Annotated in this window: 97 protein-coding genes, 1 tRNA gene and 1 pseudogene (1 of these 99 cut by a window edge); 65 read left to right on the top strand and 34 right to left on the bottom strand. The window is 72.4% G+C overall.

What is annotated here, in order from left to right; genetic code table 11:
* Positions 1-346: 346 nt before the first annotated feature.
* Entirely contained in the window at positions 347-1990 is a 1644-nt protein-coding gene (locus ACFYNO_RS07855) for an NlpC/P60 family protein (protein WP_388007012.1), read from the top strand.
* 16 nt (positions 1991-2006) lie between these two features.
* Here ACFYNO_RS07855 and ACFYNO_RS07850 read toward each other — a convergent pair whose 3' ends face one another.
* The 3 genes from ACFYNO_RS07850 to ACFYNO_RS07840 are packed head-to-tail and all read right to left on the bottom strand — an operon-like array spanning position 2007 to position 7222.
* Complete coding sequence (locus tag ACFYNO_RS07850; protein ID WP_388007009.1) at positions 2007-4292, bottom strand: FdhF/YdeP family oxidoreductase; 2286 nt, start codon at positions 4290-4292, stop codon at positions 2007-2009.
* A gap of 18 nt (positions 4293-4310) precedes the next feature.
* Positions 4311-6266 carry an FAD/NAD(P)-binding protein gene (locus ACFYNO_RS07845; RefSeq protein WP_388007006.1) on the bottom strand — a complete coding sequence of 652 codons (1956 nt, stop codon included), beginning with the start codon at positions 6264-6266 and terminating at the stop codon, positions 4311-4313.
* Positions 6263-7222: an amino acid ABC transporter permease gene (locus ACFYNO_RS07840; RefSeq protein ID WP_388007003.1), complete on the bottom strand. Its 960-nt coding sequence runs from the start codon at positions 7220-7222 to the stop codon at positions 6263-6265. Before ACFYNO_RS07840 ends, ACFYNO_RS07845 begins: the two co-directional genes overlap by 4 nt.
* Positions 7223-7775: 553 nt before the next feature.
* Between ACFYNO_RS07840 and ACFYNO_RS07835 the strand changes: the two genes are divergently transcribed.
* The 4 genes from ACFYNO_RS07835 (at position 7776) to ACFYNO_RS07820 (ending at position 11799) form a co-directional block, all read left to right on the top strand.
* Positions 7776-8696, top strand: coding sequence for an ABC transporter substrate-binding protein (locus tag ACFYNO_RS07835; protein ID WP_388007000.1), 921 nt, complete (start codon positions 7776-7778; stop codon positions 8694-8696).
* Positions 8696-9460 carry an amino acid ABC transporter ATP-binding protein gene (locus tag ACFYNO_RS07830; protein WP_388006997.1) on the top strand — a complete coding sequence of 255 codons (765 nt, stop codon included), beginning with the start codon at positions 8696-8698 and terminating at the stop codon, positions 9458-9460. The genes ACFYNO_RS07835 and ACFYNO_RS07830 overlap by 1 nt, the downstream gene beginning before the upstream one ends.
* A gap of 119 nt (positions 9461-9579) precedes the next feature.
* Positions 9580-10761 (top strand): serine/threonine-protein kinase, encoded by a 1182-nt coding sequence (locus ACFYNO_RS07825; RefSeq protein WP_388006994.1) that lies wholly within the window; start codon positions 9580-9582, stop codon positions 10759-10761.
* A gap of 186 nt (positions 10762-10947) precedes the next feature.
* Positions 10948-11799, top strand: a complete 852-nt coding sequence (locus ACFYNO_RS07820; protein ID WP_388006991.1) for a fumarylacetoacetate hydrolase family protein — start codon at positions 10948-10950, stop codon at positions 11797-11799.
* Between the two features lie 7 nt (positions 11800-11806).
* Here the strand turns inward: ACFYNO_RS07820 and ACFYNO_RS07815 are convergent, their stop codons facing one another.
* On the bottom strand, positions 11807-12550 hold the full coding sequence (locus ACFYNO_RS07815) for a TetR/AcrR family transcriptional regulator (RefSeq protein ID WP_388006988.1): 744 nt from the start codon (positions 12548-12550) through the stop codon (positions 11807-11809).
* Positions 12551-12678: 128 nt separating this feature from the next.
* Here ACFYNO_RS07815 and ACFYNO_RS07810 point away from each other — a divergent pair, with 128 nt between their 5' ends.
* The 8 genes from ACFYNO_RS07810 (at position 12679) to ACFYNO_RS07775 (ending at position 20657) form a co-directional block, all read left to right on the top strand.
* Positions 12679-14424 (top strand): DUF885 domain-containing protein, encoded by a 1746-nt coding sequence (locus ACFYNO_RS07810; protein ID WP_388006985.1) that lies wholly within the window; start codon positions 12679-12681, stop codon positions 14422-14424.
* Between the two features lie 275 nt (positions 14425-14699).
* Positions 14700-16115, top strand: coding sequence for an MFS transporter (locus tag ACFYNO_RS07805; protein ID WP_388007550.1), 1416 nt, complete (start codon positions 14700-14702; stop codon positions 16113-16115).
* Positions 16116-16440: 325 nt separating this feature from the next.
* A complete protein-coding gene (locus ACFYNO_RS07800; protein WP_388006982.1) occupies positions 16441-17487 on the top strand; it encodes a trypsin-like serine peptidase in 1047 nt (348 codons plus the stop codon).
* Between the two features lie 102 nt (positions 17488-17589).
* Positions 17590-17901, top strand: coding sequence for an SAV_915 family protein (locus tag ACFYNO_RS07795; RefSeq protein WP_388006979.1), 312 nt, complete (start codon positions 17590-17592; stop codon positions 17899-17901).
* On the top strand, positions 17898-18203 hold the full coding sequence (locus ACFYNO_RS07790) for a DUF6317 family protein (protein WP_388006976.1): 306 nt from the start codon (positions 17898-17900) through the stop codon (positions 18201-18203). Before ACFYNO_RS07795 ends, ACFYNO_RS07790 begins: the two co-directional genes overlap by 4 nt.
* A gap of 14 nt (positions 18204-18217) precedes the next feature.
* Positions 18218-19555 carry a hypothetical protein gene (locus ACFYNO_RS07785; protein WP_388006973.1) on the top strand — a complete coding sequence of 446 codons (1338 nt, stop codon included), beginning with the start codon at positions 18218-18220 and terminating at the stop codon, positions 19553-19555.
* 35 nt (positions 19556-19590) lie between these two features.
* On the top strand, positions 19591-20139 hold the full coding sequence (locus tag ACFYNO_RS07780; RefSeq protein WP_388006970.1) for a hypothetical protein: 549 nt from the start codon (positions 19591-19593) through the stop codon (positions 20137-20139).
* A complete protein-coding gene (locus ACFYNO_RS07775; RefSeq protein ID WP_388006967.1) occupies positions 20136-20657 on the top strand; it encodes a hypothetical protein in 522 nt (173 codons plus the stop codon). The genes ACFYNO_RS07780 and ACFYNO_RS07775 overlap by 4 nt, the downstream gene beginning before the upstream one ends.
* A gap of 40 nt (positions 20658-20697) precedes the next feature.
* Here ACFYNO_RS07775 and ACFYNO_RS07770 read toward each other — a convergent pair whose 3' ends face one another.
* The 3 genes from ACFYNO_RS07770 to ACFYNO_RS07760 form a co-directional block, all read right to left on the bottom strand.
* Entirely contained in the window at positions 20698-20901 is a 204-nt protein-coding gene (locus tag ACFYNO_RS07770) for a hypothetical protein (protein ID WP_388006964.1), read from the bottom strand.
* A gap of 258 nt (positions 20902-21159) precedes the next feature.
* A complete protein-coding gene (locus ACFYNO_RS07765) occupies positions 21160-21330 on the bottom strand; it encodes a hypothetical protein (protein ID WP_388006961.1) in 171 nt (56 codons plus the stop codon).
* Positions 21331-21405: 75 nt separating this feature from the next.
* A tRNA-Arg gene (locus tag ACFYNO_RS07760) sits at positions 21406-21477 on the bottom strand.
* A 154-nt stretch (positions 21478-21631) separates the two neighbouring features.
* On the opposite strand from ACFYNO_RS07760, the gene ACFYNO_RS07755 reads away from it, so the two are divergent.
* The 30 genes from ACFYNO_RS07755 (at position 21632) to ACFYNO_RS07610 (ending at position 54288) form a co-directional block, all read left to right on the top strand.
* Entirely contained in the window at positions 21632-22045 is a 414-nt protein-coding gene (locus tag ACFYNO_RS07755; RefSeq protein WP_388006958.1) for a response regulator transcription factor, read from the top strand.
* Positions 22046-22128: 83 nt separating this feature from the next.
* The gene (gene argS, locus ACFYNO_RS07750) at positions 22129-23790 is read left to right on the top strand and encodes an arginine--tRNA ligase (protein WP_388006955.1); all 1662 of its coding nucleotides are present in this window, start codon (positions 22129-22131) and stop codon (positions 23788-23790) included.
* 90 nt (positions 23791-23880) lie between these two features.
* On the top strand, positions 23881-25272 hold the full coding sequence (gene lysA, locus ACFYNO_RS07745; protein WP_388006952.1) for a diaminopimelate decarboxylase: 1392 nt from the start codon (positions 23881-23883) through the stop codon (positions 25270-25272).
* A gap of 104 nt (positions 25273-25376) precedes the next feature.
* Positions 25377-26669 (top strand): homoserine dehydrogenase, encoded by a 1293-nt coding sequence (locus ACFYNO_RS07740; protein WP_388006949.1) that lies wholly within the window; start codon positions 25377-25379, stop codon positions 26667-26669.
* A gap of 7 nt (positions 26670-26676) precedes the next feature.
* Entirely contained in the window at positions 26677-27768 is a 1092-nt protein-coding gene (thrC, locus tag ACFYNO_RS07735; RefSeq protein WP_388006946.1) for a threonine synthase, read from the top strand.
* Positions 27769-28165: 397 nt separating this feature from the next.
* Positions 28166-29083 carry a homoserine kinase gene (gene thrB, locus ACFYNO_RS07730; RefSeq protein ID WP_388006943.1) on the top strand — a complete coding sequence of 306 codons (918 nt, stop codon included), beginning with the start codon at positions 28166-28168 and terminating at the stop codon, positions 29081-29083.
* A gap of 601 nt (positions 29084-29684) precedes the next feature.
* A complete protein-coding gene (gene rho / locus ACFYNO_RS07725) occupies positions 29685-31769 on the top strand; it encodes a transcription termination factor Rho (protein ID WP_388006940.1) in 2085 nt (694 codons plus the stop codon).
* 124 nt (positions 31770-31893) lie between these two features.
* A complete protein-coding gene (locus tag ACFYNO_RS07720; protein WP_388006937.1) occupies positions 31894-33045 on the top strand; it encodes an LCP family protein in 1152 nt (383 codons plus the stop codon).
* Between the two features lie 135 nt (positions 33046-33180).
* Complete coding sequence (gene rpmE / locus ACFYNO_RS07715; RefSeq protein ID WP_388006934.1) at positions 33181-33405, top strand: 50S ribosomal protein L31; 225 nt, start codon at positions 33181-33183, stop codon at positions 33403-33405.
* A 124-nt stretch (positions 33406-33529) separates the two neighbouring features.
* On the top strand, positions 33530-34606 hold the full coding sequence (prfA, locus tag ACFYNO_RS07710; RefSeq protein ID WP_388006931.1) for a peptide chain release factor 1: 1077 nt from the start codon (positions 33530-33532) through the stop codon (positions 34604-34606).
* Between the two features lie 19 nt (positions 34607-34625).
* Positions 34626-35492 carry a peptide chain release factor N(5)-glutamine methyltransferase gene (gene prmC, locus ACFYNO_RS07705; protein WP_388006928.1) on the top strand — a complete coding sequence of 289 codons (867 nt, stop codon included), beginning with the start codon at positions 34626-34628 and terminating at the stop codon, positions 35490-35492.
* A 46-nt stretch (positions 35493-35538) separates the two neighbouring features.
* Positions 35539-36186 (top strand): L-threonylcarbamoyladenylate synthase, encoded by a 648-nt coding sequence (locus ACFYNO_RS07700; RefSeq protein WP_388006925.1) that lies wholly within the window; start codon positions 35539-35541, stop codon positions 36184-36186.
* A 41-nt stretch (positions 36187-36227) separates the two neighbouring features.
* Entirely contained in the window at positions 36228-36890 is a 663-nt protein-coding gene (locus ACFYNO_RS07695; RefSeq protein WP_388007547.1) for a protein-tyrosine-phosphatase, read from the top strand.
* Positions 36891-36927: 37 nt separating this feature from the next.
* Positions 36928-38196 carry a serine hydroxymethyltransferase gene (gene glyA, locus ACFYNO_RS07690; RefSeq protein ID WP_388006922.1) on the top strand — a complete coding sequence of 423 codons (1269 nt, stop codon included), beginning with the start codon at positions 36928-36930 and terminating at the stop codon, positions 38194-38196.
* Between the two features lie 135 nt (positions 38197-38331).
* Complete coding sequence (locus ACFYNO_RS07685) at positions 38332-39699, top strand: MraY family glycosyltransferase (protein WP_388006919.1); 1368 nt, start codon at positions 38332-38334, stop codon at positions 39697-39699.
* 342 nt (positions 39700-40041) lie between these two features.
* Positions 40042-40476, top strand: a complete 435-nt coding sequence (locus ACFYNO_RS07680; protein WP_388006916.1) for a hypothetical protein — start codon at positions 40042-40044, stop codon at positions 40474-40476.
* 300 nt (positions 40477-40776) lie between these two features.
* Positions 40777-41589 (top strand): F0F1 ATP synthase subunit A, encoded by an 813-nt coding sequence (gene atpB, locus ACFYNO_RS07675; protein WP_388006913.1) that lies wholly within the window; start codon positions 40777-40779, stop codon positions 41587-41589.
* Positions 41590-41672: 83 nt separating this feature from the next.
* Positions 41673-41918: an ATP synthase F0 subunit C gene (gene atpE / locus ACFYNO_RS07670; RefSeq protein WP_388006910.1), complete on the top strand. Its 246-nt coding sequence runs from the start codon at positions 41673-41675 to the stop codon at positions 41916-41918.
* A 43-nt stretch (positions 41919-41961) separates the two neighbouring features.
* The gene (locus tag ACFYNO_RS07665) at positions 41962-42516 is read left to right on the top strand and encodes a F0F1 ATP synthase subunit B (RefSeq protein WP_388006907.1); all 555 of its coding nucleotides are present in this window, start codon (positions 41962-41964) and stop codon (positions 42514-42516) included.
* Positions 42513-43328 carry a F0F1 ATP synthase subunit delta gene (locus ACFYNO_RS07660; RefSeq protein WP_388006904.1) on the top strand — a complete coding sequence of 272 codons (816 nt, stop codon included), beginning with the start codon at positions 42513-42515 and terminating at the stop codon, positions 43326-43328. The genes ACFYNO_RS07665 and ACFYNO_RS07660 overlap by 4 nt, the downstream gene beginning before the upstream one ends.
* Positions 43329-43496: 168 nt before the next feature.
* Positions 43497-45071, top strand: a complete 1575-nt coding sequence (gene atpA, locus ACFYNO_RS07655; RefSeq protein ID WP_388006901.1) for a F0F1 ATP synthase subunit alpha — start codon at positions 43497-43499, stop codon at positions 45069-45071.
* Between the two features lie 32 nt (positions 45072-45103).
* Positions 45104-46018, top strand: coding sequence for a F0F1 ATP synthase subunit gamma (locus ACFYNO_RS07650; RefSeq protein ID WP_388006898.1), 915 nt, complete (start codon positions 45104-45106; stop codon positions 46016-46018).
* A 3-nt stretch (positions 46019-46021) separates the two neighbouring features.
* Positions 46022-47467, top strand: coding sequence for a F0F1 ATP synthase subunit beta (gene atpD, locus ACFYNO_RS07645; protein WP_388006895.1), 1446 nt, complete (start codon positions 46022-46024; stop codon positions 47465-47467).
* 183 nt (positions 47468-47650) lie between these two features.
* Positions 47651-48031, top strand: a complete 381-nt coding sequence (locus ACFYNO_RS07640; RefSeq protein WP_388006893.1) for a F0F1 ATP synthase subunit epsilon — start codon at positions 47651-47653, stop codon at positions 48029-48031.
* 166 nt (positions 48032-48197) lie between these two features.
* Positions 48198-48698 (top strand): DUF2550 domain-containing protein, encoded by a 501-nt coding sequence (locus ACFYNO_RS07635; protein WP_388006891.1) that lies wholly within the window; start codon positions 48198-48200, stop codon positions 48696-48698.
* Positions 48699-48804: 106 nt separating this feature from the next.
* Positions 48805-49425, top strand: a complete 621-nt coding sequence (locus ACFYNO_RS07630; RefSeq protein ID WP_388006888.1) for a Uma2 family endonuclease — start codon at positions 48805-48807, stop codon at positions 49423-49425.
* Between the two features lie 10 nt (positions 49426-49435).
* A complete protein-coding gene (locus ACFYNO_RS07625; RefSeq protein ID WP_388006885.1) occupies positions 49436-50008 on the top strand; it encodes a cob(I)yrinic acid a,c-diamide adenosyltransferase in 573 nt (190 codons plus the stop codon).
* 136 nt (positions 50009-50144) lie between these two features.
* Positions 50145-51011: a 3-hydroxyacyl-CoA dehydrogenase family protein gene (locus ACFYNO_RS07620; protein WP_388006882.1), complete on the top strand. Its 867-nt coding sequence runs from the start codon at positions 50145-50147 to the stop codon at positions 51009-51011.
* A gap of 272 nt (positions 51012-51283) precedes the next feature.
* The gene (locus ACFYNO_RS07615) at positions 51284-51670 is read left to right on the top strand and encodes an STAS domain-containing protein (protein WP_388007544.1); all 387 of its coding nucleotides are present in this window, start codon (positions 51284-51286) and stop codon (positions 51668-51670) included.
* A gap of 302 nt (positions 51671-51972) precedes the next feature.
* A complete protein-coding gene (locus ACFYNO_RS07610; protein ID WP_388006879.1) occupies positions 51973-54288 on the top strand; it encodes an ATP-binding protein in 2316 nt (771 codons plus the stop codon).
* Positions 54289-54328: 40 nt separating this feature from the next.
* On the opposite strand, the gene nucS is transcribed toward ACFYNO_RS07610, so the two are convergent.
* Complete coding sequence (nucS, locus tag ACFYNO_RS07605; protein WP_388006876.1) at positions 54329-54988, bottom strand: endonuclease NucS; 660 nt, start codon at positions 54986-54988, stop codon at positions 54329-54331.
* Positions 54989-55639: 651 nt separating this feature from the next.
* On the opposite strand from nucS, the gene ACFYNO_RS07600 reads away from it, so the two are divergent.
* A complete protein-coding gene (locus tag ACFYNO_RS07600) occupies positions 55640-56032 on the top strand; it encodes an SCO5389 family protein (RefSeq protein ID WP_388006873.1) in 393 nt (130 codons plus the stop codon).
* Between the two features lie 48 nt (positions 56033-56080).
* Here ACFYNO_RS07600 and ACFYNO_RS07595 read toward each other — a convergent pair whose 3' ends face one another.
* The gene (locus tag ACFYNO_RS07595) at positions 56081-57229 is read right to left on the bottom strand and encodes an LLM class flavin-dependent oxidoreductase (RefSeq protein WP_388007541.1); all 1149 of its coding nucleotides are present in this window, start codon (positions 57227-57229) and stop codon (positions 56081-56083) included.
* A gap of 410 nt (positions 57230-57639) precedes the next feature.
* Between ACFYNO_RS07595 and ACFYNO_RS07590 the strand changes: the two genes are divergently transcribed.
* A complete protein-coding gene (locus tag ACFYNO_RS07590) occupies positions 57640-57960 on the top strand; it encodes an ATP/GTP-binding protein (RefSeq protein WP_388006870.1) in 321 nt (106 codons plus the stop codon).
* Positions 57961-57978: 18 nt separating this feature from the next.
* On the opposite strand, the gene ACFYNO_RS07585 is transcribed toward ACFYNO_RS07590, so the two are convergent.
* Complete coding sequence (locus ACFYNO_RS07585; protein WP_388006867.1) at positions 57979-58746, bottom strand: ABC transporter permease; 768 nt, start codon at positions 58744-58746, stop codon at positions 57979-57981.
* 1 nt (position 58747) lies between these two features.
* Complete coding sequence (locus tag ACFYNO_RS07580) at positions 58748-59734, bottom strand: ABC transporter ATP-binding protein (protein ID WP_388006864.1); 987 nt, start codon at positions 59732-59734, stop codon at positions 58748-58750.
* A 97-nt stretch (positions 59735-59831) separates the two neighbouring features.
* Between ACFYNO_RS07580 and ACFYNO_RS07575 the strand changes: the two genes are divergently transcribed.
* On the top strand, positions 59832-60626 hold the full coding sequence (locus ACFYNO_RS07575; RefSeq protein WP_388006862.1) for an alpha/beta fold hydrolase: 795 nt from the start codon (positions 59832-59834) through the stop codon (positions 60624-60626).
* 69 nt (positions 60627-60695) lie between these two features.
* Here ACFYNO_RS07575 and ACFYNO_RS07570 read toward each other — a convergent pair whose 3' ends face one another.
* From ACFYNO_RS07570 to mce, 3 genes are all read right to left on the bottom strand, one after another.
* Positions 60696-61625, bottom strand: coding sequence for a cellulose-binding protein (locus tag ACFYNO_RS07570; RefSeq protein WP_388006859.1), 930 nt, complete (start codon positions 61623-61625; stop codon positions 60696-60698).
* Between the two features lie 105 nt (positions 61626-61730).
* Positions 61731-66284 (bottom strand): hypothetical protein, encoded by a 4554-nt coding sequence (locus tag ACFYNO_RS07565; RefSeq protein WP_388006856.1) that lies wholly within the window; start codon positions 66282-66284, stop codon positions 61731-61733.
* Between the two features lie 367 nt (positions 66285-66651).
* Positions 66652-67089 carry a methylmalonyl-CoA epimerase gene (gene mce / locus ACFYNO_RS07560; RefSeq protein WP_388006853.1) on the bottom strand — a complete coding sequence of 146 codons (438 nt, stop codon included), beginning with the start codon at positions 67087-67089 and terminating at the stop codon, positions 66652-66654.
* A gap of 207 nt (positions 67090-67296) precedes the next feature.
* On the opposite strand from mce, the gene ACFYNO_RS07555 reads away from it, so the two are divergent.
* Both ACFYNO_RS07555 and meaB read left to right on the top strand, forming a co-directional pair.
* On the top strand, positions 67297-68499 hold the full coding sequence (locus ACFYNO_RS07555; RefSeq protein ID WP_388006850.1) for an acetyl-CoA C-acetyltransferase: 1203 nt from the start codon (positions 67297-67299) through the stop codon (positions 68497-68499).
* A 23-nt stretch (positions 68500-68522) separates the two neighbouring features.
* Complete coding sequence (gene meaB, locus ACFYNO_RS07550) at positions 68523-69479, top strand: methylmalonyl Co-A mutase-associated GTPase MeaB (RefSeq protein ID WP_388006847.1); 957 nt, start codon at positions 68523-68525, stop codon at positions 69477-69479.
* A 54-nt stretch (positions 69480-69533) separates the two neighbouring features.
* Here meaB and ACFYNO_RS07545 read toward each other — a convergent pair whose 3' ends face one another.
* Positions 69534-70052, bottom strand: a complete 519-nt coding sequence (locus ACFYNO_RS07545) for a MarR family winged helix-turn-helix transcriptional regulator (RefSeq protein ID WP_388006844.1) — start codon at positions 70050-70052, stop codon at positions 69534-69536.
* 68 nt (positions 70053-70120) lie between these two features.
* Entirely contained in the window at positions 70121-70924 is an 804-nt protein-coding gene (locus ACFYNO_RS07540; RefSeq protein ID WP_388006841.1) for a DUF2127 domain-containing protein, read from the bottom strand.
* A 234-nt stretch (positions 70925-71158) separates the two neighbouring features.
* Between ACFYNO_RS07540 and ACFYNO_RS07535 the strand changes: the two genes are divergently transcribed.
* The 4 genes from ACFYNO_RS07535 (at position 71159) to ACFYNO_RS07520 (ending at position 74350) form a co-directional block, all read left to right on the top strand.
* The gene (locus tag ACFYNO_RS07535) at positions 71159-71473 is read left to right on the top strand and encodes a DUF3817 domain-containing protein (RefSeq protein WP_388006838.1); all 315 of its coding nucleotides are present in this window, start codon (positions 71159-71161) and stop codon (positions 71471-71473) included.
* A 69-nt stretch (positions 71474-71542) separates the two neighbouring features.
* Positions 71543-72082 (top strand): MarR family winged helix-turn-helix transcriptional regulator, encoded by a 540-nt coding sequence (locus ACFYNO_RS07530; protein ID WP_388006835.1) that lies wholly within the window; start codon positions 71543-71545, stop codon positions 72080-72082.
* A 50-nt stretch (positions 72083-72132) separates the two neighbouring features.
* Positions 72133-72474, top strand: coding sequence for a DUF3817 domain-containing protein (locus ACFYNO_RS07525; RefSeq protein WP_388006832.1), 342 nt, complete (start codon positions 72133-72135; stop codon positions 72472-72474).
* Between the two features lie 175 nt (positions 72475-72649).
* Entirely contained in the window at positions 72650-74350 is a 1701-nt protein-coding gene (locus tag ACFYNO_RS07520; protein WP_388006829.1) for a methylmalonyl-CoA mutase, read from the top strand.
* A gap of 44 nt (positions 74351-74394) precedes the next feature.
* Here the strand turns inward: ACFYNO_RS07520 and ACFYNO_RS07515 are convergent, their stop codons facing one another.
* Positions 74395-75009, bottom strand: coding sequence for a TetR/AcrR family transcriptional regulator (locus ACFYNO_RS07515; protein WP_388006826.1), 615 nt, complete (start codon positions 75007-75009; stop codon positions 74395-74397).
* Positions 75010-75349: 340 nt separating this feature from the next.
* On the opposite strand from ACFYNO_RS07515, the gene ACFYNO_RS07510 reads away from it, so the two are divergent.
* The 5 genes from ACFYNO_RS07510 (at position 75350) to ACFYNO_RS07490 (ending at position 80588) form a co-directional block, all read left to right on the top strand.
* Positions 75350-76345 (top strand): tetratricopeptide repeat protein, encoded by a 996-nt coding sequence (locus ACFYNO_RS07510; protein WP_388006823.1) that lies wholly within the window; start codon positions 75350-75352, stop codon positions 76343-76345.
* A 622-nt stretch (positions 76346-76967) separates the two neighbouring features.
* On the top strand, positions 76968-77651 hold the full coding sequence (locus ACFYNO_RS07505) for a DUF6230 family protein (protein WP_388006820.1): 684 nt from the start codon (positions 76968-76970) through the stop codon (positions 77649-77651).
* Positions 77652-77818: 167 nt separating this feature from the next.
* The gene (locus ACFYNO_RS07500) at positions 77819-78412 is read left to right on the top strand and encodes a DUF6114 domain-containing protein (RefSeq protein ID WP_388006817.1); all 594 of its coding nucleotides are present in this window, start codon (positions 77819-77821) and stop codon (positions 78410-78412) included.
* Entirely contained in the window at positions 78409-79815 is a 1407-nt protein-coding gene (locus ACFYNO_RS07495) for a hypothetical protein (RefSeq protein ID WP_388006814.1), read from the top strand. Before ACFYNO_RS07500 ends, ACFYNO_RS07495 begins: the two co-directional genes overlap by 4 nt.
* A gap of 83 nt (positions 79816-79898) precedes the next feature.
* A complete protein-coding gene (locus ACFYNO_RS07490; protein WP_388006811.1) occupies positions 79899-80588 on the top strand; it encodes a hypothetical protein in 690 nt (229 codons plus the stop codon).
* Between the two features lie 64 nt (positions 80589-80652).
* Here the strand turns inward: ACFYNO_RS07490 and pyk are convergent, their stop codons facing one another.
* The 7 genes from pyk to ACFYNO_RS07455 form a co-directional block, all read right to left on the bottom strand.
* Positions 80653-82083 (bottom strand): pyruvate kinase, encoded by a 1431-nt coding sequence (gene pyk / locus ACFYNO_RS07485; RefSeq protein WP_388006808.1) that lies wholly within the window; start codon positions 82081-82083, stop codon positions 80653-80655.
* A 62-nt stretch (positions 82084-82145) separates the two neighbouring features.
* A complete protein-coding gene (locus ACFYNO_RS07480) occupies positions 82146-83351 on the bottom strand; it encodes an acetate kinase (protein ID WP_388006805.1) in 1206 nt (401 codons plus the stop codon).
* Positions 83344-85485, bottom strand: coding sequence for a phosphate acetyltransferase (gene pta / locus ACFYNO_RS07475; protein ID WP_388006802.1), 2142 nt, complete (start codon positions 85483-85485; stop codon positions 83344-83346). Before pta ends, ACFYNO_RS07480 begins: the two co-directional genes overlap by 8 nt.
* A 113-nt stretch (positions 85486-85598) precedes the next feature.
* Positions 85599-87950, bottom strand: a complete 2352-nt coding sequence (glgB, locus tag ACFYNO_RS07470) for a 1,4-alpha-glucan branching protein GlgB (protein ID WP_388006799.1) — start codon at positions 87948-87950, stop codon at positions 85599-85601.
* A gap of 59 nt (positions 87951-88009) precedes the next feature.
* Entirely contained in the window at positions 88010-89557 is a 1548-nt protein-coding gene (locus ACFYNO_RS07465) for a maltokinase (RefSeq protein ID WP_388006796.1), read from the bottom strand.
* A 218-nt stretch (positions 89558-89775) separates the two neighbouring features.
* Entirely contained in the window at positions 89776-91479 is a 1704-nt protein-coding gene (treS, locus tag ACFYNO_RS07460; protein WP_388006793.1) for a maltose alpha-D-glucosyltransferase, read from the bottom strand.
* The gene (locus ACFYNO_RS07455) at positions 91476-93434 is read right to left on the bottom strand and encodes an alpha-1,4-glucan--maltose-1-phosphate maltosyltransferase (RefSeq protein ID WP_388007538.1); all 1959 of its coding nucleotides are present in this window, start codon (positions 93432-93434) and stop codon (positions 91476-91478) included. Before ACFYNO_RS07455 ends, treS begins: the two co-directional genes overlap by 4 nt.
* Before the next feature lie 949 nt (positions 93435-94383).
* Between ACFYNO_RS07455 and glgP the strand changes: the two genes are divergently transcribed.
* Complete coding sequence (glgP, locus tag ACFYNO_RS07450; RefSeq protein ID WP_388006790.1) at positions 94384-97008, top strand: alpha-glucan family phosphorylase; 2625 nt, start codon at positions 94384-94386, stop codon at positions 97006-97008.
* A gap of 527 nt (positions 97009-97535) precedes the next feature.
* Here the strand turns inward: glgP and ACFYNO_RS07445 are convergent.
* From ACFYNO_RS07445 to ACFYNO_RS07425, 5 genes are all read right to left on the bottom strand, one after another.
* Positions 97536-98273: a hypothetical protein gene (locus tag ACFYNO_RS07445; protein ID WP_388006787.1), complete on the bottom strand. Its 738-nt coding sequence runs from the start codon at positions 98271-98273 to the stop codon at positions 97536-97538.
* A complete protein-coding gene (locus tag ACFYNO_RS07440; RefSeq protein WP_388006784.1) occupies positions 98270-98599 on the bottom strand; it encodes a type VII secretion target in 330 nt (109 codons plus the stop codon). The genes ACFYNO_RS07445 and ACFYNO_RS07440 overlap by 4 nt, the downstream gene beginning before the upstream one ends.
* The gene (locus ACFYNO_RS07435) at positions 98596-99342 is read right to left on the bottom strand and encodes a hypothetical protein (RefSeq protein ID WP_388006781.1); all 747 of its coding nucleotides are present in this window, start codon (positions 99340-99342) and stop codon (positions 98596-98598) included. The genes ACFYNO_RS07440 and ACFYNO_RS07435 overlap by 4 nt, the downstream gene beginning before the upstream one ends.
* A gap of 29 nt (positions 99343-99371) precedes the next feature.
* Positions 99372-99830, bottom strand: coding sequence for a hypothetical protein (locus tag ACFYNO_RS07430; protein WP_388006778.1), 459 nt, complete (start codon positions 99828-99830; stop codon positions 99372-99374).
* Between the two features lie 179 nt (positions 99831-100009).
* Complete coding sequence (locus ACFYNO_RS07425; RefSeq protein ID WP_388006775.1) at positions 100010-100438, bottom strand: ATP-binding protein; 429 nt, start codon at positions 100436-100438, stop codon at positions 100010-100012.
* A 177-nt stretch (positions 100439-100615) separates the two neighbouring features.
* Here ACFYNO_RS07425 and ACFYNO_RS07420 point away from each other — a divergent pair, with 177 nt between their 5' ends.
* Positions 100616-101467, top strand: a complete 852-nt coding sequence (locus tag ACFYNO_RS07420) for a helix-turn-helix domain-containing protein (RefSeq protein WP_388006772.1) — start codon at positions 100616-100618, stop codon at positions 101465-101467.
* 11 nt (positions 101468-101478) lie between these two features.
* Positions 101479-101670, top strand: coding sequence for a hypothetical protein (locus tag ACFYNO_RS07415; RefSeq protein WP_388006769.1), 192 nt, complete (start codon positions 101479-101481; stop codon positions 101668-101670).
* Between the two features lie 4 nt (positions 101671-101674).
* Here ACFYNO_RS07415 and ACFYNO_RS07410 read toward each other — a convergent pair.
* Positions 101675-101947 (bottom strand): annotated as a pseudogene (locus ACFYNO_RS07410) (ABC transporter ATP-binding protein); the annotation flags it as partial.
* Positions 101948-102646: 699 nt separating this feature from the next.
* Positions 102647-102901, bottom strand: coding sequence for a hypothetical protein (locus tag ACFYNO_RS07405; protein ID WP_388006766.1), 255 nt, complete (start codon positions 102899-102901; stop codon positions 102647-102649).
* A 526-nt stretch (positions 102902-103427) separates the two neighbouring features.
* Between ACFYNO_RS07405 and ACFYNO_RS07400 the strand changes: the two genes are divergently transcribed.
* Genes ACFYNO_RS07400 through ACFYNO_RS07390 form a run of 3 tightly spaced genes read left to right on the top strand, consistent with a single transcriptional unit; the run spans position 103428 to position 106781 of the window.
* Positions 103428-103865, top strand: coding sequence for a WXG100 family type VII secretion target (locus ACFYNO_RS07400; protein WP_388006763.1), 438 nt, complete (start codon positions 103428-103430; stop codon positions 103863-103865).
* Positions 103865-106123, top strand: coding sequence for a hypothetical protein (locus tag ACFYNO_RS07395; protein ID WP_388006760.1), 2259 nt, complete (start codon positions 103865-103867; stop codon positions 106121-106123). The genes ACFYNO_RS07400 and ACFYNO_RS07395 overlap by 1 nt, the downstream gene beginning before the upstream one ends.
* A 34-nt stretch (positions 106124-106157) precedes the next feature.
* A complete protein-coding gene (locus ACFYNO_RS07390; protein WP_388006757.1) occupies positions 106158-106781 on the top strand; it encodes a hypothetical protein in 624 nt (207 codons plus the stop codon).
* A gap of 98 nt (positions 106782-106879) precedes the next feature.
* Here the strand turns inward: ACFYNO_RS07390 and ACFYNO_RS07385 are convergent, their stop codons facing one another.
* From ACFYNO_RS07385 to glgX, 3 genes are read right to left on the bottom strand one after another with little or no spacing between them, the layout of a single operon-like run.
* Positions 106880-108685, bottom strand: coding sequence for an ABC transporter ATP-binding protein (locus ACFYNO_RS07385; RefSeq protein WP_388006754.1), 1806 nt, complete (start codon positions 108683-108685; stop codon positions 106880-106882).
* Positions 108685-110478: an ABC transporter ATP-binding protein gene (locus tag ACFYNO_RS07380; protein ID WP_388006751.1), complete on the bottom strand. Its 1794-nt coding sequence runs from the start codon at positions 110476-110478 to the stop codon at positions 108685-108687. Before ACFYNO_RS07380 ends, ACFYNO_RS07385 begins: the two co-directional genes overlap by 1 nt.
* A 26-nt stretch (positions 110479-110504) precedes the next feature.
* Entirely contained in the window at positions 110505-112748 is a 2244-nt protein-coding gene (gene glgX / locus ACFYNO_RS07375) for a glycogen debranching protein GlgX (protein ID WP_388006748.1), read from the bottom strand.
* A 176-nt stretch (positions 112749-112924) separates the two neighbouring features.
* Here glgX and ACFYNO_RS07370 point away from each other — a divergent pair, with 176 nt between their 5' ends.
* Complete coding sequence (locus tag ACFYNO_RS07370; protein WP_388006745.1) at positions 112925-113878, top strand: Ig-like domain-containing protein; 954 nt, start codon at positions 112925-112927, stop codon at positions 113876-113878.
* 199 nt (positions 113879-114077) lie between these two features.
* Positions 114078-114741 carry the 5' portion of an Ig-like domain-containing protein gene (locus tag ACFYNO_RS07365; protein ID WP_388006742.1) on the top strand. It continues 539 nt past the right edge of the window, so only the first 664 of its 1203 coding nucleotides appear in the window; it begins with the start codon at positions 114078-114080; its stop codon lies off the right edge, out of view.

Here is a 114741-nt window from a genome sequence, read left to right as displayed (position 1 = left end):
GTCGTAGGTGTCGAGCTGACGTGGTCTGACGGGTCCTGCTGTCGTCAGCGGCGACGGTAGGGACGACGAGTGAACAAAAGGTTAACTGCGCCAGGAATCGGAGGGCTGTCCATGTCCGATATCTTGCCTGAGGGCATACAGACGATGACGTAGGCCCAGGTGGGCGGGGCGGATGTCGCGAAGAGTACGATTCGCCTGCATTTGCTGAGATCTGCGTCACGTGAAGCGCAGCTGAGAATTCATCAGCTCTTCGGTTGCGGCCTGCCGCCTCCGGTCACCCGCATGGCAGGATCGGGCGGGGGCCCGCAGCCGGCGGCCTCCCAGGGGAGGGGGGCCGATGCGGGCCGTGACTCGTGACCAGCTGACCGGAACCAGGCCGTGGCGCCGCGCCGCGCTGCGCTGCGGGGCGGTGCTCGCCGTCGCGGCGCTGTCGCTGCCCGCCGCCGCGGGGGCGGCCTGGGCCGATCCGTCACCGGCGCCGGCCCCCTCGCCCAGTGCCGGCGCCCCGGCCAACCCGGCCGACCCGCTGGCCGCCGCCGAGGCCACCCTGGGCCCGCTGCTGGACCGGATCCACCAGCTCTACCAGAACGCCGAGTCGGCCACCGAGCAGTACAACGCCACCGCCCAGCAGCTGGCCGACAAGCAGAACGCCGTCAACGCGGTCGACGCCAAGCTCGCCCAGCAGCAGCAACTGGTCGACACCGGCCTGGACGTGGCCGCCGAGCTGGCCGCCGACCAGTACCAGAACGGCAACCTCTCCGCCTACGGCCAGCTGCTGCTCACCAAGGACCCGTACCAGGCCGTGCACCTGGGCGAGCTGCTGGCCGCCGCCGGCCGCTCGCAGGCCGAGTTCGTCAACCAGCTGAAGACCGAGCAGAGCGCGCTCCAGCAGCTGAAGTCGCAGTCCTCCGTGGCGGTCGCCGACACCCAGGCGCTGCTCGGCCAGCAGGACAAGAACAAGACCGAGATCGCCCGCCAGCTGACCACCGTCGAGCAGCTGGTCTCCGGGCTGACCGGCGCCCAGCAGACCGAGCTGGCCCAGCTGGAGCAGAAGCAGGCCGACGACGGCCAGAAGGCGCTGCTCGCCTCCGGCGTGCTCGGCCAGGGCGAGCGGACCCCGTCCGCGGCCGGCCGCAAGGCGGTCGCCTTCGCGCTCGCCCAGCTCGGCAAGCCCTACCTCTGGGGCGGCACCGGCCCGGACGCCTTCGACTGCTCCGGCCTCACCTCGCAGGCCTGGCTGGCGGCCGGCGTGCAGATCCCGCGGACCAGCCAGGACCAGTGGGCCGGCCTGCAGCACATCCCGCTGAACCAGCTGCGCCCCGGCGACCTGGTGGTCTACTACGCCAACGCCGAGCACATCGCGATGTACATCGGCGGCGGCTTCGTGGTGCAGGCCCCGCACACCGGTGCGGTGATCCGGATCTCGCCGATCGGCATGGCGCCGATCCTGGGCGCGGTCCGGCCCGACCCGCAGGACGCGGCGGACGACGCGGGCGGCGCCTGGAAGGTGCCGGACGCGGTGAAGAACGCCGACACCATCACCCCGATCGCCCCGGACCTGGCGGCCCAGCCCGGCCTGCCGGCGGTGGCGCCGCTGCCGGCCGTCGGCCCGATCCTGCCGGTCGCCCCGCCCTCGCCGACCGCGGCCCCGCCGACCTCGGTGAGCCCGTCCGCGCCCGGGTCCTCCGAGCCGGCCAGCCCCTCGGCCGGCTCGCCCTCGGCGTCGGCGAGCGGTTCGCCGTCCGACTCGGCCAGCGCCCCGGCGAGCGGCAGCCCCAGCTCCTCCGGCAGCGCCTCGGCCACCGGCACCCCGCCGGCGAGCGGCACCCCGTCGAACTCCGCCAGCGCCTCGGCCGGCGGCTCGGCGAGCGGCTCGGCCAGCAGCTCGGCCTCGGGCAGCGGCACGCCCTCCGGCAGCGGCACGCCCACGGCCACCGCCTCCGGCAGCACGCCTACGGCGACCGCCGCGAGCACGGCGGCCACCGGCTGACGCCCGGCCGGGGCGGTCAGACCGCCCCGGAGTCGGCCTCGAAGCGCACCACCACGGCCTTGGAGGTCGGGGTGTTGCTGATGTCGGCGGTGGAGTCCAGCGGCACCAGCACGTTGGTCTCCGGGTAGTAGGCGGCCGCCCCGCCGCGCGCCACCGGGTAGTGCACCACCCGGAAGTGCGGGGCGCGCCGCTCCACGCCGTCCGTCCACTCGCTCACCAGGTCCACGTAGCCGCCCTCGGGCAGGCCCAGCTCGGCCGCGTCGGCCGGGTTGACCAGCACCACCCGGCGGCCGCCGGTGATGCCCCGGTAGCGGTCGTCCAGGCCGTAGACCGTGGTGTTGTACTGGTCGTGCGAGCGCAGGGTCTGCAGCAGCAGGCGGCCGGCCGGCACCTCGGGGGCGGTCAGCGGGTTGACGGTGAAGTTGGCCCGGCCGGTCGCGGTCGGGAAGGTGCGGCTGTCCCGCGGGCCGTGCGGCAGCGCGAAGCCGCCCGGCACCCGGACCTTGGCGTTGAAGTCCGCGAAGCCCGGCACCACCCGGGCGATCCGGTCCCGGACCAGGTCGTAGTCGGCGGCGAACTCCTCCCAGGGCAGCGGGTCCTGCGGCCCGAGCACGGCCCGGGCCAGCCGGCAGACGATCGCCGTCTCGGAGAGCAGCCCGGGCGCCGGCGGGCGCAGCCGGCCCTGCGAGGAGTGCACCATGCCCATCGAGTCCTCGACGGTGACGAACTGGTCGCCGCGCTCGGTGCGGTCCCGGTCGGTGCGGCCCAGGGTGGGCAGGATCAGCGCCCGGGCGCCGGTGACCAGGTGCGAGCGGTTCAGCTTGGTGGAGACGTGCACGGTCAGCGCGCAGCGGCGCATCGCCGCCTCGGTCACCAGGGTGTCCGGGGTGGCCGCGACGAAGTTGCCGCCCATCGCGAAGAACACCTTGACCCGGCCGTCCCGCATCGCCCGGATGGTGTCCACCGAGTCCAGCCCGTGGTGGCGCGGCGGCTCGAAGCCGAACTCCTTGCCCAGCGCGTCCAGGAAGGCCGGGGCGGGCCGCTCGAAGATGCCCATGGTGCGGTCGCCCTGCACGTTGCTGTGCCCGCGCACCGGGCAGACGCCGGCCCCCGGCCTGCCCACGTTGCCGCGCAGCAGCAGGAAGTTGACCACCTCGCGGATGGTCGGCACGGCGTGCTTGTGCTGGGTCAGGCCCATCGCCCAGCAGACGATCACCTTGCGCGAGCGCAGCACCAGCTCGGCCAGCTGCTCGATCTGTTCCCAGGGCAGGCCGGTGGCGGCCAGCACCTCCTGGCGGTCGGTCAGTTCGGCCTCGGCGGCGAACTCCTCGAAGCCGTGGCAGTGCTCGGCGACGAACGCCCGGTCCACCCCGCCCTCGGCGCGCAGGATCAGCTGGTTGAGGGCGCGGAACAGCGCCAGGTCGCCGCCGAGCCGGATCTGCAGGAAGAGGTCGGTCAGCTTGGTGCCGTGGCCGACCAGGCCGCGGGCGTTCTGCGGGTTCTTGAACCGCTCCAGCCCGGCCTCCGGCAGCGGGTTGACGCTGACCACGGTGGCGCCGGCCCGCTTGGCCCGCTCCAGGGCGGAGAGCATCCGGGGGTGGTTGGTGCCCGGGTTCTGGCCGGCCACGATGATCAGGTCGGCCTGGTAGAGGTCCTTGAGGCTGACGCTGCCCTTGCCCACGCCCAGGGTCTCCACCAGCGCCGAGCCGGAGGACTCGTGGCACATGTTGGAGCAGTCCGGCAGGTTGTTGGTGCCGAGCCGGCGGGCGAAGAGCTGGTAGGCGAAGGCGGCCTCGTTGCTGGTCCGGCCCGAGGTGTAGAAGGCGGCGGCGTCCGGCGAGTCCAGGGCCGCGATCTCCTCGGCGATGATCTCGAAGGCGCGCTCCCAGGCCACCGGCGTGTAGTGGGTGGCGCCCGCCTCCAGCAGCATCGGCTCGGTCAGCCGGCCCTGCTGGCCGAGCCAGTAGCCGGAGCGCTCGGCCAGCTCGGCCACCGGGTGGGCGGCGAAGAACTCGGCGGTGATCCGCCGCTCGGTCGCCTCCTCGGCCACCGCCTTGGCACCGTTCTCGCAGAACTCGGCGGTGTGCGGCTTGTCCGGCTCGGGCCAGGCGCAGCCGGGGCAGTCGAAGCCGCCGTGCTGGTTCACCCTGCGCAGGGTGGCCACCGCGCGGCCGGTGCCCATCTGCTCCCGGGCCATCCGCAGGCTGTGCCCGACGGCCGGCAGGCCGGCCGCCGCGTGCTGGGGCGCGCCCACCTCGGGGGCGTCCTGCGCCGGGTCGGTCAGGGGGGCCTGCTTGGCCATGGCTCGTTCCTCCGCTCGTCAGGGCCGCGCCGTCGTCAGCCCCCCCTCCATCCTTCCACTCGCCCTGCCGAGCAGGGCAGCGGTCCGCAGCAGGGTGCGGGCGGCGGCGTCGTTCTGGCGGAAGGCCGGGGAGTTGGTGCGCGGGCGGGCGAAGGCGGCGTGGGTGCGGCCGTTGGTGTGCGGGCCGAGGGCCAGCCGGCGCGGGTGGCCGGCGCCGGCCAGGGAGGGGTCGAGCAGCCGGCCGTCGGCGATCTCGGTGAGCAGCAGCCCGGAGCGGTGGGTGTGCCCGGGGTCGGCGACCACGTCCTCGGCCAGCTCGCCGGCCCGCAGCAGCCGGGCCAGCACCGGGTCCTCGGTGCGCTCCAGGGCGTGCACCGGCAGGTAGGCCTCGATCAGCGCGGTGGCGGCCACCTGCCCGCCGGGCAGGCCGGGGCTCTCGGCGACGAACCGGCCGTCCGACTCCCGCAGGCGCACCCGCAGGTCGGCGCCGAGGAAGTGCACCACCCCGGCCTCGTGCAGGGCCAGCAGCTCGCGCAGCCGGAAGCCGGGCGGGCCGGAGGCGAGGAAGCTGAAGAAGCCGTGCCACCAGCCGTCCAGCTCCTGGCCGATCGAGCGGGCGGTCAGCCTGCCGGTCGCGGCCAGCCCGGGCAGCTGCCCGTAGAGCGAGAGCAGGGCCAGGAAGGCGCCCAGGTCGGCGCTGTGCCCGGGGTCGGACCGGCGCTCGATGTCCGCCCGGACGTACTCCCGCAGGTGCGCCTGGAGTTCGGCGTCGGTGGCGAACTCCAGCCCGGCCAGCGGGCGGTCCAGCCGCTCGAAGTCCAGCCGGTCGGCCGGGTCGGGCACCGCGCGGGCGATCAGCGCGGCGGTCCGCTCCTCGTACCAGCCGTACCGGTCGTACTCCGCGAGGAACTCGGCCCAGGGCAGCGCGGTGCGCTCCGGGTGGGCGTGGAAGAGCTCGTGGTAGTAGCCGAAGCCGATCTCCCTGGCCATCAGCGGCCAGACGTCCCGGCGCAGCTCCAGCCGCCCCGGCCGGGCCGCCAGTTCGCGCACCGCCTCCGGGCCGAAGTAGCGGGGGAGCGGCGCGGGCGGGCCCTGCAGCCGGTAGCCGGTCTTGGCGTGGTACGGCACCCCGCGCCGGGAGCCCACGTGCAGCACCGGCTCCCGGCCGGACGGGTGGTAGGCCTTGGAGCCGTCCGGCCGGTCCTCGAACCGGCCGCCACGGCCCTCGGTGAGCAGCGCCATCAGGTCGACGAAGGCCAGGCCGAAGCCGCGCACCAGCACCTGCTCGCCGGGGGCGATCCCGGACAGGTCGGCCTCCGCGGTGAAGGCCGGCGGCAGGTGGAACCGGCCGTGCCGGGCGGCGAACTCGGCCACCGCCGCGTGCTCCGGGTCCGGGCCGGAGCCCAAGTGGCCCAGGGTCAGCACCACCTGGTCGACCGTCAGCACCTGGCCCGAGGCCAGGGTGACGGTCTGCGGCCCGTCCGCCGGGCCCTGGTTGGCCACCGATACCGCGGCCTCGCGGTGCACCAGCAGGGTGACCCGGTCGGGCAGTTCGGCCGCGGCGCGGCGCAGCACGAAGTCCAGGTAGGCGCTCTGCGCCCGCCGGGTGGCGAAGTCGGTGGGCGCCAGCGCGGCCAGTTCGGCGGCGGTGCCCGGGTCGGCGACCGGGCGGTAGGGCGGGTGGGCCGGCTGGTCGGCGGCCCAGTCGGCGAGCGAGGGGCCGGGGCGCACCGGGCCGGTCAGCACCGAGCGCTCGTCGGTGAACATGGTGACGTCCTCGGCCATCGAGTTCATCCGCAGCAGCGGCGACTGCCGGTGGCGCCAGATCCGGCCGCCGCCCGGCGGGTGCGGATCGATCAGGTGGATGGTCAACCGCTGGTCGGCGGGGAGCAGCTCGTCGGCGTTGGCGGCGATCCGCTCGAGCAGGCCGGTGCCGCGCGGGCCCGCTCCGACGATCGCGATCGCGCCGCTCACCGGGCGTCCACCCGGGTGCGCAGCGCGCCCAGCGCGGCCCTGGCCCGCTGCAGCGGGGTGGGCGGCAGGCCGGCCCGGCCCGCGCCGCGGGCGAAGTGCCGCTCCAGGTAGTACTGGCCGACCGAGAGCAGGGTGGTCAGCGCGAGGTACCAGAGCGTGGCGACCAGCAGCATCGGGATCACCTGGTAGGTCTGGTTGTAGACCAACTGCACCGAGTAGAGCAGGTCCTGGACCGCCAGCACGCTGACGATCGAGGTGGAGCGGAGCAGTCCGACCAGCATGTTCCCGGCGGTCGGCACGATCGAGCGCATCGCCTGCGGCAGCACGATCCGGCGCAGCACCCGCCAGCGGCCCAGGCCCAGCGACTCGGCGGCCTCCAACTGCCCCTGGTCCACCGAGAGCAGGCCGCCGCGCACCACCTCGGCGGCGAACGCGGCCTCCAGCAGGGTCAGTCCGATCACCGAGGTGAGCAGCGGGCCGAACAGGTCCACGGTGCGGACGCTGACGAACTCCGGGCCGAACGGGATGCCCAGGCCGAGGCGCGGGTAGAGCGCGCCGATGTTGAACCAGAGCAGCAGCTGGACCAGCGGCGGGATCGACCTGAACAGCCAGACGTAGCCCCAACTGAGGCTGCGCAGCAGCAGGTTGCCCCAGATCCTGGCGACCGCCAGCACGGTGCCGAGCAGGAAGCCGAGCACCATGGTGGCGGCGGTCAGCCAGAGCGTCAGGGTGAGCCCGCGCAGCACGGCGGCGGTGGTGAACCAGTCGCCGACCACGCCCCACTGGAAGCGCGGGTTGCGCACCACCGAACTCGCCACCAGGGCGAGCAGCAGCAGGGCGGCGGCGGTGGCGAGCCACTGGCCGGGGCGGCGGCGTCGGACGATCGGCAGGTCGGGGTCCGCGGGCCGGTCCTTGGGGGGACTGGCGGCGGTGAGGACTTCGGGCGAGGCGGCCATGGGGCGGACTCCTGTGCGGGCAGGGGGGACGGCGGACCTGCGGCCGGATCACGCACGGGCCGCGTCCCTCAACGCGGCGGCACTGCTCTCGCTCCGTCAACGATCGTAGGCAGCAAGGGGGGAGGGGTGTCAAGGGTGGACGGTGGTTGACGGATCCGCTCGTCCGCTGCTCAACTGGTCGGCATGAACGCCGGTCAGCACCTGGTCACCCGCGACCACATCGACTTCGGTCGGGTGTGGTCGGCGGCATGTCCGGGCTGATCCGGCAGCGGGCCGTCTGACCGGCCCTTCTCCCTTCTCGGAGACTCCTCCCTCGGTGCCCCGTCGCGGGCCGGGACCTGCTGTCGCCCCCTGCATGCGAGTCCGGCCGGCCGTGCGCCCGCCGGACCGCCGCCCTTCGCCGAACGCCGCCGTCCGCACGGCCGCCCCGCTCTGCTCCGCTCCCGCTCATCCGCTCTCACCAGTCCATTAACTGACGCTGCGTCAGATCGTTTCCCGGAGGGTCGCCGCGGCCTGCCCGCGTGCGCCCCGATCCCGAAAGGCACCCGAAACCGTGAGAACCCCGAAGACCCTGGCCGCGGTCCTGCTCCCGGTGCTGGCCCTGACCGCCTGCGGGTCCGGGGGCTCCCCGGCGAAGACCGCCCAGGGGGTGGACCCCGGCCGCGACGTGGTCTCCCAGGAGAAGAAGGTGGACACGATCGCCGCCCTGCTCCCGCCGGAGGTCCGGGCCGCCGGCAGCGTCAAGGTCGGCGCCGCCTTCGGCTCCCCGCCCAGCGCCTACTACCCGGACCCGGGCAGCAAGAAGGCGGCCGGCCTGGACATCGACATCACCGACGCGGTGGCCAGGGTGCTCGGCCTCACCGTCAACCGCGAGGACGCCGCCTTCGACACCATCCTGCCCGCCCTGGGCAGCGGCAAGTACGACCTGGGCACCGGCAACTTCGGCGTCACCACCGCCCGGCTGCAGACCGTCGACTTCGTCACCTACATCGACGACGGCCAGGGCTTCGCGGTGAAGAAGGACAACAGCTCGCTGACCGCCGTCACCGACCTGGTCCAGCTCTGCGGCCTGAACATCGCCACCGGCGCCGGCACCACCTTCGAGAGCACCCTGAACGCCAAGAAGGCGGCCTGCGCGACGGCCGGCAAGAAGCCGTACACGGTGCAGTCCTACTCGGACAACGGCGCGGTGCTCACCAGCCTGCAGCAGGGCCGCTCCGACGTGGAGATGTCCACCATCAACGGCCTGCGCTACCAGGCCGCCCAGCCCGCCGCCGGGGTGAAGTTCCTCGGCGAGTACCACCGGCTGGACGTCGGCTTCGCGTTCAGGAAGGGCACCCCGCTGGCCCCCGCCTTCCAGGCCGCCGTCAACCAGCTGATCAAGGACGGCACCTACCAGCGGATCCTGGAGAAGTGGGGCACGGCCGGCTCGGCCATCCCCGCCTCGCAGACCAACCCGCCGGAGCACAGCTGATGGCCGGCGCCACGATCGAGGTCCGGGGCGTGCACAAGGCCTTCGGCGAGCAGCGGGTGCTGCGCGGGGTGGACCTCACGGTGCCGGCCGGCTCGGTGACCGCGGTGCTCGGGCCCTCCGGCTCCGGCAAGTCCACCCTGCTGCGCGGCATCAACCACCTGGAGCCGCTGGACCGCGGCACGGTCGCCATCGACGGCGAGCTGATCGGCTACCGCCGGGTCGGCGACCGGCTGCACGAGCTCCCGGCGCGCGAGGTGCGCAGGCAGCGCACCCGGATCGGCTTCGTCTTCCAGAGCTTCAACCTCTTCCCGCACCTCACCGTGCTGGAGAACGTGATCGAGGCACCGGTGGGCGCGCTCGGCCGGTCCAGGGCGCAGGCGGCGGAGCTCGGCCTGGAGCTGCTCGGCCGGGTCGGCCTGGCCGACCGGGCGGGGGAGTACCCGCGCCGGCTCTCCGGCGGCCAGCAGCAGCGGGTGGCGATCGCCCGGGCGCTGGCCCTGGAGCCGAGGGTGCTGCTCTTCGACGAGCCGACCTCGGCGCTCGACCCGGAGCTGGTCGGCGAGGTGCTGGACGTGCTGCGCGACCTGGCCGCCGCCGGGCGGACCATGCTGGTGGTCACCCACGAGATCGGCTTCGCCCGGGAGGTGGCGGACACCGTGGTCTTCATGGACGGCGGGGTGGTGGTCGAGCAGGGCCCGCCGGAGCAGGTGCTGGACCGCCCCGCGCACCCGCGCACCCGGGCCTTCCTCGGAAAGGGGAGTTGACGGCGCATCAGGCCGGGGTCCGAGCCTTGCCAACCGGCCCCCGATGACTGACGATATCGCTGGCGGCGGCAGGCCGGCGGGCCGTACCCGCGTGCCGCGCGGGGGCACTGGGGGAGTTCATGAGAGCCAACGATGTGCTGGACGGACGCTACCGGCTGGTCGGGAAGCTCGGGCAGGGCGGCTTCGGCGTCGTCTGGGAAGCCTACGACACCCGGCTGCAGCGGCAGGTCGCGATCAAGGCGCTGCGCAGCCCGACCGGTCCGCACGCGGTCTCCGACCTGGCCCGGCTGCTGCGCGAGATCCTGGTGCTGGCCAAGCTGGTGCACCCCAACATCGTCCAGGTCTACGACCAGGGCGAGGCGGAGTCGGACGGCGAGTGGTTCACCTACCTGGTGATGGAGCTGCTCAACGGCCAGACCCTGAAGACGGTGCTGGAGGGCGGCCGGCCCGAGCTGCTGACCGCGCTGCGCTGGTCCGTGCAGCTCTGCGAGGCGCTGGCCGCGGCGCACGCCGCCGACGTGATCCACCGGGACATCAAGCCGGAGAACATCATGTTCACCAGCCCGGACCGGCGGGTGCTCAAGGTGCTGGACTTCGGCATCGCGCAGATCGCCGACAACCAGGACGGGCTCACCGGCACCCACGACGGGCTGCTCGGCTCCGCGCCCTACATGGCCCCCGAGCGCTGGGACTACCAGCCCGGCACGGTCCGCACCGACCTCTACGCGGTCGGCTGCGTGCTGTACGAACTGCTCACCGGCACCCGCCCGTTCACCACCGACGGCACCTTCTCGCTGATGCTGGAGCACAAGGAGGCGGAGCCGGCCCGCCCGCTCGCGGTGCCCACCGAGCTGGCCGACCTGGTGCTGCAGCTGCTCGCCAAGGATCCGGTCGAGCGCCCGGCCGACGCCACCGAGGTGGCCGAGCGGCTGGCCCAGGCGATCGAGGACGTGAAGGACCTGCGGCGCCGGGCGGACGCCGCCTTCCAGGCCCTCGCGGACGGCCGGGCGGCCGCCGCCGAGGAGCAATTGCGGCCGCTGGCCGAGCAGTTCGCGCTGGCCTTCGGTCCGGGCGACGGGCGCACCCTGCGCACCTGCCACGATCTGGCGCTCGCCCTGATCCGGCTCGGCCGGCCCGAGGAGGCCTACTGCCTGCTGGCCGAGCTGCTGCCGGCGGCCGCCGAGGCGCTGGGCGAGGAGGATCCGGAGGTGGCGGCGATCCAGCGCAGGCTGGCCCGGACGCGCCCGCCCGCCCAACCCTGCGCCCCCGGCCTGCTCACCGCGCTGCTGGGGGCCGTCTGACGGTTCCCGCCGGGAACCATCAGACAGCCCCAGGCCTGTCAACCGTACGCGCACCCGATTCGGCCCCGGGTCGATCGGATGAATTGATAGGAACTGGCCGATCGGCCACCCCTGGCCCGCCCTCCGCACCGGTTGATATATCTCGGGGTTCCAGTAAACCCTCGATGTGCGATGAGGTGATGGCAGATGAAGTTCCTCCGAGTGGGACCGCCGGGCGCCGAACGACCGGCCGTGCTCGGCCCGGACGGCACCGCGTACGACCTCTCCGGAACCACCCCCGACCTGGACGGTGCCTTCCTCGCCCGGCTCGACCGCGAGGAGCTGGCCGCCCTGGTGGCCGGCGGCTCGCTGCCGGTGCTGGAGCTGGCCGGGCAGCGGATCGGCGCCCCGGTGGCCCGGCCCGGCAAGCTGGTCTGCGTCGGCCTGAACTACCGCGACCACGCCGCCGAGGCGGGCGCCGCGATCCCGGCCGAGCCGGTGCTCTTCCTCAAGGGCACCGACACCGTGGTCGGCCCCGAGGACGAGGTGCTGGTGCCGCGCGGCGCCACCAAGACCGACTACGAGGTCGAGCTGGCCGTGGTGATCGGCCGCACCGCCCGCTACCTGGAGACCGACCAGGAGGCCGCCGACTGCATCGCCGGCTACACCGCCTCCAACGACGTCACCGAGCGGGCCTTCCAGTTCGACCGCGGCGGCCAGTGGGACAAGGGCAAGTGCTGCGAGACCTTCAACCCGCTCGGCCCCTACCTGGTCACCCCCGACGAGGTCGGCGACCCGCAGGCCCTGGAGCTCCGGCTCTGGGTCAACGGCGAACTGCGCCAGCACGGCAGCACCGCGGAGATGATCTTCCCGGTGCACCAGGTGATCCGCTACATCAGCCAGTTCATGGTGCTGGAGCCCGGTGACGTGGTCACCACCGGCACCCCCGCCGGCGTCACCCTCGGGCGCCCCGGCACCCCGTTCCTGCAGCCCGGCGACGTCATGGAGCTGGAGGTCGGCGGGCTCGGCCGGCAGCGCCAGGTGCTCGGCAAGGCCTGACGGTGCCTCAGCGGTCGGCGGGCAGGGCACCGAGCCGGGCCAGCAGCAGCGCGGCCCGCCCCCCGGGACCCTCCAGGGCGAGCAGCCCGGCCAGCACCTCGGCCGTCTGCGGGTCGTGGCCGGCGGCGGTCGCCGTCATCGCCACGAACTCGTCCACCAGCCAGTCGCGCAGCTCGGCGGGCGGAATCTGCCGTCCCTCGTCCAGCCAGCTCAGCGCGGCCGCCTCGACCACCGAGATCCAGGACCGCACCAGCAGGGTGAGCCGCGGTCCGGCCTCGCGCACCCCCATGTAGCGCAGGGTGCGGCGCAGCGCCGTGCGCCGCACTTCGTCCACGATCGCCGTGGTCCGCTTCGTCTCCACCACCGACCCGCCGCGCAGCAGCGCGCCGTAGCCGGCGTCGTGTTCGGCGACGAACGAGAAGTAGCCGTCCAGCACCGCCCCCAGCTGCTCGGTCGGGGTGCCCTGGACGGAGAGCCTGAACCGCTCGGTGAGCTCCTCGGCGGCACTGCGCAGCGCCGCCTCGTAGAGCTGCTGCTTCCCGCCGGCGAAGTACCGGTAGACCAGCGGCCGGGAGGCGCCGGAGGCCTCCGCCACGTCGTCCAGGCTGACCTCTTCCGGGGGACGGCTGGCGAACAGCGCCAGCGCGACGGAGATCAGCTGCTCACGGCGCTGCTGCACCGGCAGCCGGCGGTAGCCGGAACGCTTCTTCGCGGCGGGGGCGGTGGGGTCGGCCGGCTCCGTCTCGTTCATGGCGGTCAGCGTATAGCCGCAGCACTGTGCGATCGATCGGCTTACGGACGGTCAGCACGCTTCCCAACAGCATCGACCGGTTCCGGAAAGGGGCTTGCAAAGCGCCCGGGCTGCGAAAAGATGTCCGAATGGCTTCCGAACCGAATCCCTCCACCGCCGTCGACGCGACCCCGCGCACCATTGCGGACGGCTTCGTCCAGGCACTCGCCGACCTCGACCCGCTGACCGCGGTCTACCTCGGACTCAACGCCGGGGACGACCGCCTCCCCGACCTCTCCCCGGCCGGCCACACCGCGCTCGCCGAGCTGTCCCGCCGGACCCTGGCCCAGCTGGACGCCGCCGAGGCCGCCGGCGCCGTCGACTCCGCCGCCGACCCCGAGGCCGAGCGCCGCTGCGCCCGGCTGCTGCGTGAGCGGCTGACCGCCGAACTCGCCGTGCACGAAGCGGGCGAGGACCTGCGCGCGGTGCGCAACCTGGGCTCGCCGCTGCACAACACCCGGGAGATGTTCACCCTGCTCTCCACCGACACCGAGGAGGACTGGGCGCACCTCGGCCGCCGGCTGGCCCGGGTGCCCGAGGCGGTGCGGCAGTACCGGGAGACCCTGGAGGCCGGCATCGCGGCCGGCCTGCTCTCCGGCCCGCGCCAGGTGGAGACCGTGATCGGCCAGCTCGGCGAGTGGCTGGAGGCCGATCCGGAGGCGGTCGAGGAGGCCCGCTCCGCCGGCTGGTTCGGGGTGCTGGTCAGCCCGGCCCCCGAGTCGCTGCGCGCGGAGCTGATCGGCCACGCCGCCGCCGCCTCCGCCGAGATCGCCGAACTGCGCGAGTGGCTGACCGCCGTCTACCGGCCCGCCGCCGCCGACACCCCCGACGCGGTCGGCCGGGAGCGCTACGCCCGCTGGGTGCGCTTCTGGACCGGCGCCGACCTGGACCTGGACGAGGCCTACGCCTGGGCCTGGACCGAGTTCCACGACCTGGCCGAGCAGATGCGCACCGAGGCCGAGAAGGTCCGCCCCGGCAGCACCCCGATGCAGGCCATGAAGTGGCTGGAGTCCGACGGCGAGGCCGTGGTGGGCGCCGAGCCGGCCCGGGAGTACCTGCAGGGCCTGATGGACCAGGCGATCAACGACCTCCAGGGCGTGCACTTCGACCTGGCCGAGCCGGTCACCCGGGTGGAGTCGCGGATCGCCCCGGCCGGCAGCGCCGCCGCGCCGTACTACACCGCCCCCTCGCTGGACTTCAGCCGTCCGGGGCGGACCTGGCTGCCGCTGCTGGGCCGGGAGAAGTTCCCGGTCTGGGACCTGGTCAGCACCTGGTACCACGAGGGCGTGCCCGGCCACCACCTCCAGCTGGCGCAGTGGAACTACGTCGCCGGCAGCCTCTCCACCTACCAGGTCAGCCTGGGCGGCGTCAGCGCCAACCTGGAGGGCTGGGCGCTCTACGCCGAGCGGCTGATGGACGAGCTCGGCTACCTGACCGACCCCGGCCACCGCCTCGGCTACCTCAACGCCCAGATGATGCGGGCGCTGCGGGTGATCGTGGACATCGGCATGCACCTCGGCCTGGAGTTCCCGGCCGACTCGCCGTTCCGGCCGGGCGAGACCATGACCCCGGAGCTGGCCCGGGCCTTCTTCGGCGAGTACTGCGGGCTCTCCCCGGCCTTCCTGGACAGCGAGCTGGTGCGCTACCTGGGCATGCCCGGGCAGGCGATCGGCTACAAGCTCGGCGAGCGGGCCTGGCTGCGCGGCCGGGCGGCGGCGCGGGCGGCGCACGAGGCCCGCGGCGAGGAGTTCGACCTCAAGGCCTGGCACATGGCCGCGCTCTCGCAGGGTTCGCTCGGGCTGGACGACCTGGTGGCCGAGCTGTCGGCGCTCTGATCTCCGCGCCCGCGGAACCCCGTGACACACGGGGTTCCGCGGGCGAACCGGCCGGTTAAAACTTGGCTAAAATGTCCATATTATTCCCATTTTGAACAGCTATTTCCTTGCCCTTCCGGGGGCAGCGAGTTTCGCTGGAGTCCAGTGCCGTCCGCGCACGCCGGCGGCACCCCCCTCCGGAAGGCTCTCCCGTGTCCGAGCAACACGCGACGAGCGACCCGGTGCCGGATCCGCGCCGCTGGCGCGCGCTGGCCGTGATCGCCGTCGCCCAACTGATGATCGTGCTCGACATCACGATCGTGAACATCGCACTGCCGTCCGCCCAACGCGACCTGGGGATCTCCACCGGGGACCGGCAGTGGGTGGTCACCGCCTACACCCTGGCCTTCGGCGGGCTGTTGCTGCTCGGCGGCCGGCTCGGCGACCTGTTCGGCCGTAAACGCACCTTCATGATCGGCCTGCTCGGCTTCGCCACCGCCTCGGCGCTCGGCGGAGCCGCCCAGTCGCCGGGGATGCTCTTCTTCGCCCGCGCCCTGCAGGGCGCGTTCGGCGCACTGCTGGCGCCCTCCGCGCTGGGCCTGCTCTCCACCACCTTCACCAATCCGCGCGAGCGGGCCACCGCCTTCGGCATCTTCGGCGCCATCGCGGGCGGCGGCAGCGCGATCGGGTTCATCGCCGGCGGGCTGCTCACCGAGTACCTGGACTGGCGCTGGTGCCTGTTCGTCAACGTGCCGATCGCGCTGGCCGCAGCGGTCGGCGCCTACGTTCTGCTGCACCGCGACCACATCGCCAAGGGCAAGCGGATCCCGCTGGACCTGCCCGGCGCGGCGCTCGGCTGCGGCGGGCTGCTGGCCATCGTCTACGGCACCTCGGAGGCGGAGTCCCGCGGCTGGAGCGACTGGCTGGTGCTCGGCTGCCTGATCCTCGGCGTGCTGCTGGAGGTCGGCTTCGTACTGGTGGAGCGCCGGTCCTCGCACCCGCTGCTGCCGCTGCACGTGGTCCGCGACCGCAACCGCGGCGGGGCCGCGCTCTCGGTCGGCCTGGCCGTGATCGGGCTGTTCGGCCTCTTCCTCTTCCTGACCTACTACCTGCAGGCGGTCAAGGGGTACTCGCCACTGCTCACCGGCGTGGCCTTCCTGCCGATGACCGCGGCGATCATCTTCAGCTCCACCGGCGTGGCCGCCCGGCTGATGAACAGGGTGCCCTCGCGGGCGCTCATGGTGCCCGGGCTGCTGCTCGGCGCGGGCGGCATGGCCTGGCTGAGCCAGATGAAGGTGGACAGCCCCTACGCGGCGATGGTGCTGCCCGGCGAGCTGCTGCTCGGCCTCGGCATGGGCCTGGTCTTCATGCCGGCGATGAGCCTGGCCACGCTCGGCGTGGCGCCGCGCGAGACCGGCGCGGCGGCGGCCACCATCAACACGGCCCAGCAGGTCGGCGGCTCGATCGGCACGGCGCTGCTGAACACCATCGCGGCCAGCGCCACCACCGCCTACCTGGTCGGCAAGGACGTGACCAGCAAGGCGGTCCGGGACGCCGGCGCGGTGCACGGCTACAGCGTGGCGGCCCTGGTCGCGTTCGGGATCTTCCTGCTGGCCGCGGTGGTGGCCTTCACCATGGTCAACCACCGGCCCGGCGAGGCCGAGAAGGAGGCCGGGGCCGGGAGCGAGGCGGAGGTGCGGGCGACGGCCTGAGCGCCCCGCCCACCCCAGGCGCCCCGCGTGGCCCTCTTCACCTGTCATGAACTGTCGGCGATGATGTGATCAGAAGTCCACCGGGGCGTTCCGCAGCCGACTCCTGCCTGCTGTTTTGCCCCACTCGGTGGATTTCTCACCCGGCTCTCAGTCGAGCGTCATCCGGTTCGCAGTACGCCGGGTGATAGTCGATCCGAGGCCGCGGCGCCGCACCCCTGGTGCCGGAACCACGGCCGACCGAGGCCACCGAGCACGAGCACCTTCGTGGGCAGGAGTCACCGACCTGATGAGCAGTCAGCGCCATCGCCGGGCAGAACGCCGAACCGTGTCCCGTCCGGCCGTCACGCTGGCCGCGCTCGGCGTGCTGCTCGGGGCCGTCGGCAGCGTCAGCCTGCTGGACTCCGACGCCTGGGCCTTCACCGGCCTGGCCGGGCACCGCAGCACCGGCAAGCCGGGCCACTCCGCGGCCCCCGCCGCCGCCCCCAGCTCCAGCAGTGCCAGTACCAGTGCCGGTGCAGGTGCCGCGCCCAGCGCCACCCCGTCGGCCGCCGACACCGCGGGGCAGGCCGCGGCCCCGGCGCCGTCCACCGACTCGCCCGCCGCGGAGCTGCCGCCGGTGAACACCCCCACGCCGACCCCCACGCCCACGCCCTCCACCACCCCGTCGCCCTCCGCCACCCCGCCGGACACCGCTACCCCGTCGCCCACCAGCTCCGACACCCGCTCGGCCCCGACCACCCAGGTCGCCCCGGCCGGCTGGGAGTCCAACCGGGTCGGCGCCCTGTTCAGCGGCTCGGTCGGCCCCGGCAACCACTTCTGCACCGCCAGCGTCCTGCACAGCCCCGCCCACGACCTGATCCTGACCGCCGCCCACTGCGTCAGCAGCGCCAACGGCGTCAGCTTCGTCCCCGGCTACCGCAACGGCCAGGCCCCGTACGGCAGCTGGCAGGCCACCAAGCTCTACACCACCAACGGCTGGAGCCAGAACGGCGACGTCGACCAGGACTTCGCCATCCTCCAGGTCGCCCCCAACAGCGCCGGCCAGCGGATCGAGGACGTGGTCGGCGGCTTCGACCTCGGTCTGAACGAGCCCTTCACCGCCACCGTCCGCCTCTACGGCTACCCCGACACCACCGACCAGCCGATCCTCTGCAGCAACGCCACCACCCAGCAGTCCGCCTACCAGCGCCGGATCGACTGCCCCTCCTACCCGGCCGGCACCAGCGGCGGCCCCTGGATCTCCACCGCCACCGGCAAGGTGATCGGCGTGATCGGCGGCTACCAGCAGGGCGGCAACACCGACGACACCTCGTACAGCGCCTACTTCGACTCGACGATCGGGAAGCTGTACCAGCTCGCGACCTCGTCGTAGGGCACCTAGATGATCATCTGGTGACAATTCGATAGCACAGGATTACTCTCCTCGGGAGTCCGCCGCCGTACCCGGCGGCGGTGCGAACCGGGGGATTCGGCCATGTCCAATGCACTGCCGGCGCTGGTCTACGCGCCGGCCCGCCCGTACCAGGGCGAGCACGGCGTCGACGTGCTCTACGAGATCCGCCAACTGCCCGGGGGCGACCGGGTGCTGCCGGTCTTCACCACCCGGGAACGGCTGGTGGCCGCGCTCGGCCCGGCCCAGCCCTGGGCCCAGGCACCGCTGCGGGCCCTGCGGGCGCTGATGGCCCAGGCGGGGGTGGAGCGGGTGGAACTCGACCCCGACATCACGGAGCAGATCTGGCGCTGGTCCCCGGAGGGGCTGGCCGAGTTCGAGGGGGAGTGGCGGTGAGCCAGTTCCAGGTGGTCCTGGACGACCTGAAGTCCGCGTCCGACACCTTCCACCGCGAGTCGCAGAGCTACGCGGCGATCATCCCGATGAACGGGCCGCCGCGCCCGGACGGCGGCAGCGACGCGATCAACGGGATGATGAGCACGGTGCTGGAGGCGATCAGCGGGCTGCACTTCGCGGTCGCGGGCGCCATCGACAACCACGGCGGAAAGCTGCTGAAGGCGCACGACAACTACCAGAACTGCGAAGTGTCGGTGCGCGAGCTCTACGACGACATCAGCGATCCGAAGAACATCAGCTGACGGGGGACGGGGAGATGGCAGGAAAGAGCCCTTCGGCGCTCGCGAACTTCTCGCACGACTGGATCGGCGGCGACATCCACGGCCTCTCGGCCCTCGCCGGAACCCTCTACGGCTACGGGCCGCAGATGGAGGACGTCACCTCGTTCCTGAACGGCAGCGTGAACAAGGTCGCCCACGACGCGGGCTGGTCCGGCTCGGCCGCCTCCTCCTTCGAGGAGGCGTGGGAGACCGACGCGATGGCCTCCCAGGCGCTGGAGGGCGCCATCGGGTCGGCCGCCGACATCATCGACACCCTCGCGGTCAACCTGGCCGCGATCGAGTCGGCCCTGGAGGACGCCGCCGACCAGGCGAAGAAGGCGGGCCTGCCGGTCGGCGAGGACGGCAAGCCGCCGACCGGCCCGGTCCCGGGCACCGCGCAGCAGATGGCCGGGGACTACTCGACCTTCTGGACCGAGTCGCTGCAACTCGCCGACCAGGCGCGGACGGACGCGGCGGGACAGCTGCAGCAGGTGTACCAGCAGATCGCCCCGCCCGGGGCCGCCGGCACTCAGACGCTGAGCACCGGCGACCAGGTCACCGTGGGGGACTACCTGCGCGGGCTCTGGGCCGTGCCGTCGGCGTACAGCAAGGTGGTGGGGGACCAGGCGCAGAAGGCCGAGGCCGACGCGGTGGCGGCCAAGAAGGCCTGGACCGAGGCGAAGAACGCCCGCCCGAACCCCCGGGTCCCGATCCCGCAGGACGCGAAGGACGCGCTGCGGTCCGCCCGGGACAAGCTCAAGGCCACCGACGCGAGGCTGGCGACGGCGGAGTCGGCGGAGGGCAAAACGCTGCTCTCCAAGGCCCTGGACGTACGGGTCTCCACCTTCTTCAGCGGCATGGCGGCCGAGGCGGACGCCGCCGGCGACATCAGCTTCCTCAAGAAGGCCGTCAAGTTCGGCGGCGAGATACCGGTGATCGACATCCTGGCCACCGGCGCGGGCACCTTCTTCGGCGCCAGGGACGACATGCAGAAGGGCATGCCCTGGTACGAGGCCGTACCGGAGAACGCCCTCTCGAACATCGGCGGCCTCGCGGCCGGCGCGGCGGTGGGCACCGCGGTCGGCGCCGGGGTGGCCGCCATGGGCTTCGCCGGCGCGACGGTCGGCGGTGTGGTCGCCGGTGCCGTGGTCGGCGGCGTGGTCTGCGTCGGTGTCGGCGACTTCGCCACCAACCTGTTCCACGAGCACTGGGACGAGGACATCCACAAGGACGGCGTGGTCCTCGGCGTCGCCGACGGGGTGGGCCACAGCGTGGTCAACACCGGCAAGGACCTCGCCAACATGGGGAAGAAGATCTGGCACAGCATCTTCTGACCAGTTTCCAGCCTTCCCCGCAAGGAGCCGCCCCCATGAACCCGCCGACCGGCCCAGTGCCGCCCCGCTGGAAACGCGTCACGCTTCCAGGGCTGCCGCGCGGGGTGTCGGTCCTCTCGATTCCCGGGGTCGGCACCGGTTGGTACCGGCGCGACTCGCAGTACTGGCTGGTCCGGGTGGGCCGGCTGGTGCTGGTCGCGGCGGTGCTGGCCGTCCAGCTGCTCGTCTACCGGTTGGTCCTGGTCGGTGATCCGCATGCCAGGCCGCTCGGCGCGCAGTGGTGGGGCGTCCTGCTGTTCGGCCTGCTGGCAGGGGCGGAGGGCTACCGTGCGGCCGGCTCCGCATCGGGCGGTCCCTTCACCGGAGTACGGCCGCGGAACAAGGTCACCGACGCGCTGCTGACGGTGGCGTTCGTGGTCTACTTCGTCGCCACGGTCCTGATCGCGCCGGGATTCTTCCTGGCCGCCACCGTCGACGGGCTGCGCCCGGTGCCCCACAACGAGCGGATCGCCCGTTCCGACCTGGACGCCCAGCTCGACGGGCGCAAGGCGGGCAAGGCGGGTAAGGCCCGGCGCCGGTCGTGAATCCCGCTGCCGCCCCGCGCGCCACACCGGTGCCCGGCGCCTGGCGGCGGGTCCGGCTCGCGGAGCACCCGCCCGGGGTCACCGTGGCCCAGGTGCCGTTCCTGGGCACCAGCTGGCTCCGCCGCGGTCCGGCGTACTGGCTGCGGCGCCTGGGCTGCCTGCTGTTGTCCGCCGGCATGGTGGCCGTGCAACTGGTCTGGTGGCTCGGGGCGCTGGCCGATGACGCCAAGGGCGGCGGCCTCGATGCCGCCGGCTGGGCGACCCTGGCGGCCGGTGTCCTCGCGACGGCCGAGGGGCTGCGGATGGTGCTCTTCCGGCAGGGCATCCCGTTCTTCCGGCTGTGGTCCGATCCGGTCGTCCGCTACCTCTACCTGCTGCCCCTGCTGGCCTACCTGCTCTTCGTCGTGGTGCTGCTGCCGGGCCTCTTCCTCTCGCTCCTTATCGAGGGCCTGCGCCCCCGGCTTGGCTACGAGGAGATCGCCCGCGCCGATCTCGAGGCACAGCTGCGGGCCCGCTGACAGCTGCTCAGCGGGCCCGCGGCCGTACGGCGGGCGCGAATCAGTTGCCCGAGATGCCGCCCTCGGACTCACCCTGGTTGTCGTGGAACTCCGCGACCTGGCCCTTGCCGGCCACCACACCGCCGGTGTTGTGGTGGCTCTTCTCGAACCAGGCGCTGTGGCCGTGCGCACTGGCGCTGCCCGCAGCCCCGACCACAGCCATGGACGCGAGGGCGAAGCCGATCACGGCGGTACGAATTCGCATATGCATTCCATTTCATCGGCGGGCCGGTCATTTCGGCCCGATCTGGACAACAGAATGCCCCAGGAGCCGGTGAATTCTCGGTCGCATGCACACCGATTCACTCTGATGGATACAAGGACATATTTTCAGCCTGTCGCGGCCGCAGGGAGGCTGCCCGCAGCGGCCGCTGACCTGGTGTCCGCCCGGTGGGGCGCCGCACGGATCGGGGGCGAATCGCGGCGCGGGGCTTTTCGGAACGCCGGCTCCGCCGACTTCCGGTCAGCGGCAGACCGATCCCGGATACGAAAGCCGCCGGCCGTCCGGCAGTTCCACCACCAAGGCGTCGGCCTCGGTGCGGCAGCGGGCGCCGGCCGGGACGAAGACGGGGCGGTCCAGGTGGAACCAGCCGAGCCGGGTGAGCAGGAGCAGGCGGGGGGCGATGAAGTCCACGGCGGGCATCGTGGCACGGAAAACAGAGCAGGCCCAAGGCGATTGCCTGGGCCTGTTGCGACACTCCGTCAGAAGTGCCCCCGGTAGGATTCGAACCTACGCACCCGCCTCCGGAGGGCGGTGCTCTATCCCCTGAGCTACGGGGGCCTGCTCTGTTCGCCTCCGGTTCGCACTGCGTTCCGGCGACGTGGAGAACATTACCAGCTCCGCGGACCGGCCCGCGCACGGGTTTTCGCGGCGGGGCCGGGCAAGGTGGCCAAAGGCCGGACGGGGGCGGGTGGGCGGGCCTAGGCTCGGTGGGGTGTCGGGTGTGTCCGGGCGGGTCCTCGTGGTGGACGACAGCGAGGCGATCCGCCAGCTGATCACGGTCAACCTGGAGCTGGAGGGCTTCGAGGTGGTGACCGCGGCCGACGGTGCCGAGTGCCTGGAGGTGGTCCGCCGGGTGCGGCCCGACGTGGTGACGCTGGACGTGATGATGCCGCGGTTGGACGGGCTGAAGACGGCGGCCCGGCTGCGGGCGGACGCGGGCACCGCGGACCTGCCGATCGCGATCGTCAGCGCCTGCACCCCGGCCGACCTGGAGAAGGGGGAGTCGGTGGGGGTGGACGGCTACCTGGCCAAGCCCTTCGACCCGGCCGACCTGGTGGCCCTGGTCCGCCGGCTGGCGGCGGGGCGCGGCGAGCGGCGCGAGGACTTCACCTTCGGAGCCGGCTGAGCCGGTGTTCGCCCAGAGCGAACAGGATCTCGACGGGCGGCCTCCGCGCAGTGCGTCGGCGGCTCTCGCCTAGGCTTGGGCCCGTGACACCCGCAGAGCTCTCCCAGGCAGTCCAGGTCGCCGTGCGCGCCGCCGTCGAGGCGGGCGAGCTGTCCGTCGACGTTCCCGAGTCGGTGACGGTCGAGCGACCCAAGAACCGCGACCACGGCGACTACGCCACCAACGTGGCGCTCCAGCTGGCCAAGCCGGCCGGCAAGCCGCCGCGCGCGGTCGCCGAGCTGGTGGCCGGCCGCCTGCGCGAGCTGCCCGGGGTGGCCAAGGTGGACATCGCCGGCCCGGGCTTCCTCAACATCACGCTGGACGCCGCCACCCAGGGCGAGCTGGCCCGCGCCATCGTCGAGGCGGGCGCCGAGTACGGCCGCAACGAGGCGCTCAAGGGCCTGCGGATCAACCTGGAGTTCGTCTCCGCCAACCCGACCGGCCCGATCCACATCGGCGGCGTCCGCTGGGCCGCCGTCGGCGACTCGCTGGCCCGGATCCTCAAGGCCACCGGCGCCGAGGTCTCCACCGAGTACTACCTCAACGACGCCGGCGTGCAGATCTCCAAGTTCGCCGCCTCGCTCAAGGCCGCCGCCAACGGCGAGCCGGTGCCGGCCGACGGCTACGTCGGCGAGTACATCGCCGACATCGCCAAGGCGATCACCGACGGCGTGCCCGGCATCCTGGAGCTGCCCGAGGAGGAGCAGCTGCAGGCCTTCCGCACCCACGGGCTGCGGCTGATGGTGGCCGAGATCCAGCGCTCGATGGACGAGTTCGGCACCCACTTCGACACCTGGTTCTCCGAGCAGACCCTGCACGACTCCGGCGCCGTGACCAAGGCGATCGAGCGGCTGCGCGAGCAGGGCCACGTCTTCGACCAGGACGGCGCGATCTGGCTGCGCACCACCGACTTCGGCGACGACAAGGACCGGGTCCTGATCAAGGCCGACGGCGAGACCACCTACTTCGCCGCCGACGCCGCCTACTACCTCTCCAAGCGCGACCGCGGCGCCGAGGTCAGCGTCTACATGCTGGGCGCCGACCACCACGGCTACGTCAACCGCCTCAAGGCCATCGCGGCCTGCGCGGGCGACGACATGGACCGCAACATCGAGGTCAAGATCGGCCAGTTCGTCAAGATGCTGCGCGATGGTGAGGAGGTCCGGATGTCCAAGCGGGCCGGCAACATCATCACCATCGACGACGTGGTCGACTGGATCGGCGTGGACGCCGCGCGCTACACCCTCAGCCGCTCCTCCACCGACTCCACCATCACGCTCGACATCAACGTGCTGACCAGCCAGACCAACGAGAACCCGGTCTACTACGTCCAGTACGCGCACACCCGGATGTGCGGCGTCGCCCGCAAGGCCGCCGAGCTGGGCGTGGACAAGGGCGCCGCCGACGAGTTCAAGCCCGAGCTGCTCGCCACCGAGTGGGAGAACGACCTGCTCGGCGCGCTCGGCGAGTTCCCCCGGATCGTGGCGACCGCCGGGGAGCTGCGCGAGCCGCACCGGGTGGCCCGCTACCTGGAGGACCTGGCCGGCAAGTACCACCGGCTCTACGAGAACTGCCAGTTCCTGCCCAAGGGCGACGAGGAGCTGACGGACACCCACAAGGCCCGCCTCTGGCTGGTCGAGGCGACGCGCACGGTGCTCGCCAACGGCCTCACGCTCCTGGGCGTCAGCGCCCCCGAGCGGATGTAACGCAGCAGCAGGCTGCATCCGTTTGCCAACGGGGGCGGTGACGGTCCACCAGGACCGTCACCGCCCCTGCGCACAGCAGGAGGAAGACAGATGAGCCGCTCCGCCCACCCGGCCGGACCCCGGCACGGCGACGTGCTGCCCGAGGGCCACTACACGGCGCCCCCGGCCGACCTCAACGCGCTGGACCCCAAGGTCTGGTCGCGCACCGCGGCCCGGGACGCGGCCGGCGTGCTGACCATCGGCGGCGTGCCGGTCACCGAGCTGGCCGCCGAGTTCGGCACCCCCGCCTACCTGCTGGACGAGGCGGACTTCCGGGCCCGGGCCCGCGCCTGGCGGGAGGCCTTCGGCACGGCGGCGGACGTCTACTACGCGGGCAAGGCCTTCCTCTCCAAGGCGGTGGTGCGCTGGCTGCACGAGGAGGGGCTGAACCTGGACGTCTGCAGCGCGGGCGAGCTGGCCGTCGCGCTGGCCGGCGGGATGCCGCCGGAGCGGCTGGCCCTGCACGGCAACAACAAGTCCGCCGAGGAGCTGGAGCAGGCGGTCAAGGCCGGGGTCGGCCACATCGTGCTGGACTCCTTCCAGGAGATCGAGCGGCTGGCCGCAGCGGCCCGCGCCCAGGGCGTCCGGCAGCCGGTGCTGATCCGGATCACGGTCGGCGTCGAGGCGCACACCCACGAGTTCATCGCCACCGCGCACGAGGACCAGAAGTTCGGCCTCTCGCTGGCCGGCGGGGCCGCCGCCGAGGCGGTCCGCCGGGTGCTGGCCGAGGAGAGCCTGGAGCTGCGCGGCCTGCACTCGCACATCGGCTCGCAGATCTTCGACACGGCCGGCTTCGAGGTGGCCGCCCGCCGGGTGGTCGGCCTGCTCGCCGAGGTCCGCGACGAGCACGGGGTGCAACTGCCGGAGATCGACCTGGGCGGCGGCCTGGGCATCGCCTACACCAGCGAGGACGACCCGCGCGAGCCCGCCGAGATCGCCGCGGCGCTCACCGAGATCGTCCGCCGGGAGTGCGCGGCGGCCGGCCTGGCGGTGCCCCGGCTGAGCGTGGAGCCGGGCCGGGCCATCGCCGGCCCGACCACCTGCACGCTCTACCGGGTCGGCACCGTCAAGCCGCTGGCCGGCCTGCGCAGCTACGTCAGCGTGGACGGCGGGATGTCCGACAACATCCGCACCGCGCTCTACGACGCCGAGTACTCCGTCGCGCTGGCCTCCCGGACCAGTACCGCCGAGCCGGTGCTGGTCCGGGTGGTGGGCAAGCACTGCGAGTCGGGCGACATCGTCGTCAAGGACGCCTTCCTGCCGGCCGACCTGGCGCCCGGCGACCTGATCGCGGTGCCCGCCACCGGCGCCTACTGCCGCTCGATGGCGAGCAACTACAACCACGCGCTCCGTCCGCCGGTGCTGGCGGTGGCCGACGGGTCCGCCCGGGTCATCGTCCGGCGCGAGACGGAGGAGGATCTCCTGCGACTCGATATCGGATGACGAAAATCCTGTCTCAGATCCTGGAATGCCCATAGATCTTTACCAGTCGTCCCCGAGACTTGACCCCAAGACCGAGAATGCACGAACGGAATGAGCGGAGTCGGATGATGCGTACGCGGCCGCTGAAGGTGGCGCTGCTGGGCTGTGGTGTGGTGGGCACCGAGGTGGCGCGCATCATGACGACGGACGCCGCCGACCTCGCCGCGCGCATCGGCGCGCCGGTCGAGCTGGCCGGGATCGCGGTCCGCCGGGCCGGCCGCCCGCGCCCCGGGGTGCCCGAGCACCTGCTCACCACCGACGCCGAGGCCCTGGTCAACCGGGGCGACATCGACGTGGTGATCGAGGTGGTGGGCGGCATCGAGCCGTCCAAACACCTGATCCTCTCGGCCTTCGGACAGGGCGCCTCGGTGGTCAGCGCGAACAAGGCGCTGCTCGCCAAGGACGGTGCCGAACTCCACCGGGCGGCCGCCGCGGCCGGGGTGGACCTCTACTACGAGGCCGCGGTGGCCGGCGCGATCCCGCTGATCCGCCCGCTGCGCGAGTCGCTGGCCGGCGACCGGGTGAACCGGGTGCTGGGCATCGTCAACGGCACCACCAACTTCATCATGGACAAGATGGACTCCACCGGCGCCGGCTACTCGGAGGCGCTGGAGGAGGCCACCGCGCTGGGTTACGCCGAGGCCGACCCGACCGCCGACGTCGAGGGCTTCGACGCCGCCGCCAAGGCCGCGATCCTGGCCGGCATCGCCTTCCACACCCAGGTCACCGCCGCGGACGTCTACCGCGAGGGCATCACCGAGGTGACCGCGGCCGACATCGCCTCGGCCAAGCAGATGGGCTGCGTGGTCAAGCTGCTGGCGATCTGCGAGCGGGCCGCCGACGGCGAGTCGGTCACCGCCCGGGTGCATCCGGCGATGATCCCGCTCAGCCACCCGCTGGCCAGCGTCCGGGAGGCCTACAACGCGGTCTTCGTGGAGGCCGAGGCGGCCGGCCGGCTGATGTTCTACGGGCCGGGCGCCGGCGGCGCCCCGACCGCCTCGGCGGTCCTCGGCGACCTGGTCGCCGTCTGCCGCAACAAGCTGGGCGGGGCCACCGGCCCGGGCCACTCGGTCTACACCCAGCTGCCGGCCAAGCCGATGGACGAGGTCATCACCCGCTACCACGTCAGCCTGGACGTGGACGACCGCGCGGGTGTGCTGGCTCAGGTGGCCTCGGTCTTCGCCGACCACGGGGTGTCCATCGACACCGTGCGCCAGCAGGGCCGCGACGGCGACGCCTCGCTCGTCGTGGTCACCCACCGCGCCACCGACGCCGCCCTCTCGGCCACGGTGGACAAGCTCCGCGCGCTGGACAGCGTGCGGGATGTGGCCAGCATCATGCGGGTTGAAGGGGAATGAGACGACCATGAACGCCGTGATCGACCGGGTCAGCGGGCACACCCACCAGTGGCGCGGGCTCATCGAGGAGTACCGCGACCGCCTCCCGGTGACCGAAGCCACGCCAGTGGTCACCCTGCTGGAGGGCGGCACACCGCTGGTCCCGGCCCAGCTGCTCTCCGAGCGCACCGGCTGCGAGGTCTACCTCAAGGTCGAGGGCGCCAACCCGACCGGCTCCTTCAAGGACCGGGGCATGACCATGGCGATCTCCAAGGCCAAGGAGGACGGCGCCCAGGCGGTGATCTGCGCCTCCACCGGCAACACCTCCGCCTCGGCCGCCGCCTACGCGGTGCGGGCCGGGATGGTCTGCGCGGTGCTGGTGCCGCAGGGCAAGATCGCGCTCGGCAAGATGGGCCAGGCGCTGGTGCACGGCTCGAAGATCCTCCAGGTGGACGGGAACTTCGACGACTGCCTGACGCTGGCCCGCGAACTGTCCGAGAACTACCCGGTGGCCCTGGTCAACTCGGTCAACCCGGTGCGGATCGAGGGCCAGAAGACCGCCGCCTTCGAGATCGTGGACATGCTGGGCGACGCCCCCGACATCCACGTGCTGCCGGTGGGCAACGCGGGCAACATCACCGCCTACTGGAAGGGCTACACCGAGTACGCCAAGGACGGGCTGGCCGCCCGCACCCCGCGGATGTGGGGCTTCCAGGCCTCCGGCTCGGCCCCGATCGTGGACGGCGCCCCGGTGCTGAAGCCGCAGACCATCGCCACCGCGATCCGGATCGGCAACCCCGCCTCCTGGGCCTACGCGGAGGCCGCCCGGGACGAGTCCGGCGGCCTCATCGACAAGGTGACCGACCGTCAGATCCTGGCAGCCTACCGCCTGTTGGCCGCGAAGGAGGGGGTCTTCGTGGAGCCCGCCTCGGCCGCCAGCGTGGCCGGCCTGCTGGCCAAGGCGGAGGCCGGCCTGGTCGACCCGGGCCAGCGGATCGTCTGCACCGTCACCGGCAACGGCCTGAAGGACCCGGACTGGGCGGTGGCCGGCGCGCCGCAGCCGCAGGTGGTCCCGATCTCGGCCGCGGCCGCCGCCGAGCGGCTGGGCCTGCTCGGCTGACCCGCCGCGGCTGAACGAGCGTCACACCGAGGTGTTGTCCCGGCGATCCGGGGTAACGCCTCGGTGTCGCTTTCGTTGATCCAGGCATGCCTGTCCCAAGCGTGCCGCTTCCTGACCCGGAGGTTTCGGCCCGGTTCACCGCGCTGTCCCAACGGGTGCGGATCCGGCACGAATTCCGGCCATAACCTGCAACACGGCGGATCGGAGGAGAGTGGGGTGTACCGCTCTGGAACCTCTCTTCGATACGCTGAGCCCTGGCGGCGTGGCACATGCCAAGAGCAGTTCGGCGACTGACCGGCTCTCAGTGGCTCGACACCCCCTCGCCCCCGCCGCCGAAACACCGCACCGCCGGCCCCCGACGACGGGCCTGCCCCAGTTCTCCAGGAGAGTCCACCGCATGGCCGGTCCCGCGTTCCGTGCCGCCGCCGTCCGGGTGCGGGTCCCCGCGACCAGCGCCAACCTGGGCCCCGGGTTCGACTCCTTCGGGCTCGCCCTGGGCCTCTACGACGACATCGTGGTCCGGGTCGCCGACTCCGGGCTCTCGGTCGACATCGCCGGCGAGGGCGCCGACACGGTGGCCCGGGACGAGCGCCACCTGGTGGTCCGCTCGATGCGGGCCGCCTTCGACCGGCTCGGCGGCCAGCCCCGCGGCCTCGAAGTGGTCTGCGCCAACCGGATACCGCACGGCCGCGGCCTGGGCTCCTCCTCGGCCGCGATCTGCGCCGGCATCGTCGCCGCCCGCGCCGTCACCATCGGCGGCCCGGCCGCGCTGGACGACACCGCGCTGCTGGCCCTCGCCTCCGAGCTGGAGGGCCACCCCGACAACGTCGCAGCCTGCCTGATGGGCGGTTTCACCATCGCCTGGACCGACGAGGAGTCGGCCAAGGCGGTCCGCCTGGACCCGTCCGACGGGGTGGTCCCGGTGGTCTTCGTGCCCGCCACCGAGGTGCTCACCGAGACCGCCCGCGGCCTGCTGCCGAAGACCGTGCCGCTGGCCGACGCGGCGGCCAACGCGGGCCGCTCCGCGCTGCTCGTGGAGGCGCTGACCAGGCGCCCCGAGCTGCTGCTCACCGCCACCGAGGACCGGCTGCACCAGGACTACCGGGCCTCCGCGATGCCCGACAGCGCCGCCCTGGTGGCCGCGCTGCGCTCCGAGGGCGTGCCCGCGGTGATCTCCGGCGCCGGTCCCACCGTGCTCGCCCTCACCGACGAGGCGGGCGCCGACAAGCTGTCGCAGTTCGCGGGCGAGCGGTTCGCCGCCCACCGGCTGCGGCTGGACCGTGACGGAGCGGGCGTCCGGCCGTTGGACGGTTGACCGTTCCCGACCGGATCCGACCGCGCAGCCGGTGCGGTCGGACGTCCGCACGGCCGTGCGCCCAATGCGCGGCCGGGCGGCGACGGACGGACACGATTGGCAAGCACGAGGCTGGGGAATGTGTGAGGGGGTCGGTAGTGTTAACCTCATGTCTGCATCAGGCGCCCCGCGGGGCCCGGTGCACCGCGTCCCCCTCCCCAGGACCCGATTCCACGGGCCCGAGGCACGTTCGGGGACCACGATTCTCCGGGAGCCCGCCCCAGCGCGTACGCAGCCTGCCTGCGCGACCTGGGCCGCGTCCCGAAGCCGCGCCGCATCCCGATCCGGACCCGCCGCAGTCGGCCCCGCGCCGACCGCACGGGATCACGGGGGAGCGGCACGCGACGGGGGCCCGGGTTTCGCAAGCAGCGCGGTCGGCATGAGATCGCCCGCCGTGCGTTCTTGAAGCTCCACGGTGCCCCGTGCACCGCACTTCGCACCTCTCCCGCCACCCGATGGCGGACCCACCGCATCGGACCTGCGCACCGCAGAGCGCAGGTCAGACAGCACAACCGGTCGCCGAGCCAGACAGGCCGACGTCCGCTCCAGGGAAGGACCCTTAGTGAGCGACACCACCGATCTGATGGGCGCGCGCCCGGACGCCGACGCGACGGACGCGCCCGCCGCCCCCGCGGCGCCGGCCAAGCGCCGCCGTACCGCTGCCGCAGGCCTTGACGGTCTGGTCCTGGCCGAGCTGCAGAAGCTCGCCTCGACGCTCGGCATCAGCGGGACCGGGCGGTTGCGCAAGAGCCAGCTGATCGAGGCGATCAAGGAGAAGAGCGGCGGCGACCCGCTGCTCGCCTCCGCCCCGGCCGCGACGGCGCCCGCCCGCGCCGCCGCCAAGGAGACCGCCCCGGCAGCCGAGAAGGCGCCGCGCCGGACCCGTGCCGCCGCGGCCGCCGCCGCCGAGCCCGCCGAGGCCCCGGCGCAGACCCAGATCGAGATCCCGGGCCAGGCCGCCCCCGAGGCCGCCGCCCCCGCCCGGGCCGAGCGCAGCCGCCGCCGCGCCACCTCCGCCGCCGGCGCCCCGACCGCGGTCGCGGCCGCCGCCGAGGCGCCCGCCGCCGCGGAGACCGCCGAGGCCCCGGCCGCCGAGCCGAAGGCCGACCGCGCCGCCGAGGGCCAGGCCCGCGACGACCAGCGCGAGGGCCGCCGCGACCGCCGTGACCGGCGCGACCGCGCGGAGCGCACCGAGACCGCCGAGGGCGACGGCGAGGGCCGCGAGTCCCGCCGCGAGCGCCGCAACCGCCGGGAGCGGACCGACCGTCCCGACCGCACCGAGCGGACCGAGCGCACCGAGCGCACCGACAACCGCCGCGGCGAGCAGGGCGCCCAGCAGCAGCCCGCCCAGCAGCCGGCCGCCCAGCCCGCCGCCGCCCAGCAGGGCGGCTACGACGACGACGAGTTCGGCGACGGCCGGCGCGGCCGCCGCGGCCGCTACCGCGACCGCAACCGCCGCGGCCGCCGCGACGGCTTCGAGGGCAGCGTGGCGGAGCCGCAGGTCGGCGACGACGACGTGCTGATCCCGGTCGCGGGCATCCTGGACATCCTGGACAACTACGCGTTCGTCCGGACCTCCGGCTACCTGCCCGGCCAGAACGACGTCTACGTCTCGCTCGCCCAGGTCCGCAAGAACGGCCTGCGCAAGGGCGACGCGATCACCGGCGCGGTGCGCCAGCCGCGTGACGGCGAGCGCCGCGAGAAGTTCAACGCCATGGTGCGGCTGGACTCGGTCAACGGCATGGACCCGGAGAGCGGCCGCAACCGCCCCGAGTTCGGCAAGCTGACCCCGCTCTACCCGCAGGAGCGGCTGCGCCTGGAGACCGACCCGGGCGTGCTGACCACCCGGATCATCGACCTGGTGTCGCCGATCGGCAAGGGCCAGCGCGGTCTGATCGTCGCCCCGCCGAAGACCGGCAAGACGATGATCATGCAGGCGATCGCCAACGCGATCACCCGCAACAACCCCGAGTGCCACCTGATGGTCGTCCTGGTCGACGAGCGTCCGGAAGAGGTCACCGACATGCAGCGGTCGGTCAAGGGCGAGGTCATCTCCTCGACCTTCGACCGCCCGGCCGAGGACCACACCACCGTCGCGGAGCTGGCGATCGAGCGGGCCAAGCGCCTGGTCGAGCTGGGCCACGACGTGGTGATCCTGCTGGACTCGATCACCCGCCTGGGCCGTGCCTACAACCTGGCCGCGCCCGCCTCCGGCCGCATCCTCTCCGGCGGTGTCGACTCGACCGCGCTCTACCCGCCGAAGAAGTTCTTCGGCGCCGCGCGCAACATCGAGAACGGCGGCTCGCTGACCATCCTCGCCACCGCCCTGGTGGAGACCGGCTCCCGGGCCGACGAGGTGGTCTTCGAGGAGTTCAAGGGCACCGGCAACATGGAGCTGCGCCTGGACCGCAAGCTGGCGGACAAGCGCATCTTCCCGGCCGTCGACGTGGACGCCTCCAGCACCCGCAAGGAGGAGATCCTGCTCGGCAGCGAGGAGCTGGCGATCACCTGGAAGCTGCGCCGGGTCCTGCACGCGCTCGACTCCCAGCAGGCGATCGAGCTGCTGCTGGACAAGATGAAGCAGACCAAGTCGAACGCCGAGTTCCTGATGCAGATCGCCAAGACCACGCCGGGCTCCGGCGACTGACCGGCCGTCGCACAGCGCGGGGCCGCGGCCCGTCCTCCCTCCGGAGGCGGGCCGCGGCCCCGCGGCGTTTCCGCTCCCGGTCTCCGTTACGCCAACCGGACATACGGTCGCATATCCTCAAAACATGCCCGAATCGCAGCAGGACGAGACCCAGGAGCCCGGCCGGCACCGCAAGGTGCGCAGCCCCCGGGCCAAGGCGCTGCGGATCGGCGCCTTCGCCCTGGCCGGCCTGGTGCTGGCCGGCGCGGGCACCGCGGGCTACCTGTACTGGCGGTTGAACGCCAACATCAAGAGCGTCGACATCGACGCGCAGCTCGGCACCGCCCGGCCCTCCGCGCCCACCGACGGCTCCTTCAACGTGCTGGTGCTCGGCTCCGACTCGCGCTCCGGCGCCAACAGCAGCCTGGCCGGCGGCGACACCGGCAACACCGCCCGCTCGGACACCGCGATGGTGGTGCACGTCGCCCAGGACCACCGGACCGCCACCGTGGTCTCCATCCCGCGCGACACCCTGGTGGCCCGCCCGGCCTGCACCGCCCCTGACGGCAGCACCGTGCCGGCCGCGAAGAGCGCGATGTACAACAGCGCCTTCGAGGTCGGCGGCGCGGCCTGCGCGGTGAAGACCACCGAGCAGCTGACCGGGATGCGGATGAACCACTACGTGGAGATCGACTTCGCCGGGTTCGCGGGCTTCGTCAACGCCATCGGCGGCGCCACCGTGACCACCTCGGTGAACATCCACGACAAGGACAGCGGGCTGAACCTGCCGGCCGGCACCAACCACCTCGACGGCAACCAGGCGCTGGCCTTCGTGCGCACCCGGCACGGCGTCGGCGACGGCAGCGACCTGGGCCGGATCGAGCTGCAGAAGCAGATGGTGAAGTCGCTCATCAACCAGGTCTCCTCGGTCGGGCTGTTCACCAACCCGGCCAGGCTCTACTCGGTGGCCTCCACCCTGACCAGCTCGCTCACCACCGACTCCGCGCTGGCCTCGGTCTCCGCGCTGACCGGGCTGGGCGAGGAGCTGAAGGGGATAGGGACCGACCAGCTGACCATGGTGACGCTGCCGGTGGCGGCCGCGCCCAGCGACCCGAACCGGGTGGTGCCCAAGGCCCCGGAGGCCGGGCAGCTCTGGGACGCGCTGCGGGCCGACCAGCCCGCCCCGGCGGCGGTCGTCGGCAGCCAGCCGGCCAACCCGGCCGCCCCGGCGGCCTCCGACGGAGCCTCCGCCGCCGCCTCGGCGCCGGCCTCGCCGGGCGCCGCCGGGAGCCGGTGACCGGTCCGGAATATCCGGCATGCCCGGCCGGTTTGGGAAGAAGCGGCCAGTGCTGGCAGACTGGTCCGTCGGTCCCGGTTCACGTGCGGTCCTCCCGACCGCCGACCCGGCGCCCTCCCGAACCTAGGAGATCCCTTGAAGAGCGACGTCCACCCCGAGTACGTGGTCACCCACGTCACCTGCACCTGTGGCGCCGAGTTCACCACTCGCTCCACCGAGACCTCCGGCGTGATCCGCGCCGAGGTGTGCTCGCAGTGCCACCCGTTCTACACCGGCAAGCAGAAGATCCTCGACACCGGTGGCCGCGTGGCCCGCTTCGAGGCCCGCTTCGGCAAGCAGCACAGCGCGACGAAGGCCTAGCGCTCCCGCGGCGCCGGTCCGCGGCGTCCCCGTCTGCACGGGGACGCCGCGGACCGGCGCCGTTCGCGTCTGTCCCCACCCCCGCTCTCCTATCCGGTCCCCCCGGGAAAGCAGGTCCACCGAGATGTTCGAGGCAGTCGAAGAGCTCCTCGTCGAGCACGCCGCCCTCGAAGAGCGGCTGGCCGACCCCGCCGTGCACGCGGACCAGGGCGTCGCCCGCACGCTGGCCAAGCGCTACGCGGAGCTGACCCCGATCTGCCGGGTCTACCGGGCCTGGCGGGAGGCCGGCGAGGACATCGAGGCGGCGCGCGAGCTGGCCGCCGAGGACTCGGACTTCATCGCCGAGGCGAAGGCCGCCGAGCGCCGCCAGGGCGAGCTGACCGAGGAGCTGCGGCTGCTGCTGGTGCCGCGCGACCCGAGCGACGACAAGGACGTCATCCTGGAGATCAAGGCGGGCGAGGGCGGCGAGGAGTCCGCGCTGTTCGCCGGCGACCTGCTCCGGATGTACCTGCGGTTCGCCGAGCGGGTGGGCTGGAAGACCGAGCTGATCGACTCCAACGAGTCCGACCTCGGCGGCTACAAGGACGTCTCGGTGGCGGTGAAGAGCCGCGGCGCGATCGAGCCCGGCCAGGGCGTCTGGGCCAAGCTGAAGTACGAGGGCGGCGTGCACCGGGTGCAGCGGGTGCCGGCCACCGAGTCGCAGGGCCGGATCCACACCTCGGCGGCGGGCGTGCTGGTCACCCCGGAGGCCGAGGAGGTCGAGGTCGAGGTCAACGCGAACGACCTGCGGATCGACGTCTACCGCTCCTCCGGGCCGGGCGGCCAGTCGGTCAACACCACCGACTCCGCGGTCCGGATCACCCACCTGCCGACCGGTATCGTGGCGTCCTGCCAGAACGAGAAGAGCCAGCTGCAGAACAAGGAGCAGGCGATGCGCATCCTGCGGTCGCGGCTGCTGGCCGCCGCGCAGGAGGCAGCCGAGCAGGAGGCCTCGGACGCCCGGCGCAGCCAGGTCCGCACCGTGGACCGCTCGGAGCGCATCCGGACCTACAACTACCCGGAGAACCGCATCTCGGACCACCGCACCGGGTTCAAGGCCTACAACCTGGACCAGGTGCTGGACGGCGAGCTGAACGCGGTCATCCAGTCGGCGGTGGACGCCGACGCGGAGGCCAAGCTGGCCGCCGCGCAGGAGAACTGAGACTGAGGGGTCGGGTCGGATGAACCTGCTGCTCGCCGAGGTGGCCCAGGCCACCCAGCGGTTGGCTGCGGCCGGAGTGCCGTCGCCGCGCTTCGACGCGGAGGAGCTGGCGGCGCACATCCACCACGTCAAGCGCAGCCAGCTGCACACCGTGCAGGACGCCGATTTCGACGCGCGGTACTGGGAGGCGGTCTCCCGCCGGGAGGCCCGCGAACCGCTGCAGCACATCACCGGTCGGGCGTTCTTCCGCTACCTGGAGCTGGAGGTCGGCCCCGGGGTCTTCGTGCCCCGGCCGGAGACCGAGACCGTGGTGGAGTGGGCGATAGAGGCGGTCCGCGAGATGGACGTGGCCGAGCCGCTGGTGGTGGACCTCTGCTCGGGCTCGGGCGCCATCGCGCTGGCCCTGGCCCAGGAGCTGCCGCGCTCCACCGTGCACGCCTTCGAGCTGGACGAGGGGGCGCTGCAGTACACCCGGCGCAACATCGCGGCCAGCTCCGACCGGGACCGGGTCACCCTGCACGCCGGCGACGCCACCCGGGCCTTCGCGGACGACCACTCCTGGGACGGCCGGTTCGACCTGGTGATCAGCAACCCGCCGTACATCCCGCTCACCGAGTGGGAGTACGTGGCGCCGGAGGCCCGCGACCACGACCCGCAGATGTCGCTCTTCTCCGGCGAGGACGGGCTGGACACCATCCGCGGCATCGAGCGGGTGGCCGCCCGGCTGCTGCGGCCCGGCGGCGCGGTGGTGATCGAGCACGCGGACACCCAGGGCGGGCAGGTGCCGTGGATCTTCAACGAGGAGGGCGGCTGGACGGACACGGCCGACCACCGGGACCTCAACGGGCGGCCGCGCTTCACGACGGCCCGCAAGACTTCGCTGTGACCGCCGTGACTGCTTCGAACGTCCTGATCCTGAGGAGAGTGCACCGATGAGCCGCCGCTACGACTGCTCCGACGCCGGCGACCGGGCGACCGGCCTGCGCGAGGCCGCTTCGGCGATCCGCCGCGGCGAGGTCGTGGTGCTCCCGACCGACACGGTCTACGGGATCGCCGCCGACGCCTTCAGCGCCGAGGCGGTGGCCGGGCTGTTCGCCGCCAAGGGCCGCGGCCGGCACATGCCCTCCCCGGTGCTGGTCGGCTCGCCGACCACGCTGCACGGCCTGGTCACCGACTTCTCCGAGAAGGCCTGGGAGCTGGTCGACGCCTTCTGGCCGGGCGGCCTGACCCTGGTGGCCCGCCACCAGCCCTCGCTGCGCTGGGACCTGGGCGAGACCCGGGGCACCGTCGCGGTCCGGATGCCGCTGCACCCGGTCGCCATCGAGCTGCTCAACACCACCGGCCCGCTGGCCGTCTCCAGCGCCAACAAGAGCGGCCAGCCGGCGCCGGCCGACTGCGAGGACGCCGAGTACCAGCTGGGCGACTCGGTGGCGATCTACCTGGACGGCGGCAAGACCGAGCACGGCCAGGCCTCCTCGATCGTCGACGTCACCGGCCGGACCCCGGTGCTGCTGCGCGCGGGTGCGGTCAGCCTGGAGCAGCTGAGGGAGGTCGTCCCCGACCTGGAGGCCGGCAGTTGAGGACCTCGCTCCGCCCCGGCCCGGCGCCGGCGCACCCGGCCGTGCGCCGGGCGCTGCCGCCGCGCCCGGCCGACAACTTCAAGATCCTCTTCGTCTGCACCGGGAACGTCTGCCGCTCGCCGATCGCCGAGCGGCTGACCCGGCACGAGCTGGACACCCGGCTCGACCTGCGGGCGGCCGGCCGGATCACGGTGGAGAGCGCCGGCACCTGGGGCCACGAGGGCGCCCCGATGGAGGCGCACGCCGCCACCGTGCTGGACGAGTACGGGGTGGACAGCGGCAACTTCGCCGGCCGGGAGCTGCTGGACGAGCACGTGGTGGAGGCCGACCTGGTGCTCACCGCCACCCTGGACCACCGGGCCCAGGTGATCTCCATGGGCCACGCCGCGGGCCTGCGCACCTTCACGCTGAAGGAGTTCACCCGGCTGGTGCGGCTGATAGACCCGGCCACCCTGCCGGCCGTCGGGCAGGGCGCGGAGGTGACCGAGCGGGCCCGGGCGCTGGTCCGGGCGGCCGCCGCGCTGCGCGGCTGGCGGCCCACCACGGATCCCGGCGGCGACGAGGTGAACGACCCCTACGGCTCGCCGATCGGCATGTTCCGGCACTGCGGCGAGGAGATATTCGACGCCCTCGACCCGGTGATGACCGCCCTGACGGGCGTACCCGGGCTCCGTCCCCAGGACAGCCACCCCGCACGGTCCTAGGCTGGGCTCCACCGCCGAGAAGCCCCGGAGTGCCGCCATGACCGTCACCGATGCCGCGCGGACCTCCTGGGAGCCCGGCCAGGCGCTGCGCACCGCCGATCCGGAGCTGGCCGACCTGCTCTCGGCGGAGGCCGAGCGCCGGGCCTCGGGACTGCAACTGCTGGCGGGGGAGAACCAGGCGACCGCGGCGGTGCTGGAGGCGCTGGCCGGACCGCTGGTCGACAAGTACGCCGAGGGCTACCCGGGCCACCGCCACCACACCGGCTGCGCCGTGGCCGACGCCACCGAACTGCTGGCCGTCTCCCGGGCCCGGGCGCTGTTCGGCGCCGCGCACGCCAATGTGCAGCCGCGCTCCGGCACCGCGGCGATGCTGGCCGCCTTCGCGGCGCTGCTGCGGCCCGGCGACACCGTGCTGGCGATGTCGCTGGAGCACGGCGGCCACCTCTCCTGCGGCTCCCGGGCCAACTTCTCCGGCCGCTGGTTCGACGTGATCGGCTACGGGGTGCGCGAGGAGGACGGCCGGATCGACCTCGACCAGGTCCGCGAACTCGCCCGGCGGCACCGGCCGAAGGCGATCGTGGCCGGCTCGATCTCCTACCCGCGGCACCCCGACTGGGCCGCGTTCCGGGCCATCGCCGACGAGGTGGACGCCTTTCTGGTCGCGACCGCCGCCCAGGTGACCGGTCTGGTCGCGGCCGGGCTGGCGCCCTCGCCGGTGCCGTACGCCGACGTGGTGGTCGGCGCCACCCACAAGCTGCTGCGGGGGCCGCGCGGCGGGCTGCTGCTCTGCACCGCGGAGCTGGCCGAGCGGGTGGACCGGGCGGTCTTCCCGTTCAGCCAGGGCGGCGCGGCGATGAACGAGGTGGCGGCCAAGGCCGTCGCCTTCGCGCAGGCGGCCGCGCCGGAGTTCGGCGCGTACATCCGGCGCGCGGTGGACGGCGCACGCGTCCTGGCCGAGCGGCTGGGGGAGTCCGGCGCCCGTCCGCTCACCGGCGGCACCGACACCCACCTGGTCACCGCCGACGTCGGACCGCTCGGCCTGACCGGTGCGCAGGCCGAGCGGCGGTGCGCCGCGGTCGGCCTGATGCTCGGCAAGTGCGCGCTGCCGTTCGACCCGGCGCCCACCGCGGAGACCTCCGGGATCCGGCTCGGCACCGGCACCGCGGCGGCGATCGGACTCGGTCCGACCGAGCTCGCCGAGGTCGGTTCGCTGATCGGTGCCCTGCTCAGCGGGGGTGAGCCCGGTCCGGTGGCGGCCCGGGTGCGGGAGCTGGCCAGGGGGCGGAGCGCGGAAGCCGTCCGCTAGGGCGAACCGCGATGCGCGTCCCGTGCGTCCGACTCAATAAGGTGGGGCCCGTGGCGACGCACCTCGAACCCCTTGCCCGTGCGGGCAGCACTGACCCCGCACGCCCCAGGACGCGCGCGCGGAAGGAGTACGGCGGTGCGTGAGTACCTGCTCGTCTTGTTCAGCACCGCCGCGGTCACCTACCTGCTGACCGGCCCGGTGCGGAAGTTCGCCATCAAGATCGGCGCCGCTCCGCCGATCCGGGCCCGCGACGTGCACCGCGAGCCGATCCCGCGCCTGGGCGGCATCGCGATGTTCGGCGGGCTCTGCGCGGGGCTCCTGGTCGCCTCCCAACTGCACAACCTGCGCGCGGTGTTCAGCGAGGGCTCGGCCTCGGACATCAAGGCGCTGCTGTCCGGCGTGGGCATCATGTGGGTGCTCGGCGTGCTGGACGACAAGTGGGGCGTGGACGCGCTGGTGAAGCTCGGCGGCCAGATGATCGCCGCCGGTGTGATGGTCTACCAGGGCATCACGGTGATCTCGCTGCCGGTGCCCGGCGTCGGCCCGGTGGCGCTCAGCCCCACCCTGGGCATGGTGATCACCGTCGCGCTGGTGGTGGTGATGGTCAACGCGGTGAACTTCATCGACGGCCTGGACGGCCTGGCCGGCGGCATGGTCTGCATCGCCGCGATCGCCTTCTTCCTCTACTCCTACCGGCTCTGGTACGTCTACCAGATCACCGACGCGGCGCCCTCGGTGCTGTTCAGCGCCCTGCTGATCGGCATGTGCCTGGGCTTCCTGCCGCACAACCTGCACCCGGCCCGGATCTTCATGGGCGACTCCGGCTCGATGATGCTGGGCCTGATGCTGGCCGTCTCCGCGGTCTCGATCACCGGCCGCGTCGACCCCGACCTGATCACCCAGCAGGCCGGTTCGCAGACCGCCACCACCCACATCCTGGTGCCGATCTACATCCCGCTGCTGCTGCCGCTGGCCGTGGTGGCGCTGCCGCTGGCGGACCTGGTGCTGGCCGTGGTCCGGCGCAGCTGGGCCGGCCGCTCGCCGTTCGCCGCGGACCGCGGGCACCTGCACCACCGGCTGATGGAGATCGGCCACTCGCACGGCCGGGCCGTGCTGATCATGTACTTCTGGGCGGCGCTGATCGCCTTCGGCACGGTGGCGATCTCGGTCACCAACACCGGCCGGACCGTGGTGCTGGCCTGCGCCGGGCTCTGCCTGATCGGCCTGGTGGTCCTGGTGCTGCCCTGGTACCGGCCGAAGGCGCCGGCCGCGGCGCAGGCGGTCATGCCGCCGCGCTACCGCAAGGGCCGCAAGGCGGCCCGCCCGGCCGCCGTCGAGGCGACCGCGAAGGCGGAGGCCGAGCCGGCCGCCGGGGTCGAGGTGCCGACCGTGCAGCTGCGCACCGGGTCGGGGTCGATGGCCGAGCTCTCCGCGCACGACCAGGAACTGCTGGGGCGGATGGGCACCGGGGCGCACGCGGTGGGTGAGCACCGGCGGAACTGACCCGCGGCCCGTGCCTCCGGAAGCACCTGACGGATCGTCAACTCGCCTGGGCCGATTGCGTCACCCGTACGGCGGCACGGTTGGGCCGTTGGTGTGACAGGTACCACACGTTCATGGTAAAGCTCTCATCAAATAGTTTGTGATACCGTTCACGAGTACCGAGAGAGCGCCGAAAGACCCAGTGGTGCAGGACTTCCGTCCCCCACCGGGTCGGACTCGTCGAGCCTGGCCCGTGCGAAGGCCGGTTCGCGGCCGACTCACCCGGTCCGGTGCCCCCGCACCGGTGCCCTACGCTCGTTCACCGTGCTCCCCCGTCCTCGACATGCCGCCGGAGATGCCGACATGCCGTCCCATGACGCCCGGACCATCCGTGGCGCCGCAATTCCCACCGCGGTCGCCGGAGTCCTCGCCGTCGCGATCTCCGCTGCGGTGGCGGGTGGCAAGGGTGCCGTCGGTGCCGCGTTCGCCACGGTGCTGGTGATGGTCTTCTTCGCCTCCGGCCAGGTCGCTCTCGACCGGCTGACCAGGAACAACCCGCAGCTGATGATGGCTGTCGCGCTGCTGGTGTACACGACCCAGATCCTGCTGGTCGGCATCGTGCTGGCGGTCTTCAAGGACACCACGCTCTTCGACACCAAGGTCTTCGCCTTCACCCTGCTGGGCTGCGTCTTCATCTGGATCGGCATGCAGGTGCGCACCCACCTGAAGACCAAGCAGTTCTACGTGGAGAACGACCAGAAGCCCGACGAACAGGCGAAGCCGGGGCGTCAACCGTGAGTCGCCCTGGCTGTCCCCCTCGCGAGGGGGGCGGTGTTTATGCGGTCCTGACAGGCTGCTATGGTCCGACGCAACAACGGAGTACGGGAAGCGGCCTGGTCCCACCGCCCGGTGAGCCCTCACCAAGCGGACGGATCGCCCCCCGGACCCGCGCAGTCTTGACAGATCCCGTGCCGTCGCGAAGTGGCGGTGCGCCGGGTCCACGAGAAACCCAACTAGTTCCAGTGCCGCTCCGTGGCTTCGCGCCGCGCCGACACACCGAGGTTGCCGTAACCATGCGTCACGACGAAGGAGTCCGTGGTGAGTGCTAGCCAGCTCACGCAGCTTGCCTCCGGGGGCTGCCACCTGTTCTCCGGCTGCGGCTTCCCGGCGCCGGGCCTGAACGAGTTCCAGTTCGACCCGATCTTCAAGATCGGGAGCTTCGGCTTCAACAAGCCCATGCTGCTCTCGTTCATCTGCGCGCTGCTGGTGATCGTCTTCTTCTGGACCGCCTTCGCCAAGCCGAAGGTCGTGCCCGGCAAGATGCAGCTGGTCGGCGAGATCGGCTACGACTTCGTCAAGCGGGCGATCGTCTTCGAGAACATCGGCAAAAAGGGCGAGAAGTACACGCCCATGATGGTCTCGCTGTTCTTCTTCATCTGGATCATGAACATGATGTCCGTGATCCCGCTCGCCCAGTACCCGGTGATGGCGACCATCGGCTGGCCGGCCGGCCTGGCGATCTGCTGCTGGATCACCTACATGACGCTGACCTTCAAGAAGCACGGCTTCGTCGGCGGCCTGAAGAACCTCTGCTGGCCGTCCGGTGTGCCCGGCTGGGTCATGTTCATCCTGGTGCCGATCGAGTTCTTCTCGAACATCTTCGTCCGGCCCTTCACGCTCGCGGTCCGTGCGTTCGCCAACATGTTCGCCGGCCACCTGCTGATCGTGATGTTCTCCGTCGCGACCTGGTACCTGCTGAGCCCGAGCATCGGCGCGCTGTACGGCACCACCTCCTTCGTGGTGACCCTGGGCCTGACCGCCTTCGAGCTCCTGGTGCAGTTCCTGCAGGCCTACATCTTCGTGACCCTGGCCAGCAGCTACATCGCCGGTGCGCTGGAAGAGTCGCACTGATCCCCGCAGCCCCGGCTGCTTTCCCCTGAACCCCCGGTGGCCAACCACCACCGGTATCTCTACCCCGCAAAGGACTAGCTGAGATGTCCGCTATCGCCACCGCCGCCGGTGTCTACGGTTCCGTCGCGTCCATCGGCTACGGCCTCGCCGCCATCGGCCCCGGCATCGGCGTCGGTCTGATCTTCGGCAACGGCGTGCAGGCCATGGCCCGCCAGCCCGAGGCCACCAACCTCATCCGCTCGAACATGTTCATCGGCTTCGCGCTGACCGAGGCGCTCGCCCTCATCGGCATCGTCATGCCGTTCGTGTTCGGCGCTGGCCCGAAGTAAGCCCGAAACACGTCGGTAGACCCATCAGACGGAAGGTCCAGATATGTCGCTCGCGATGCACCTGGCTTCTGAGGACTTCAATCCTCTGATCCCCAAGGGCCCTGAGCTCGTCATCGGCCTGATCTGCTTCTTCGTGGTCTTCGGTCTGCTCGGCAAGAAGCTCCTCCCCAGCATCGAGAAGACGCTGGCGGAGCGCCGAGACCTGATCGAGGGCGGCATCAACCGTGCCGAGACCGCGCAGGCCGAGGCTCAGGCCCTGCTGGAGCAGTACCGCGCCGAGCTCGCCGAGGCGCGTCACGAGGCGGCTCGGATCACCGAGCACGCGCGTGAGCAGGGCGCTGCCCTGATCGGTGAGATGCGCGAGGAGGGCCTGCGTCAGCGCGAGGCCATCGTTGCCGCCGGCCACGCCCAGATCGAGGCCGACAAGAAGCAGGCGACCCACGTCCTGCGCCAGGACGTGGGTTCGCTCGCTTCCCAGCTGGCCTCCCGCATCGTGGGCGAGTCCCTGGAGGACCACGCCCGGCAGAGCGGTGTGATCGACCGCTTCCTGGACGACCTGGAGGCCAAGGCCGCCGCGTCCACGGCGGCCGTCAAGTGATCGGCGCCAGCCGCGAGGCCCTGGCCGCCGGTCGCGAGAACCTCGACAGCCTGACCGACAACACCTCGGTGGACGCGGCCAAGCTGGCGGAGGAGCTCAGCGCTGTCACCGTGCTGCTGGACCGCGAGGTCTCGCTGCGCCGCACCCTGACCGACCCCTCGCGGTCCGGTGAGGACAAGGCCCGGCTGGTCGCCTCGCTGCTGTCCGGCCAGGTCAGCGGCGAGACCGTGGACCTGGTCTCCGGGCTGGTCCGCTCCCGCTGGTCGGGCGCGCGCGACCTGGTCGATGCCATCGAGCAGTTGTCCGGCTACGCCGAGGTGATCGCCGCCGACAAGGCCGGCCGCCTCGACGACCTGGAGGACGAGCTCTTCCGGTTCGGCCGGATCGTCGGCGGCTCGCACGAGCTGCGGGCCGCGCTGACCGAGCCGAAGGCCGTCGGCACCGCCAAGGCGGAGCTGGTCGCCAAGCTGCTCGGCGGCCGCGCCCTGGCCGGCACCGTCCGTCTGGTCACCTCGCTGGTCACCGCCCCCCGCGGCCGTAGCCTGGAGCAGGGCCTGGAGTCCTACGCCCGGCTCGCCGCCGACCGCCGTGACCGCGTGGTCGCGCTGGTCACCACCGCGGTGCCGCTCAGCGACGGCCAGAAGCAGCGCCTCTCCGGCGCGCTGGCCAAGCTGTACGGCCGCGCGGTGCTCCTGAACATCGACGTCGACCCCGAGGTCGTCGGCGGTGTCCGGGTACTGATCGGTGACGAGATCATCGACGGCACCATGGCGAGCCGCCTCGAAGGCGCTCGCCAGGCCCTCGAAGGCTGAGCCACCCGCACAGCAACATCCGACCCTCGGTCGGGCGCCGGTCCCATTCCACGGGGCAGCCGGCAGCACATACGAACGGCCGGTCCAACAGCACCGGCCGAGGATCGAATACTTGCGGCCCTCCTTGGGCGGGCCGAGGATCGCAACCTAGGAGAGCAGGGAAGCCTGATGGCGGAGCTTACGATCCGGCCGGAGGAGATCCGGGACGCGCTGGCCGATTTCGTCCAGTCGTACCAGCCGGACGCCGCCTCGCGTGAAGAGGTCGGCACGGTCACTGACGCGGCGGACGGTATCGCCCATGTCGAGGGCCTGCCCTCGGTCATGGCGAACGAGCTGCTGAAGTTCGAGGACGGCACCCTCGGCCTCGCGCTGAACCTCGACACCCGCGAGATCGGTGTCGTCATCCTCGGTGAGTTCTCGGGCATCGAGGAGGGCCAGTCCGTGCAGCGCACGGGCGAGGTCCTCTCCGTCCCGGTCGGCGAGGGCTACCTCGGCCGCGTGGTGGACCCGCTGGGCAACCCGATCGACGGTCTGGGCGAGATCGCCTCCACCGGCCGTCGTGCCCTGGAGCTGCAGGCCCCCGGCGTCATGGTCCGCAAGTCGGTCCACGAGCCGATGCAGACCGGTATCAAGGCCATCGACGCGATGACCCCGATCGGCCGCGGCCAGCGCCAGCTGATCATCGGCGACCGCCAGACCGGCAAGACCGCGGTGGCTGTCGACACGATCATCAACCAGCGCGACAACTGGCGTTCCGGCGACCCGAAGAAGCAGGTCCGCTGCATCTACGTCGCCGTCGGCCAGAAGGGCTCGACCATCGCGTCGGTCCGCGGCGCCCTGGAGGAGGCCGGCGCGCTGGAGTACACCACCATCGTGGCTGCTCCCGCCTCCGACCCCGCGGGCTTCAAGTACCTCGCCCCGTACACCGGTTCGGCCATCGGCCAGGAGTGGATGTACGACGGCAAGCACGTCCTCATCATCTTCGACGACCTGTCGAAGCAGGCCGAGGCGTACCGCTCCGTGTCGCTGCTGCTGCGCCGTCCGCCGGGTCGCGAGGCCTACCCGGGCGACGTCTTCTACCTGCACTCCCGTCTGCTGGAGCGCTGCGCGAAGCTCTCCGACGAGCTGGGCGCGGGCTCGATGACCGGTCTGCCGATCATCGAGACCAAGGCCAACGACGTGTCGGCGTACATCCCGACCAACGTCATCTCGATCACCGACGGCCAGTGCTTCCTGGAGTCCGACCTGTTCAACGCCGGCATCCGCCCGGCCGTGAACGTCGGCATCTCGGTCTCCCGCGTCGGCGGCTCCGCCCAGATCAAGGCCATGAAGTCGGTCGCCGGCCGCCTGCGCCTGGACCTGGCCCAGTACCGCGAGCTGGAGGCGTTCGCCGCCTTCGGTTCCGACCTGGACGCGGCCTCCAAGGCCCAGCTGGAGCGCGGCGCCCGCATGGTCGAGCTGCTGAAGCAGGGTCAGTACCAGCCGTTCCCGGTGGAGGAGCAGGTCGTCTCCATCTGGGCCGGCACCACCGGCAAGCTGGACGACGTTCCGGTCGCCGACATCCGCCGCTTCGAGCGCGAGTTCCTGGACATGCTGCGGGTCGAGAAGAAGGACCTGCTCGCCGCGATCGTCGAGACCTCCAAGCTGGAGGACGGCACCATCGACGCGCTGACCGCCGCGATCGAGTCGTTCAAGCTGGGCTTCACCACGGCTGACGGCAAGCTGCTCTCCGAGCAGGCCTGAGTCCGGTAACGAGGGAAAGGACGTAACGACCCATGGGAGCACAGCTTCGGGTCTACAAGCGCCGGATCCGCTCTGTCACCGCGACGAAGAAGATCACCAAGGCGATGGAGATGATCTCCGCGTCGCGCATCGTCAAGGCGCAGCGCGCGGTGGCCGCCTCCACTCCGTACGCCGATGAGCTGACCCGGGCGGTGACGGCGGTGGCCACCCGGTCCAACGCCAAGCACCCGCTCACCACCGAGAACCCGCAGGCCAAGACGGCTGCCGTGCTGCTGGTGACGGCGGACCGCGGCCTGGCCGGCGGTTACTCGACCAACGCCATCAAGCAGGCGACCACGCTCAGCGCGCGGCTGCGGGCCGAGGGCAAGGACGTGGTCACCTACATCGTCGGCCGCAAGGGTGTCCAGTACTACGGCTTCCGCAACCTGCCGGTCGCGGCGTCGTGGACGGGGTTCTCGGACAAGCCGACGTACGGTGACGCAAAGGCCGTGGCGGCGGACCTCATCGAGGCGTTCACGGCGGAGACCGGCGGGGTGGACGAGCTCCACCTGGTCTCCACCAAGTTCGAGTCGATGCTGACCCAGACCGCCGTCGAGGCCCGGCTGCTGCCGCTGAAGCTGGACGAGGTCCAGCTCAGCGACAGCAAGGCGGCGACGGCGGAGATCTTCCCGCTCTACGACTTCGAGCCGTCGGCGGAGGGCGTCCTGGACGCGCTGCTGCCGCGGTACGTGGAGAGCCGGATCTACAACGCGCTGCTGCAGTCGGCCGCTTCGGAGCACGCCGCCCGGCGCCGTGCGATGAAGTCCGCGACCGACAACGCGCAGGAACTCATCAAGGCGCTCACGCGGCTTGCCAACTCGGCCCGACAGGCCGAGATCACCCAGGAAATCAGCGAGATCATCGGCGGCGCCAACGCACTCGCCGACGCTAACGCGGGGAGTGAATAAGACATGACCACCACTGTTGAGCCGACCACGGCGACGGGCCGCGTCGCGCGGGTCATCGGCCCGGTCGTCGACGTGGAGTTCCCCGTCGACGCGATTCCCAGCATGTACAACGCGCTGAAGCTCGAGGTCGAGGCGACCGACGGCAGCGGCAAGAAGACGCTGACCCTCGAGGTCGCCCAGCACCTCGGCGACGGCCTGGTCCGCGGCATCTCGATGCAGCAGACCGACGGCGTCGTGCGCGGCACCGTCGTCACCGACACGGGCCGCGCCATCGAGGTCCCGGTCGGCCAGATCACCAAGGGCAAGGTCTTCAACGCCCTCGGCGAGGTCCTGAACACGGACCGGGCGGAGTTCGAGGCCCAGGTCACGACCCGCTGGCCGATCCACCGCAAGGCCCCCGAGTTCAAGGACCTCGAGTCCAAGACCGAGATGTTCGAGACCGGCATCAAGGTCATCGACCTGCTCACCCCGTACGTGACCGGTGGCAAGATCGGTCTGTTCGGTGGTGCCGGCGTCGGCAAGACCGTCCTCATCCAGGAGATGATCTACCGCGTCGCCGAGAACTTCGGTGGTGTGTCGGTCTTCGCCGGTGTCGGCGAGCGCACCCGTGAGGGCAACGACCTCATCCACGAGATGGTCGACTCGGGCGTTCTGGACAAGACCGCGCTGGTCTTCGGCCAGATGGACGAGCCGCCGGGCACCCGCCTGCGCGTCGCCCTGTCCGCTCTGACGATGGCGGAGTACTTCCGCGACGTCGAGCAGCAGGACGTCCTGCTCTTCATCGACAACATCTTCCGGTTCACCCAGGCCGGTTCCGAGGTGTCGACCCTGCTCGGCCGGATGCCCTCCGCGGTGGGTTACCAGCCGAACCTGGCCGACGAGATGGGCCTCCTGCAGGAGCGCATCACCTCGACCCGCGGTCACTCGATCACCTCGATGCAGGCGATCTACGTCCCCGCGGACGACCTGACCGACCCGGCCCCGGCCACCACCTTCGCCCACCTGGACGCGACGACCGTGCTGTCGCGCCCGATCTCGGAGAAGGGCATCTACCCGGCCGTCGACCCGCTGGACTCGACGTCCCGCATCCTGGACCCGCGCTACATCGCGCAGGACCACTACGACACCGCGGTCCGGGTCAAGGGGATCCTGCAGAAGTACAAGGACCTCCAGGACATCATCGCGATCCTCGGTATCGACGAGCTCTCCGAGGACGACAAGATCACCGTCCACCGGGCCCGCCGCATCGAGCGCTTCCTCTCGCAGAACACCTACGTGGCGAAGCAGTTCACCGGCGTCGACGGTTCGACCGTGCCGCTGAGCGAGACGATCGAGGCCTTCAACCGCATCGCGGACGGCAAGTACGACTCCGTCCCGGAGCAGGCCTTCTTCATGTGCGGTGGCATCGAGGACCTCGAGAAGAACGCTGCCGAGCTGGCCAAGAAGTAAGCACCGGCTGATCGCCCAGTGACCATGAGGGGTGGTCCCCGCACCTTGGGGACCACCCCTCGCGGCACGGTGGCTGTGATTCCGGTCATCTGTGCGCCGCGCGTTTCCGCCCGGCGGCACGAGCCCGTTATTCTTACCGAAACTCCCGAGTAATCGGGCGTTGCAAGAGCCTAGGAGCCCACGTTGGCTGAGCTGCACGTCGAGCTGGTCGCAGCCGACCGCAAGGTGTGGTCCGGTGCGGCCACCCTCGTTGTCGCCCGCACGGCTTCCGGTGACACCGGCATCATGCCGAACCACACTCCGGTGCTGAGCGTGCTGGAGTCCGGTCCGGTCACCATCCGCACGACCGATGGCGGCACCGTCATCGCCGCCGTGCACGGTGGCTTCATCTCGTTCGCCGACAACAAGCTGTCGCTGCTGGCGGAGATCGCCGAGCTGGCGGACGAGATCGACGTCACCCGCGCGGAGCGCGCGCTGGAGGTCGCCAAGGCCGACAGCGACGCACACGCCGAACGGCGCGCCGAGGTCCGCCTCGTCGCCGCGGGCCGCCGCAAGGCTGCCTGACACTGAGCTTGACCGACGGTCCCGGGGACGCGAGAGCGTGGCCCCGGGACTGTCGTATCGGTTGGAGAGCCAACCGGGAGGCCCGACGGGCCGCCCGGCAACGGGGAGATGCGGGGCCGCCGGCGCGCGGACCGGCGTCGGCGAGTGAGCGAGGAGGTCGGTGAGCGTGGTCCTCGCCCTTGTGGTGTGCACGGCGGTGGTCGCTCTCGGGGTGGCGGGACTCCTCGCCTTCGCGGTACGGCGGCGGTTGATCCAGCGGGTCGGCGGCACCTTCGACTGCAGCTACCGGCTCAAAATGCCCGCCGACGCCTCCACCACCCCCGATCTCGACGAGAACGGCCAACCCACCTCCGCCCCGGTCCCCGCGACCGACGGCAAGGGGTGGGTTTTCGGTATCGGCCGCTACAGCGGCGACCACATCGAGTGGTTCCGGGTCTTCTCCTACGCCCCCCGCCCGCGCCGGGTCCTGCCGCGCCGCGAGATCGAGGTCCTGGGCCGCCGCTACCCGGAGGGCCAGGAGGAGCTCGCCCTGCTCTCCGGCTCCGTCGTCCTGCGCTGCCTGCTGGACGGCGCCCCGCTGGAGCTGGCGATGAGCGAGGACGCGCTGACGGGGTTCCTGGCCTGGCTGGAGGCGGCGCCGCCGGGACAGCGGGTCAACGTCGCGTGAGGGGTGGTCGCTCGATCGAGCGGCCACTTTTGGTTCGGGCGCCGGGCGGGCGGGTCGTTGTCGAGGATGGGGGGACCGCCCAGACTGTACGGAGGAGGTGTTCCGGATGAGCGCGACGGCCATTGAACTCGGTGACGGCTTGGACCCCGATGAGGCCCTGTGGCAGACGTGGCTGGCCATGGAACTCCCCGAAGGTCTTCGTGCCGAGATCATCGAGGGGTTCATCGAAGTGTCACCGACCGGAGGGGGCTACCACTCACTCGCTGCGAACCGTCTGCGCCGAAGGCTGGACTCCTTCCTGAGTGGGACTCAGTACGCCGCTCACCAGGACACGAACGTGATCTTCCGGCACAACGTGCTGATCCCAGATGTCCTGGTCACCTTGGAGGACCTGGTCGAGGTGTTCGACCCGGCGAACCTCGGTGCGATGGCGGAGCACGTCACCCTGGTGGTGGAAGTGGTTTCGCCCGGGCACGGTTCACGTGAGCGGGACTGGGGGCGCAAGCAGCGGGCCTACGCGAGGGCGGCCATCCCGGTCTACGTGATCGTCGATGATCACGACGGTTCCGGCCATGTGACGGTCCACTCGCAGCCCAACCCGGCCAAGGGGCTCTACGAGGCATCCGCCCGCGTCCCCTACGGCACCCCCGTCGCCATCCCCGAGGGCCCCGCCAAGGGCTTCGTGATCGACACCACAATCACCGGCGAGCCGCGCCCCGCTGAGTAGTCTTCAGGCCATGGTCAATCTGACGCGCATCTACACCCGTACCGGCGATGACGGCACCACCGCCCTCGGCGACATGAGCCGGACCACCAAGACCGATCCGCGGCTGATCGCATACGCGGACGCCAACGAGGCGAACGCGGCGATCGGGGTGGCGATCGCGGCCGGGGGGCTGGCGGAGGACCTGGTGGGGGTGCTGACCCGGATCCAGAACGACCTGTTCGACGTGGGGGCGGACCTGGCGACGCCGGTGGTGGAGGACCCCCAGTACCCGCCGCTGCGGGTGGAGCAGGGGTACGTGGACTGGCTGGAGGGGCGCTGCGACGCCTACCTGGAGCAGGTGGAGAAGCTGCGCAGCTTCATCCTGCCCGGCGGGACCCCGGGGGCCGCGTACCTGCACCTGGCGTGCACGGTGGTGCGGCGGGCCGAGCGGGCGACCTGGGCGGCGATCGCGGAGCACGGGGAGAGCGTCAACCCGCTGACCGCGAAGTACCTGAACCGGCTCTCCGACCTGCTCTTCATCCTGGCCCGGGTGGCGAACAAGGAGAACGGCGACGTGCTCTGGGTGCCCGGCGAGAACCGCTGACCCGGGCGCAGATCACACCCGGGAGTCGTTTCATCACCCGCGCCAGGGCACTACCGTACGAGCCGTGAGCGGCGCTGCTCCCGGGGGAGATCCCCGCCGTCGGGGCGCGCCCCGACGGACTTCGGGAGAGACAGCCATGAGCAACGTTTCGGAGCAGCGGATCGCCGTGATCGGCGCGGGCCTGATGGGCGCGGGCATCGCCCAGGTGTCCGCGCAGGCCGGGCACCCGGTGGTGCTGCGGGACGTCACCGAGCAGGCGCTGCGGCGCGGGCTGGACGGCATCGAGGCCTCCTACGCGAAGTTCGTCGCCAAGGGCCGGATGACGGCCGAGGAGGCCGGCGACGCGCTGGCCCGGATCACCACCACCACCGACCTGGGCGCGGCCGCCGAGGCCGACCTCGTGATCGAGGCGGTGTTCGAGAAGCTCGAGGTCAAGGAGGGCGTCTTCCGCGAGCTGGACAAGATCGCCAAGGACGGCGCGGTGCTCGGCAGCAACACCTCGGCGATCCCGATCACCCGGATCGCGGCGGTCACCGAGCGCCCGGAGTCCGTGGTCGGCGTGCACTTCTTCTCGCCGGTGCCGCTGATGCGCCTGGTCGAGCTGGTCCGCGGCTACAAGACCAGCGACGCCACGCTGGCCACCGCCCGGGCCTACGCCGAGGGCGTCGGCAAGGAGGTCGTGGTGGTCAACCGCGACGTGGCCGGCTTCATCACCACCCGGCTGATCACCGCCCTGGTGGTGGAGGCCGCCAAGCTCTACGAGTCCGGCGTGGCCACCGCCGAGGACATCGACACCGCCTGCCGGCTGGGCTTCGGCCACCCGATGGGCCCGCTGCAGACCGCCGACCTCACCGGCGTCGACATCCTGCTGCACGCGGCCCGCAACATCTACGCCGAGACCCAGGACGAGAAGTTCGCCGCCCCGGAGATCATGGCCCGGATGGTGACCGCCGGCGACCTCGGCCGCAAGACCGGCCAGGGCTTCTACGGCTACCAGGGCTGAGGCCGCCCGCGGACCCGTGAGTTTGCTCACCCGGGGTGGCTCGGATGGGTGATTTGCACCGCAATCGAGCGTGAGTGCCAGGTAGTTCTGCGTATATTCCCTCGGACGAGTGAAGTTGCTTCAGACCGGGGGCCGAAGCAGCAACCTGGGCCGCTGGTCCGGCGTCAGATGGTTCAGACAGCATCCGCCCGGCGTCCGACGGCCCGTCAGGGGCCCGTCGGGCGCGGGCCCGGATCCGAGCTCCGGCATCGAAGGAGGACAGCGTGCGCATCGTGGAGTACCCGGGAGCCGGCGGCCAGGCTGTCCTCGCGCTGGACGGCGCGCTGGACGTGCGCAGCGCCGCCGATGCCCGGGCCACCCTGCACCGGGCGGTGGACGGCGGCAGCGGCGACCTGGTGCTGGACCTGGCCGCGCTGCGCGCCTGGGACGCCACCGGGCTGGGCGTGATCATGGGCACCCACCGCCGGGCCGGGCGGCTGGGCCGCCGGCTGGTGCTGCGGGCGGTGCCCGCACAGCTGCAGCGGCTGCTGGTGGCCACCCGGCTGCACCGCATCCTCGCGGTGGAGGGCGCCGAGCCCGATCTGCTCGGTGCCACCCTGCCGGGGCTGGCCGGGATCCCCGGCGCGGCCCCGTTCTCCTCGCTCTCGACGCCGAGCTGAAGCCGCTCCGCGAGGTGACCGCGGCGGTGCGCTGAGTGCCGGAGGGCGTCACTGGGGGGACCTCTGCTGCACACGGTCACCCGGATGTGCGAGAGTCTGCGCTCGACAGGACTGTCGATTCCCCCGCGAGCCGGTGACGGCGGTGCCCCGCGGGGCGGCGGCCGGTCGCCCGTCGGACGTGCCGAGGCGTCCGTACGGCTCGGTCCCTCAAACGGCCGGCGGCAGCTCGCCGTCCGGCGGGAGCACAGGCGGAGCGCATCGTGGCACAGCCATCCGGTGAATTCGGGCAGGAGAACCTGCGCGTGCGGTCGGGCGATCTGGTCGCCGGGCAGTACCTGGTGAGCGTGGCGGGTGTGGACGGTTCCGACGTCCAGCCGTGCCCGCCGTCCCGCCGGCCCGTCCCGGTCCGGCGCCCGGCCGGCTCCGCACCCCGGCCGACCGGCGGCCCCGGTCCGCACCCCGCGGTCGGCCCGGTGGCGCTCGGCAGCGGTCCGGCCGACCTGCCGCTGTTGGAGCGCGAGGCCGAGGTGGCCCACCTGCTCGGCATGCTGGCCGAGGGGCGTTCGATCCGGCTGCTGGGCGAGCCCGGCTCGGGCCGCAGCGCGCTGCTCGCCGCGGTCGCCGAGGGCGCGGGCGGACTCGCCCCGCACGGCGTGGTGCGCCTGTGCGGGCACCGGCGGACCGCCGACGACCTGCTGCAGGATCTCTTCAGCGCCGCCTACGACACCGACGGCTACCGCCCCGACCGCGCCCGGCTGGCCGAACTGCTCTCCGGGGTGGGCGCGGTGGTGGTGATCGACGAGGTGGCGCCGGACGGTGCCGAGTTGGAGGAGCTGCTGGCGGCCGCGCCGGAGTGCGCCTTCCTGCTCACCGTCGCACCCGGCTCGGGCGGCGCGCTCCCGGTCGGCTCCCGGCTGGAGGACCACGCACTCTCCGGCCTCTCCAAGGCCGCCTGCCTGACCCTGGTCGCCCGGCTGGCCGGGCGGGCCCTGGACGACACCGAGCGGGCCTGGGTGGTGGACCTCTGGTTCGAGTCCCAGGGCCTGCCGCTGCGCTTCGTGCAGGCGGCCGCGCTGCTGCGCCGCCGGGACGCCGAGGTGGACGCGCTGATGGCCGCGGAGGAGGACAGCGGCTCGGTCTTCGGCCGGGTCGAGCGGTCGCAGGAGTACGGCGACCCGGCGGTGCGCGAGGGCGAGCTGCGGCTCTCCGTGCCGCTGCCCTCGGTGGCCGAGGCGGCCGCCCCGGCGGTGCGGCTGGCCGACGGGCTGAGCGAGGAGGCGCGGCTGGTGCTGCGGCTGGCGGTGGCACTCGGCGGCGAGTTCCCGACCGCGCCGCACCTGCCCGCCCTGATCGGCGTGGACCGCGGCGAGAGCGCCCTGCGCGAACTCACCGACTGCGGGCTGGCCGAGCCGCTGGGCGGCCACCACCGGCTCACCGTCGGGGTGCTGGGGGACCTGGCGCCGCACTGGGGGACCGACCCGGAGGTGACCGAGGGAGCGGCCGAGCACTTCGCCTGGTGGGTCGGCCACGGCTCGGTGAGCACCCCGCAGATCGCGGCCGAGGCCGAGGTGGTGCTCGGCGCGCTGCACGCCGACCGGGTGGCCGGGCGCGAGCCCGCGGTGCTCAGCCTGGCCCGGGCGGCGGCGCCGGCGCTGGCGCTCACGCTGCGCTGGGGGGCCTGGCGGCAGGTGCTGGAGCTGGGCCTGGCGGTGGCCCGGCAGACCGGGGCGGAGCGCGAGGAGGCGGCCTTCCTGCACGAGCTGGGGGTGCACTGGCTCTGCCTGGGCGACGGGGAGCAGGCCAGGCCGGCGCTGGAGGCGGCCGCACGGCTGCGCGCGGCGGCCGGCGACTCGCGGGGCGCGCTCGCCTCGCGGCGGCTGCTGACGCTGGTTCAGCGGGCCGTGACGGCGCCGGTGGCGGCTGAGGCGGTGACCCAGGTGATCCGCCGGCCGGTGATCCGGGCACTGGCCGAGCGGCCCTGGCGGTCGGCGGCGGCGCTGCGCGGCTGGTCGCGGCGGAACGTGCTGCTGGCGGCGGGCGGGCTGGTGGCGCTGGCGGCGGTCGGCACGGCGGTCGGGGTGATGGGCGGTTCCCCGGGCGGTGGGGGCGGCACCGGGCCATCCTCGGGTGGTGCCGGCGGCGACAGCGCGACCAGCGGGACGGTGCTGACGGGGGCGAGTGCGCCGACGGGTCCGACGGGCTCGGCGAGCGCGACTGAGAGTGCGTCAACCACGGCCGGTGCCTCGGCCCCGGCCCCGGCCTCGGATTCGGCGTCGGCGAGCGCCTCGGCGTCGGTGTCGGCATCGCCGGGCGCCACGGCCACCCGGACCCGGTCGGCGAGCCCCAGCGCGAGCGCGAGCGCGACGCCGAGCAAGCCGGGGAGCACGCCCACCCCGCCCGCGCCGCCGGCGCCCGGGCCGACGCCGCCGGCGCCCGCTCCGAGCACCAGCTCGTACACGCCGCCGTCGTCGTCGGCCGCTCCGACCCCGCCGGCCTCGAGCTCGACACCGCCCAGCGTCCCGCCGCCCTCGTCGCCCGCCTCCCAGAGTGCGAGCACGAGCGCGACGGCCACCTCGACCGCCACGGCGCCCAGCAGCGCGGTGACGACACCGCAGTGAGCGCCACGGGCGCCGGGGTGTCCCGGCGCCCGACGGTGCGTCAGAAGAGCTTCAGCTTGTCGTCGTCGATCCCGCGCAGCCCGTCGTAGTCCAGCACCACGCAGTCGATGCCGCGGTCGGTGGCGAGGACGCGGGCCTGCGGCTTGATCTCCTGGGCGGCGAAGACGCCCTTGACCGGGGCCAGCAGCGGGTCGCGGTTGAGGAGTTCGAGGTAGCGGGTGAGCTGCTCGACGCCGTCGATCTCGCCGCGGCGCTTGATCTCCACGGCGACCGTGCCGCCGTCGGAGTCGCGGCAGAGGATGTCCACCGGGCCGATCGCCGTCGGGTACTCGCGGCGGACCAGCGCCCAGCCGGCGCCCAGCACCTCCATCCGGTCGGCCAGCAGCTCCTGGAGGTGCGCCTCGACGCCGTCCTTGATCAGGCCGGGGTCCACGCCGAGCTCGTGCGAGGAGTCGTGCTGGACCTCCTCCAGGGTGATGATCAGCTTCTCGCCGGCCTTGTTCTCCACCGTCCACACCCCGTCGGCCTCCTTGAGGGTGCACGGCGGCGACATCCAGTTGAGCGGCTTGTAGGCGCGGTCGTCGGCGTGGATGCTGACGCTCCCGTCGGCCTTGACCAGGATCAGCCGGGTGGCGGAGGGCAGGTGGGCGGAGAGCCGGCCGGCGTAGTCGACCGAGCAGCGGGCGATGACAAGACGCATGGCCGTAAGCCTAGGCGGTTCTCGCGGACCGCTTGACCCGATCACGAGAAGTGACGAGGGTGGGACTGAGCGTTCGTCAAGACGCCCGGCGACCGTTCGACCGCAGAGGTGATGCCCGGTCCCCGGCCGGGGGCCGGCCTTTACGCGCGGTCGGCCCGGCGATCGATGCAGAGCCAAATGAAGCCAGTCGATCCGAAGGGTGTACCAGGGAGTAGAAGGGGGCGAACCATGGGAACCCGCTAGTCCGTGGCGACGGAAGTCTGGCGTCTGCGCGCACGGACCGCTACGTTGGGTGACGCCTTCGGACGCCCGCGTAGCCAACGGGGATGGAGTGGAGAGATGAACCGCTGGACTGGATCCGGCCATACTGCCCGCGGCAGCGGCGTTTTCGACGGGAATCGTGGCATTCGCCAGATTTGCCGGGGCCGGACTGCCACCCTGGACTGAGTCGCGTCCGAGGCCGGCCGGATCCCGCGGGACCAGGGTCGGCCTCCCTCGGCGCACCCATCGACCTCGCACCACCAGCACCACTGGCAGCACTAGCGCCACCGGCAGCACCAGAACCACCCGCACCACACGCACGACCGATCCCACCGAACGAGGCACGACCACCGGCGCGAGGTGTGCCGGTGGACCGCGAGAGGAGAACCCATGTCGCTCGACGTCTCACCGGCCCTTCTGGAGAAGGCCGAGCGAGGCGAGGTCGACGAGCGGGAGTTCGTCGACTGCGTCCGCACGTCCCTGCCCTATGCCTGGGACCTGATCAGCTCGCTCGTCGCCCAGATGGAGGTCGACGGCACCGGCTTCGCGGACAACCAGGTCCCCCCGCCCAGTGAGCAGGACCGTGGCCAGCTGCTCCGCGCGATGGCGAGCGACGCCATCCGGGGCGCCCTGCAGCGGCACTTCGGGGTCCGGCTGGCCTTCCAGAACTGCCACCGGGTGGCCGTCTTCGGCCCCGAGCCGGACGCGGTGGAGCGGCACGCCCGCTTCACCTCGGTCCGGGCCCAGCTGCTCAACCAGTCCCCGCTGCTGCGCGACTGCTGAGCCGGGCGGGCGGGTCGGCCGACCCGGACCGGTCCGCCCGACGGTCCGTCAGGACAGCTGCGGCAGCACCTCCGCGCCCAGCCGCTCGATGTTGTGCAGGGTGGCCTGCTGCTCGCCGGACCCCTCGGCGAGCAGCGCGAACCGGCGGATGCCGGTGCGCTCGGCGGTGGCCAGCAGCCGGTCGGCGCACTGCCGGGGGGTGCCGACCGCGTGCAGGTCACAGAGCAGCTCGGTGTAGGCGTGCGGGTCGCGCATCCGGCGCTCCCGCCCGTCCACCGTGCGGTGCGCGCCGAGCCCGTACTCGAACCAGCCGGGCATCGCGCGCAGCAGGGTCTCCCGGGCGGCCGGGGTCCGGTCGTCGACCTGGGCCACCCCGGCGGCGACGTGCTCGCGCTGCACCCGGGCCAGCTGCGCCTCCGAGCGGCCGGCGGCCCGCCAGGCCGTCCGGTAGGCGGCCAGCATGTCCAGCTTGTCCTCGTCGCCGGAGTGCATGCCGAGCAGCATCGGCAGCCCGCGCTCGGCGGCCAGCCGGACGCCGTTCGGCGAGGTGCAGGCGACCACCACCGGCGGTCCGGCCGGTCCCGGCTCGCTGCCGTCGGGGCCGGCCGGACCGCCGGTGGTGGTGCGCTGCCGGGGGAACCGCAGTGCCGGCTCGCCGGCCAGGCCGAGCCAGTCGGCCAGCTCGTTGCCGCGCAGCCGGGCCGGCTCGGCTGCCCGCGGCACCACGGTGACCTCGGGGAAGCTGAACTGCGGTCCCTCGGCCCGGATCCGGGAGCCGCGCAGGAAGGCGAGCAGCAGGTCCAGCCGCTCGGCGAAGCCCTCCTCGTAGGCGGCCACGCCGGTGCCGAAGACGGTCAGGTCGATCCACGGCCCGCCGCGCCCGACCCCGAGCGTGAACCGCCCGCCGGAGGTCAGGTGGAGCAGCGCGGCCTGCTCGCCGAGCGCCACCGGGTGGGTGGTGGAGAGCACGCTGACCGCCGTGCCCAGCTGGATCCGCCGGGTCCGGCCGAGCAGCAGCGCGGCCAGGGTGGCGGCGTTCGGGCAGACGCCGTACGGCACGAAGTGGTGCTCGGCCAGCCAGACCGCGTCCAGCCCGGCCCGCTCGGCGGCCATCGTGGCCGCCACCGTGCGGTCCAGCGCCTGGGCGTGGCTCTGGCCCGGGAACTGGGCGGAGAGCAGGAAGGCACCGACCCGCAGCGAGTCCCGGGCGGCGGGCTGCCCCCCGGGCTCGGCGGCCGGGGCCGGCGGGAGTTCGCCGGCCGGGCGGGCGGCGTCCGGGAGGTCGGGGAGCCCGGCGCCCGGTCGCGGGAGTGCCGTGGGGATGTCGGCGCGGATCTGGGTCACGGATAGCCCTCCTCGGGGTGCGCGCAGGCCGTGCGCCCCGCTCTTCCCCTTGTGAGTAACCCATGTCATGTGCCATTGGCACCGGGAACGGCCGTTTTCCCCGGGGAAGGGGTGGATTCCCCGGAAAAGCCGGTGGGGCGGATGTGATCCGTGATAGTGCCCGCGACGGGCGCGGCCGGCACCGCCGGTGGCCGGGCGGTCGCGCTGGGTGGCCCCGTACCCTGGAACCACTGCAAGGCCGTGCCCCCCTGAGAGGTGAACAGGTGTCTCCCCGCCGCAACCGGACCGGTGGCTTCGACGACAGCCGGAGCGAGACTCCCACGCCCCTGGGCAGTTCGCTGCGCCGGGTCGAGCACTACGGGGGCGAGGACTGGATCGTGCAGACGGTGGCCGGCTCGTCCGGCCGGTTCTACCGCTGCCCGGGCTGCGACCAGGAGATCCCGCCGGGGGTGGGCCACGTGGTGGCCTGGCCGGACCGCGGCGCGGGGGTGGACGACCGGCGGCACTGGCACCGGGCCTGCTGGGGCGCACGCGAGCGGCGCACCACGGACGTCCAGCGCGGCCGTGGTGCGCCGAGGTACTGAGCCGGCGTCAGCGGGTGCTCAGGCGTCCCGCCGCTTGAGCACCAGCGCCCCGCCGGCCAGCGCGGCCAGCGTCCAGGCGGCGCAGATGCCGAAGCCGGCCCACCAGCCGTAGGGCACGCTGGGCTCCGGGAAGACGGTGAGCATCTGCCGCCCGGCGAAGTCCGGGAAGTAGTGCGCCACGTTCTTCACCTTGGGCACCGCCGAGAGGATCGGCGAGAGCAGGAAGAAGAACGGCACCAGCACGCCCAGCGCGAGCGTCTGGTTGTGCAGCATCGCGGTGACGCCCGCCGAGAAGAGGCAGATCAGGGTCAGGTAGACGGCGGCGCCCAGCACCGCGCGCAGCACGTGCTCGGAGCCCAGCGTGGTGTGGTGGCCGCCGAGCAGCGCCTGGCCGAGGAAGAAGGTGACGAAGGCCGTCACCAGCGAGACCAGCAGCGAGAGCGCCCCGATCACCACGGCCTTGGCGGTGAGCAGGGTGCCGCGCTGCGGCACGGCGGCCAGCGAGACCCGGATCATGCCGCTGCTGTACTCGTTGCCGACCGCCAGCACGCCGAAGACGATCATCGCGATCTCGCCGAGCATGATCCCGGAGAAGCTGGTCGCGGTGGCGTCGAACGGGGTGGTGGCGCCCTTGCGGAAGTCCTCGAAGTTGTTCTTGGTGAGCAGCGAGAGCAGGGCGCCCAGCGCGGCCGTCACCAGGAAGGAGAGCAGCAGGGTCCACACCGTGGACCGGACGCTGCGGATCTTGGTCCACTCGGACCGCAGGATCGCGGGGAAGGTCCCCATCTCAGTTCGCGCCCTTCTGCTCGCCCTGCCAGCCGGCGCCCCAAGCGCCCGGGGCGCCCGCCGCGTCGCGGGTCCCGTTCTCCTGCGATCCGGCGTGGTACTCCACGGCGTCCGCGGTCATCCGCATGAAGGCCTCCTCCAGCGAGGCGCGCTGCGGGCTCAGCTCGTGCAGGGTGATGCCGTGGCCGGCGGCCAGCTCGCCGAGCACCGCCGGGTCGCCGCCGGGCACCTCGTAGGAGCCCTCGGGGCCGGGCTCGACGGCGATGGACCGCCTCGCGAGCGCGTCCAGCAGCTGCTCGGGGTGCGGGGTGCGCAGCCGGACCGAGGAGCGGGAGTTGCGGGCGATGAACTCGGCCATCGGCAGGTCGGCCAGCAGCCGGCCGCGGCCGATCACCACCAGGTGGTCGGCGGTCAGCGCCATCTCGCTCATCAGGTGGGAGGAGACGAAGACCGTGCGGCCCTCGGCGGCCAGCCGCTTCATCAGGTTGCGGATCCAGAGGATGCCCTCGGGGTCGAGCCCGTTGACCGGCTCGTCGAACATCAGGATCTCCGGGTCGCCGAGCAGTGCGGAGGCGATGCCGAGCCGCTGGCGCATGCCGAGGGAGAAGCCGCGGGCCCGCTTGCCGGCCACCTCGGTGAGGCCGACCAGGGCCAGCACCTCGTCGACCCGGCGGTCCGGGACGCGGTTGCTCTGGGCCAGCCAGAGCAGGTGGTGGTAGGCGGTCCGGCCGGGGTGCACGGCGGAGGCCTCCAGCAGGGCGCCGATGTACTTCAGCGGCTCGTTGAGGTGGCCGTAGCCCTTGCCGTCGATGGTGACCCGGCCGCTGCTGGGCCGGTCCAGGTCGAGGATCAGCCGCATGGTGGTGGACTTGCCGGCGCCGTTGGGGCCGAGGAAGCCGGTGATCACGCCCGGGCGCACCTGGAAGTTCAGTCCGTCCACCGCGATCTTGTCGCCGTAACGTTTCGTCAGGTCGTGCAGCTCGATCATGTGCTCTCCCTCATGTGGGATCACAGTATGACAATTCGGACTCAAAGGCCCGTGAGGCTCGGGCGTGTCGGAGCGCCCGGCGGCCTACGGTGGCCGCATGACGCTCCCCAGTGCGCCGGGTGCCCACGAGAACGGCACCGGCACCCCGCTCGTCCTGCTCCACGCCTACCCGCTGTCCGCCCGGATGTGGGCCTGCCAGCTGGAGCGGCTGCCCGGCCCGGCCGGCGACCGGGCCCGGGTGATCACCCCCGACCAGCGCGGCTTCGGCGCGGCCGAACTCGGCACCGACGCCCCCTCGCTGGACCTGGTGGCGGACGACCTGGCCCGGCTGCTGGACGGCCTGGGGATCGACCGGGCGGTGGTCGGCGGCCTCTCCATGGGCGGCTACGTCACCATGGCCTTCGCCCGCCGCCACCCGGACCGGCTGCGCGGGGTGCTGCTGGCCGACACCAAGGCCACCCTGGACACCGAGCCGGCCCGGGCCAACCGGCTGCGGGTCGCCGACGCCGTACAGGCCCGCGGCAGCGTGCAGCTGCTGGTGGACGAGAAGATCGAGGACGGGCTGCTCGGCCCCGCGACCCGGCCGGAACTGGTCGCCGACGTGCGCTCGATGATCGCCAAGGCGGCGCCCGGCGCGGTCAGCTGGGCGCAGCGGGCGATGGCGGCCCGGGAGGAGTCGCTGGAGGTGCTGGCCGGGCTGCGGGTGCCGGCCGCCGTGGTGGTGGGGGAGCACGACGCGCTCACCCCGGTGGCCGAGGCCCAGCTGATGGCCGATCTGCTGCCGGACGCCGAACTGACCGTCATCCCCTCGGTCGGCCACCTCAGTTCGCTGGAGGCCCCGGAGACCTTCGACGCGGCGGTCCGGGAACTGCTCGCCCGGGTCGGCCCGTAACGGCCCGTCAGCCCGGAGAGCGCGAAGGCCCCGACCCGCCGGAGCGGATCGGGGCCTTCGGGCGACGGGTCAGCGGGACTGCTGCGCCGGCACGCCCAGGGTGTCGTCGGTCGGCACCGAGGCGGCGGCGACGGCGGCACCGGTCAGCGTGGCCAGCATCTCGCGGACGTTGGTCAGCTGGGCGTTGATCGAGTCGCGGCGGTTGGTCAGCGCCGCCAGCTCGCGCTCGGATTCGCTGCGGATCCGGTCGGCCTTGGCGTTGGCGTCGGCCACGATGTCCTCGGCCTGGCGCTGCGCGGTCTCCACCGTCTGGCGGGCCCGGCGCTCGGCGTCGGTGCGCAGCTTCTCGGCCTCCAGGCGCAGCTGCTCGGCCCGGTGCTCGATCTCGGCCAGCCGCTTCTCGGCCTTGGCCTGACGGGCCGCCAGGTCGCGCTCGGACTGCTCGCGGCGCTTGGCCAGGTTGGTCTCGAACTCCAGCGCGGCCTGGGCGGCCTTGGTGCGGGTCTCCTCGAAGAGGGCGTCCGCCTCCTCGCGCTTGTTCTGGGCGTCCTTGTTGGCCTCGGCGCGCAGCTGGGCGCTGTCGCTCTTGGCCTTCTCGACGATCCGCAGACCCTCGTCCTCGGCCTTGGCCTTGCGGTCCTTGGCGTAGTTCTCCGCCTCGGTGCGGACCTGCTGGGCGGCCGCCTCGGCCAGCTCGCGGTGCTGCTCGGCGGCGCGGTGCGCCTCCTCACGCAGGTCCTTGGCCTCCTCCTCGGCCAGCCGCAGGATCTTCTCGACCCGGGCGCCGAGACCGGCGTAGGAGGGCTCCGACTCGACCACCGCGGCCTGGGCGGTCTGCGTCTCCAGGTGGAGCTCCTCGATCCGCTTCTCCAGGGCGGAGATCCGAGCCAACGCGCTGTCACGGTCGGCCACCAGCTTGGTGATCCGCTCGTCGACCTGGGCGCGCTCGTACCCACGGCGCACCAGGTCGAAGCCGTGAGGGGAGTGACTGTCGCTCATGGGGTTGGGCTTCCTGTCGTCAAACCAATGAGGTGGTTGAGGGAATCCTGACACGGTACCGGAGTGTCGTAGGCGAGAAGCCTATGGCTGACGGACAATGTCCGCTCAATCGGGTGGTGTCCTCTCGGACCTGCCGCCACCCGATCGGGGGGCGCCCACTCCTGCGCCCGCCTTTGATCCCCCGTTGGCTCCGCCACCGCCCTTTCGGCCGTTGCTCTCCTGCGCGGCTGCGGCCTCCCGGGCGGCGGCCTGCTGCACCGGCGAGGGGGCCTCGAAGGCCTCCAGCGCCGACAGCACGTCCTGTACCCGGGAGATCTCGGTGTTGATGTCCTTGCGTCGCCGGACCAGCTCGTCCAGCTCCCGGCGGCCCTCGTCGGTCACCCGCTTGGCCTCGGCGCGGGCCGCCGACTGCACCCGGTCGGCCTCCTCCTCGGCCAGCCGCAGCTGCTCCGCGGCGGCCTCCTCGGCCGACCGCAGCCGCTTGCCGGCCTCCTCGGCGGCGGCCTCCAGCTGCTCCTCGGCGCTGTCCCGGGCCTCGGCCAGCCTCTGCTCCGCCTCGGCCGCCAGCCGCTCCGCCTTGGCGGTGGAGTCGGCCAGCTTCTGCTCGGCCTCCTTCAGCAGGCCCTCGGCCTTGCGGACCGCGGCGATCCGCACCTTGGAGGCCTCGGCGGAGGCCTCGGAGGTGAGTTCGGCGGCCCGCTCCTCGGCGGCGGCGACCAGGCCCGCGGCCCGCTCCTCCGCCTCCGCGACGGTGGCCACCGCCTGCTCCTCGGCCTCGGTCAGCTGCTCCTGAGCCGCCGTCACCAGGGCGTCCACCCGCTCGCCGGCCGACTTCATGGCCTGCGCGTTCTCCTTGCGGGAGCGCTCGTGCAGGGCCTCGATCTCGGCCTCGGTGCGCTCGCGCAGCTCCTCGGCGCGCTCCCGGATCGCGGTCGCGTCCCGGCGGGCCTCGGAGAGCACCGCGTCGGCGTCCGCCCGGGAGCGCTCGACCTCGGCCTGGCCGGCCGCCTCGCCGGCCTGGACCAGCCGGTCGGCCTCCTTGCGGGCCGCGGCCACCATCGCGTCGGCCTGTTCCTCGGCGGCCGCGGTGGTGGCCAGCGCGGTGGACTGCGCCTCCTCGCCCAGCGACTCGGCATCGGCGAAGGCCTTCTCCAGCACGGTGGTGGCCTGCGCCCGGGTCGCCGAATCGTACTGCTCGGCCTGCTCCCGGACGGTGCGGTCGTAGGCGTCCGCGTTGGCCCGGGTGGTGGCGTCGTACTCCTCGGCCAGGGTCCGGGTGGCGCCGGCGAACTCGTCCGCCTCGGCGCGCAGCCGGGCCGCGTACTGCTCGGCGTCGGCGACCAGGGCGGCGGAGCGCTCCTCGGCCTCGGCCACCGTGCGCTGGGCCAGCGCCTCGGCCTCGGCGAGGCCCTGCTGGGCCAGCGCCTCGGCCTCCGCCAGGGTCTGCTGGGCCAGCGCGTCGGAGTCGGCGCGCAGCTGGACGGCGTACTGCTCGGCCTCGGCCCGCAAGGTGTCCGCCTCGGTGCGCAGCTGCTCGCTGTAGACCTCGGCCTCGGTGGCGATCCGGGCCGCCTCGCGCTCCGCCGCGGCCCGCTCGGCGGCGGTCTCGGCGGCGGTGCGCTCGCGCAGCTCGGTGGTCTCCCGCTCGGCGGTGCCGCGCAGCTCGGTGAGCTCGGCGGCGGTGCGCTCGTGCAGTTCGGCGGCGGCCGCCTCGGCCTGCTCGGTGAGCTCGGCGGCGGCCCGCTCGGCCTGCTCGGTCAGCTCGGCCACCTGCTGGGCCGCCCGCTCGTGCAGCCCGGCCACCGACTGGCGCACGGCGGCGGCCTCGTCCTCGGCGGCGGCGACCAGCTCGGCGGCCCGGGCGGTCGCGGCGGCGGTCGCCCCCGCGGCCTCCAGCCGGGCCTGCTCCAGCGCCTCGGCGATCTCGGCGCGCAGTTCGGCGGCGTCTGCCGCGGCCTGCGCGCGCTCCTGCTCGGCGGCGGCGCCGGCCTGCTCCAGGGTCTGCGCGGCCTGCGCCCGCATCGCCTCGGCGGCGGCCTGCGCGTCGCCGCGCAGCACCGCGGCCTCGCGCTCGGCGGCGGCCCGCTCGGCGGCGGCCTCGGTCGCGGTGCGCTCGCGCAGCTCAGCGGTCTCGGCGGTGGCGCGCTCGCGCAGCTCCGCGGCGGCCGCCTCGGCGGCCTCGCGCAGCTCGGCGAGCTCGGCCCGGGTGCGCTCGGTCAGCCCGGACAGCTCCGCGGTGGTGCGCTCGCGCAGTTCGGCGGCGGCCGTCTCGGCCTGCTCGTGGATCTCCCGGGCCGCGGTGTCGGCCTGCTCGCGGATCTGCCGGGCCGCGGTCTCGGCCTCCTGCCGGGCCTGCTCGGCCTCGGCCACGGTCTGCTGGGCGGCCGCCTCGGTCCGCTCGCGCAGCTGCTGGGCGGCGGTCAGCGCGGCCGCGGTCTCCGCGCGCTCGCGGTCCAGCGCGACGGACGCCTCCTCGGCGGCCCGCCGGCTCTCCTCGCGCAGCGCGTTGGCGGTGGCCTCGGCCTCCGCGACCAGCCGCTCCGCCTCGGCGCGGGCCTGCCCCTCGCGCTCCTCGGCCGCCTGCTGGGCGGCCTGCTGCAGGGCGGCGGCCCGCTCGTCGGCGGTCGAGCGGATCCGCTCGTCGTAGTCGGCGGCGGCCTTGCGCAGCTCGGCGGTCTCCCGCTCGGCGGCGGCCCGGTTCTCGGCCGCCGCGGCCTTGGCCGCGGCCAGCGCGTCCTTGCCCTGCTGGGCGGCGGCGGCCACCGCCTTCTCGGCCTCGGCCCGGGCCCGGTCCAGCATCTGCTGTGCCCGGGCCTGCTTCTGGCCGACCTGCTCGGTGGCCTCGGCGCGCATCCGGGCCACCTCGGCGGCGGCGCCCTCGCGCAGCTCGTCGGAGTCGGCCTTGGCCTTGGTGAGCAGCTCCTCGGCGGTCCGGGCGGAGTCCTCTATCTGGGCCACGGCCTGCCGGCGGGCCTCGCCGCGGGTCCGCTCGGCCTCGGCGGCGGCCTGGGCGCGCAGCTCCTCGGCCTCGGCCCGCAGCCGGGCGGCCTCGTCCTGCATCGCCTCGACCCGGGCACGGATGTCGGCGGCGTCGTCCAGCGCGGCGTTCTGCGCCTGCTCCACGGCGGCCTGGGCCTGCTCGCGCAGCCGCTCGGCCTCGGCCGCGGCCTCGGTGCGGATCCGCTCGGCCTCGGCGGTGGCCTCGGCCCGGGTGGCCTCGGCGTCCTGGGCGGCCCGGGCCAGCGCCTCCTCGGCGCTCTTGGCGGCCTTGGCCAGGTGCACGGTGGCGTCCTTGGCGCCCTCCGCGCGGCCCTGCTCGCGGGCGTCGGCGCGGATCGCCTCGGCGGCCGCCTCGGCCTGGGCGCGCAGCTCGGCGGACTCCGCGTGGGCGGCGGCGCGCTGCTCGGCGATGGCCGCCTCGGCCTCCGAGCGCAGCTGCTGGGCGACCGATTCGGCAGCGGTGCGCAGCCGGTCGTTCTCGTCGTCGGCGGCGGCCTTGGCGGCGTCCGCCTCGGCCTGCGCGGTCTGCGCCCGGGCCAGCATCTCGGCGGCCTCGGCCTTGACCCGGTCGGCCTCCTCGGTGGCCCTGGCGACCATCCGGGCCACCTCGGCCTTGGCGGTCTTGGAGCGCTGCTCGCTGGCGGCCTCGCCGTCCGCCACCCGCCGCTCGGCCGCGAACTCGGCCTCGGCACGGAGCTGCTCGGCGGCCCGGGTGGCCTGCTCGCGCAGTTCGGCGGCCTCCTGGCGGGCCCGCTCGGCCTCGGCCCTGGCCTGCTCGCGCAGCCGCTCGATCTCGGCGGCGGCCCGGGCGGCGGCCTCCTCGGCCTGTTCGCGGTCGCGCACCGCCTCGGCCTTGAGCCGGCTGATCTGCGCCTCGGCGTCGGCCAGCTGGGCCTCCACGGCGGCCTGGGCGCCGGCCAGCTGCTGCTGGGCCTCGGTGGCGGCGGCCTCGCGCTGGGCGGCGGTCTCGGCGTTGGCCTGCTCGGCCTGCTCGCTGGCGGCCCGGAGCAGCCGCTCGGCGTCGCTCTGGGCGCGCAGCAGCGCGGCCTCGGCGGCGGCCTGGGCCTCGCCGCGGGCGGCGTCCAGGTCGGCGGCGGCGTGTGCGCGGGCCTGGTCGGAGACGGCGGCGGCCTCGGCGCGGGCCGCGGCGACCATCCGCTCGGCCTCGGCGCGGGCCTCCTGCAGCAGGCGCTGGGCCTCCTGCTCGGTGCCGGCCCGGGTCTGCTCGGCCCAGTTGACGTTCTCGTTGACGTGCTGCTCGGCGGCCCGGCGCAGCTCGACCAGCTCTTCCTCGAGCTGGCGGCGGCGGGCGACCAGCTCGGCCTCCAGCCGGGCGGTCCGCTCGGCGGCCTCGGCCATGATCCGCTGGGTGGCGGCCTGGGACTCGCGCAGCTGGCGCTCGGCGTCGGCGCGCAGCGCCTCCGCCTGCATCTCGGCGGTGCGCAGAAGCTGCTCGGCCTGGCCGGAGACGGCGTCGAAGGCGCGCGGCTGGGCGAGCTGGCGGCGGGATTCGTGCAGCTTGGCCCGCAGCACCTCCACCTGGTAGGCGAGGTCCTCGGCATGCTCGGCGGTCTTGTCCCGCTCCTTGCGAAGCCGCTCCATCTCGGCCTCGAACTGGGAGAGGTGATCATCAACCTCGTAGCGGTCGTTGCCCCGCACTGCGCGGTCCCATCCATCTCCTGGTCGCGTCCTCGACCGCTGCGGCCCACCACCGTCCCCGGCGGGGCCGGCCGCACCGGTCCTTGCATCCGCGACCGGTTCGGACGGTCACGGTCGGAGTCGGGTGCCGGTCGGGCGCGCGGCGGACCGCGCTCCGCCGACCGGGTGGACTCCTGGGCGAACTCTTGCCTTGTGGAGAATGGTGACAGATCCGACGAGCGACCGTTCAGCCGTGCCCTGGTGATGGACTCCCCTACGACCCTGGGCAGTGTAGTGGGCGAAAGCAAAGCTGTAACCGTCGAGGGGGAGCCTTTGCCAGGTTACCGGCCGGTCGGAGCCGACCGGCCGGTCCTTCCGGGGGCTCCGCTCAGTGCTCCGCGGGCTGCTCGGCCGAGGTCACCAGCTCGGTCAGCACGCCGTGGCAGTCCTTCGGGTGCAGGAAGGTGATCCGGGAGCCCATCGAGCCGATCCGGGGCTGCTCGTAGAGCACCCGGACGCCCTTGTCGCGGATCGCCTCGGAATCCGCGTCGACGTCCGCGGTGCCGAAGGCGATGTGGTGCACGCCCTCGCCGTTCTTGGCGAGCCACTTGCCGACCGCGGAGTCCTCCCGGGTCGGCTCCAGCAGCTGGAGGTAGGAGGCACCGCCGTCCGAGGTCTCGTTGATCTTGAGCATCGCCTCGCGGACGCCCTGCTCCTCGTTGACCTCGGTGTGGAAGACCTCGAAGCCGTAGGTGGCGCGGTAGAACTCGACCGTCCGGTCGAGGTCGAAACAGGCGATGCCGATGTGGTCGATCCGGGTCAACACGGGAATCCTCCTTGACGGGTGAGCGGCGCGGCTGCCCGCAGTGTCCCACCCCGGGCGTCCCGCACCGCGTGCGAGCCTGATCACACCGCGGCCTCGGTGACGGCCGGGTTACGTGTCAGTAGATTGGGCGTCATCCCTCTCCCCGGGCTCCTCGCCGTGCTCCGGCCCGGACGGACCCGATGGCCAACGTGCGAAGGGGCTCGTGCCATGCCTACCGCTTCCGCAACCACGTCCGTGATCGTCGCGGGCGCCCGCACCCCGATGGGCCGGCTGCTCGGCTCGCTCAAGAACTTCACCGGCGCCCAGCTCGGCGGCGTCGCCATCAAGGCCGCGCTGGGGCGGGCCGGGGTGGCCGGCGAGCAGGTGCAGTACGTGATCATGGGCCAGGTGCTGCAGGCCGGGGCCGGCCAGATCCCGGCCCGCCAGGCCGCCGTGGCCGCCGGCATCCCGATGACGGTGCCCGCCCTGACCATCAACAAGGTCTGCCTCTCCGGCCTGGACGCCATCGCGCTGGCCGACCAGCTGATCCGGGCCGGCGAGTTCGACATCGTGGTGGCCGGCGGCCAGGAGTCGATGACCAACGCCCCGCACCTGCTGCCGAAGTCCCGCGAGGGCTTCAAGTACGGCGCGATCGGCATGCTCGACGCGATGGCCTACGACGGCCTGACCGACCCGTGGGAGAACATCCCGATGGGCGAGTCCACCGAGAAGCACAACACCCGGCTGGGCATCCCGCGCGAGGCGCAGGACGAGATCGCCGCCCGCTCGCACCAGCGGGCCGCCGCCGCGCAGAAGAACGGCGTCTTCGAGGCCGAGATCGTGCCGGTCGAGATCCCGCAGCGCAAGGGTGACCCGGTGCTGTTCAGCCTGGACGAGGGCATCCGCGCCGACACCACCGCGGAGGGCCTGGCCAAGCTGCGCCCCGCCTTCACCAAGGACGGCACGATCACCGCCGGCACCTCCTCGCAGATCTCCGACGGCGCCGCCGCGGTGGTCGTGATGAGCAAGGCCAAGGCCGAGGAGCTGGGCCTGAGCTGGATCGCCGAGATCGGCGCGCACGGCAACGTGGCCGGCCCGGACAACTCGCTGCAGTCCCAGCCGTCCAACGCGATCAAGCAGGCGGTGGCCAAGGAGGGCATCGAGGTCGCCGACGTGGACCTGATCGAGATCAACGAGGCGTTCGCCGCGGTCGCCTACCAGTCCGCCAAGGACCTGGGCGTCAGCCACGACATCGTCAACGTCAACGGCGGCGCGATCGCGCTCGGCCACCCGATCGGCATGTCCGGCGCCCGGGTGGTGCTGCACCTGGCGCTCGAGCTGGGCCGGCGCGGCGGCGGCATCGGCGCGGCCGCGCTGTGCGGCGGCGGCGGTCAGGGCGACGCCCTGATCATCCGGGTGCCCAAGGCCTGAGACCGCAGCGAGGAGTCCGTCCGATGATCGATGTGCCCACCCTGGTCGAGCAGGCCCGCGCGGGCCGTCCGCGCGCGGTGGCGCGGCTGATCTCGCTGGTCGAGAACGCCGCCCCGCAGCTGCGCGAGGCGATGGCGGCGCTGGCTCCGCACACCGGCCGGGCCTACACGGTGGGCCTGACCGGCTCGCCCGGGGTGGGCAAGTCCACCTCCACCTCGGCCCTGGTCTCGGCCTACCGCAGGCTCGGCAAGCGGGTCGGGGTGCTGGCGGTGGACCCGTCCTCGCCGTTCTCCGGCGGGGCGCTGCTGGGCGACCGGGTGCGGATGCAGGACCACGCCACCGACCCGGACGTGTTCATCCGCTCGATGGCCACCCGCGGGCACCTGGGCGGGCTCTCCTGGGCCGCGCCGCAGGCGCTGCGGGTGCTGGACGCGGCCGGCTGCGAGGTGATCCTGGTGGAGACCGTCGGGGTCGGCCAGTCCGAGGTCGAGGTGGCCGCGCAGGCGGACACCACGATGGTGCTGCTGGCGCCCGGGATGGGCGACGGCATCCAGGCGGCCAAGGCCGGGATCCTGGAGATCGGCGACCTCTTCGTGGTCAACAAGGCCGACCGGGACGGCGCGGACGCCACCGCCCGGGAGCTGAGCCACATGCTCGGCCTCGGCGAGGCCCGGCAGCCGGGGGACTGGCGCCCGCCGATCGTGAAGACGGTGGCGGCCCGCGGCGAGGGCGTGGACGAGGTGGTCGAGGCGCTGGAGAAGCACCGCGCCTGGCTGGAGGAGCACGGCGAGCTGGCGGCCCGCCGGCGCCGCCGGGCGGCCCAGGAGGTCGAGGCGATCGCGCTGGCCCGGCTGCGGGCCCGGATCGGCGACCTGCGCGGCGACCGGCACCTGGACGCGCTGGCCGAGCAGGTGGCGGCCGGCCGGCTGGACCCGTACGGGGCGGCCGACGAGCTGGTGGCCGGGCTGACCGACCGGTAGGAGTGACGCCTGAGGCGGGCCCCTGACCACCGGTCAGGGGCCCGCCTCAGGTGCTCAGAGCTTGCCGCGCAGCCCGCGCAGGTGCTCGGCGATCGGGGCCAGCGCCTCGTACATGGCGTCCAGCTGGGCCTCGTCCAGCCGGTCGACGAAGTGCGCCCGGACGCTGCGGACGTGGTCCGGGGCGACCTTGCGCAGCAGCTCCCAGCCGTGCTCGGTGAGGTGGGCGTAGAGGCCGCGGCGGTCGCCGGGGCACTCCTGGCGCAGCACCAGGCCGGCCGACTCCATCCGGGTGATCTGGTGGCTGAGCCGGCTCTTGGACTGCAGCGTGGCGGCCGCCAGGTCGGTCATCCGCATCCGCCGCTCGGGCGACTCGGAGAGCACCACCAGGATCTCGTAGTCGTTGATCGCCAGGTCGTGCTGGCCCAGCTCGCGGCTGAGCTGGTACTCCAGCAGCTTGCTGACCTCCAGGTGGGCACGCCACAGGCGCTGTTCACGGGCGGTCAGCCAGGGGGCGTCGTCCTCCGCGGGAGCGGCCGCGAGCCCGGCCGGTTCGGTGCTGGTCTGCGTGTCCATACCAGGAATTCTACCCTCGGTTGTTCAATTTTCTACTACTGGGAGCGCGCCCATCGCCGCGCCGCTGCTCAGACGGCCGTCCCGCGCGCCGGAGCGGGGGCCGCGGCGGGCGCCGGCGCCGCCATCGTCTCGACCTCCAGCAGGGAGGCCGAGTGCCGCTCGGCCTCGAAGGCCGCGAAGCCGCCGCGCAGCCCGAAGAGCCGCTTGGAGAGCAGGATCCAGAGCACGGCCAGGGCGTTGAGCGCGGTGGTCGCGATCTTCAGCGCGGTGGCGTGGTGGCTCAGCTCGTACCCCTCGGGGATCAGGAACACACCGGTGGCGACCACCGCCAGGTACTCCGCCCAGCGCTTGTTCAGCCAGAGCCCGACGCCCTCCACGCCCTCGATCAGCGAGTAGAGCGCCACGCCCGCGGCGACCAGGCCCAGGGTGCTCTTCCGGTAGTCGAAGGTCTTGCGGATGCTGTCCACCACGGAGGCGTGCTCCAGGTCGTAGTGGAAGTGGTCCGCGACCGGCTTGAGGGTGGTCAGATCGTGCTCGAAGAGGTCGCGCACCGCGTCCTGGCTGTTCGCGAACTTCCAGACCGCCCAGGCGGCCAGCAGGCCGATCACCGCCCGCAGGATCCGCTCGGCGGCCAGGAAGCGCAGCACGAACAGCTCCCGCAGCGCCTTGCCGCGCGGCACCAGCGGCGCGTCGGCGGCCGGGCCGGAGCCGTGCGGCGCGCCCAGGGCGAAGTCGCCGCAGCGCAGGCAGCGCCAGGCGTCGCCCATCGCGGTGGCGGCGTGCAGCCGCTCGCGGAACTCGGGTTCGGCGGGCGCGTAGGTGATGTGGCCGCGCTTGGCGCAGCTGCGCCGGTTCCAGTCGCGCTTGAACATGCCGGTCGGCTCCCCCTGTAGCAGCTGCCGGCCTCCCCTGTCGGACCGTCAGACTTTCGTGCCGCAGCACTATAGCGAGCGGCTCCGACGGCGGCGGCCCGCTGCGCGCCGGTGTGAGCTTGCCCACCGGGAGGGGCCCCGGCGGCCGGGCGGCGGGGGTGGCGGCTGATAATGGGCGACAGCTTGTGCCCCCGTTCACAAGCGCCCCGCCGAACCGTGAGGTGTCACCCCGTCATGCAGAACAGCGCCGCGCACCGCCTGCGCCTCGTCTCCGGCCCGGAAGGCCTGTCCTTCATACTCCTGCTGGTCTGCTCGGTGCTGAAGCGGACCACCAGCTTCGACGCCGTGCCGGTGATGGGCATGGTGCACGGCCTGCTCTTCATCGCCTACGTCGCCTTCCTGGGCCTGGCCTGGCAGAAGAACGGCTGGCCGGCCAAGCGCGCGCTGCTGCTCTTCGTGCTCTCGATCGTCCCGACCGGCGGCTTCTTCGCCGAGCGGATGCTGGCCCGCGAGGAGCGCGGCCGGGCGGCCGTCCCGCAGACGGCCTGATCCCTTTCGTGGTCCCACCATTCGGTCGACCCGGGGGAGCCCGGGCCGACCGCCGGTACGGTGTGGGGCGTGGCCAAACCCCTCGCCCTCGACTTCGACCCGATCGCCCGTGCCGACGAGCTGTGGGCCCGCCGCTGGGGGCAGGTGCCCGCGATGGCGGCGATCACCTCGGTGATGCGCGCCCACCAGATCCTGCTGGCCCGGGTCGACGCCGTGGTCAAGCCGTACGGGCTGACCTTCGCCCGGTACGAGGCGCTGGTGCTGCTCACCTTCAGCCGCACCGGTGAGCTCTCGCTCTCCAAGATCGGCGAGCGGCTGATGGTGCACCCGACCAGCGTGACCAACACGGTCGACCGGCTGGAGGGCGCGGGCCTGGTCTCCCGGCGGCCCAACCCGCTGGACGGGCGGGGCGTGCTGGCCGCGATCACCCGGCGCGGGCGTGAGGTGGTGGAGGCGGCCACCCGGGAGCTGATGGCGATCGAGTTCGGTCTGGAGAGCTACGACGACGAGCAGTGCCGACAGGTGTTCGAGCTGCTCAAGCCGCTGCGGGTGGCGGCCGGCGACTTCGCCGAGGCACCCGCCGAGGCCCCCGGCGAGGCGGCCCCGTAAGGGCGGTTACCCTCTACCGAAGCCCCTTGTCCAGTGAAAGCTGCGTCCTGATGAAGCCCACCCCCCTGCTCGCCTGGTATCGGGCGCTGGCGATCGCCACCGGCTGCGCGCTGCTGATCTTCTGCGGGTTCATGATCGCGAAGTACGGGTTCGACACCGCCAAGGACGTCACCATGTACGTCGCGATGCTGCACGGCTATCTCTACATCGGGTACTTCGTGGTGACCTTCCTGCTCGGCCAGAAGCTGCGCTGGCCGCTCGGCCGGCTGGTCTTCACGCTGGCCGCGGGCTGCATCCCGTTCGCCTCGTTCCTCGCCGAGCGCCGGGTGGTCCGCGAGGCCGCCGCGGCCGGCGCCGCCGCCGCGCCCGCCGAGCAGCCGGTCGGCGCCTGACGGCCCCCTCGCACCACCCGCAGAGCCCCCGCCCCGGCGGGGGCTCTGCGCGTTCCCGGGGACACGGAGCCGATGGGCATCGACAAGTAGTAGGACGTCCGAGTAAATTTCCAGGACGTCCTACTATCGCCGACCCGCCCGACCGGCGGGTCCACCCCCCACCGGAGCGGAGCCCATGGACGCCGAGGAGATCGAGCGCGGCAGGCAGCGCTGGCAGCAGCGCTACGACCGGGCCCGCAAGCGCGAGGCCGACTTCACCACCCTCTCCGGCGACGAGGTGGCGCCGGTCTACGGCCCGCCCGCGGGTCAGCCGTACGAGGGGTTCGAGCGGATCGGCTGGCCGGGCGAGTACCCGTACACCCGCGGCCTGCACCCCACCGGCTACCGCGGCCGGACCTGGACCATCCGCCAGTTCGCCGGCTTCGGCAACGCCCGGCAGACCAATGAGCGCTACAAGATGATCCTGGAGGCGGGCGGCGGCGGCCTCTCGGTCGCCTTCGACATGCCCACCCTGATGGGCTACGACTCGGACGAGGCCAAGTCGCTCGGCGAGGTCGGCCACTGCGGGGTGGCGATCGACTCGGCCGCCGACATGGAGGTGCTGTTCGACTCCATCCCGCTCGGCGAGGTCACCACCTCGATGACGATCAGCGGCCCGGCCGTGCCGATCTTCTGCATGTACCTGGTGGCCGCCGAGCGCCAGGGTGTCGACCCGGGGGTGCTCAACGGCACCCTGCAGACCGACATCTTCAAGGAGTACATCGCGCAGAAGGAGTGGCTCTTCTCGCCCGAGCCGCACCTGCGCCTGATCGGCGACCTGATGGAGTACTGCGCCGAGGGCATCCCCGCCTACAAGCCGCTCTCGGTCTCCGGCTACCACATCCGGGAGGCCGGGGCCACGGCCGCCCAGGAGCTGGCCTACACGCTGGCCGACGGCTTCGCCTACGTCGAGCTGGGCCTCTCCCGCGGCCTGGACGTGGACGTCTTCGCGCCCGGCCTCTCCTTCTTCTTCGACGCCCACCTTGACTTCTTCGAGGAGATCGCCAAGTTCCGCGCGGCCCGCCGGATCTGGGCCCGCTGGCTGCGCGAGCGGTACGGCGCCAAGACCGACAAGGCGCAGTGGCTGCGCTTCCACACCCAGACCGCCGGGGTCTCGCTGACCGCCCAGCAGCCCTACAACAACGTGGTGCGCACCGCCGTGGAGGCGCTCTCCGCGGTGCTCGGCGGCACCAACTCGCTGCACACCAACGCGCTGGACGAGACCCTGGCGCTGCCCAGCGAGCAGGCCGCCGAGATCGCGCTGCGCACCCAGCAGGTGCTGATGGAGGAGACCGGGGTGGCCAACGTGGCCGACCCGCTGGGCGGCTCCTGGTACGTGGAGGCGCTGACCGACCGGATCGAGGCGCAGGCCGAGGAGATCTTCGCCAGGATCCTGGAGAAGGGGCAGCTGGCCACCGGCGGCGCCGAGCACCCGATCGGCCCGATGACGGCCGGCATCCTGCGCGGGATCGAGGACGGCTGGTTCACCGGCGAGATCGCCGAGGCCGCCTTCCAGTACCAGCAGAAGGTGGAGAAGGGCGAGAAGCGGGTGGTCGGGGTCAACTGCTTCCCGAAGTCGGTCACCCCGGAGCTGGAGATCCTGCGGGTCAGCCACGAGGTGGAGCGCGAGCAGGTGCGGGTCCTCGGCGAGCGCCGGGCGGCCCGTGACGAGGCCGCGGTGCGGGCCGGCCTGGACGCCATGCTGGCGGCCGCGCGGGACGGCTCGAACATGATCCCGGCGATGCTGGACGCGGTGCGGGCCGAGGCCACCCTGGGCGAGATCTGCAACGCGCTGCGCGCGGAGTGGGGCGTCTACCGGGAGCCGGCCGGCTTCTGAACCGAACTCCCCGAGGGCCGGGACGGCAGCCGCCGTCCCGGCCCTCAGCAGCTCTGGGCCAGCCCGGGCGCGAGCAGCAGGGTGGTGAACCGGCGGATCCAGTCCGGGTCGGCCGGCTCGCCTATCACCAGCATCCGGTGCTCCACGGCGCCGGCGATGGTGTCGAAGATGATGTCGATCTCCTCGGCCCGGTGCTGCGGGTCGCCGTCGGCCGGGATCTCGCCGCGGGCCACCGCGTTGGCCAGGCCCTCGTGCACCAGGCGCTTCTGCGGATCGACGATGTGCTCGCGGATCCGGCGGCGCAGCTGCGGGTCCCGGCTGCCCTCGGCGAAGAGCGCGAGCAGCGCGGCCTGGCTCTCCGGGCGGGCCAGCAGCTCGGCGAACTGGGTGACCACGTCCTCGATGTCGGCCTGCAGGCTGCCCCGGTCGGCCACCACCAGCCGGTCGAAGAGGCTCGCCACCGCGTCCACCACCAGCTCGTTCTTGGAGGGCCAGCGCCGGTACAGGGTGGTCTTGGCGACCCCGGCGCGGACCGCCACGTCGCCCATGGTCAGACCGCCCCAGCCCAGGTCGGCCAGCGCCGCGCGGGTGGCGTCGAGGATCGCCAGGTCGGCGGCGGCGCTGCGCGGGCGGCCCTTGGCGCGGGAGGGGGTGGCCACCGGGGGCCTCCTTGGGGATGGGGGCGGAGTCGATACTCACCAGTAGCTTGTCCGGGGACTGCCACGGTAGCGGCCCCGGGCCGAGCGGCGGAAGTCGTAGCGGAAAGTGGGGCAGGTCACGTCGGTACGTGATAGGCGGGGCTTGCGCCGACCGGGGCGGGGGCAGATACGCTACGACCTGTAGCGAATAGAGCGGCAACCACGCGCCGGTCCCGTGGGAGGGGCGGGCGCGGCAGCGCGGATGGGGATCCGCGCACGAAGGCTCTTGCTACCGGGGGTATCCGCAGGACTTTCGCGCGGATGGCGCCCGGCACCGGCGCGGACGGGGGAGGATGGTGCCATGCAGCCACGGAACACGCATCTGAACAGCGCCGCCCTGCGCGGCGCGGTGGACCTCGCAGCGGTGAAGGCGGCCGGGGAGGCCGCGCAGAAGGCCGAGCAGGCCCGCGCCGAGCGCGCCCGGCAGGCCGCCGCCGCCGGTGCGGAGGGAGCTCCCGCCCTCGCCCAGCCGCTGGTGATCGACGTCACCGAGGAGACCTTCGAGGACGAGGTCGTCCAGCGCTCCACCGAGGTGCCGGTGGTGATCGACTTCTGGGCCGAGTGGTGCGGCCCCTGCAAGCAGCTCAGCCCGATCCTGGAGCGCTTGGCCGAGGAGTACGCCGGCCGGATCGTGCTCGCCAAGATCGACGTCGACGCCAACCCGCTGATCGCCCAGCAGTTCGGCATCCAGGGCATCCCCGCGGTGCTCGCGGTGGTGGCCGGCCAGCTGGTGCCGCTCTTCCAGGGCGCCGAGAACGAGGCCAACGTCCGCAAGGTGCTGGACCAGCTGATCGCGGTGGCCGAGCAGCGGTTCGGCATCACCGGCCTGCAGGGCGGCGGGGCCCCCGCCGAGGGCGAGGCCCCCGCGGCCCCGGCCGCGCCGGGCGACCCGGCGCTGAACGCGGCGCACGACGCGCTGGACCGCGGCGACCTGGCCGGCGCGGTGCAGGCCTACCAGGACGTGCTGGCCGAGAACCCGGGCAACGCCGAGGCCAAGCTGGGCCTGGCCCAGGCCGAGCTGCTACACCGGGTGGAGGGCTTCGACGCCGCCGCCGTGCGCACCGCGGCCGCGCAGCACCCGGCCGATGTCGGCGCCCAACTGGACGCGGCAGACCTGGACCTGGTGGGCGGTCACGTCGAGGACGCGTTCGGTCGGCTGGTGGACGTGGTGGGCCGCACCGCCGGCGCCGACCGGGACGCCGCCCGGCTGCGGCTGCTGGAGCTGTTCGAGGTGATCGGCCCGGAGGACCCGCGAGTGGTGGCGGCCCGCGGCGCGCTGGCCCGAGTGCTCTTCTGACGGTCGGCCGGCGACCCCGAGTGCCGTTGGTGGCACGGGGGATGACCTGCGGTGTCGCCCTAGGCGGCGCCACAACCGGGTGAACCCGCCAAGGGTTTATCAAATCTTGATACGTCCCGTGCACGGTCACCTCGGGTGACCGTGCACGGGTGTTTCCTTCCCGTTTCCAGCAGATTTCTCCGAGGTGGCACGGGGATTTCGTCACGCTGTGTCGATGTCATGAATGCGCCATGATCATTGCGCCAAGGTGTTGGATTACCCGTCAGTAAGGAACCTCTTGTGCTTCGGCCGGGATTCCAGCACGATCGGCCACGCCCGGTCCCTCACTTCATCCCCCGGCAGTCTGCCGGACACCCGGAGTGCGGGATCCCCACCGGGTGACCGCCGGCCCCCACCGACGGTTGAGAGGGCAGGGGGGTGTCCGCGTCCCACCGCGGTTCCTGTCCTCATCCGGTCGCGCGACCCCGTGCGGCCGTCTGGTTGTCGCTCGGGGGGTTGAACACCGGAGGCCGGCTCACAGCCCGGCGCCGGTGCTCGTCGCCACCGAGGACGTAGCTCTTCTCCCATCCCCGGCCGGACCTTCCGGCCGGCCGGAGATGTACGTCCGAGAAGGAGGACACGCATGTCCAAGACTTATGGCAAGACCCGCTGGAAGCGCTTCGCCCTCGTGATGGTGCCCAGCGTGGTCGCCACCGCCGGTATCGGCGTCAGCATCGCGCAGAGCGCACTGGCCGCCTCGTTCAGCGTCTCCGGTCAGAGCTTCAAGGTCACCGCCGACCACCTGCGGGGGAGCAACTTCTCCCAGTTCGGCAGCGTCGACGTCTCCGCCGACGGCAAGCCGCACGTGATCGCGGTCTCGGCCTTCGACAAGGCCACCATCCACAACCTGTGCCAGTCCGTGGTCACCGACCTCGGCCCGCTCGGCAAGTGGACCCTGCAGCTGCACGCCGGCACCGCCGCCGAGCAGAACTCGACCGACGACCAGGGCGCCTACGACGCGTCCACCGACCCGGGCCAGGTCCAGGCCAGCAACCTGCTGCTCGACATGGACCAGCTGCAGGCCGACGCGACCTTCCACTCGATCAGCATCGGGCAGGACGCCTCGACCCTGCCGGGCACCGCGGCCCAGGGCTTCAAGGACATCAAGGGCGGCGGCCTGCCGACCGGTGCGCAGGGCTTCGCCCAGGCCGCCCCGAAGGCCGAGCTGCACGGCGTCAAGCAGGAGGCGTGGGCCACCTCGGCCGGCACCTTCAAGCTGCCCGGCCTGAACCTGGCCGTCTCCCAGGGCGCCAACGAGTGCTACTGATCCGTCCTTGACGGTCCGCCCGACCCGGTCACAGTGCCGGGCGGCACCGGACGGAACGGAGCGGGGCCGTCGCTGACGGCCCAGCGGGGGAGGGGGCGGCCGGCCGGCCGTCCCCTCGCCCCACACCCAGAGCCTTCACCTCGGACAGATCCGCGAGGAGTTCCATCGTGACCACCGCAACCGCCGGCCTTCCGCCCGAGGAGGCGGACCGGTCCGTCCCGCTTGCCACCCGCTTCACCAACTGGCGACGCTCCCGGCCGTTCTGGGGCGGGCTGCTGGCCGTGATCGCGGGTGTGCCGATCCTCTACTTCCCGTACGCCCACATGAAGCTGGGCAGCCTGACGGTGGCGATGTCCACCACCGCGGGCGCGGGCTCGCTGGTCATCGGCGTGCTGCTGATGGTGCTGGGCATCTCGGCCTGGTACCAGCCGGCCAGCCGGATCTTCTGCGGGGTCGGCGTCACCATCCTCACGCTGATCTCCATCCCGGTCTCCAACCTGGGCGGCTTCCTGCTCGGCCTGATCCCGGGCCTGATCGCGGGCGGCCTGCTCTGTGCCTGGACCCCGCTGACGGCCGACCAGCTGAACGCCAAGGCCGAGCAGGAGGCCGAGCAGGCGGTCTTCCGCCGACCGGTCGAGAACCAGCTGGCCGCCCAGTGGGCCGAGCGCAACGGACAGCTGCCGCAGCAGGCCGCCGCCGAGCCGGCCGAGCAGCCGGCCGAGGTCCCCGCCGCCGCCGAGCAGTCGGGGGCGGACGAGTGAGCGCCGAGGCCGAGCAAGGCGGGCAGCCGCTGCCCGCCCCGCACACCGGTTCCGGCCGGCACGCCGCCCCGCGGCAGCGCGGCCGCCACCGGGCCCGGCTGCTGGCCGCCGCCGCGGTTCCCACCGCGCTGCTGATGGCCTCCAGCGTGGTGCCCGAGCTGGCCCACGCCGCGGCCGCCGGCGGGGCTGCCTGCACCCCGGCGCCGACCACCGTGACCCCGGTGCCGAAGAGCCGGCTGACGCCGCTGCCCGCGCCCACCAACGCCGCAGCGCACGGCACCGGCAGCGCGGTCAGCGCGACCTTCATCGCGCCGCCGCCGCCCTCCGGGGTCTCGTCGCAGCAGGCTGCCGCCGCCGTCACCGGTGCCGTGGTGCGCCAGGCCGCCGCGGTGGACCCGGGCCAGACGCAGGGCCAGGGCCTGATCGGCACCATCGTGGGCGGCATCGTGGGGATCTTCGACCCCCACCACCAGGACGCCTCGACGAGCCCGAGCCCCAGCGCCACCCCGAGCCCCTCGGCGGCCGGCGCCGCGCCGCGGGCGGCCACCCAGGCCGCCCCCTCGGCGTCCGCGAGCGCGAGCCCGGCGGCGTCCGCCCCCGGCGCGAGCAGTGCGCCGAGCGCCGGTGCGACCGCCGAGCCGGTGGCACCCAGTGCCACCGCCGCGCCCACCGCGAGCGGCAGCGCCTCGGCGAGCCCGAGCAGCAGCGCCGGTGCGAGCGCCAGCGCCAGTGCCTCCGCCAGCGCCAGCGCCTCGCCGAGCTCCAGCGCGAGCACGAGCGCGAGCCCCGTGCCGGTCTCGCCCTCCGCCGTCGCCTCGGCGCTGGCCAACGGCGACACCCGCCCCCTCTGCCCGGTGGACACCAGCAACGTGGCCGCCGCGGGCACGCTGGGCGGCCAGGTGGTGCCGGATCAGAGCTGGACCCTGCACACCACCAAGCTCTCGCTCTACGGCGCGGTCTTCGGCGGCGTCTACGAGGTGCACAGCCCGACCCGGACCTACCGGGTGCTCAAGTTCACCGTCTCCTCGGTGGACATCGACAACCTCGACATGTCGACCATCGAGAACACCGCGACCGGCTCCACCCCGGCCCAGACCCTGCACGTCAAGGGCGGCCCGGGCACCACCTCGACGATGCGCAACGGCCCGATCACCATGTACGTGGAGAGCCTGAGCGGCCAGCTGGCCTCGCTCTACGGCATCCCGCTGCCGCCGCTGGGCGCCATCACGCTCACCCCGGACACCCTGCCGGAGTGGCTGTACAACCTGATCGGCGCCGTCCCGATCCCGATCGACATGGCGCTCACCGGCGTCAAGGCCGTGCAGGCGGGCCAGTTCGGCGGGGACCTGCACATCCCGGGCATGCACCTGTACAACGACACCACCCCGTACGACGGGCTCTGACGGCTCGTCACCGCCGTGCCCCGCCGGGCTGCCGTCCGGCGGGGCACGGCGGTGTTCACGGGGGAGAACCACGGGGGGAACCGTTGGTCACGCTCTTCGTCCTGCTCTTCCTGGCCGGTCCGCCGCTCTGCTGGGCGCTGATGGCCAGGACCGCCCCGGTGGGCCTCGCCGTGGGCCTGCCGCTGGCCGGCTGGTCGGCGCTGCTGCTCGCCGTGCACCTGGACTGGATCGACACCCGGGCCAGGGCCGAGCTCTACCTCGCCGAGCTGCCGCTCTCGGTGCTGCTGGTGGCGGCCGGGCTGCTGGCCGAGCGGCGGCTGCGCGGGCCGAGGCGCAAGCAGGTCCTCGGCGACCGGGCCAGCGGCGCACGGATCGCCTTCGGCAGCTACCTGGCGCTGTTCGGCCTGCTCGTGCCCGGCTACCTCTGGTTCGCCGGGCTGAGCGACGACGTGCCCCCGGCCGACGAACTGCGCCCGCTGGCGGCCGGGCTGGCGCTGCACGGAGTGCGGAACGAGTGCACCGAGACGGGCTCCGCGGGCTGCACCCTGCAGGCCGAGGTCAGCGGCGCGGGACTGTCCAGGGCCGAGGTCGCCGCCCGGCTCCGCGACAGCCTCAACGCGCGCGGCTGGCGGCTGGCCGAGGGCCAGGACCACGGCTGTCGGCGCAACGGCTGGCTGGTGGACCGGCGGCAGCTCTGCTTCGGCGAGGATGCCGACCCGGCCGCGCCGGACTCGGTGCTGGTCGAGATGTGGATCAAGGCCGATCTCAGCTGAGACGGCCGGCGCCCCGCCGGGCCGGGTGGCTCGACGGGGCGCCAGGGGCGCGTGCGGCGGGGTGTCAGCTGCCGGCGCGCGAGCCCAGGTGGTGCACCTGGACCATGTTGGTGTTGCCCGGCACGCCGGGGGGCGAGCCGGCGGTGACGATCACCGTCTCGTGCTCGGCGAGCCGCTTCATCGACAGCAGCTCGCGGTCGACCTGGCCGACCATCTCGTCGGTGGTGGCGACCTGCTCGGTCACGTACGCCTCCACGCCCCAGCTCAGCGAGAGCTGGTTGCGGGTGGCCGCGTCCGGGGTGAAGGCGATCACCGGGATCGGCGAGCGGTACCGGGAGAGCCGGCGCGCGGTGTCGCCGGACTTGGTGAAGGCCACCAGCGCCTGGGCGTTGAGGAAGTCGCCCAGCTCGCAGGCGGCGCGGGCGACCGAGCCGCCCTGGGTGCGCGGCTTGCGGCCCGGGTTGAGCGGCTGCAGGCCCTGGGAGAGCAGCTCGAGCTCGGCCTGCTCGGCGATCCGGCTCATGGTGCGGACCGTCTCGACCGGGAACTTGCCGACGCTGGACTCGGCGGAGAGCATCACCGCGTCGGTGCCGTCCAGGATCGCGTTGGCCACGTCGGACACCTCGGCGCGGGTCGGCCGGGAGGCGTGGATCATCGACTCCATCATCTGGGTGGCGACGATGACCGGCTTGGCGTTGCGGCGGGCCAGCGTGATCAGCTGCTTCTGGACCAGCGGGACCTTCTCCAGCGGGTACTCGACCGCCAGGTCGCCACGGGCCACCATGATCGCGTCGAAGGCGAGGACGATCTCCTCCATCGCCTCGACCGCCTGCGGCTTCTCGATCTTGGCGATCACCGGCACCCGGATGCCGACCTCGTCCATGACCTTGTGCACGTCATCGATGTCCGCGGCGTTGCGGACGAACGAGAGCGCGACCATGTCCACGCCCAGCCGGAGCGCGAACCGCAGGTCGTCCTTGTCCTTCTCGGAGAGCGCGGGCACGTTGACCGCCGCGCCGGGCAGGTTGATGCCCTTGTTGTTGGAGAGCACACCGCCCTCGACCACCACGGTCTTCACCCGCGGGCCGTCGACGCTGACGACCTCCAGGGCGATGACGCCGTCGTTGATCAGGATCGGGTCGCCGGGCTTCACGTCGCCGGGCAGGCCCTTGTAGGTGGTGCCGCAGATGTGCTGGTCACCGGGGACGTCTTCGGTGGTGATGGTGAACGTGTCGCCGTTGTCAACGGTCACCGGCCCGTTGGCGAAGGTCGCCAGACGGATCTTGGGGCCCTGCAGGTCGGCCAGGACACCGATGGCGCGGCCGGTGTCCTCGGCCACCTGGCGGACCTTCAGGTACCGCTCCTCGTGCTCCGCGTGGGAGCCGTGGCTCATGTTCAGGCGGGCGACGTTCATGCCCGCCTCGACGATGGCCTTCAGCTGTTCGTAGGAGTCCGTCGCAGGACCCAGGGTGCAGACAATTTTTGCTCGGCGCATATGGATGATCCTATCCGTAGGAGTTATTCCCGGAGAGGGGGACGATCCTCCGCGGGCACGCGTCAACCCTGGTGGACCAGCGCGAAGGTCTGCTGGGCGATCTCCAGCTCCTCGTCGGTCGGCACCACCGCAACGGTTACCCGCGAGTACTCCGGTGAGACCACCCGGGCCCGGTCCGAGCGGATCGAGTTGAGCTCCGGATCCACCGCGATGCCCAGCTCGGTCAGGCCGGCGCAGACCGCCGCCCGAACCGGCGCGGCGTTCTCGCCCACGCCCGCCGTGAAGGCGACGGCGTCCACCCGGCCGAGCACCGCGTAGTAGCCGCCGAGGTACTTGCGCAGCCGGTGCACGTAGGCGTCGAAGGCCAGCCGCGCGGCCGGGTCGCCCTCGTCCGTGCGGCGCATGATCTCCCGCATGTCGTTCTCGCCGCAGAGCCCGAGCAGTCCGCTGCGGCGGTTCAGCAGGTCGTCGATCTCGTCGACGGACAGGCCGCCGACCCGGTGCAGGTGGAAGACCACGCCCGGGTCCACGTCGCCCGAGCGGGTGCCCATCACCAGCCCCTCCAGCGGGGTCAGGCCCATCGAGGTCTCCACGCAGACCCCGCCGGCCACCGCCGAGGCGGAGGCGCCGTTGCCCAGGTGCAGCACGATCACGTTCAGCTCCGCCGGGTCCCGGCCGAGCAGCCGGGCGGTGGCCCGGGAGACGTACTGGTGCGAGGTGCCGTGGAAGCCGTAGCGGCGCACCCGGTGCTCGTCGGCCACCGCCGTGTCGATCGCGTACCGGGCCGCGTACTCCGGGATGGTGGTGTGGAAGGCGGTGTCGAAGACCGCCACCTGCGGCAGGTCGGGGCGCAGCCCGCGGGCCACCTCGATGCCGGTGATGTTGGCCGGGTTGTGCAGCGGGGCCACCGGCACCAGCCGGCGGATCTCGGTCAGCACCTCGTCGGTGACCACGGTCGGCGCGGTGAACCGCTTGCCGCCGTGCACCACCCGGTGGCCGATCGCGGCCAGCTCGGGGGAGTCCAGGCCCAGCGCGTCGGCGGTCAGCTCGGCGGCCACCGCGTCCAGCGCCGCCCGGTGGTCCGGGAACGGGCGCACCGCCTCGCGCCGCTCGCCGCCCTGCGGGGCGTGCGCCAGCCGGCCGGTCCGCTCGCCGATCCGCTCGACCAGGCCGACGGCCAGCCGGGCGCCGTCCACCATGTCGATCAGCTGGTACTTGACCGAGGAGGAGCCGGCGTTCAGCACCAGCACCCGGGTCGGCTCAGACATGGTCGCCCTCCTCGGGCAGCTGCGCCTGGACGGCGGTGATCGCGACGGTGGTGACGATGTCCTGCACCAGCGCGCCCCGGGAGAGGTCGTTGACCGGCTTGCGCAGCCCCTGCAGCACCGGGCCGACGGCCACCGCGCCGGCCGAGCGCTGCACCGCCTTGTAGGTGTTGTTGCCGGTGTTGAGGTCCGGGAAGATCAGCACGGTGGCCCGTCCGGCCACCGGCGAGCCCGGCAGCTTGGTCGCCGCCACCTGCGGGTCCACCGCCGCGTCGTACTGGATCGGGCCCTCCACCAGCAGCTCCGGGCGCAGCTCGCGGACCAGCTCGGTGGCCTTGCGCACCTTGTCCACGTCCGCGCCGGAGCCGGAGCTGCCGGTGGAGTAGGAGAGCAGCGCCACCCGGGGCTCGACGCCGAAGGCGGCCGCGGTCTCGGCCGAGCGGATCGCGATGTCGGCCAGCTGCTGGGCGTCCGGGTCGGGGTTGACCGCGCAGTCGCCGTAGACCAGCACCTTGTCGGCCAGGCACATGAAGAAGACCGAGGAGACGATCGAGGCGCCCGGCGAGGTGCGGATCACCTCGAAGGCGGGGCGGATGGTGGCGGCGGTGGAGTGCACCGCGCCGGAGACCATGCCGTCGGCGATGCCCTCCTGGACCATCAGGGTGCCGAAGTAGCTGACGTCGGTGACCACGTCCAGCGCCCGGTCGACGGTCATCCCCTTGTGTGCCCGCAGCTCGGTGTAGAGCTCGGCGAACCGGCGGCGCAGCGGCGAGGTGGCCGGGTCGACGATCCGCAGCCGGGCCCGGTCGGCGGGCTGCTCCGGGGCCTCCGGGTCGGGCAGGGTGAGGCCGAGCGCGGCCGCCTTGCGGCGCACCGCCTCCGGCTCGCCGAGCAGGGTCAGGTCGCAGATGTTGCGGCGCAGCAGGATCTCGGCGGCCCGCAGCACCCGCTCCTCGCCGCCCTCCGGCAGCACCACGTGCCGGCGCGCGGCCCTGGCGCGCTCCAGCAGCTCGTGCTCGAACATCATCGGGGTCACCCGGTCCGAGCGGCTGAGCTCGATCCGGCCGGTCAGCTCGGCCGAGTCCACGTGCAGTTCGAAGAGGCCGAGCGCGATCTCGGCCTTGCGCGGGGAGGCCTGGCTGAGCCGGCTCTCCAGCTGGGTGAGCGCGGCGGCGGTCGGCCAGCTGCCCTCGTGCACCACGGCCACCGGGGTGCCGGGGGCCAGCCGGGCGGCCAGCGCCAGCACGTCCGGGCCCGGGTGCTGGGCCAGCGTCAGCAGCACCCCGGCGATCGGCGGGGCGCCGGCGGCGTGCGCGGCCAGCGAGCCGATCAGCAGGTCGGCCCGGTCCCCGGGGGTGACCACCAGCGCGCCCTCGGTCAGCGCGCCGAGGAAGGTCGGCAGCATCGCGCCGCCGAAGACGAAGCCGCGGACGTCCCGGGCCAGCCCGGCCGCGTCACCCAGCAGCACCTCGGCGCCGGTCGCCTCGACCAGCTGACCCACCGTCGGGGCGGCCAGCGCCGGCTCCTCCGGGATCACGTAGGCGGGCACCGGCAGCTTGCCGGACAGGCCGCGCAGCACCGCCTGCTTGGCGGCCGGCGCGACCCGGTTGGCCACCATCGCCAGGATCGAGCAGCCCAGGTCCGCGTAGGCCCGGTGGGCGTTCAGCACCTCGGAGACCACGGCCTGCCGGTCCTTGCCGCGGCCGCCGACCACCGGCAGCACCTGGGCGCCGAACTCGTTGGCCAGCCGGGCGTTGAAGGCCAGCTCGTCGGGGATGGTGGTCTCGGCGAAGTCGGTGCCCAGCACCAGCACCGCCTCGCAGCGCCGCTCCAGCGCCCGGAACCGGTCGACCAGCGCCGAGACCAGCTCGTCCTGCCCCTGGGCGGCACCGAGCTCGGCGGCGTCCTCGTAGCCGAGCCCGTAGAGCTCGGTGACCGGCAGGTCCAGCCGGTAGCGGGTGCGCAGCAGCTCCACCACGTGGTCGCCGACCGGCTGCCCGGGGGCGGCCGCGTGCACCAGGGGGCGGAAGACGCCGACCCGGTCCACCCGGCGGGTGAGCAGCTCCATGACGCCGAGTTCGACGGCCTGCCGGCCGTCCCCCCGGTCGATCCCGGTCACGTACACACTGCGCGCCACCGCGTTCGCTCCGTTCCGTCCGTACCTCGGGCCCGCCCCGACCCTACCTTCGCAGTTCGTGCTGGTGTTCGCACGTGCGGCGTCGGCGCCGGCCGGGCGGGCCCGACGGTCCGTCAGGCCGGGACCAGCCAGACCGTGGCCAGCGGCGGCAGCACCAGCTCGGCGCTGTGCGGCTGGCCGTTCCACGGCACCGGCTCGGCCTTCACCGGCCCGGCGTTGGCCACCCCGCTGCCGCCGAACCGCTGGTCGTCGGTGTTCAGCAGCTCGCGCCAGAGCCGGTCCGGGGAGCCGAGCGCGGGCAGGCCGACCCGGTGGCCGTGCCGCACCACCGGCGAGAAGTTGCAGACCGCGACCAGCGGGCTGCCGTCGGCCGCGTACCGGACGAAGGCCAGCAGGTTGTCCTCGGCCGCGCCGCCGTCCAGCCAGCGGAAGCCCTCCGGGCTGGTGTCCAGCTCCCACAGGGCCGGCCGCTCCCGGTAGGCGCGGTTCAGCTCGGCCACCAGCCGGCGCATCCCGCGGTGCTCCTGGTGGGCCGGCCAGTCCTCCTCCAGCACCCACCACTGCGGGCCGTGCTCGTGGTGGAACTCCGCGCCCTGGGCGAACTCCTGGCCCATGAAGAGCAGCTGCTTGCCCGGGTGGGACCACATGAAGCCCAGGTAGGCGCGCTCGTTGGCGCGCTGCTGCCACCAGTCGCCGGGCATCTTGGCGACCAGCGCGCCCTTGCCGTGCACCACCTCGTCGTGCGAGATCGGCAGCACGTAGTTCTCCGAGTAGGCGTAGACCATGGAGAAGGTGATCTCGTTGTGGTGGTACTTGCGGTGCACCGGCTCCTTGGCCATGTAGACCAGCGAGTCGTGCATCCAGCCCATGTTCCACTTGAAGCCGAAGCCCAGGCCGCCGGTGTCGGTGGAGCGGGTGACGCCGTCCCAGGCGGTGGACTCCTCGGCGATGGTGACCACGCCGGGGCAGCGCTTGTAGACGGTGGCGTTCATCTCCTGCAGGAAGCCGACCGCGTCCAGGTTCTCCCGGCCGCCGAACTGGTTGGGCGCCCACTGGCCGTACTCGCGGGAGTAGTCCAGGTAGAGCATCGAGGCGACCGCGTCCACCCGCAGCCCGTCGATGTGGAACTCCTCGCACCAGTAGACCGCGTTCGCCACCAGGAAGTTGCGCACCTCGGTGCGGCCGTAGTCGAAGGTCAGGGTGCCCCAGTCGGGGTGCTCGGCGCGCCGCGGGTCGGCCGGCTCGTAGAGCGGTTCGCCGTCGAACCGGGCCAGCGCGAAGGCGTCCTTGGGGAAGTGGGCCGGCACCCAGTCCATGATCACGCCGATCCCGGCCCGGTGCAGCGCGTCCACCAGGAAGCGGAAGTCGTCCGGGGTGCCGAGCCGCGAGGTCGGCGCGTAGAAGCCGGAGACCTGGTAGCCCCAGGAGCCGCCGAACGGGTGCTCCATCAGCGGCATGAACTCCACGTGGGTGAAGTGCAGCTCGCGCAGGTAGGCGGGCAGCTCATCGGCGAGCCGGCGGTACGTCAGGCCCTTGCGCCAGGAGGGCAGGTGGACCTCGTAGACGGACATCGGCTCGCGGTGGTGACGGGCCCGGGAGCGCCGGGCCAGCCAGTCGGCGTCGCCCCACTCGTAGGCCGACTCGGTGACCACCGAGGCGGTCTCCGGCGGCAGTTGGGCCTCGCGGGCGAGCGGGTCGGCCTTCTGCCGGAAGTGGCCGTCCTTGCCCCGGATCTCGAACTTGTACCGGCTGCCGACCGGCAGCCCCGGCACGAACAGCTCCCAGACCCCGCTGGCGCCCAGCGAGCGCATCGGGAACCCGGTGCCGTCCCAGTGGTTGAAGTCGCCGACCAGCCGCACCCCGACGGCGTTCGGCGCCCAGACCGCGAAGCCGGTGCCCTCGATCCCGTCCACCGTGCGGCGGTGCGCGCCCAGCGCCTCCCAGAGCCGCTCGTGCCGGCCCTCCCGGATCAGGTGCAGGTCCAGCTCGCCCAGGGTCGGCGGCAGCCGGTAGGCGTCCTCCTGCCGGACCGGTTCGGCGCCCGGGTAGCCCACCCGCAGCTCGTAGTCCGGCACCGCGGCACCGGGCAGCAGGCCGGTGAAGAGGCCGCTCTGCTGGTGGGTCAGCTCGGCCGGCCCGTAGGCGGTCTCGATGGTGACCCGCTCGGCCAGCGGGCGCAGCACCCGGATCGCGGTGCCGCCGGTGATGGGGTGGGCGCCGAGCAGGGCGTGCGGGTCGTGGTGCGCGCCGCCGACCAGCCGCTCGATCTCGGCCGGCGGCAGCGGCGCCTCCGCCAGCCGGAGCACCGGCCCGCCGTCCGGGTCCGCGGCCGGCGGCGCGGCCGCGGACCCGGACCCGGACCGCTCGGGCGCCTGGGTGCGGCCGGCCCCGCGGTCCGGGCGGGCCGGTCCGCTCGGGAGGAAGGTGGCGGGCACGGTCGGGACGGGTCGGTCGAGCGGGGCCACGGCAGGCTCCTCCACGGTGGGGGCTACGGAACGGACGGGGCAACGGGCGCGGCCACGGCTCAGGTCGCGGTGGCGAGCCGGTGGATGGCGGTCAGCGGGATCGGCAGCCAGCCCGGCCGGTGCCGCGCCTCGTAGACCACCTCGTAGACCGCCTTGTCGATCTCCAGCGCCCGCAGCAGCTCCGGGCAGCCGGCCGGGTCGGTGCCGCCGGCCGCGGTGTAGCCGGCGCAGTAGGCGGCCCGGTTGCGGGCCGCCCAGGCGGCCGCCAGGAGGGCCAGCTCCGGGTCCGGTTCGGCGCCGGCCAGCAGGTGCGCGGCGGCGTAGTCGAAGGAGCGCAGCATCGCCGCCACGTCCTTCAGGGCCGGTTGCGGCAGCCGCCGCTCGGCCACCGACTTGGCCGGCTCGCCCTCGAAGTCCAGCAGCACCCAGCCCTGCGGGGTGCGCATCGCCTGGCCCAGGTGCAGGTCGCCGTGGATCCGCTGGACGGTCAGGCCGGTCAGGTGGTCGGCCGTCAGCTGCCGGAAGGCGGCGTGCAGGGCCGGCCGGTAGCGGCGCAGGGCCGGCACCGCGACCGCCGCCGCGTCCAGCCGCTCGGCCATCGCGGTGGCCAGCCGGCCGGTCTGCTCCCGGTCCAGCCGGGCCACCGGCAGCGCCCTGGCCAGTACCCGATGCACCTCGGCGGTGGCCCGGCCGAGCCGGTGCGCCTCGACCGCGAAGTTGCCCGGGCTGGGATCGCCCTTCAGCCGGGCCACCTGGTCCAGCGCCAGCTCCCAGCCGTCCTCGGCGTCCGGCAGGAAGCGCTGCAGCAGGCCCAGGGTGGCCGGCTCGGCGCCGACCAGCCGGCTCTCGAACCAGGCCTCCACCCGGGGGATCCGGGTGGAGCCGGCCCGGGAGAGGGCCAGCGACAGCTCCAGGTCGGGGTTGGTGCCGGGGCTGATCCGGCGGAAGAGCTTGAGGATGAACTCGGTGCCGAAGATGACCGAGGTGTTGGACTGCTCGGCGGTGCCGGCCCGGCCGAGCAGGTCGCCGGGCAGGCCGGGGCCGGGGGTGCGGCGGAAGGCCAGCGGGCCGAACCGGTCGGCGCCGGCCAGGTGGGCCAGCAGCCGGCCGGTCAGCTCCGGGTCGTGCACCGCGTCGTAGAGCGCCGCGCCGTCGTACGGGCCGTGGGTCAGGCTGCCCAGCGAGGCCTCCGGCAGCAGACCGGGCGGCGCCTCGGCGCGCAGCCCGAGCAGCAGCTGGTAGAGGTCGGTCTGGTCGCCGTGCTCGACCCGCAGCAGCAGGTGGAGCATCGCCGGGTCGCCGGTGACCAGCGGCGTCGCGGTGACCGGGCGCAGGCCGGTGATCGCCTGGCCCTTGCCCGCGTACCAGCGCTGGCCGGGCAGCCAGTCGGCGATCAGCGGGAGGGCGGCCTCGACCAGCTCGCCGACCGCCAGCGAGCCGCCGGTGCGCGGCCGGCCGGTCTGCGCCCCGCCCGGATGGCCGCCGCCCGGATGCCCGCCGGCGGCGCGCCCGAGGGCGGCGTGCGGTGCCCCGGGCCCCGCGGGACCGCGCGGGGCGGTGCCGGCGTCGCGATGGGTGTGGGCTTGAGAACGGGAGATTTCCGACATGACTCCCTTTCCCCGGAAGCAGGCTGACGGCCCGACGGATCAGGCCGGGCGAGCCAGTCTCCCGGATTTCGGCGGCGCGGCGGCGACGGCACGCGAGTCGGACTCGGGTGTCACGCCTGAGGGGGTGTTCGCGTTGGGCTGTTCTCCGTACCGGGTGGCGCGCGGACCGCCGGGGGCGCAGGCCCAGCGGCCGGTGCGCCCCCGGCGCTGCGGGATCGTTACTGCGCTCCCGGCTTGCGCAGCTGGAACCAGTAGAAGCCGTGCCCGGCCAGGGTGAGCAGGTACGGCCACTCACCGATCGACGGGAACCGCACCCCGCCGATCAGCTCGACCGGGAAGCGCCCGCCGTACCGCCGCAGGTCCAGCTCGGTGGGCTGCGGGAACCGGGAGAAGTTGTTCACGCACATCACCAGGTCGCCCTGGTGCTCCCGCACGAAGGCCAGGACGGCCGGGTTGCTGGACGGAAGCTCGGTGTAACTGCCCAGTCCGAAGGCCGGATTGAGCTTGCGGATCTCGATCATGCGCCGGGTCCAGTGCAACAGCGAGGAGGAACTGCTCTGCTGTGCCTCGACGTTGGTGACCTGGAAGCCGTAGACCGGATCCATGATGGGCGGCAGACTGAGCCTGCCCGGGTCCGCCGAGGAGAAACCCGCGTTGCGGTCCGGGGTCCACTGCATCGGGGTGCGCACCCCGTCCCGGTCGCCCAGCCAGATGTTGTCGCCCATCCCGATCTCGTCCCCGTAGTAGAGCACCGGGGAGCCGGGCAGCGAGAGCAGCAGCGCCGTGAAGAGCTCGATCTGGTTGCGGTCGTTCTCCAGCAGCGGGGCGAGCCGGCGGCGGATGCCCACGTTGGCCCGCATCCGCGGGTCCTTCGCGTACTCCGCGTACATGTAGTCGCGCTCCTCGTCGGTGACCATCTCCAGGGTCAGCTCGTCGTGGTTGCGCAGGAAGATGCCCCACTGGCAGCCGCTCGGGATGGTCGGCGTCTTGGCGAGGATTTCCGAGACCGGGTAGCGGGACTCCCGGCGCACCGCCATGAAGATCCGCGGCATCACCGGGAAGTGGAAGGCCATGTGGCACTCGTCGCCGCCGGAGCCGAAGTCGCCGAAGTAGTCCACCACGTCCTCGGGCCACTGGTTGGCCTCGGCGAGCAGCACGGTGTCCGGGTAGTCGGCGTCGATCTCCTTGCGGACCCGCTTGAGGAACTCGTGGGTCTCCGGCAGGTTCTCGCAGTTCGTCCCCTCGCGGGCGAACAGGTACGGCACCGCGTCCAGCCGGAAGCCGTCGATGCCCAGGTCCAGCCAGAACCGCAGGCCGGCGATCATCTCCTCCTGGACCCGCGGGTTGTCGTAGTTCAGGTCCGGCTGGTGGGAGAAGAACCGGTGCCAGAAGTACTGCTTCCGGACCGGGTCGTAGGTCCAGTTGGAGGTCTCGGTGTCGATGAAGATGATCCGGGCGTCCGGGTACTGCTTGTCGTCGTCGGCCCACATGTAGAAGTCGCCGTAGGGGCCGTCCGGGTCGTTGCGGGAGGCCTGGAACCACGGGTGCTGGTCGCTGGTGTGGTTCATCACGAAGTCGATGATCACCCGCATGCCGCGCTTGTGCGCCGCGTCCACGAACTCGACGAAGTCGGCCAGGTCGCCGAACTCCGGCAGCACCGCCGTGTAGTCGGCCACGTCGTACCCGCCGTCGCGCAGCGGGGAGGCGAAGAACGGCGGCAGCCAGAGGCAGTCCACGCCGAGCCACTGGAGGTAGTCGAGCTTGGCGGTGAGCCCCTTCAGGTCGCCCACACCGTCGCCGTTGCTGTCCTGGAAGGACCGCACCAGCACCTCGTAGAAGACCGCGCGCCTGAACCACTCCGGGTCCAGGTCCTTCTTCTCGGTGTCCGCGAAGGTGTCGGGGACGGGCTCGTTCACAATCACAGGGAGGTCCTCCGAACGGTGAGGAGGTGGGCCGGCGACACCGAGGGGTCGAGCCGGACGTAGTTGTGGCGGTGCCAGGTGTACTGCGCGCCGCTCAGCTCGTCGGTGACGGCGAGCTCTTCGTCACTCGGAAGGGTGACGGTGGCCTCTTGCGGCTGCCACGGGTCGAGGTTGACCACCACGATGACCTCGTCGTCCCCGGTGCGCTTGGTGTAGGCGATGACCTGGTCGTTGTCGGTCGGCAGGAAGACCAGGTTGCGCAGCTCCTGCAGCGCGGGGTGGGCCCGGCGCTGCAGGTTGAGCGCGGTCAGCAGCGGGGCCAGGGAGTCGGTGCGGGACCAGTCGCGCGGGCGCAGCTGGTACTTCTCCGAGTCCAGGTACTCCTCGGTGTCCGGGCCCGCCGGGGTGCACTCGGCGAACTCGAACCCGGCGTAGACGCCCCAGCTCGGGGAGAGCGTGGCGGCCAGTACGGCGCGCACCGCGAAGGCGGCGGGGCCGGTGTGCTGGAGGTGGCGGGGCAGGATGTCCGGGGTGTTGGCGAAGAAGTTCGGGCGCATGTAGGCGGCCGCCTCGCCGCTCAGCTCGGTCAGGTACTGGGTCAGCTCGTGCTTGCTGTTGCGCCAGGTGAAGTAGGTGTAGGACTGCTGGAAGCCGATCTTGGCCAGGGTGTGCATCATGGCCGGCCGGGTGAACGCCTCGGCCAGGAAGATCACGTCCGGGTCGGTGCGGTTCACCTCGCCGAGCACCTTCTCCCAGAACCGCACCGGCTTGGTGTGCGGGTTGTCCACCCGGAAGATCCGCACCCCGTGCGCCATCCAGTGCCGCAGCAGCCGGATGGTCTCGATCACCAGGCCGTCGAAGTCCTGGTCGAAGTTGATCGGGTAGATGTCCTGGTACTTCTTCGGCGGGTTCTCGGCGAAGGCGATCGAGCCGTCCAGCCGGTGGCTGAACCACTCCGGGTGCTTGTTCACCCAGGGGTGGTCGGGGGAGGCCTGCAGGGCGAAGTCCAGGGCGATCTCCAGGCCGAGGTCGGTCGCCCGGGCGACGAAGGCGTCGAAGTCCTCCAGGGTGCCCAGGTCCGGGTGGACGGCGTCGTGCCCGCCCTCCGGCGCGCCGATCGCCCAGGGCGAGCCGACGTCCTGCGGGCCCGCGGTCAGGCTGTTGTTGGGGCCCTTGCGGTAGGAGAGGCCGATCGGGTGGATCGGCGGCAGGTAGACCACGTCGAAGCCCATCGCGGCGACCGCCGGCAGCCGCTCGGCGGCGGTGCGGAAGGTGCCGGAGCGCATGGACCCCTCCCGCCCGGCGCCGGGCGAGGAGGGAGGCTCCAGCGTGGCGCCCTCCGAGCGCGGGAAGAACTCGTACCAGGAGCCGTAGAGCGCGCGCCTGCGCTCGACCTTCAGCGGCATCGGCTCGGCGGCGGTGACCAGCTCGCGCAGCGGGTGGCGGGTCAGCGCGGCCGTCACCTCGGGGGTGAGGGCGGCGGCCAACCGGGTGAGCGGCGGGCGGGCGGTGTCGCGCAGGGCGGCCACCGCGCGCAGCACCTGGGGGCGGCCCTCGCGCTTGGGCACCCCGGCGGCGGCGCGCTCCAGCAGCACCGCGCCCTCCTCCAGCACCAGGTCGACGTCCTGACCGGCCGGCACCTTGATGGCGGCGGCGTGCCGCCAGGTGGCGACCGGGTCGCTCCAGGCCTCCACCGTGTAGCTCCAGCGGCCCTCGGCCGTCGGGGTGACCTCGGCGCCCCAGCGGTCGGTGCCGGGGGCCAGCTCGCGCATCGGCACCCAGCCGCCGCCGCGGCCGCCGGGGCCGCGCAGCACCACGTTGGCGCCGACCGCGTCGTGGCCCTCGCGGAAGACCGTGGCGGTGACCTGGAAGGTCTCGCCGACCACCGCCCGGGCGGGGCGGCGGCCGGCGTCCACCGCCGGGGCGACGTCCAGCACGGGGATCCGGCCGATCATCGGGGCGTTCTCCTTGGTACGGGTGCGGGCGGCGGCCCGCGGCTTCGACGGGGTGTCGGACTTCGCGGTGGTCGTGGACTTCTGGGTGCTCTTCTGGGCGGACTTCTCCGCGGACTGGGCCGTCCGGGTGGCGGGGGCCCGGCGCCGGGGCGGTTCGGAGGGCGCCGTGACCGGTTCCGCTATGGCCGGGATCGGCAGCAGCCGGGTGCCACCCGGCCCCTCGGAAGGCTCCAACCCCTCGGACACCAGTGCGGACTGATTCCGTGTGTCGCCGTGCATGCCGAACTCCTGCCCGTGATCGGCGGCAGTCCCGGAGCGGAAGGGGCCGGGGAGTGCCTGAGGTCTACTGGGTGGGGGACTGACGAGCGACCGGAGCCTGCCCGTACCGCCGGGTCGGGCCAGGCCGAGACCGGCGCCCACGGCGGTCCGGAACGGCGAAACGGCGCACGTCCCGGCGCGCGGCCTCGCGGCACGCCCGGACAGGGCGATTCCGACCCACCCCGGGAACGACCGGGGCGGGGATGAGGACACGCGATGACCCACCAGGGAGGACACCCAGTGGGCCGAGTGGGCTAACGGAGGGTCGGGGAAGGATTCGGAACCAACGCGGAACCAGTTGCGGAACCAGGAGGACCGACCGCGTCGCACGGGAAACGCCACCCATGTCGCCCCGCGGCGATTGCGGCCTGTGCCCATCCTCGCACTGTTCGTAGCTCTTACCACTCGGTCTGTCGTCGGCGCGGTGGTGCGGGGGAGCGTATTGCGCCCCCCCTTCGCCCCCCGAACGGGGGAATCGCGCGACCCGCGCGCGCCTTCGGGACGAGTGCGCCCTCTGCGCCCCCCGTGGCTCCGACTGCGCCGGACGTGACCTCTTCGATACGCCCGAATGGAGCTGTGTTACGAGAGTTGACGCCCCATCAGCGACGTGTGGCGGTCTAGGCTTCGAGCTGTGAAGGCCATCCGCAGATTCACCGTCCGTACCGTCCTGCCCGAGCAACTCCAGCCGCTGCACGAGCTCGCACTCAACCTGCGCTGGTCCTGGCACCCGGAGACCCGGGAGCTGTTCCGCTCGGTCGACCCGGGAGTCTGGGAGGCCGTCGGCGAGGACCCGGTCCGGCTGCTCGGCGAGGTGCCCGCCCACCGGCTGGCCGCCCTGGCGGCCGACCGCCGGTTCCTGCGCCGCCTGGGTGACCTGACCGACGACCTGGCCGACTACCTGGGCGCGCCGCGCTGGTACCAGTCGGCCCCCGGCGCGGCCGAGCTGCCCGCCGCGATCGCCTACTTCTCCCCTGAGTACGGCATCGCCGCCGCGCTGCCGCAGTACTCCGGCGGCCTCGGCATCCTGGCCGGCGACCACCTCAAGGCCGCCAGCGACCTCGGCGTGCCGCTGATCGGCGTGGGCCTCTTCTACCGGCACGGCTACTTCCGCCAGTCGCTCAGCCGGGACGGCTGGCAGCAGGAGCGCTACCCGCTGCTGGACCCGGACGAGCTGGCCGTCACCCTGCTGCGCGAACCCGACGGCACGCCCAGCCGGGTGGAGCTGGCGCTGCCGGCCGGCCGCACGCTGACCGCGCAGATCTGGAAGGCCCAGGTCGGCCGGGTGCCGCTGCTGCTGCTCGACTCCGACGTGGAGTCCAACGCGGCCACCGAACGGGACGTCACCGACCGGCTGTACGGCGGGGGCAGCGAGCACCGGCTGCTGCAGGAGATGCTGCTGGGCATCGGCGGGGTGCGGGCCGTGCGCACCTTCTGCCGGCTCACCGGGCACGCCGCGCCGGAGGTCTTCCACACGAACGAGGGCCACGCCGGCTTCCTCGGCATCGAGCGGATCCGCGAGCTGGTGGCGGGCGAGGACGGGCACGACTTCGGCGCCGCGCTGGAGGCCGTCCGGGCCGGCACCCTGTTCACCACCCACACCCCGGTGCCGGCCGGCATCGACCGGTTCGAGGCAGAGCTGGTGGCCCGGCACTTCAGCGGCGACGCCGCGCTGCGCGGGGTGCCGGTGGACCGGGTGCTCGCGCTCGGCGTGGAGGACTGGCCGGGCGGCGACCCCAAGCTCTTCAACATGGCGGCGATGGGCCTGCGGCTGGCGCAGCGGGCGAACGGCGTCTCCACCCTGCACGGCGAGGTCAGCCGGACCATGTTCGGCCCGCTCTGGCCGGGCTTCGACGCCGGCGAGGTGCCGATCGCCTCGATCACCAACGGGGTGCACGCGCCGACCTGGATCGACCCCGCGGTGGTCCGGCTCGGCGCGAGCCGGATCGGCGCCGAGGCGGCCGAGACCGCGATGACGGTCGGCGGCTCCGACCGCTGGCACGGCGTCGACCAGATCGCCGACGAGGAGGTCTGGGAGGTCCGCGGCCTGCTCCGCGCCCAGCTGGTCGAGGAGGCCCGGCGCCGGCTGCGAGCCGCCTGGCGGGCCCGCGGCGCGGGCGACGCCGAGCTGGGCTGGACCAGCGGCGTGCTCGACCCCGAGGTGCTGACCATCGGCTTCGCCCGCCGGGTGCCCTCGTACAAGCGGCTCACCCTGATGCTGCGCGACCAGGACCGGCTGCGCGCCCTGCTGCTGCACCCGACCCGGCCGGTGCAGATCGTGGTGGCCGGCAAGGCCCACCCGGCGGACGACGGCGGCAAGCGGCTGATCCAGCAGCTGGTCGCCTTCGCCGACGACCCGGCGGTGCGGCACCGGATCGTCTTCCTGCCGGACTACGACATGGCGATGGCCAAGCACCTCTACCCCGGCTGCGACGTCTGGCTGAACAACCCGCTGCGCCCGCTGGAGGCCTGCGGCACCTCGGGGATGAAGGCCGCGCTCAACGGCTGCCTCAACCTCTCGGTGCTCGACGGCTGGTGGGACGAGTGGTACGACGGCCGCAACGGCTGGGCGATCCCGACGGCGGACGGTCCGGGCTTCGACGAGGACCAGCGCGACGACATCGAGGCGGCGGCCCTCTACGACCTGATCGAGCACCAGGTCGCGGCGCGCTACTACGAGCGGGGCCCGGACGGGCTGCCGCACCGGTGGATCGCGATGGTCCGGCACACCCTGGCCACGCTGGGCCCGAAGGTGCTGGCGGGCCGGATGGTGCGCGAGTACGTCGAGCGGCTGTACGCGCCGGCGGCCCTCGCCCAGCGGCGGCTGGACGCGGCGGGCGCCCGGGAGCTGGCGGAGTGGAAGGCGCGGGTCCGCCAGTCGTGGAGCGGCGTCGCCGTCGGCCACGTGGAGGCGGCGGTCTCGGAGGCGGCGGAGCTCGGCACGGCGCTGGCGCTGCGGGTCCAGGTGACGCTGGGTTCGCTGACCGCCGACGACGTGGAGGTGCAGGTCGTCTCGGGCTCCGTCGACGAGCGCGACCGCATCCGCGACGCCGAGGTGCAGACCCTCAAGCCGGTCGGCGGCCCGGACCTCGCGGGCTGCCAGCGCTACGAGGGCACGCTCGAGCTGTGCCGCACGGGCCCGTTCGGGTACACGGTGCGGGTGCTGCCCTCGCACGCGCTGCTGGTGTCGCCGGCGGAGCTGGGGCTGGTGGCACTGCCGCCGGAGTCCGCGGGGATGGATGCGGGGATGCTGCGCTAGCGGCTAACCCACTGAGCTGGTGCGCAGGAAGTCGGGTGGGTCGACTTCCTGCGCACCTCTATGTCGGGGCGCGAGGTTGACGCTCCATACGTCGCCGAAGCCGGGGAAGTGCTCGTTCCGTCCCTGATCGAGTCCTCCGCGGCACCCCGGAACCCCAGCTCCCGAAGCCGGTCCCAGACCCCCGGCGACAGCCGCCCGAACACCCGGGTCATGTCCCCCGCCGCCACGCACCCGTACCCGTGCAGCGTCAGATCGTCTGCTCGTAGCGCTTGCTCTACCCGGCCCGCTACCGCGTCGAAGTCCAACCCCGCGGCGGCTCCAACCGATACTCGCCGTTCCTCACGTCATGATCATCAGTCCTCGTATGGGGTCGGCAGTACCTTCATGCTTCTTCTCGCGTAGCGGGCGGGCGCGGGGTCGTAGTGCTGGCCGGGGTGACGGAGCGGGGTGTAGGCACTGTTGCTGTTGGGACAGGTGGTGTCTCCCCAGAGGGTGGGCGTTGCGAGGTGCCAGGCGCCCCTACGCTGTCAGCTCGCCTTGACAGCAACCGGCCAGTGACCGCCGGGAAAGTTGCTGTTGTCCCCGGCTTTGTCGTGGAGCGTTCCCATCTCAGTTGCCTGAGCGCCGAGAAAGGCCACCAGAGCAAGGACGAGGACCTTGAGGGTTGCCGAGTCCTCCGCTGTTTCGGTAACCGCATCCATGGCTGCAGGAATGGCGCCAATGTCGGTGAAGAATGTGACGATCAGCGCAGTCAGTACTACCTGGAACTTCGCGACAACGGTCAGAACCGCAGTGTAGAACGCGATTCCAGCGGCCGAGCAGGTGTAGAGCGAGCTACTGGTCTTTTCGGCAATCCCTGCGATGGCAGTTGCCGCACTGGACTGCGGTGCGATCGACTTCGTGTATGCGGTGGCGGCAGGACCTTGCCAGTTGCCAGTGGAGCCCAGGGTGCTCGGCTGGATCTCGCCTGCCACGGTCGTCGCTATTCCATGGATGTCTGTCCACTCGTAGGCATTGGCGATCATGATGAGAGGAGCAGCGGAGCCCTCCAGGCACTCCACTACTGTCTGCAAGAACTCCCTTCCACACCAGGCGATCGTTTCTGCGGACCCGACAAGGATCGACCCGAGCTGTGGCGGCATCCACCATTGATCGGCGGCCTCCCTGGCCTTTCCTGGCAGTGACTGGAGGGTATTGTTGAGAGACTGGACCGCGCTGGATATCTGGTCAAGAACAGTCTGGTGCTGGTTGGCCGGCGATGTCATCCGATGCCTCCCTGTCGCCCAATCGAGTTGATGTTGTCGGCCGCCTGCTGGTCCTGCTGTTGGTAGTTCGTCGCGGTCGTCCGAAGGCCCGCGCTGATTCCGACCATCGAGTCGTGGCCTTCCTTGGAGCGGTCGGAGACCGCGTCGCACACCTCGGCGTAAGCGCTGACGATGACTTGGAACGGCCCGCCCTGCGTGCGGTCCATCCGCACGCCCGTTACTCGGCTGACGATCGCGGTCATGCGGTCGGCTTGCGCGTCCCAGAGGTTGGCGTCAGTGGTCAACGTGTTGACGGTGACTTGATACCCCTGTTGCGAATCCGTCATGAGGTACCGCGCCTCTCCGTGGCCTCGAGTAGCCTGCCCGGCGTGGTCAACAGGGAGAGCGTCTCTGCCAGCAGCGCATCGGTCCCACCCGCTCGTGCAGCGCGCCTGTCGGACATTGACCGGCGAAGGTCGTTGCGGGCCTCGGCAAGTGCGTGCTGTAGTGCGCGCGTCAGCTCGCTGGCATTCTGGTTGGTCGCCCATCGATCGTCGATCTCGCAGGAGGTCAGACCATATCGAGAGATTCGAAGCGCTACCCGGCCATCAGCGGCTTCCCCGAGCCCGGATGGCGCCTCCATCTCTCCAGGCTCCGCGACCGCTTTGAGGAGGTCCTCGACCAACTCCTCGACGGGCCTTGGAGGTGCAGTGCTGAAGCTGTCGGCTTGCCGTTGGAGATCGGTGTCCATAAGTACCTGCGCTGATTCAGCCCCACGTTGCCGAGTTGCATCCAGCCAGGCAGCGCTGTCGGGTGCCTCATGCCAGACTTCAATTTGCCGGATGGCCGCGGCGCGTGCGGCCTCCCGCACGGAATCATTCAACTCTCGCGCCGAAAGGCGCAGTTGCCAGCCGTGAGCAATAGTGATCGACTCGGGGAGCTGATCTGATCCCTGCACGACGAGGACCGTCTCCGAGTGGTCTCGCCCCTCGGAACGGCTCGACATGGCGGCTCGTGCTTCCAGTGCGAGCTGTTTCAAATGCTGGAGCCGTGAGTCCATCTGATCAAGGTGCTGCAGTACGTCATCCATTGCTGTTCCCCTGTGGCGTTTCTGGTCTGTCAGCGACTGGGATGCTGGCTGGTCCGGCGGGGTCTGGCCCGCAAGGTGTCGGCCAGGCCGACGGCGAACAGTGCTGTGCCGCAGACCAGCACCCCGGCGTTGGAGGCGCCGGCGTCATCTGACTGGTAGAGAGCGGCGCCTATCACCGCCAGGGACGCGGCCAGGAGGGCGGACAGCCAGCACAACAGGCGGCGGCGCGGCGGAATGGCCGCGAAGAGCATGGAGAAGACCGTGATGGCAGCTGCTGAAGTCATGGCGGCGATCAGGGTGGCTGTGATGAGCGGGTTGTGCGTCTTGCCGGGACCGGGGTCGTGAACCGTCCAGACGAAGAGGGCCCCCCCGAGCGTGCATTCCATCAGGAACAGGAGAAGACCAAGAGCCGAGGCGCTGATTGGCCTGAGCTGGTGGCTGGCTGCCATGTACCGTCCTGCGGTCGTCGCTGTGAGGTTCGTCGTCACCGAGCTGACGATCAATCAATAGTTAGCAGAAAGAGGTTGCCCCGAAGGCTGATTGAGCGAAGCTTGAGCAAAGTGGGTGGCCGTGTGACTGTCGTGGACTCTGGGGCGGGATGGTCTCGCGAGACCGTCGCCAGGGAGTCGAGTGACGCGACCCCGTGGGGTGTCGGACTCCGTGATGGTCAGCTCTTGGAGACGCGAATCCCGGCGATGACCGACTTGCCGCGGATCGCGCGGGTGGCCACGCCCCAGGTGTCGCTGAGGGCGTCGATCAGGAGCAGGCCACGGCCGCCGGCGGAGAGCAGGTCGGGGAAGGTGGGGGAGGGGAGGTCGGGTCGGCCGGATCCCGGGTCGGAGACGGCGAGCCAGTAGTGGCCGTCGCCGGACCAGAAGACCAGCTCGACCATCTCCTCCTCGTCCGCGAGGGCGCCGTGGCGGATGGCGTTTGTGACCAGCTCCGAGGTCAGCAGCCTCAGTTCGTAGGAGAGGTGGCGCGGACAGCCGACGGGAAGCGCATCCGCGACGGCCCGGCGGGCCTGCGGGACGGAGGCGAGGTGCGCCGGGAACCGCCAGTGGGCGGGGACGGCGGGGAGACTGGGGATTCCGGGCATGGCTGACTCCTGGTCAGGGCACGGGGATTGGGCATGCGGAGGTGGCACGTATTGCCGTGTGTGACTCACGCACTACTCAAGGTAGAGCATGAGAGGGCACATGTTCCACCGGCTTCGTGAAATGGACCGGAGATCCCGTGGCGGGCAGACTGAGCGGCATGCACGGAGAGGTGAGAGATGCCGTCGAGAAGTAATCCGACTGCCCGTCAGCAACGCCTTGGTGTTGAGCTGAAGAAGATGCGCGAGGCGGCGGGATTGTCGACGGAGCAGGCTGCGGCGCTGCTGGAGACGAACCGGACCGTGATCACGAACACCGAGGCCGGGCGTCACGGAGTCAGCGCGGAGCGCGTTCGTCGTATGGCTTGCAACTACGAGTGCCCCGATGCGGACTTGATCGAGGCGCTCGCCAGGATGGCCGGTGATCGGAGCAAGGGCTGGTGGGAGGAGTACCGAGGCGTGCTCCCGCCGACGTTCCTGGACATCGCTGAGCTGGAGTGGTTCGCGAACTCGCTCCGGATGAGCACCATGATGCACATCCCGGGTCCGTTCCAGACGGAAGCCTATGCGCGTGCGCTGTTCGCGGCGGCGATCCCGGCGCTGCCGGGTGAGGAGTTCGAGCGCAGGGTTGCTCATCGGATCAGGCGCTGCCGGATACTCGAACGTGCTGAGCCGGTTCCCTACACCGCCGTCATCCATGAAGCGGCGCTTCGGATCGAGGTGGGCGGTCGGAAGGTTCTGCGCGAGCAGTTGGAGTCGGTCCTCGAACTGTCGGAGCGGGATGGCATCACCGTCCAAGCGCTTCCGTTCGCCGCTGGAGCGTTCCCCGGTTCGGGGCAGACCATCCTCTACGCCGTTGGCGACGTACCGAGTCTTGATGTGGTTCAGCTCGACCGCACCATGGTCGCCGAGTTCCTGCACGTTGAAGCGCAGCTGAAGAAGTTCTCGTTGCAGTTGGACCAGATGCAGCGGGATGCACTCTCGCCCGACGACACGCGTAGCTTGATCCACACCATCGCACGTCAGCTCTAGGAGACGACCGAATGTCCGAGATCGCCTGGGAGCCCCCGTTCTGCCAAGACTCGGGCAACTGCTTCCGCCTAGGCACCGACTCCGACGGCAACGCCTACATAGCCGTCAACGGCCAGGAGCAGCAAGCCATCACCGACTCCCACGACGCCTTGCGCGCCTTGATCCTGGAGATCAAGGCGGGCAAGGCTGATCACCTCTTGTAATCCGTCAGACCAGGCTCTCGCGCCAGGCCGAGTGCAGCTGCGCGAACCGCCCGGTCCCCGCGATGAGTTCGGCGGGCGTGCCGTCCTCGACGATGCGCCCGCGCTCCATCACCAGCACCCGGTCGGCGATCTCCACCGTCGACAACCGGTGCGCGATGATCACCGCAGTCCGGCCCGCCAGGACCGTCTGCATTGCGTGCTGCACAGCCTGCTCGCCCGGGATGTCCAGGGAGCTGGTCGCCTCGTCGAGGATCAGCACCGCCGGATCGGCCAACAGGGTGTCGATCCCGCCGGATCGGTTTGGGTCGGCGTCAACCGTCGAGCGCCGCAGGTCCTCGCGGGCGCCGGAGAGCGCGAACCGTAGGGCCCGGGTGAGTCCGTCGGCGTTCTGCCCGACGGTCCACTGGCCGTCGATCTCGCAGGAAACGAGGCCGGTTGACGAGATTCGGAGGGATACCCGGCCGTCAGCGGCTTCGCCGAGGCCCGAGGTCGGCACTGTCGGCGGGACTCGCGGTATCGCCGCCAGCAGGTCTGCGGTCACCTCATGGACGGGTCTCGGGGGAAGGGCGGCGAAGCTTTCGGCTCGCCGTTGCAGGTCTGTCATGTCGGCTCCCTGGGCGGAGTCGATGCTCGGGCTTCGGAACGCCTCCAGCCAGGCGGCTCCGTCGTGCTCGTCGTACCAGTCTTCGACCTGCCGGATAGACGCCGCTCGTGCCGCCTCCATGACGGCATGGCCCAACTCTCCAGGTTCCAGACGCTGTTGCCAGCCGGGCGAAATGGTGATCGATTCGGGAAGGTGGTCCGGGCCCTGAAGTACGAGGACCGACTCCGAACCGTCCCGGCCCTCGGAGCGCTGCGTCATGGCAGCCCGTGCCTCCATGGTCAGCTGTCGCAGGCTCTGGAGCTGGGAGTTCATCTGATCGAGGCGTTGAACGAGGTCATCCACTGCTGCTACCCCCCTTGGGTCTATGGCGTGTCAGCCGATCGGGCGAGCCTTGGTGCGGCTGGGACGGGCGCGGAGGACGTCGGCCAGGATGGCGGTGATCAGTGCTGCGCCACAGACCTCGACTCCGACGAGGGGGCCGCCGTTGGCAGGGGACCGGTAGATCACGATGCCCATCACCGCCAAGGTGGCGGCCAGGAGGGCCGACAGCCTGCAGAGCCGTCGGCGACGCGGCGCGACGGTGGCGAAACGCCGGGCGAGCAGTGTGAGCGCGGCAGCCGCCACCATGGCCGCCACCAGAACCGTTGCGACCAGCGGGTTGCGTGTCTTGCCGGGGCCCGGGTCGTGCAGTTGCCAGGTCAGGAATCCTGTCTACAGAGCCGCTTCGATCTGGAACAGCAGAAGGCCCAACCCGAATCGGCTTAACGGCTTGAGCGGTCTGAGGTTCCCCCGAGGTGCGGAAGGTTGCCGGAGATGGCCGTGCGACTCTCCGGAATCGCTGGCGTCCGAACAAGTAGTTAGCAGACGGCGGTTGACTTGAATGCTGGTTGAGCAAAGTTTGAGCATGGAGACGGAACGGTGGGATATCCGTGTGACTTCTGTGGTTTCTGGGAGGCCTGTGGTGCGGCGAGAGCAGGTGCTCCCGTCTGGTTCAGTGGCAACTGCTGAACCGGTCCGCGCCCGCGAGCAGGTCGGTCCGGGGCTCGACTTCGATGGCTTGGCCGTGTTCGTTTCTTCACTACTTCTCCACCATTGGTCACCATGTGGCGGTAGGCTGGCACCCTTCGTGACGATCGTTACCTGTGGGGGGACAATGGTCGACCTGGATTTCGAGCGCAGGATGAATCCCTGGCTCTTCGACGACAGCGGCAATCTGACCGACCAGGCAAGGAAGCAGTTCCCGGATCTGGCGCAGGACGCGCTGCCGGTCAACTTCGTGGCAAGTGGATCGCTTTCGGTCCACCCGCCGACGCTCGTCCAGGCGAGCCAGCAGGCCTTCACGCTGCAGGCCCGGGTGAGCAGTGAGTGCGACCAGCCGGGGGGCGATGTGCCGGGCGCGGCCGGTGCGTTGAACGGCTGGGCCACCGGGCCGGCGATCACGGCGGCTTGGGATGTGTGGAAGCAGCAAGTGCAGTCGCTCGCTGATGCGTTGGGGCGGATCGGGCAGAACTTGCAGGCCAATGCGAACGGTTACGTGCAGGCCGACCAGCACAACCAGCGCCGCTTCGCCGAAGGGGACGGGCCCGCCTGATGGTGACCTACCAGCAGCTGCGCGATGTGAACCTGAGCAGCTTGGATGCGCTGGCCTCGGACTTCGAGAAGCTGGTGCGCAACTGGGACCTCGCCACCGCGATGGCCGACCAGCTCATCAACCCGCTGGAACAGTCGGGTTGGAGCGGGGATGCGGCGAACGCGGCGGGCGTGGTGCTCACGCAGACGCGAGGGCAGATCGATCTCGCCTTCGAGGAGGCGAGCGCCCTGGCGCGGGCGTTGCGTGACGCGCACGATCAGTTCGACGCGGCGCAGAAGGCGTTGCGAGGGGTAATGGACGATGCGTCGCACCAGAAGCTGACGATCGACGACCAGGGCGGGATCAGCTGGCGGGCTGCGGCGGCTGGATCGGCGGACGCGCAGAACCCGGCCTACGACTCGCAGCGCCAGCACCAGGCGCAGGGCATCGCGGCGCGGGTGTCCGCGGTGCTGCAACAGGCGACGGAGGCCGATCAGGCTGCTGCTGCCGCACTCGCGGCCGATACCGGGACGAGCACAGCTGGCTTCAACGCCAGCCCGTTGGGCGGCATCCAGGACCAGGAGGCCCAGCAGGCGGCACAGCTGCTCAGCTTGGGGGCGGGTGCTACGGATGCCCAAATTGCTCAGCTGGACCAGCTGTTGAAGGAGCACAACGGAGACCCGCGGTTCACCACGGCGTTCTACGAGAAGCTCGGGCCGCAGGGGTTCCTGACGGACTGGGCGTTGATGGACCAGAGCGGTGACTACGCGAACAGCAAGGCGCGTGCGGACGCGTTGAAGGACATCCAGGGGAACCTCGGGCTCTCCCTGGCGAACGCGACCGACACCAGGAACGTGCCGCACCTTTCGGATGCCTGGGAAGCGGATCTCCGGAAGGTCGGCGCCTCACACCTCCAGATGGTTCCGGGGGCGCCGGACGCGAGTGAGCCGTATGGGTACCAGGTGCTCTCGAACATCCTGCGTACGGGCAGTTACGACGCGCACTTCCTGGATCCGATCGCGGAGCACGTCACCCAGCTGACCCAGGCCAACCCGTCGATGTGGGACGCGGTGTTGAACAACCACCCCGACTCCCTGACGGAGTTGGGGTTCCTCACCACGGACGGTACCGGGTTCAACCCGATGTCGGGGGTGCTGGAGGCATTGGGGCACAGCCCAGATGCGGCGACGCACTACTTCCATGACCAGGCGACGCTCTACAACCCGGACGGCACGGTCAAGGGGCCGGCCGACCCGTCCTTCAAGTACGTGGATCTGCTGACCAACGAGGGCCCGGGAAGTCTTGGCAATGGTTCCTACTCTGTCCTGATGGACCGCAACACGACGGGCGACCAGTTCCCGGAGAACGGTCTGCCGAGCTCAGGCGAGACGCTGGCCCTGGGGCATGCGCTGCAGGCTGCTACGGTCGGTCTGGCGTGGGACTCGACGGATGCGCCGCTGCCACAGCACACCGACGAGATGAACGCTGTCATGGCTGATGTCGTCAACAAGTTCGGCGGCGGCGACGGACCGAAGCTGATAGCCGGCGACGGTGCGTTGTTCGGCAACATGAATGACAGCCTCGGCAATATGACTGCTGCCTACATGGGTGATGTTCAGAGTGCTGTGAGCAACACCCAGATGCCAGGGCTCGGCGAGCACTTGGCGCCCTTGGACCAGACGGCCACGGAAAAGCTGGTGGGCACGCTCGGACGTGATCCGGGTGCCTACGCGACGATCGCGCAAGCTCAGCAGGCTTACACGACGGCGCAGGTGCAGGACGTCATGGCTCACCCTGACCAACATCCGGATCTGACCACTGCCTTGGACGATGCGGTACATCCCGGGGGAATGGTCCAGGGGCTGGTGTCGAGTGGACGGGCGAGCGAGACGCTACTGAACCAGCAGACCAGCGACGCGGCTTACAACGCGAAGATCGATCAGCGAGCGCAGTGGGCTCAGAAGATCTGGGAAGTAACTGGTGGCAAGAAGGTCGGTGATGTGCCCGGTGGTGGCTACCTGAACAACAAGGTTGATCAGATCATTCAGAACACTGCTGATGCATACAAGGTCGACACCAGTGGCCAGTCTACGGATCGCGCAACCGCGCTGATGAATTCGGGGGCAAAGAGCTCGGCGTCGGGTGCGGTGCTGACCGCGGGTGCCGGGATGGGACTCAGCCGCAGCTACCTGACCGATCTCGCCAACCACGCCACGTTGACGGGAAGCGACGGGTTCGCCGCCGGGTATGCGATCTTCCATGGTGGGAAGGATCTCTGACGTGAGGTCGGACGCGAAGCCACAGGCGCGTCGGATGTACGTGCTGTGGAGCCTGGTCGGGGTGCTGATTGCTGCCGGTGTGGGCGTTGGGGTCTGGCGTCCGTGGCGCGACACGGTGACGCTACCGCCGAGCGCGTGTTGGGGGATGCTGGAGAAGGCCGACTATCAACCGCTGGCCGGCAGCAGTGGTACGGCGACCGAGGAGGTCGATGCCGAGTTCCACGGCGGTCCTTATCGGTTCGGAATTCCGCAGACCCAGTGCAACTTGCTGTGGAACGGCAAGGGCCGGGAGATCCTGGACGTCATGATCCAGCAGCAGTCGGCTGATCCGGAGAAGTCGGATATCCCCGAGTTCGGCGGAGGGAAGCCGCATCGGTGGGACTTCGGTGCCGACGCCATTGGGTGGACCGGTGACAGTAAGGTTCCGGTGGTTGAGCTCTTTCTGCGGTGCCAGTACGCGACGGCTGCCGATGCTCCGCCGATTCAACCCTACGTCCAACTCAGGGTCATGGCGTCCGAGGGGGTTGCTTCGGCTGCGCTTCCTGAGGTGCGGCAGGCCCTGGCCGATGTCTCGTTGAAGTTGGCGAAGACCCTGGCTCAGCGGATCCCTTGCAGCAATTCGGTCCAACTGGCCGATAGAGCGCCAGTCATCTCCTGATCGAGGAGCATGCGTCCCGGATCAGCACGCCCTCGCCGCCTTGCCCGCCCTGATCATGGAGATCAGGGCGGGCAAGGCCGGCCATCTTCTCCGGCCCCTCAAACCAGGCTCTCCCGCCAAGCCGAGTGCAGCTGCGCGAACCGCCCCGTGCCCGCGATCAGTTCCTCCGGGGTGCCGTCCTCGACGATGCGCCCGCGCTCCATCACCAGCACCCGGTCGGCGATCTCCACCGTCGACAACCGGTGCGCGATGATCACCGCAGTGCGGCCGGAGAGCACCGTGCGCATCGCGTGCTGCACAGCCTGCTCGCCCGGGATGTCCAGGGAGCTGGTCGCCTCGTCGAGGATCAGCACCGCCGGGTCGGCCAGCAAGGCCCGCGCGAAGGCGACCAGCTGGCGCTGGCCCGCGGAGATCCTGCCGCCGCGCTTGCGGACGTCGGTGTCGTAGCCGTCCGGCAGAGCCGCGATGAAGTCGTGGGCGCCGATGGCCTTCGCCGCGGCCTCGATCTCGTCGCGCGTCGCGTCGGGGCGGCCGATGGCGATGTTCTCGGCGACGGTGCCGGAGAACAAGAACGACTCCTGAGTGACCATGACCACACCCCGCCGCAGTTCCGCCGTCTCCAGCTCGCGCAGGTCGACGCCGTCCAGGGTGATCCGTCCGGCCGAGGGGTCGTAGAAGCGTGCCAGGAGCTTCGCCAGCGTCGACTTGCCCGCGCCGGTGGCGCCGACGACGGCGGTGGTGGAGCCCGCAGCCAACAACAGCGAGAAGGGGGGAAGGACTTCGGTGCCGTTGCGGTAGGAGAAGGAGACGGAGTCGAAGGCGACCGTGCGGCCCTTGGCGGAGGTGGCGGGAAGGGAGACGGGTGAGGAGGGCTCCGCGACCGACGCTTCGTGCGCCAGCAAGCCCGCGATCTTCTCCAGCGCGGCGGCCGCCGCCTGGTAGCTGTTCAGGAACATCGCCAGCTGGTCGATCGGGTCGTACAGCCGGCGCAGGTAGAGCACGAAGCCGGTGAGCACGCCGACCTCGACGCTGCCCCGGGTGACCAGGTAGGCGCCCGCCATCACGACCAGGGTGATCCAGACGTTGGCGGTGGCCCGGGAGAGGCCGACGTAGCGGGCCATCTCCAGCAGTCCGCCCGCGTTGGAGCGGGTGAACTCGCGGTTGGACTCCTCGAAGGCGGCCAGGTTGGCCGGCTCCCGGCGGAAGGCCTGCACCGGGCGGATGCCGTTCATGGTCTCGGTGAACCGCACGATCACGCCGGCCACCGCCGTGCGCCCGGTGCGGTAGACCCGGGAGCTGCGCCGCCGGAACATCTGCACCAGCAGTGCCATCGGCAGCACCGAGGTGAGCGCCAGCAGGCCGAGCCGCCAGTCCATCACCAGCAGCAGCAGCGAGATGTAGCAGACCGAGATGGCGACCGACAGCAGCTCCTGCAGGCCCTCGTTGAGGAGCTCGCGCAGCGCGTCCACGTCGCTGGTGGCCCGGGAGATGATCCGCCCGGAGGTGTAGCGCTCGTGGAAGTCGATGCCGAGCCGCTGCACATGGCGGAAGATCCGGGCCCGCAGCTCCAGCAGGATGTCCTGGTTGAGCAGCCCGGAGAGCCGGATGAAGGCGCGTTGCAGCACGGTGGAGAGCAGCGCCGAGCCCAGGTAGCCGGCGGTGACCGCGATCAGCGGGCCGGAGTCGTGCCGGCGCAGGGCCGGGATGCCCTGGTCGATGGCGTAGGCGACCAGCAGCGGGCCGGACTGCAGCGCGGCCTGCTGGAGGAGGATCAGCACCGAGGCGAGGATCACCCGCCGCCGGTGCGGGCGGATCAGCGAGCGCAGCAGCCGGGAGGGCGCGCCGGGCGGGACCGGGATCTCCTCCTCCTCGGCCGCGGCGGCGGGGGCTTCGAGCAGCGCCATCAGGCCACACTCCCTTCCAGGGCGCCGCTCATCAGCGCGCGGTACTCGGCGGAACGTTCCAGCAGTTCGGCGTGCGTGCCCACCTCGGTGATCCGCCCGTCGGAGAGCACGGCCACCCGGTCGGCCAGCAGCACGGTGCTCGGCCGGTGCGCCACCACCAGCGCGGTGGTGTCGGCCAGCACCTCGCGCAGCGCGGCCTCGACCAGCGCCTCGGTGCGCACGTCCAGCGCGGAGAGCGGGTCGTCGAGCACCAGGAACGGCGGGTCGCCGACCACCGCGCGGGCCAGCGCGAGCCGCTGGCGCTGGCCGCCGGAGAGGCTGAGGCCCTGCTCGCCGACCTCGGTGTCCACGCCGTCCGGCAGGTCGGCGACGAACCCGGCCTGCGCCGTCGCGAGCGCCTTCTCCAACGCCGCGTCAGCGGCGGAGGGCGCGCCCATCAGCACGTTCTCCCGGACCGTCGCGGAGAACAGCGTCGGGTCCTCGAAGGCGACGGCGACCAGCGTGCGCAGCTCCGCGGGCGGCAGCGCCGCGGTGTCCCGGCCGTCCAGGGTGATCCGGCCGCCGGTGGCCTCGTAGAGCCGGGGGAGCAGCGCGGTGAGCGTGGTCTTGCCGCAGCCGGTGGCGCCCACTAGCGCCATGGTCTCGCCCTTGCGGATGTGCAGGTCCACCCCGCGCAGCAGGTCGGGGGTGCCCTCGGGCGCGTCGGGATAGCGGAACCGCACGCCGCTGAACCGGATGCCGCTGCCGTCGGCCGCGCCGGTGGTGCCGTGGGTCAGCGGCGGCTCGGGGGTGTCCAGCACCTCGAAGAGCCGGTCGGTGGCGGTGCCGGCCTCGTTGCTGTAGGCGAGCAGCCAGCCCATCGACTCCACCGGCCAGCGCAGCGCCAGCGCGGTGGAGAGGAAGGCGACCAGGGTGCCGGTGCTCATCTCGTCGTGCGCCACCAGCACCACGCCGACCGCCAGCGAGCTGCCCAGCGCCAGCTCGGGCAGGCCGACGATGACCGCCCAGAGGTCGGCCAGCATCCGGGTCTTGCGCAGCTCGGTGGTGCGCAGCAGCTCGGCCCGCTCGCGGAAGTGGCGGGCCATGGTGCGCTGGCGGCCGAAGGACTTGAGGATCCGGATGCCGAGCACCGACTCCTCCAGCACGGTGGCCAGGTCGCCGTTCTGGTCCTGGGCGGTGCGGGAGGCGTGCGAGTAGCGGGTCTCGAACCAGGCGCAGAAGAGCACCAGCGGCACCGTCGGGGCCAGCGTGATCAGGCCGAGCCGCCAGTCCAGCGCCATCATCAGGCCGGCGCCGGTCAGGAAGGTCACCGAGTTGACGATCAGGAAGATGAACGCGAACGCCAGGAAGAGCCGCAGGGTGTACATGTCCGAGGTGGCCCGGGAGAGCAGCTGCCCGGAGGCCCAGCGGTCGTGGAAGGCGACCGGCAGCCGCTGCAGCTTGGCGTAGAGGTCGCGGCGCATCGCGGCCTCCACCTTGGAGAGCGGACGGGCGACCAGCACCCGGCGCAGGCAGAACAGCCCCGCCTCGGCCAGGCCGAGCGCCAGCAGCAGGCCGACCAGCGGCCAGAGCCCGCCCTGGTCGCGGTGGGCGATCGGCCCGTCCACGATCCGGCCGAGCACCAGCGGGGTGACCAGGACCGCACCGGACGCGAGCAGCGCGGAGAGCACGGCTCCGGCCAGGTGCCAGCGGATCGGGCGGGCATAGGTCCAGAGCCTGAGCAGCGAGCGCACCGTGGACCTGGTGGGTCGGTCGGCGGGCGGCTGCGACGTGGGTTCAGCGTTCTCGGCCATCCTTCGGAGGGTAGGCCGGGGACCCGCTACATCTCATCAGGTTTTCCGCCCCGGAGGAGCACGGAGGAGGCGGAGGGGGCGCCCGGCCGGGGCATCCGGAGCAGGCGCAGCGTGCGCGGGCCGAGCGGTCCGCCGGATGCGCCCCCGGTGTCCAGCAGCAGCTCGAACGGCCCGCCGGCCGGCAGCACGAACTCCACCGGCTCGGCGCCCGCGTTGAGCAGCAGCAGGAAGCTGTCGTCGGTCAGCGGGCAGCCGTGCCGGTCCCGCTCGGCCATCGCGCCGCCGTTGAGCAGCATGCCGAGCACGGTGCGGTGGGCCGGCCAGTCGCCCTCGGTCATCTCGGTGCCGTCGGCGGTGTACCAGGTGAGGTCGGGCAGCTGGCCCGGCAGCGGGGCCCGCCCGGAGAAGAAGGCCCGCTGCCGCAGCACCGGGTGCTGCCGGCGCAGCCGGACCAGCGCCGCCGTGAAGTCCCGCAGGGCGGCCCAGCGCGGCTGCTCCAGCAGCGACCAGTCCACCCAGCCGATCTCGTTGTCCTGGCAGTAGGCGTTGTTGTTGCCGCCCTGGGTACGGCCGAACTCGTCGCCGGCGGTGAGCATCGGCACGCCGGTGGAGAGCAGCAGGGTGGCCAGCAGGTTGCGCAGCTGGCGGTCGCGCAGCCGCAGCACCGCCGGATCCGCGGTCTCGCCCTCGGCGCCGCAGTTCCAGGAGCGGTTGTCGTCGGTGCCGTCCCGGTTCTGCTCACCGTTGGCCTCGTTGTGCTTCCGGTTGTAGGAGACCAGGTCGCGCAGGGTGAAGCCGTCGTGCGCGGTGACGAAGTTGACGGAGGCGTAGGGGCGGCGGCCGCCGAGCTGGTAGAGGTCGGAGGAGCCGGAGAGCCGGTATCCCAGCTCGCCCACCCCGGCGGCCTGCCCGCGCCAGAAGTCGCGCACGGTGTCGCGGTACTTGTCGTTCCACTCGGCCCACAGCGGCGGGAAGTTGCCGACCTGGTAGCCGCCCGCGCCGACGTCCCAGGGCTCGGCGATCAGCTTCACCCGGCTGAGCAGCGGGTCCTGGGAGATCGCGGCGAGCAGCGGGTGGTGCATGTCCACCGCGTCGCTGCCCCGGGCCAGCGCGGCGGCCAGGTCGAACCGGAAGCCGTCCACGCCCATCTCGGCGGCCCAGTACCGCAGCGAGTCGGTGACCAGCCGCACGGTCTGCGGCTGCCGGGTGTCCAGGGTGTTGCCGCAGCCGGTGTAGTCGGTGTAGCCGCGGCTGCCCCGGCCGAGCCGGTAGTACCCGGCGTTGTCGATGCCGCGCAGCGAGAGGGTGGGGCCCAGCTCGCCGCCCTCGGCGGTGTGGTTGTAGACCACGTCGAGGATCACCTCGATGCCGGCCGCGTGCAGCGCCCGGACCATCCGCTTGAACTCGCCGACCTGCTGCCCCCGGGTGCCGGAGGCCGAGTAGGCGCCGTGCGGGGCGAACCAGCCGATCGAGTTGTAGCCCCAGTAGTTGGACAGTCCGCGCCCGCGCAGGAAGTCCTCGCTGGCGAACTGGTGCACCGGCAGCAGCTCCACCGCGGTGACGCCGAGTCCGACCAGGTGCTCGATCGCGGCGGGGTGGGCCAGCCCGGCGTAGGTGCCGCGCAGCTCCGGCGGCACCCCGGGGTGGCGGGCGGTGAAGCCGCGCACGTGCAGCTCGTAGAGCACGGTCTCGGCCCACGGGGTCTTCGGGCGGCGGTCGTCCGACCAGTCGTCATCGTCGTGCACCACCACCGCGCGCGCGGTGTAAGGGGCGGAGTCGCGGTCGTCCCGCACGGTGTCGGCGGCCTGCGGCTCGGGCCAGTCGCGGACCGAGCCGCAGCAGGCCGGGTGGCCGGTGAAGCTGCCGTCCACGGCCCGGGCGTACGGGTCGAGCAGCAGCTTGGCCGGGTTCCACCGGGCGCCGGTCCACGGGTCCCAGCGGCCGTGCACCCGGTAGCCGTAGCGGGTGCCGGGGCCGACGCCGGGCAGGTAGCCGTGCCAGGTCTGGAAGTTCTGCTCCGGCAGCCGGTGCCGGGACTCGGCGCCGTCCTCGTCGAAGAGGCAGAGCTCCACGGCCTCCGCGCCGGGCGCCCAGAGCGCGAAGTTGGTGCCGTGCCCGCCGTCCGCGCCGTGCCGGTAGCGGGCGCCCAGCGGCTGCCAGCTGCCCGGCCAGGGGGTGGACGGGCGCACGGGGTGCGCGGAGCCGGTGTGGTCCGCCGTCGTGGCCGTCGCCGTGGCCGTCGTCGCCGTGCCCTGCCCCGAAGCCGTCATCTGCTGTGCCTTCCCAGCCGGGCCCGCCGCGGGCGCCGTCTGGCACGGCGCCCGTTACGGGCATGTGTCCGCCGAGTGGAATCGTTCCCTCGTGTCCCTTGGGGAATCCGATCGTTGAACGGTGGACTGGATCTGGGACCGCGCGCGGCGGGCCCGTGAGTACGCGGGAGGCCGGGATGCGGCCCGAGGGACGGCGGTGGCGCGCTTCGGCGGCGGCGCTGGCCGTGCTGCTCCCGGTGCTCGCGGCCTGCGCCGGCGGCTCACCCGGACGGCCCAGTGCGGACGGCGCGGCGGCGGCCGCGCCGAGCGCCGCGCAGAGCGGTCCCGCCCCCTCGGCCGGCGCGACCCCCGAGCACCCGGTCACCGCCGCCGTGCTGCCGGAGGCCGGCAGCACGGTCGGGGTCGGCATGCCGGTGTCGCTCCGGTTCGGCCGGACCGTCACCGACCGGGCGGCGGCGGAGCGGGCGGTCGCGGTGACCGCCGACCCGCCGGTACCGGTGGTCGGCCACTGGTTCGACGGGCAGCGGCTGGACCTGCGCCCGCAGCGGTACTGGGCGGCCGGCACCCGGGTGACGGTGGCGCTGGCCTTCGCGGGGGCCCGGCCGCGCCGGTTCGGCTTCACCGTCGGCCGCGCCCAGGTCTCCACCGCCGACCTGGACGCGCACACCCTGACGGTCCGCCAGGGCGGCGCGGTGCTGCGCACCCTGCCGATCACGGCCGGCAGCCCGGAGCACCCGACCTACACCGGGGTGCTGGTGGTCTCCGAGAAGGACCGGGTGACCCGGATGAACTCGGCCACCGTCGGGCTGGGCGACGAGTACGACATCAAGGACGTGCCGCACGCGATGCGGCTGACCGCCTCCGGCACCTTCGTGCACGGGAACTACTGGGCCCCGCGCGGCGTCTTCGGCACTGCGAACACCAGTCACGGCTGCATCGGCCTGGCCGACGGGAAGGGCGGTTCGGCGGACTCGCCGGCCGGCTGGCTCTTCGACCGGACGCTGGTCGGCGACGTGATCGAGGTGGTCTCGCACCTGAAGGGGGATCAGGTACCACCGCAGAACGGGCTGAACGGGTGGAACCTGGCCTGGGACCAGTGGGTGGCGGGGAGCGCGCTGGCCGGACGGTGACCTTTCACCTTCCGGACACGGCCCTCCCGCCGAAGATTCACTCATCCGGCCCAGTTATTCTTGCGCTCGCGCGTGCCCGGTGCGAGGCGCGACCAGGGAATTCAAAACGGGAGGGACCACCCCAGTGGAGCCGGTTCAGGCGGCAGCCGCCGCGAGAGGAAGCAGCACGGTCAGGACCGGACTCCGGAGGGCCGCGGTCGTGCTGCTGGCGGGCGGGGTGCTGCTGACGGCAGCCGCCTGCGGGCCGGACGAGACCAACGCGGGCGGTTCCAGCGGCGGCTCCTCCGGCGGGTCGGGGGGCTCGTCGGCCGGCTCGTCGGCCTCGCCGGCGGCGCCCGCGTCGCCCAAGCTCTCCGCCGCGGTGGTGACCGTCGACCCCAAGGACGGCGCCACCGACGTCGCGCCGAGCGGCGGGCTCAAGGTCTCGGTGGCCAGCGGCAAGCTGACCCAGGTCACGGTGAACGACAAGGACGGCAACCCGGTGCAGGGCGCGATAGCCGCCGACGGCGCCAGCTGGGTGCCGTCCGGTCCGCTCGCCGTCGGCACGGTCTACAAGGTGAACGCCCAGGCGGTGGACGCCGCCGGCCTGCAGTCCGCGCTGGACAGCAGCTTCACCACGCTGACCCCGGGCAAGACCGTCGCGATCAACGACAACATCACCACCGGCACCACCTACGGCGTCGGCATGATCGTCTCGGTGAACTTCACCAAGGACATCACCAAGAAGGACGACGTCCTCAAGGGCATCACCTTCGAGGCCTCGGACGGCTCCCAGGTCAAGGGCCACTGGTTCAGCGCCCGCCGGGTGGACTTCCGCCCGCAGGACTACTGGAAGCCCGGCACCACGGTCAAGATCCACTTCA

Origin of the sequence: Kitasatospora sp. NPDC006697 (assembly GCF_042869935.1) — a bacterium.
Classification (GTDB): domain Bacteria; phylum Actinomycetota; class Actinomycetes; order Streptomycetales; family Streptomycetaceae; genus Kitasatospora.
This window is presented reverse-complemented; position numbering and strand designations above follow the sequence as displayed.

Coding starts and splice junctions, on each gene's coding strand:
- meaB (WP_388006847.1), top strand. CDS start 68,523: ATGATCGATGTGCCCACCCTGGTCGAGCAGGCCCGCGCGGGCCGTCCG.
- prmC (WP_388006928.1), top strand. CDS start 34,626: ATGAACCTGCTGCTCGCCGAGGTGGCCCAGGCCACCCAGCGGTTGGCT.
- prfA (WP_388006931.1), top strand. CDS start 33,530: ATGTTCGAGGCAGTCGAAGAGCTCCTCGTCGAGCACGCCGCCCTCGAA.
- ACFYNO_RS07625 (WP_388006885.1), top strand. CDS start 49,436: ATGGTCAATCTGACGCGCATCTACACCCGTACCGGCGATGACGGCACC.
- atpA (WP_388006901.1), top strand. CDS start 43,497: ATGGCGGAGCTTACGATCCGGCCGGAGGAGATCCGGGACGCGCTGGCC.
- ACFYNO_RS07535 (WP_388006838.1), top strand. CDS start 71,159: ATGCAGAACAGCGCCGCGCACCGCCTGCGCCTCGTCTCCGGCCCGGAA.
- ACFYNO_RS07445 (WP_388006787.1), bottom strand. CDS start 98,273: ATGACATCGCCGGCCAACCAGCACCAGACTGTTCTTGACCAGATATCC.
- ACFYNO_RS07555 (WP_388006850.1), top strand. CDS start 67,297: ATGCCTACCGCTTCCGCAACCACGTCCGTGATCGTCGCGGGCGCCCGC.
- ACFYNO_RS07785 (WP_388006973.1), top strand. CDS start 18,218: ATGGCAGGAAAGAGCCCTTCGGCGCTCGCGAACTTCTCGCACGACTGG.
- ACFYNO_RS07700 (WP_388006925.1), top strand. CDS start 35,539: ATGAGCCGCCGCTACGACTGCTCCGACGCCGGCGACCGGGCGACCGGC.
- ACFYNO_RS07585 (WP_388006867.1), bottom strand. CDS start 58,746: ATGGGGACCTTCCCCGCGATCCTGCGGTCCGAGTGGACCAAGATCCGC.
- glyA (WP_388006922.1), top strand. CDS start 36,928: ATGACCGTCACCGATGCCGCGCGGACCTCCTGGGAGCCCGGCCAGGCG.
- glgX (WP_388006748.1), bottom strand. CDS start 112,748: ATGACGGCTTCGGGGCAGGGCACGGCGACGACGGCCACGGCGACGGCC.
- pyk (WP_388006808.1), bottom strand. CDS start 82,083: ATGCGCCGAGCAAAAATTGTCTGCACCCTGGGTCCTGCGACGGACTCC.
- ACFYNO_RS07455 (WP_388007538.1), bottom strand. CDS start 93,434: ATGATCGGCCGGATCCCCGTGCTGGACGTCGCCCCGGCGGTGGACGCC.
- ACFYNO_RS07770 (WP_388006964.1), bottom strand. CDS start 20,901: ATGCGAATTCGTACCGCCGTGATCGGCTTCGCCCTCGCGTCCATGGCT.
- ACFYNO_RS07815 (WP_388006988.1), bottom strand. CDS start 12,550: ATGAACGAGACGGAGCCGGCCGACCCCACCGCCCCCGCCGCGAAGAAG.
- ACFYNO_RS07425 (WP_388006775.1), bottom strand. CDS start 100,438: ATGCCCGGAATCCCCAGTCTCCCCGCCGTCCCCGCCCACTGGCGGTTC.
- ACFYNO_RS07435 (WP_388006781.1), bottom strand. CDS start 99,342: ATGGATGACGTACTGCAGCACCTTGATCAGATGGACTCACGGCTCCAG.
- ACFYNO_RS07370 (WP_388006745.1), top strand. CDS start 112,925: ATGCGGCCCGAGGGACGGCGGTGGCGCGCTTCGGCGGCGGCGCTGGCC.
- ACFYNO_RS07390 (WP_388006757.1), top strand. CDS start 106,158: ATGTACGTGCTGTGGAGCCTGGTCGGGGTGCTGATTGCTGCCGGTGTG.
- ACFYNO_RS07630 (WP_388006888.1), top strand. CDS start 48,805: ATGAGCGCGACGGCCATTGAACTCGGTGACGGCTTGGACCCCGATGAG.
- ACFYNO_RS07620 (WP_388006882.1), top strand. CDS start 50,145: ATGAGCAACGTTTCGGAGCAGCGGATCGCCGTGATCGGCGCGGGCCTG.
- ACFYNO_RS07650 (WP_388006898.1), top strand. CDS start 45,104: ATGGGAGCACAGCTTCGGGTCTACAAGCGCCGGATCCGCTCTGTCACC.
- ACFYNO_RS07465 (WP_388006796.1), bottom strand. CDS start 89,557: ATGTCGGAAATCTCCCGTTCTCAAGCCCACACCCATCGCGACGCCGGC.
- ACFYNO_RS07520 (WP_388006829.1), top strand. CDS start 72,650: ATGGACGCCGAGGAGATCGAGCGCGGCAGGCAGCGCTGGCAGCAGCGC.
- ACFYNO_RS07505 (WP_388006820.1), top strand. CDS start 76,968: ATGTCCAAGACTTATGGCAAGACCCGCTGGAAGCGCTTCGCCCTCGTG.
- ACFYNO_RS07810 (WP_388006985.1), top strand. CDS start 12,679: ATGGCTTCCGAACCGAATCCCTCCACCGCCGTCGACGCGACCCCGCGC.
- ACFYNO_RS07740 (WP_388006949.1), top strand. CDS start 25,377: ATGATGCGTACGCGGCCGCTGAAGGTGGCGCTGCTGGGCTGTGGTGTG.
- ACFYNO_RS07405 (WP_388006766.1), bottom strand. CDS start 102,901: ATGGTGGCGGCTGCCGCGCTCACACTGCTCGCCCGGCGTTTCGCCACC.
- ACFYNO_RS07525 (WP_388006832.1), top strand. CDS start 72,133: ATGAAGCCCACCCCCCTGCTCGCCTGGTATCGGGCGCTGGCGATCGCC.
- ACFYNO_RS07480 (WP_388006805.1), bottom strand. CDS start 83,351: ATGTCTGAGCCGACCCGGGTGCTGGTGCTGAACGCCGGCTCCTCCTCG.
- ACFYNO_RS07840 (WP_388007003.1), bottom strand. CDS start 7,222: ATGGCCGCCTCGCCCGAAGTCCTCACCGCCGCCAGTCCCCCCAAGGAC.
- ACFYNO_RS07795 (WP_388006979.1), top strand. CDS start 17,590: ATGTCCAATGCACTGCCGGCGCTGGTCTACGCGCCGGCCCGCCCGTAC.
- ACFYNO_RS07395 (WP_388006760.1), top strand. CDS start 103,865: ATGGTGACCTACCAGCAGCTGCGCGATGTGAACCTGAGCAGCTTGGAT.
- atpD (WP_388006895.1), top strand. CDS start 46,022: ATGACCACCACTGTTGAGCCGACCACGGCGACGGGCCGCGTCGCGCGG.
- ACFYNO_RS07850 (WP_388007009.1), bottom strand. CDS start 4,292: ATGGCCAAGCAGGCCCCCCTGACCGACCCGGCGCAGGACGCCCCCGAG.
- ACFYNO_RS07385 (WP_388006754.1), bottom strand. CDS start 108,685: ATGGCGCTGCTCGAAGCCCCCGCCGCCGCGGCCGAGGAGGAGGAGATC.
- ACFYNO_RS07540 (WP_388006841.1), bottom strand. CDS start 70,924: ATGTTCAAGCGCGACTGGAACCGGCGCAGCTGCGCCAAGCGCGGCCAC.
- ACFYNO_RS07820 (WP_388006991.1), top strand. CDS start 10,948: ATGAAGTTCCTCCGAGTGGGACCGCCGGGCGCCGAACGACCGGCCGTG.
- ACFYNO_RS07380 (WP_388006751.1), bottom strand. CDS start 110,478: ATGGCCGAGAACGCTGAACCCACGTCGCAGCCGCCCGCCGACCGACCC.
- ACFYNO_RS07600 (WP_388006873.1), top strand. CDS start 55,640: ATGTCGCTCGACGTCTCACCGGCCCTTCTGGAGAAGGCCGAGCGAGGC.
- ACFYNO_RS07825 (WP_388006994.1), top strand. CDS start 9,580: ATGAGAGCCAACGATGTGCTGGACGGACGCTACCGGCTGGTCGGGAAG.
- ACFYNO_RS07805 (WP_388007550.1), top strand. CDS start 14,700: ATGATCGTGCTCGACATCACGATCGTGAACATCGCACTGCCGTCCGCC.
- ACFYNO_RS07400 (WP_388006763.1), top strand. CDS start 103,428: ATGGTCGACCTGGATTTCGAGCGCAGGATGAATCCCTGGCTCTTCGAC.
- thrC (WP_388006946.1), top strand. CDS start 26,677: ATGAACGCCGTGATCGACCGGGTCAGCGGGCACACCCACCAGTGGCGC.
- ACFYNO_RS07420 (WP_388006772.1), top strand. CDS start 100,616: ATGCCGTCGAGAAGTAATCCGACTGCCCGTCAGCAACGCCTTGGTGTT.
- ACFYNO_RS07415 (WP_388006769.1), top strand. CDS start 101,479: ATGTCCGAGATCGCCTGGGAGCCCCCGTTCTGCCAAGACTCGGGCAAC.
- ACFYNO_RS07510 (WP_388006823.1), top strand. CDS start 75,350: ATGCAGCCACGGAACACGCATCTGAACAGCGCCGCCCTGCGCGGCGCG.
- ACFYNO_RS07570 (WP_388006859.1), bottom strand. CDS start 61,625: ATGAGCGACAGTCACTCCCCTCACGGCTTCGACCTGGTGCGCCGTGGG.
- ACFYNO_RS07830 (WP_388006997.1), top strand. CDS start 8,696: ATGGCCGGCGCCACGATCGAGGTCCGGGGCGTGCACAAGGCCTTCGGC.
- atpE (WP_388006910.1), top strand. CDS start 41,673: ATGTCCGCTATCGCCACCGCCGCCGGTGTCTACGGTTCCGTCGCGTCC.
- thrB (WP_388006943.1), top strand. CDS start 28,166: ATGGCCGGTCCCGCGTTCCGTGCCGCCGCCGTCCGGGTGCGGGTCCCC.
- ACFYNO_RS07580 (WP_388006864.1), bottom strand. CDS start 59,734: ATGATCGAGCTGCACGACCTGACGAAACGTTACGGCGACAAGATCGCG.
- nucS (WP_388006876.1), bottom strand. CDS start 54,988: ATGCGTCTTGTCATCGCCCGCTGCTCGGTCGACTACGCCGGCCGGCTC.
- lysA (WP_388006952.1), top strand. CDS start 23,881: ATGAGCCGCTCCGCCCACCCGGCCGGACCCCGGCACGGCGACGTGCTG.
- ACFYNO_RS07720 (WP_388006937.1), top strand. CDS start 31,894: ATGCCCGAATCGCAGCAGGACGAGACCCAGGAGCCCGGCCGGCACCGC.
- ACFYNO_RS07575 (WP_388006862.1), top strand. CDS start 59,832: ATGACGCTCCCCAGTGCGCCGGGTGCCCACGAGAACGGCACCGGCACC.
- ACFYNO_RS07440 (WP_388006784.1), bottom strand. CDS start 98,599: ATGACGGATTCGCAACAGGGGTATCAAGTCACCGTCAACACGTTGACC.
- ACFYNO_RS07780 (WP_388006970.1), top strand. CDS start 19,591: ATGAACCCGCCGACCGGCCCAGTGCCGCCCCGCTGGAAACGCGTCACG.
- ACFYNO_RS07545 (WP_388006844.1), bottom strand. CDS start 70,052: ATGGACACGCAGACCAGCACCGAACCGGCCGGGCTCGCGGCCGCTCCC.
- ACFYNO_RS07680 (WP_388006916.1), top strand. CDS start 40,042: ATGCCGTCCCATGACGCCCGGACCATCCGTGGCGCCGCAATTCCCACC.
- ACFYNO_RS07665 (WP_388006907.1), top strand. CDS start 41,962: ATGTCGCTCGCGATGCACCTGGCTTCTGAGGACTTCAATCCTCTGATC.